105 protein-coding genes, 1 riboswitch and 2 other annotated features (2 of these 108 cut by a window edge) are annotated in these 115,343 nt (G+C 27.7%); of the genes, 87 read left to right on the plus strand and 18 right to left on the minus strand.

Going from position 1 to position 115,343, the window contains the following annotated elements; genetic code table 11:
• The 6 genes from AACH12_RS02970 to AACH12_RS02995 all read left to right on the plus strand — a co-directional run.
• Positions 1–343 carry the 3' portion of a response regulator transcription factor gene (locus tag AACH12_RS02970; protein WP_338536589.1) on the plus strand. It extends 332 nt beyond the left edge of the window, so only the last 343 of its 675 coding nucleotides appear in the window; its start codon lies beyond the left edge, outside the window; it ends in the stop codon at positions 341–343.
• A 174-nt stretch (positions 344–517) separates the two neighbouring features.
• Complete coding sequence (locus tag AACH12_RS02975) at positions 518–1,507, plus strand: hypothetical protein (protein WP_338536590.1); 990 nt, start codon at positions 518–520, stop codon at positions 1,505–1,507.
• Between the two features lie 10 nt (positions 1,508–1,517).
• Positions 1,518–2,249, plus strand: a complete 732-nt coding sequence (locus AACH12_RS02980) for an ABC transporter ATP-binding protein (RefSeq protein WP_338536591.1) — start codon at positions 1,518–1,520, stop codon at positions 2,247–2,249.
• Between the two features lie 9 nt (positions 2,250–2,258).
• Positions 2,259–3,599 (plus strand): ABC transporter permease, encoded by a 1,341-nt coding sequence (locus AACH12_RS02985; protein WP_338536592.1) that lies wholly within the window; start codon positions 2,259–2,261, stop codon positions 3,597–3,599.
• On the plus strand, positions 3,583–4,764 hold the full coding sequence (locus AACH12_RS02990) for an ABC transporter permease (RefSeq protein ID WP_338536593.1): 1,182 nt from the start codon (positions 3,583–3,585) through the stop codon (positions 4,762–4,764). The genes AACH12_RS02985 and AACH12_RS02990 overlap by 17 nt, the downstream gene beginning before the upstream one ends.
• A gap of 141 nt (positions 4,765–4,905) precedes the next feature.
• Positions 4,906–5,412 (plus strand): hypothetical protein, encoded by a 507-nt coding sequence (locus AACH12_RS02995; protein ID WP_338536594.1) that lies wholly within the window; start codon positions 4,906–4,908, stop codon positions 5,410–5,412.
• 124 nt (positions 5,413–5,536) lie between these two features.
• Here the strand turns inward: AACH12_RS02995 and AACH12_RS03000 are convergent, their stop codons facing one another.
• On the minus strand, positions 5,537–6,715 hold the full coding sequence (locus tag AACH12_RS03000) for an IS110 family RNA-guided transposase (RefSeq protein ID WP_338536595.1): 1,179 nt from the start codon (positions 6,713–6,715) through the stop codon (positions 5,537–5,539).
• Between the two features lie 267 nt (positions 6,716–6,982).
• Between AACH12_RS03000 and AACH12_RS03005 the strand changes: the two genes are divergently transcribed.
• The 18 genes from AACH12_RS03005 (at position 6,983) to pelG (ending at position 31,584) form a co-directional block, all read left to right on the plus strand.
• On the plus strand, positions 6,983–9,142 hold the full coding sequence (locus AACH12_RS03005; protein WP_338536596.1) for a DUF5693 family protein: 2,160 nt from the start codon (positions 6,983–6,985) through the stop codon (positions 9,140–9,142).
• Entirely contained in the window at positions 9,135–10,244 is a 1,110-nt protein-coding gene (gene csaB / locus AACH12_RS03010; protein WP_338536597.1) for a polysaccharide pyruvyl transferase CsaB, read from the plus strand. The genes AACH12_RS03005 and csaB overlap by 8 nt, the downstream gene beginning before the upstream one ends.
• On the plus strand, positions 10,234–10,989 hold the full coding sequence (locus tag AACH12_RS03015; RefSeq protein WP_338536598.1) for a WecB/TagA/CpsF family glycosyltransferase: 756 nt from the start codon (positions 10,234–10,236) through the stop codon (positions 10,987–10,989). The genes csaB and AACH12_RS03015 overlap by 11 nt, the downstream gene beginning before the upstream one ends.
• A gap of 147 nt (positions 10,990–11,136) precedes the next feature.
• On the plus strand, positions 11,137–11,994 hold the full coding sequence (locus AACH12_RS03020) for a YitT family protein (protein WP_338536599.1): 858 nt from the start codon (positions 11,137–11,139) through the stop codon (positions 11,992–11,994).
• Positions 11,995–12,013: 19 nt separating this feature from the next.
• Positions 12,014–12,865, plus strand: coding sequence for a transketolase (locus AACH12_RS03025; protein WP_338537336.1), 852 nt, complete (start codon positions 12,014–12,016; stop codon positions 12,863–12,865).
• Positions 12,865–13,896 (plus strand): transketolase family protein, encoded by a 1,032-nt coding sequence (locus AACH12_RS03030; RefSeq protein ID WP_338536600.1) that lies wholly within the window; start codon positions 12,865–12,867, stop codon positions 13,894–13,896. The genes AACH12_RS03025 and AACH12_RS03030 overlap by 1 nt, the downstream gene beginning before the upstream one ends.
• A 190-nt stretch (positions 13,897–14,086) precedes the next feature.
• Positions 14,087–14,343: a binding site (T-box leader), on the plus strand.
• 118 nt (positions 14,344–14,461) lie between these two features.
• Positions 14,462–14,695 (plus strand): ACT domain-containing protein, encoded by a 234-nt coding sequence (locus AACH12_RS03035; protein ID WP_338536601.1) that lies wholly within the window; start codon positions 14,462–14,464, stop codon positions 14,693–14,695.
• Positions 14,696–14,744: 49 nt separating this feature from the next.
• Complete coding sequence (gene ilvC / locus AACH12_RS03040) at positions 14,745–15,734, plus strand: ketol-acid reductoisomerase (RefSeq protein ID WP_338536602.1); 990 nt, start codon at positions 14,745–14,747, stop codon at positions 15,732–15,734.
• Between the two features lie 176 nt (positions 15,735–15,910).
• Positions 15,911–17,560: a dihydroxy-acid dehydratase gene (ilvD, locus tag AACH12_RS03045; RefSeq protein ID WP_338536603.1), complete on the plus strand. Its 1,650-nt coding sequence runs from the start codon at positions 15,911–15,913 to the stop codon at positions 17,558–17,560.
• Positions 17,561–17,568: 8 nt separating this feature from the next.
• A complete protein-coding gene (gene ilvB / locus AACH12_RS03050; protein WP_338536604.1) occupies positions 17,569–19,218 on the plus strand; it encodes a biosynthetic-type acetolactate synthase large subunit in 1,650 nt (549 codons plus the stop codon).
• A 192-nt stretch (positions 19,219–19,410) separates the two neighbouring features.
• Positions 19,411–20,310, plus strand: coding sequence for a formate/nitrite transporter family protein (locus AACH12_RS03055; RefSeq protein ID WP_338536605.1), 900 nt, complete (start codon positions 19,411–19,413; stop codon positions 20,308–20,310).
• A gap of 143 nt (positions 20,311–20,453) precedes the next feature.
• Entirely contained in the window at positions 20,454–21,731 is a 1,278-nt protein-coding gene (rpsA, locus tag AACH12_RS03060) for a 30S ribosomal protein S1 (protein WP_338536606.1), read from the plus strand.
• A gap of 203 nt (positions 21,732–21,934) precedes the next feature.
• Positions 21,935–24,355: a Lon protease family protein gene (locus AACH12_RS03065; protein WP_338536607.1), complete on the plus strand. Its 2,421-nt coding sequence runs from the start codon at positions 21,935–21,937 to the stop codon at positions 24,353–24,355.
• Positions 24,356–24,493: 138 nt separating this feature from the next.
• The gene (locus tag AACH12_RS03070; protein ID WP_338536608.1) at positions 24,494–25,855 is read left to right on the plus strand and encodes a GAF domain-containing protein; all 1,362 of its coding nucleotides are present in this window, start codon (positions 24,494–24,496) and stop codon (positions 25,853–25,855) included.
• Positions 25,842–27,671: a DUF2194 domain-containing protein gene (locus tag AACH12_RS03075; protein ID WP_338536609.1), complete on the plus strand. Its 1,830-nt coding sequence runs from the start codon at positions 25,842–25,844 to the stop codon at positions 27,669–27,671. The genes AACH12_RS03070 and AACH12_RS03075 overlap by 14 nt, the downstream gene beginning before the upstream one ends.
• Positions 27,672–27,682: 11 nt before the next feature.
• The gene (locus AACH12_RS03080; protein WP_338536610.1) at positions 27,683–28,630 is read left to right on the plus strand and encodes a hypothetical protein; all 948 of its coding nucleotides are present in this window, start codon (positions 27,683–27,685) and stop codon (positions 28,628–28,630) included.
• 5 nt (positions 28,631–28,635) lie between these two features.
• On the plus strand, positions 28,636–30,051 hold the full coding sequence (pelF, locus tag AACH12_RS03085; protein WP_338536611.1) for a GT4 family glycosyltransferase PelF: 1,416 nt from the start codon (positions 28,636–28,638) through the stop codon (positions 30,049–30,051).
• On the plus strand, positions 30,052–31,584 hold the full coding sequence (gene pelG, locus AACH12_RS03090; RefSeq protein WP_338536612.1) for an exopolysaccharide Pel transporter PelG: 1,533 nt from the start codon (positions 30,052–30,054) through the stop codon (positions 31,582–31,584). It abuts the gene before it with no gap.
• A 160-nt stretch (positions 31,585–31,744) separates the two neighbouring features.
• Here the strand turns inward: pelG and cobI are convergent, their stop codons facing one another.
• The 7 genes from cobI to AACH12_RS03125 form a co-directional block, all read right to left on the minus strand.
• The gene (gene cobI / locus AACH12_RS03095) at positions 31,745–32,449 is read right to left on the minus strand and encodes a precorrin-2 C(20)-methyltransferase (protein ID WP_338536613.1); all 705 of its coding nucleotides are present in this window, start codon (positions 32,447–32,449) and stop codon (positions 31,745–31,747) included.
• 107 nt (positions 32,450–32,556) lie between these two features.
• Complete coding sequence (locus AACH12_RS03100; RefSeq protein ID WP_338536614.1) at positions 32,557–33,294, minus strand: ABC transporter permease; 738 nt, start codon at positions 33,292–33,294, stop codon at positions 32,557–32,559.
• A complete protein-coding gene (locus tag AACH12_RS03105; RefSeq protein ID WP_338536615.1) occupies positions 33,294–34,127 on the minus strand; it encodes an ABC transporter ATP-binding protein in 834 nt (277 codons plus the stop codon). The genes AACH12_RS03100 and AACH12_RS03105 overlap by 1 nt, the downstream gene beginning before the upstream one ends.
• Before the next feature lie 92 nt (positions 34,128–34,219).
• Complete coding sequence (locus AACH12_RS03110) at positions 34,220–35,680, minus strand: ABC transporter substrate-binding protein (RefSeq protein WP_338536616.1); 1,461 nt, start codon at positions 35,678–35,680, stop codon at positions 34,220–34,222.
• A 29-nt stretch (positions 35,681–35,709) separates the two neighbouring features.
• The gene (locus AACH12_RS03115) at positions 35,710–36,600 is read right to left on the minus strand and encodes a sirohydrochlorin cobaltochelatase (protein ID WP_338536617.1); all 891 of its coding nucleotides are present in this window, start codon (positions 36,598–36,600) and stop codon (positions 35,710–35,712) included.
• Between the two features lie 12 nt (positions 36,601–36,612).
• Complete coding sequence (locus tag AACH12_RS03120; RefSeq protein WP_338536618.1) at positions 36,613–37,377, minus strand: ABC transporter ATP-binding protein; 765 nt, start codon at positions 37,375–37,377, stop codon at positions 36,613–36,615.
• Complete coding sequence (locus AACH12_RS03125) at positions 37,374–38,453, minus strand: FecCD family ABC transporter permease (protein ID WP_338536619.1); 1,080 nt, start codon at positions 38,451–38,453, stop codon at positions 37,374–37,376. Before AACH12_RS03125 ends, AACH12_RS03120 begins: the two co-directional genes overlap by 4 nt.
• Positions 38,454–38,598: 145 nt before the next feature.
• Positions 38,599–38,775: riboswitch (cobalamin riboswitch) on the minus strand.
• A 142-nt stretch (positions 38,776–38,917) separates the two neighbouring features.
• Here AACH12_RS03125 and AACH12_RS03130 point away from each other — a divergent pair.
• From AACH12_RS03130 to AACH12_RS03145, 4 genes are all read left to right on the plus strand, one after another.
• Positions 38,918–39,496 (plus strand): DUF502 domain-containing protein, encoded by a 579-nt coding sequence (locus AACH12_RS03130; protein WP_338536620.1) that lies wholly within the window; start codon positions 38,918–38,920, stop codon positions 39,494–39,496.
• 21 nt (positions 39,497–39,517) lie between these two features.
• Positions 39,518–40,192: a response regulator transcription factor gene (locus AACH12_RS03135; protein ID WP_338536621.1), complete on the plus strand. Its 675-nt coding sequence runs from the start codon at positions 39,518–39,520 to the stop codon at positions 40,190–40,192.
• On the plus strand, positions 40,192–41,706 hold the full coding sequence (locus AACH12_RS03140; protein ID WP_338536622.1) for a sensor histidine kinase: 1,515 nt from the start codon (positions 40,192–40,194) through the stop codon (positions 41,704–41,706). The genes AACH12_RS03135 and AACH12_RS03140 overlap by 1 nt, the downstream gene beginning before the upstream one ends.
• Positions 41,707–41,840: 134 nt before the next feature.
• On the plus strand, positions 41,841–42,338 hold the full coding sequence (locus tag AACH12_RS03145; protein ID WP_338536623.1) for a hypothetical protein: 498 nt from the start codon (positions 41,841–41,843) through the stop codon (positions 42,336–42,338).
• 117 nt (positions 42,339–42,455) lie between these two features.
• Here AACH12_RS03145 and AACH12_RS03150 read toward each other — a convergent pair whose 3' ends face one another.
• A complete protein-coding gene (locus AACH12_RS03150; protein WP_338536624.1) occupies positions 42,456–43,988 on the minus strand; it encodes an HD domain-containing phosphohydrolase in 1,533 nt (510 codons plus the stop codon).
• Between the two features lie 83 nt (positions 43,989–44,071).
• Entirely contained in the window at positions 44,072–45,964 is a 1,893-nt protein-coding gene (locus AACH12_RS03155) for an ABC-F family ATP-binding cassette domain-containing protein (RefSeq protein ID WP_338536625.1), read from the minus strand.
• Between the two features lie 199 nt (positions 45,965–46,163).
• Here AACH12_RS03155 and AACH12_RS03160 point away from each other — a divergent pair, with 199 nt between their 5' ends.
• Positions 46,164–46,595 (plus strand): MOSC domain-containing protein, encoded by a 432-nt coding sequence (locus AACH12_RS03160; RefSeq protein WP_338536626.1) that lies wholly within the window; start codon positions 46,164–46,166, stop codon positions 46,593–46,595.
• Between the two features lie 3 nt (positions 46,596–46,598).
• On the opposite strand, the gene AACH12_RS03165 is transcribed toward AACH12_RS03160, so the two are convergent.
• Positions 46,599–48,848 carry a diguanylate cyclase gene (locus AACH12_RS03165; protein WP_338536627.1) on the minus strand — a complete coding sequence of 750 codons (2,250 nt, stop codon included), beginning with the start codon at positions 48,846–48,848 and terminating at the stop codon, positions 46,599–46,601.
• Positions 48,849–49,403: 555 nt separating this feature from the next.
• On the opposite strand from AACH12_RS03165, the gene AACH12_RS03170 reads away from it, so the two are divergent.
• A complete protein-coding gene (locus AACH12_RS03170; RefSeq protein ID WP_338536628.1) occupies positions 49,404–49,829 on the plus strand; it encodes a universal stress protein in 426 nt (141 codons plus the stop codon).
• A gap of 83 nt (positions 49,830–49,912) precedes the next feature.
• On the opposite strand, the gene AACH12_RS03175 is transcribed toward AACH12_RS03170, so the two are convergent.
• Entirely contained in the window at positions 49,913–50,656 is a 744-nt protein-coding gene (locus AACH12_RS03175; RefSeq protein WP_338536629.1) for an NADPH-dependent oxidoreductase, read from the minus strand.
• A gap of 255 nt (positions 50,657–50,911) precedes the next feature.
• Here AACH12_RS03175 and glgB point away from each other — a divergent pair, with 255 nt between their 5' ends.
• Genes glgB through pulA form a run of 6 tightly spaced genes read left to right on the plus strand, consistent with a single transcriptional unit; the run spans position 50,912 to position 60,809 of the window.
• Positions 50,912–52,798: a 1,4-alpha-glucan branching protein GlgB gene (gene glgB, locus AACH12_RS03180; protein WP_338536630.1), complete on the plus strand. Its 1,887-nt coding sequence runs from the start codon at positions 50,912–50,914 to the stop codon at positions 52,796–52,798.
• Positions 52,791–53,930: a glucose-1-phosphate adenylyltransferase gene (locus tag AACH12_RS03185; protein WP_338536631.1), complete on the plus strand. Its 1,140-nt coding sequence runs from the start codon at positions 52,791–52,793 to the stop codon at positions 53,928–53,930. The genes glgB and AACH12_RS03185 overlap by 8 nt, the downstream gene beginning before the upstream one ends.
• Before the next feature lie 2 nt (positions 53,931–53,932).
• Positions 53,933–55,045: a glucose-1-phosphate adenylyltransferase subunit GlgD gene (gene glgD / locus AACH12_RS03190; RefSeq protein WP_338536632.1), complete on the plus strand. Its 1,113-nt coding sequence runs from the start codon at positions 53,933–53,935 to the stop codon at positions 55,043–55,045.
• Between the two features lie 19 nt (positions 55,046–55,064).
• Positions 55,065–56,492 carry a glycogen synthase GlgA gene (gene glgA, locus AACH12_RS03195; RefSeq protein WP_338536633.1) on the plus strand — a complete coding sequence of 476 codons (1,428 nt, stop codon included), beginning with the start codon at positions 55,065–55,067 and terminating at the stop codon, positions 56,490–56,492.
• Between the two features lie 9 nt (positions 56,493–56,501).
• Complete coding sequence (locus AACH12_RS03200; RefSeq protein WP_338536634.1) at positions 56,502–58,916, plus strand: glycogen/starch/alpha-glucan phosphorylase; 2,415 nt, start codon at positions 56,502–56,504, stop codon at positions 58,914–58,916.
• A 27-nt stretch (positions 58,917–58,943) separates the two neighbouring features.
• A complete protein-coding gene (gene pulA / locus AACH12_RS03205) occupies positions 58,944–60,809 on the plus strand; it encodes a type I pullulanase (protein ID WP_338536635.1) in 1,866 nt (621 codons plus the stop codon).
• Positions 60,810–60,869: 60 nt separating this feature from the next.
• Here the strand turns inward: pulA and AACH12_RS03210 are convergent, their stop codons facing one another.
• Positions 60,870–61,589: a GGDEF domain-containing protein gene (locus tag AACH12_RS03210; protein ID WP_338536636.1), complete on the minus strand. Its 720-nt coding sequence runs from the start codon at positions 61,587–61,589 to the stop codon at positions 60,870–60,872.
• Positions 61,590–61,951: 362 nt separating this feature from the next.
• Here AACH12_RS03210 and AACH12_RS03215 point away from each other — a divergent pair, with 362 nt between their 5' ends.
• Positions 61,952–62,131, plus strand: a complete 180-nt coding sequence (locus AACH12_RS03215) for a hypothetical protein (RefSeq protein ID WP_338536637.1) — start codon at positions 61,952–61,954, stop codon at positions 62,129–62,131.
• 23 nt (positions 62,132–62,154) lie between these two features.
• Positions 62,155–62,412, plus strand: coding sequence for an SHOCT domain-containing protein (locus tag AACH12_RS03220; protein WP_338536638.1), 258 nt, complete (start codon positions 62,155–62,157; stop codon positions 62,410–62,412).
• Positions 62,413–62,606: 194 nt separating this feature from the next.
• Here the strand turns inward: AACH12_RS03220 and AACH12_RS03225 are convergent, their stop codons facing one another.
• Positions 62,607–63,449 (minus strand): FTR1 family protein, encoded by an 843-nt coding sequence (locus AACH12_RS03225; RefSeq protein WP_338536639.1) that lies wholly within the window; start codon positions 63,447–63,449, stop codon positions 62,607–62,609.
• 164 nt (positions 63,450–63,613) lie between these two features.
• On the opposite strand from AACH12_RS03225, the gene AACH12_RS03230 reads away from it, so the two are divergent.
• From AACH12_RS03230 to AACH12_RS03245, 4 genes are all read left to right on the plus strand, one after another.
• Complete coding sequence (locus AACH12_RS03230) at positions 63,614–64,039, plus strand: nucleoside recognition domain-containing protein (protein ID WP_338536640.1); 426 nt, start codon at positions 63,614–63,616, stop codon at positions 64,037–64,039.
• Positions 64,040–64,516: a nucleoside recognition domain-containing protein gene (locus tag AACH12_RS03235; protein ID WP_338536641.1), complete on the plus strand. Its 477-nt coding sequence runs from the start codon at positions 64,040–64,042 to the stop codon at positions 64,514–64,516.
• A 211-nt stretch (positions 64,517–64,727) separates the two neighbouring features.
• On the plus strand, positions 64,728–66,179 hold the full coding sequence (locus tag AACH12_RS03240; RefSeq protein ID WP_338536642.1) for an amidase family protein: 1,452 nt from the start codon (positions 64,728–64,730) through the stop codon (positions 66,177–66,179).
• A gap of 107 nt (positions 66,180–66,286) precedes the next feature.
• Positions 66,287–66,973 carry a response regulator gene (locus AACH12_RS03245; protein WP_338536643.1) on the plus strand — a complete coding sequence of 229 codons (687 nt, stop codon included), beginning with the start codon at positions 66,287–66,289 and terminating at the stop codon, positions 66,971–66,973.
• 38 nt (positions 66,974–67,011) lie between these two features.
• Here AACH12_RS03245 and ilvN read toward each other — a convergent pair whose 3' ends face one another.
• On the minus strand, positions 67,012–67,494 hold the full coding sequence (gene ilvN / locus AACH12_RS03250; RefSeq protein ID WP_338536644.1) for an acetolactate synthase small subunit: 483 nt from the start codon (positions 67,492–67,494) through the stop codon (positions 67,012–67,014).
• A 9-nt stretch (positions 67,495–67,503) separates the two neighbouring features.
• A complete protein-coding gene (gene ilvB / locus AACH12_RS03255; protein WP_338536645.1) occupies positions 67,504–69,123 on the minus strand; it encodes a biosynthetic-type acetolactate synthase large subunit in 1,620 nt (539 codons plus the stop codon).
• A gap of 251 nt (positions 69,124–69,374) precedes the next feature.
• On the opposite strand from ilvB (AACH12_RS03255), the gene AACH12_RS03260 reads away from it, so the two are divergent.
• From AACH12_RS03260 to AACH12_RS03470, 43 genes are all read left to right on the plus strand, one after another.
• Positions 69,375–70,184, plus strand: a complete 810-nt coding sequence (locus AACH12_RS03260) for an aminotransferase class IV (protein WP_338536646.1) — start codon at positions 69,375–69,377, stop codon at positions 70,182–70,184.
• A gap of 2 nt (positions 70,185–70,186) precedes the next feature.
• Positions 70,187–71,407 carry a peptidase T gene (pepT, locus tag AACH12_RS03265; RefSeq protein ID WP_338536647.1) on the plus strand — a complete coding sequence of 407 codons (1,221 nt, stop codon included), beginning with the start codon at positions 70,187–70,189 and terminating at the stop codon, positions 71,405–71,407.
• A 97-nt stretch (positions 71,408–71,504) separates the two neighbouring features.
• On the plus strand, positions 71,505–73,472 hold the full coding sequence (locus AACH12_RS03270) for a molybdopterin-dependent oxidoreductase (protein WP_338536648.1): 1,968 nt from the start codon (positions 71,505–71,507) through the stop codon (positions 73,470–73,472).
• A 167-nt stretch (positions 73,473–73,639) separates the two neighbouring features.
• Complete coding sequence (locus AACH12_RS03275) at positions 73,640–73,822, plus strand: SHOCT domain-containing protein (RefSeq protein ID WP_338536649.1); 183 nt, start codon at positions 73,640–73,642, stop codon at positions 73,820–73,822.
• A 37-nt stretch (positions 73,823–73,859) separates the two neighbouring features.
• The gene (locus tag AACH12_RS03280; RefSeq protein WP_338536650.1) at positions 73,860–74,099 is read left to right on the plus strand and encodes an SHOCT domain-containing protein; all 240 of its coding nucleotides are present in this window, start codon (positions 73,860–73,862) and stop codon (positions 74,097–74,099) included.
• Position 74,100: 1 nt separating this feature from the next.
• Positions 74,101–75,174, plus strand: a complete 1,074-nt coding sequence (locus tag AACH12_RS03285; protein WP_338536651.1) for a hypothetical protein — start codon at positions 74,101–74,103, stop codon at positions 75,172–75,174.
• A 98-nt stretch (positions 75,175–75,272) separates the two neighbouring features.
• Entirely contained in the window at positions 75,273–75,953 is a 681-nt protein-coding gene (locus AACH12_RS03290; protein ID WP_338536652.1) for a response regulator transcription factor, read from the plus strand.
• A 1-nt stretch (position 75,954) separates the two neighbouring features.
• Positions 75,955–77,319, plus strand: a complete 1,365-nt coding sequence (locus tag AACH12_RS03295; protein WP_338536653.1) for a sensor histidine kinase — start codon at positions 75,955–75,957, stop codon at positions 77,317–77,319.
• A 115-nt stretch (positions 77,320–77,434) separates the two neighbouring features.
• A complete protein-coding gene (sdaAB, locus tag AACH12_RS03300) occupies positions 77,435–78,097 on the plus strand; it encodes an L-serine ammonia-lyase, iron-sulfur-dependent subunit beta (protein ID WP_338536654.1) in 663 nt (220 codons plus the stop codon).
• Positions 78,098–78,113: 16 nt separating this feature from the next.
• Positions 78,114–78,992: an L-serine ammonia-lyase, iron-sulfur-dependent, subunit alpha gene (sdaAA, locus tag AACH12_RS03305; RefSeq protein WP_338536655.1), complete on the plus strand. Its 879-nt coding sequence runs from the start codon at positions 78,114–78,116 to the stop codon at positions 78,990–78,992.
• Positions 78,993–79,002: 10 nt separating this feature from the next.
• Positions 79,003–79,545 carry a Gx transporter family protein gene (locus AACH12_RS03310; protein WP_338536656.1) on the plus strand — a complete coding sequence of 181 codons (543 nt, stop codon included), beginning with the start codon at positions 79,003–79,005 and terminating at the stop codon, positions 79,543–79,545.
• Between the two features lie 122 nt (positions 79,546–79,667).
• Positions 79,668–80,054, plus strand: coding sequence for a PspC domain-containing protein (locus tag AACH12_RS03315; protein ID WP_338536657.1), 387 nt, complete (start codon positions 79,668–79,670; stop codon positions 80,052–80,054).
• A 2-nt stretch (positions 80,055–80,056) separates the two neighbouring features.
• Positions 80,057–80,857: a hypothetical protein gene (locus AACH12_RS03320; RefSeq protein WP_338536658.1), complete on the plus strand. Its 801-nt coding sequence runs from the start codon at positions 80,057–80,059 to the stop codon at positions 80,855–80,857.
• Between the two features lie 180 nt (positions 80,858–81,037).
• On the plus strand, positions 81,038–81,442 hold the full coding sequence (locus tag AACH12_RS03325) for a hypothetical protein (protein WP_338536659.1): 405 nt from the start codon (positions 81,038–81,040) through the stop codon (positions 81,440–81,442).
• Between the two features lie 78 nt (positions 81,443–81,520).
• Positions 81,521–81,727: a binding site (T-box leader), on the plus strand.
• 599 nt (positions 81,728–82,326) lie between these two features.
• Positions 82,327–84,984 carry a valine--tRNA ligase gene (locus tag AACH12_RS03330; protein WP_338536660.1) on the plus strand — a complete coding sequence of 886 codons (2,658 nt, stop codon included), beginning with the start codon at positions 82,327–82,329 and terminating at the stop codon, positions 84,982–84,984.
• 118 nt (positions 84,985–85,102) lie between these two features.
• Positions 85,103–86,389, plus strand: a complete 1,287-nt coding sequence (locus AACH12_RS03335) for a bifunctional folylpolyglutamate synthase/dihydrofolate synthase (protein WP_338536661.1) — start codon at positions 85,103–85,105, stop codon at positions 86,387–86,389.
• 22 nt (positions 86,390–86,411) lie between these two features.
• Positions 86,412–87,371: a carbohydrate kinase family protein gene (locus AACH12_RS03340; RefSeq protein ID WP_338536662.1), complete on the plus strand. Its 960-nt coding sequence runs from the start codon at positions 86,412–86,414 to the stop codon at positions 87,369–87,371.
• A gap of 22 nt (positions 87,372–87,393) precedes the next feature.
• Positions 87,394–89,370, plus strand: coding sequence for a sigma-54-dependent Fis family transcriptional regulator (locus tag AACH12_RS03345; protein ID WP_338536663.1), 1,977 nt, complete (start codon positions 87,394–87,396; stop codon positions 89,368–89,370).
• Positions 89,371–89,743: 373 nt separating this feature from the next.
• Positions 89,744–90,223: a Na+/H+ antiporter subunit E gene (locus AACH12_RS03350; RefSeq protein ID WP_338536664.1), complete on the plus strand. Its 480-nt coding sequence runs from the start codon at positions 89,744–89,746 to the stop codon at positions 90,221–90,223.
• Positions 90,216–90,482, plus strand: coding sequence for an MrpF/PhaF family protein (locus AACH12_RS03355; protein ID WP_338536665.1), 267 nt, complete (start codon positions 90,216–90,218; stop codon positions 90,480–90,482). The genes AACH12_RS03350 and AACH12_RS03355 overlap by 8 nt, the downstream gene beginning before the upstream one ends.
• A gap of 1 nt (position 90,483) precedes the next feature.
• On the plus strand, positions 90,484–90,837 hold the full coding sequence (gene mnhG, locus AACH12_RS03360) for a monovalent cation/H(+) antiporter subunit G (protein WP_338536666.1): 354 nt from the start codon (positions 90,484–90,486) through the stop codon (positions 90,835–90,837).
• Positions 90,834–91,073 (plus strand): hydrogenase subunit MbhD domain-containing protein, encoded by a 240-nt coding sequence (locus AACH12_RS03365; RefSeq protein WP_338536667.1) that lies wholly within the window; start codon positions 90,834–90,836, stop codon positions 91,071–91,073. The genes mnhG and AACH12_RS03365 overlap by 4 nt, the downstream gene beginning before the upstream one ends.
• Positions 91,070–91,357, plus strand: coding sequence for a hydrogen gas-evolving membrane-bound hydrogenase subunit E (mbhE, locus tag AACH12_RS03370; protein WP_338536668.1), 288 nt, complete (start codon positions 91,070–91,072; stop codon positions 91,355–91,357). The genes AACH12_RS03365 and mbhE overlap by 4 nt, the downstream gene beginning before the upstream one ends.
• Positions 91,347–91,772 (plus strand): MnhB domain-containing protein, encoded by a 426-nt coding sequence (locus AACH12_RS03375; protein ID WP_338536669.1) that lies wholly within the window; start codon positions 91,347–91,349, stop codon positions 91,770–91,772. The genes mbhE and AACH12_RS03375 overlap by 11 nt, the downstream gene beginning before the upstream one ends.
• A complete protein-coding gene (locus AACH12_RS03380) occupies positions 91,765–92,133 on the plus strand; it encodes a sodium:proton antiporter (RefSeq protein WP_338536670.1) in 369 nt (122 codons plus the stop codon). The genes AACH12_RS03375 and AACH12_RS03380 overlap by 8 nt, the downstream gene beginning before the upstream one ends.
• 75 nt (positions 92,134–92,208) lie before the next feature.
• Positions 92,209–93,738 carry a complex I subunit 5 family protein gene (locus tag AACH12_RS03385; RefSeq protein WP_338536671.1) on the plus strand — a complete coding sequence of 510 codons (1,530 nt, stop codon included), beginning with the start codon at positions 92,209–92,211 and terminating at the stop codon, positions 93,736–93,738.
• A gap of 79 nt (positions 93,739–93,817) precedes the next feature.
• Entirely contained in the window at positions 93,818–95,320 is a 1,503-nt protein-coding gene (locus tag AACH12_RS03390; protein WP_338536672.1) for a complex I subunit 5 family protein, read from the plus strand.
• Positions 95,321–95,331: 11 nt separating this feature from the next.
• Complete coding sequence (locus tag AACH12_RS03395; protein WP_338536673.1) at positions 95,332–97,392, plus strand: complex I subunit 5 family protein; 2,061 nt, start codon at positions 95,332–95,334, stop codon at positions 97,390–97,392.
• A 187-nt stretch (positions 97,393–97,579) separates the two neighbouring features.
• Positions 97,580–98,467: a phosphate ABC transporter substrate-binding protein gene (locus tag AACH12_RS03400; RefSeq protein WP_338536674.1), complete on the plus strand. Its 888-nt coding sequence runs from the start codon at positions 97,580–97,582 to the stop codon at positions 98,465–98,467.
• A gap of 156 nt (positions 98,468–98,623) precedes the next feature.
• On the plus strand, positions 98,624–99,499 hold the full coding sequence (gene pstC / locus AACH12_RS03405) for a phosphate ABC transporter permease subunit PstC (protein WP_463671008.1): 876 nt from the start codon (positions 98,624–98,626) through the stop codon (positions 99,497–99,499).
• A 26-nt stretch (positions 99,500–99,525) separates the two neighbouring features.
• A complete protein-coding gene (gene pstA, locus AACH12_RS03410) occupies positions 99,526–100,377 on the plus strand; it encodes a phosphate ABC transporter permease PstA (RefSeq protein ID WP_338536676.1) in 852 nt (283 codons plus the stop codon).
• 28 nt (positions 100,378–100,405) lie between these two features.
• Positions 100,406–101,161 (plus strand): phosphate ABC transporter ATP-binding protein PstB, encoded by a 756-nt coding sequence (gene pstB, locus AACH12_RS03415; RefSeq protein WP_338536677.1) that lies wholly within the window; start codon positions 100,406–100,408, stop codon positions 101,159–101,161.
• A gap of 8 nt (positions 101,162–101,169) precedes the next feature.
• Positions 101,170–101,817: a phosphate signaling complex protein PhoU gene (gene phoU, locus AACH12_RS03420; protein ID WP_338536678.1), complete on the plus strand. Its 648-nt coding sequence runs from the start codon at positions 101,170–101,172 to the stop codon at positions 101,815–101,817.
• Between the two features lie 339 nt (positions 101,818–102,156).
• On the plus strand, positions 102,157–102,435 hold the full coding sequence (locus tag AACH12_RS03425; RefSeq protein ID WP_338536679.1) for a hypothetical protein: 279 nt from the start codon (positions 102,157–102,159) through the stop codon (positions 102,433–102,435).
• Positions 102,436–102,444: 9 nt separating this feature from the next.
• Positions 102,445–102,729, plus strand: a complete 285-nt coding sequence (locus tag AACH12_RS03430) for a hypothetical protein (RefSeq protein ID WP_338536680.1) — start codon at positions 102,445–102,447, stop codon at positions 102,727–102,729.
• 99 nt (positions 102,730–102,828) lie between these two features.
• Positions 102,829–103,263 (plus strand): hypothetical protein, encoded by a 435-nt coding sequence (locus AACH12_RS03435; protein ID WP_338536681.1) that lies wholly within the window; start codon positions 102,829–102,831, stop codon positions 103,261–103,263.
• Positions 103,264–103,471: 208 nt separating this feature from the next.
• Entirely contained in the window at positions 103,472–104,605 is a 1,134-nt protein-coding gene (locus tag AACH12_RS03440) for a zinc-binding metallopeptidase (RefSeq protein WP_338536682.1), read from the plus strand.
• A 143-nt stretch (positions 104,606–104,748) separates the two neighbouring features.
• Positions 104,749–105,423, plus strand: a complete 675-nt coding sequence (locus AACH12_RS03445) for a response regulator transcription factor (protein ID WP_338536683.1) — start codon at positions 104,749–104,751, stop codon at positions 105,421–105,423.
• Positions 105,424–105,425: 2 nt separating this feature from the next.
• On the plus strand, positions 105,426–107,204 hold the full coding sequence (locus AACH12_RS03450; RefSeq protein ID WP_338536684.1) for a sensor histidine kinase: 1,779 nt from the start codon (positions 105,426–105,428) through the stop codon (positions 107,202–107,204).
• Between the two features lie 109 nt (positions 107,205–107,313).
• Positions 107,314–107,676 carry an HsmA family protein gene (locus AACH12_RS03455; protein ID WP_338536685.1) on the plus strand — a complete coding sequence of 121 codons (363 nt, stop codon included), beginning with the start codon at positions 107,314–107,316 and terminating at the stop codon, positions 107,674–107,676.
• A gap of 182 nt (positions 107,677–107,858) precedes the next feature.
• Positions 107,859–108,737 (plus strand): pyridoxal 5'-phosphate synthase lyase subunit PdxS, encoded by an 879-nt coding sequence (gene pdxS, locus AACH12_RS03460; RefSeq protein ID WP_338536686.1) that lies wholly within the window; start codon positions 107,859–107,861, stop codon positions 108,735–108,737.
• A 1-nt stretch (position 108,738) separates the two neighbouring features.
• Positions 108,739–109,296 carry a pyridoxal 5'-phosphate synthase glutaminase subunit PdxT gene (gene pdxT / locus AACH12_RS03465; RefSeq protein WP_463671009.1) on the plus strand — a complete coding sequence of 186 codons (558 nt, stop codon included), beginning with the start codon at positions 108,739–108,741 and terminating at the stop codon, positions 109,294–109,296.
• Between the two features lie 227 nt (positions 109,297–109,523).
• Positions 109,524–110,300, plus strand: a complete 777-nt coding sequence (locus AACH12_RS03470) for an SDR family NAD(P)-dependent oxidoreductase (protein ID WP_338536688.1) — start codon at positions 109,524–109,526, stop codon at positions 110,298–110,300.
• 180 nt (positions 110,301–110,480) lie between these two features.
• Here AACH12_RS03470 and AACH12_RS03475 read toward each other — a convergent pair whose 3' ends face one another.
• Positions 110,481–110,699 (minus strand): hypothetical protein, encoded by a 219-nt coding sequence (locus AACH12_RS03475; protein ID WP_338536689.1) that lies wholly within the window; start codon positions 110,697–110,699, stop codon positions 110,481–110,483.
• Between the two features lie 134 nt (positions 110,700–110,833).
• On the minus strand, positions 110,834–112,330 hold the full coding sequence (gene hydG, locus AACH12_RS03480) for a [FeFe] hydrogenase H-cluster radical SAM maturase HydG (protein WP_338536690.1): 1,497 nt from the start codon (positions 112,328–112,330) through the stop codon (positions 110,834–110,836).
• Between the two features lie 461 nt (positions 112,331–112,791).
• Here hydG and AACH12_RS03485 point away from each other — a divergent pair, with 461 nt between their 5' ends.
• Positions 112,792–114,516, plus strand: a complete 1,725-nt coding sequence (locus AACH12_RS03485; RefSeq protein WP_338537337.1) for an IS1634 family transposase — start codon at positions 112,792–112,794, stop codon at positions 114,514–114,516.
• An 81-nt stretch (positions 114,517–114,597) separates the two neighbouring features.
• Positions 114,598–115,343 carry the 5' portion of an IS30 family transposase gene (locus AACH12_RS03490; RefSeq protein WP_338536691.1) on the plus strand. It continues 298 nt past the right edge of the window, so only the first 746 of its 1,044 coding nucleotides appear in the window; it begins with the start codon at positions 114,598–114,600; its stop codon lies beyond the right edge, outside the window.

The raw sequence follows: 115,343 nt of genomic DNA on the forward strand, positions 1-115,343 counted from the left end.
ATCAAAGGCTATAAGAATTGTATATAATGGTGGTGCAACTTTTGAACCTAATGTTGCTTTAAAACTAGCAAGTGAGTTTTCTAAGGTATCAAGTGAAATTAAAGACACAACTGTTTTGAGTGATAAAATAAAAAACAAAGATAATTTAGAAGAAGTATTTACTTCAAGAGAACTTGATATTGTTAAATTAATTACTGAAGGAAAAAATAATAGTGAAATAGCAAAAGACCTATTTATTAGCGAAGGTACAGTTAAGAATAATATAACAAGGATATTAAATAAGCTAGAATTAAGAGATAGAACTCAGCTTGCTATTTATGCGCTTAAAAGGAACTTGGTTTAAATAAAATTAACCGGTTCTTTTTTTTAGGAAAAAAGTCACTATAATAAAAATATTTATTACTTTAGTTAGAAGATATATCTTCTATAAAGAAATATAATGCTAGTATAGTTTAAATATATTATGTTAAAAAATTAAATTAAAGTTAACTTTAAAATTTTATAGGAGGAAGAAAATATGAAAAAATCAAAAAAAATATTAATAAGTTTATGTTTAATATTGATACTAGGTAGTTTGCTTACAGGTTGCAGCGATAAAACATATGGTAATTATAAAAAAGCTGTTGAAAAAACAGATGGAATATCTAAAAGTTCAGGTGAATTTATTTTAAATACTAAGATTGATTTTAATAGAGAAGGCTTATCTAAAGAAGTAGCAGATGAAATGAATATGTATAGTGATTTTTATCTTGAGCAGAAAAATAAAAGTGATGTTAATAAAACGACTTCAGATATTTATGTGAAACTTGGTGGATTAGGTTTTAATGTTACTTATTACGATGATGATAAAAGAGCATTTGTAAAACTTCCTATGGTTGATAAATATATTTATTTGGATGACCTAATGAAAATGGGTGCATATAGCGAAAGTGAAATTACTTCATACTCTAATAATTTAATTTCAAAAGAATCTATTAGAGCGATTAAAGCGCTTTGGAATGATTCAATTAAAAAAAATGATGTATTAAAAGGAAATAAAAGTCTTATAAATACTCCTGAAGGAGAAGTCAAAGCTGAAAAATATACAATTAAGTATAGTGATAAATTGTTGAAAGAGTTACTTTTAAAAACGTTTGAAATTCTTTATAAAGATGTTGATTTTAAGAGTAATGCAAAAATGAAAATAGCAAATAAGGATTTATCTAAGGAAAGTGTAATGGAGATAAAAAAATATATTGAGTTAATCAATATAGAAAAATTTGAATTAAATAGCTATATTGACATAGACGGGTATATTGTAAAAGAAGATATGAAAATATATTTTAATTTTAGCGGTGATAATCAATATATTAAAAAATTTAGTATGAATTTTTCTTCAAAATTATTTAATATTGAAAAAAATCAAAATATAGTATTCCCTAAATATGATGAAAATACATTTATTTCGAGAAATGAACTTTCAAAAGGTATACCAAGTATTTACAAAAATATATTTAATAAAAAATAGAGGTGAAATAATGGAAATTTTAAGAACTGAAAATTTATATAAAAAATTTAACGATGTAAAAGCTGTAAATGATATTAGTTTTAATGTTAGTAAGGGTGAAATAGTTGGACTTCTTGGTCCAAATGGTGCAGGTAAATCAACACTTATATCTATTATATCAACTTTATTAAAAGAAGATTCAGGCCAGGTCTATTATAAGAATATCAATAATCATGATAAGGAATGTTTAATAAAAAAAGAACTTGGTCTAGTGCCACAAGATATAGCCCTTTACACCGAACTAAGTGGATACGAAAATCTTAAATTTTGGGGAAGTTTATATGGATTAAAGGGGGCTAGATTAAAAGAGCGAATTAAAATTGTTTCTGAAATAATTGGAATTACAGATAGGCTTAAGGACAAAGTGGAGAATTATTCGGGTGGCATGAAAAGAAGGATAAATATTGGTGCTGCTCTTATTCATGATCCAAGCTTTATTATACTAGATGAACCAACAGTTGGAATAGACCCACAGTCAAGAAATCATATTCTTGATACGGTTGTTAATTTAAGTAAAGAAGGTAAAACTATTATCTATACTTCTCACTATATGGAAGAAGTTGAGTATATTTGCACACAAATATATATACTTGATGAAGGAAAAATTATTGCTAAAGGGACTAAAGAAGAATTAATTGATGAAAAACATCCAAATTTAGAATCAGTATTTTTAAATTTGACAGGAAAAGAGCTTAGAGATTAGGAGGATTTTATGTTAAGAATAAATATAATAAAAGATATAAAAGTAATATTTTCTGACAAAAAAGCACTTTTGATTTTAATATTAATGCCTATTATTCTTTCAACTATTCTTTCCTTTGCTCTAAACGGAGTGTTTAATTCTGATAGTAAAATTCTAAAGTTTAATATTGCTGTTGTTAAAGAATATAATAATGACAATGTGGATGAACAAATTAAGCAAAAAATAGAGAATTCTTTATTTTCTTCAAAGGATGAGGATAGTTTCAAAATAAGCGATACTGGTTTAGATTATAATCCGGAAGATATTTTTTTTAAGCAATTTTTAGAAAACGATGAAATAAAAAAAATTATGACTTATAAAGTAATGGATATGGATAAAGCAAACTTACTATTAAATAATAACAAAATAAGTGCAATAATAGTACTTCCAAAGAATTTTATAGTAGACAATTACATTAATATGTTTACAACTTTTAGAAATAGAGTTGATATTCGATTTATAAAAAATCCATCAAGAAGCATAAGTTCAAGTATTGCATTAGACATTTTAAATGCTTATTCAAGTACAGTTGAGGATATTATTGTTACTAAAAATGTTTATATTGAAAAAGGGATTAAATATAATATATCAAATATATTTGCTAGTAAAATGAATAGAACCTTATTTTCTAAAGATAGTAATAATTTTAAGGTTAATATAAATAGAGTTAAGATAAATGGAAAAGAAGCAATTTCAAGTTTCACTTATTATTCGATAGGAATGATTGCTATGTTTATTTTGTTTTCAGCTTCACATGGAAGTGTGATGCTTTTAAAAGAAAAAAAAGAATTAACTTATAGTAGAGAAATACTCGCTGGAGTAAAAAGAAGTACAATACTTTTTAGTAAATTTTTTGTTATATATTTTTTAACTATTATACAGATGTTTTTTCTCTTTATGTATTCATCTTTTATACTAAAAGTAAATTTTGTGAGTATTCCAATAGTGGTGTTAATAGTTATATTAGCCGCATTTGCTATTAGTGGATTTGGAATTTTACTTAGTTCTATTATGTTTAAATCAGAAAATTATAAACTTGTGAGTGTATTATCAGGTTTTGGTTTTCAAGTAATGGCACTTTTTGGTGGATCTTATTTGCCAATTGAAGTTTTACCTAAATCAATTCGATTTATAAGCTATCTCCCAATAAATGGTCTTGTTATGAAAAGTTTACTCAAAATATCTAATGGTTACGGGGTAAATGATATACAAAACTACTTATATTTACTAGTAGTCAATGGAGTTGTTTTTTTACTTTTGGGAGTTCTAATTTTTAATAAGGAGGCTAAATCAAATGTTTCCTATAATTAAATTAAGAATAATTCAATTAAAATATGATTATAAGAGAATACTTATAATGATTGCATTAACTATGCTTTTAGCGTTTATATTCGGATATAGTTCAACTGGAGATTATACTCTAAAAGTTGGGATAGTTGATAATGATAACACAAAAATTTCAAAAGAATTAATCAAAAAAATTAGTGAAGATAAAGAGTATGAATTTATAAAACTTTCAAGTGAAGATGCAAAAGAAAACATTAAGAGTAATTCTATAAAACTATCATTAATAATAGAAAAAGGTTTTGAAGAATCACTACTAAAATCTTCAAGTGTTAGTGTATCAGTATTATCAAGTGAATCAGATTTAGAAGTTATGAATATAGAATTTTTAATTAAATCAAAAATTTTAAAGATTTACAAGGATTATAATTCGGCGATAAATATTAATAATATAATTTTAGAGAACAATAAAACTCTTATTAGAGAAAAAACTTTAAGTGAAATATATAATAGTATTTCTACTGATAGTAAAGAATATATAAAAATCAACGTGGAAACTAGTGAAAATAGCGCTAAAAAATATGATAATACTCTTCATAGTATTTTTGGTATGACTATTATGTTTGTTGCTTTTACAATTGTTTTTTCAATTGCAAATATTTTAGAGGACAAAGAACTTGGTGTATTTAATAGGATGCTAATTTCTCCTATTAAACGTTTTAGTATTATATGGCAAAGTATGATTGTTTCAATAATTTTAGGTGTTGGTCAAATTTTTATAATATTATATTTAAGTAGCATTATTTTTGATGTAAATTATAGTGGTAATTATTTAGGAGTATTTATAGTGGCACTAGTATTTGTATATGCCATTTCAGCTCTTGGTTTTTTAGTATCAATGTTTGTAAAAACATATGCGCAGCTTTCAGTGATTATGCCAATAGTATTAACATCTTTTGCAATGATTGGAGGCTGTATGTGGCCGCTTGAAATTGTAAGTAGCAAATTATTAATTACATTATCTTATTTTGTTCCTCATAGATGGGCAATTGAAGCATTAACTGATATATTAGTTAGGTATAAGACTTTAGGAGAAGTGGTAAAACCTATATTTATATTGATTATTATGGGTGCGGTTTTTACAGTAATTGGTTCAATACTATTAAATAAATTTAGCGAAAAAATTAGTTAGTATCAATTTTTTGTTTACTTACAATGTAGAATTTAATAAAATACTAAAATAAGAGTAAATTTAATAACTTTGTTATCAAATTTACTCTTATTTTAGGTTATAATGTATGTGGTACTTTAAATTCTTTTATGGAGTGTGGATATGAAACAAAAATTTTTTTTAACAAGCTTGACTTTAACTATAGGCATTTTAATCGGAGTTTTTTTTACTGTTACTTTTTCTGGTGCTGAAATTCCAGAGCCAGGAACTGATGGTGATCCTATAATAACTGAAAGTTATCTTGAGTTAAGACTTTCAGAATTAAATAAAACTTTACTATATAAAATTGAAGAAATAAAGAAATCAATTTCGAGTACATCTACTAATGTTAATTCATATGAAGTAGTAAATGTTAAAAAAGGAGATATTATTTATTTTGGGGGAAATGCTGAAGTTATTCTTAGAGCAGGTGAAGCTACAGCTATTGCAGGTAAAAATGGTGGTATTGCTGATTTAACAACAGGAATTGATTTAGCAAGTGGAGACAAGGTAGTTCTTAATCATCTTTTATTAATTGCAAGAGACGATGGACGAGGAATGAACTTAATTTCTGATGCATGGATTATGGTTAAGGGAAATTATACATTAAAAAGTAGTAAGACTGAATAGGAGCTAGCTATACAAAAGTCAAGAAATAAATGATGCTTTTTTTAAATGATAAAATAGAATTTTGAGCATACTTAATAAGAAGACAAGGTCTTCTAAAAGAAAATATAAATTGTATTAGATGAAACTACAATAAATTATTAAATGCAATACCAGTTTTCATAATCGCGTAAATAGTATTTGACATATTTTTTGCAGCATGGCAAATTGCCGAGTTATGATGTTTACCTTCTTTGATCTTTAGTAAATATTTATCTCTAAATTTGTTATCTTTAATTTTAGAATTTATTATAGCTACTTTAGTAGCGGTAAATATTGCAGTACGTAAATATCTTGATCCACGTTTAGATATATGAGAATTTTTAGCTATAAAGTTACCTGACTGATATATTGTAGGATCAAGTCCTGCAAAAGCAAGTAGGCTTTTAGGATGATCAAATCGATGTATATCACCGATTTCACCGACAATTAGGCCGGCAGTAATATGTCCAACACCAGGTATACTAAGTAAGAAAGAAAAATGAGCATCAATAATCTTGTTTATTTCTATCTCAAATCTATCCATTTGTCGTTTGTAATGAAAAATGTCCTCAAGAGTAGAATTAATCAGTATTTCATTTGTAATATTAACATTACCGATTGTGTTTTTAGATAATGTTTTAATTGTTTTAGCTATTTCGAATCTATTACCACGGCATTTTATAATAGATTCAAGAGTTGAAATATGCATATTAGAAATTTTTATAGTTGTAGGATAATCAGAAAAAAGTTTGTAAACCCAGTTTGAATGTTGATTAAATTGATGTCTAAATTCTGGGAAAGTAATATCTAGTAGTCGTGTCCACTCAGTTTTTGCTTTATTGAGTTTTTTTTGAACTTCAATTCTTGCTCTAGATAGTGACTTTAATTCATTTGAAATGTATAATGTAGGTGTATAGGAATTGTGACGTTTATGATTAAATTCTACGTACTTGCATATAGCATAAGCATCAACTTGATCTGTTTTAGTCAGTCTTGGTGAAAGAGCTTTACGACTATTACTTGTTAATACTGGATTAATCATTAAGACATAAAAGCCTTGTAACGCAAGAAAATTAGAAATATTTTGAGAGTATATTCCGGTTTCTTCAATTCCTATACGAATGTCATCAATAGACTCCGTATGGGATAGAATTAGCATACGGAGTTTTTTAAACCCCTCAAAATCATTTTGAATAGTAAAACATTTGGTGAGCACCTCACCATTACTTGAAGTAATTGTGATGTCATGCTTAGAAGAAGCTACATCAATACCGACAAAGATCATAAAAAAACCTCCTTATATATTTTATAAACAAGTGGTAAAACACACAATCTGAAACTTCAAATAATCTTGTAAATAAAACGTCATGCGTTCACTAGCTAATTAATTGTACAAGTAACAGATGTGGTTATAATCTCCTTAAAATAGTCAAGCTATAGAAAAAATGGAATAATCCACAATGTTTATTACTAAAATTATATAAGAAAAAATTAAATTATAAAACGAAAGGAGAGTTATACTAAAATTTATATTTTTAGTATACAAGATAATATGAGAAAAAAAGCAATATACATAGTGTTAATATTAATTAGTTTATTTGCCGTAGGTTATTCACTTTTTAATAGAGTTGGTATTGAATCATCAGGAAAAAGTGTTGAGATTGACCTTGATTATTATGAAATGAATAAGCTTAGTGAACAGTCAAGTAAACCAATAGAATACTGGTTTAAAGAATTTAAGAAAATGGGTGTTTATGGAGTAGCACTTGAAGAAGAAAGTATAAATAATTTAGTGAAATATGATAAAAATATTAATTATATTTTAGCTAATAATGTTATTAAAGATACAAAACGCTATAAAGATTATCCATTAGAATTGAATAATTTAATTGATAGTGGTAAAGTTGATAAATACGATTTAATTGTGAATACTAGTTCAAGTAAGATGAACTCATTTATTATTGAAGGTTTAAAAAATAGATATCCTAAAGATTTTTATAAAACTTTTTATGATGGAATATACTATATTGTTTTAGATGGAACTTTTAAAGACGCTGAATATGGAGAAAAGAAAGTTTATTTAGATTACGAGGGAAAAAGAATTGGGAATCCTTTAGAACTTGTGTCTTCTAAACTTACTGAGATAGGTATAGGCTTTGATAAAGATAAAATTGATAAAATTCAGTCTTCTGGACTTAAAGTGATATCAAGACCAATTAATTATACAAGATATCCGAGTAAACTAATTGATGCATATAAAAACGAAATTGATAAGTATGATATTAATCCTGGGAATTTAATATTTGCTGGTTCAAGTGTTTTGGGATACAGTAAGTCTTCAAAAAATGATACTGAACTAATTGAATTTATGGATAAATATAAAATTCATCCTGCATTAATTGAAACTTCTGTTCAAAGGGAAAACATTGAACAAGATGGCATAAATAAATTAGTAAAAGATATGAATTATCAAGCGGTTCGAGTGTTTCCTATTTTAAATTATATTCAGAAAAGATACAAATTTTACAATTATCAAGGTGCTGAAGAAATTGAAAATACAATGTATAGAGCAATTACAGAAAGAAATATAAGAGTAGTTTACTTTAGGCCATTTTTAAAAAATGATACTGAATACGTAAGTAATCTTAGCGACTATAAATCTACTTTTAAGAATCTTGAAAGTAGGTTAAAAGAGCATAATATCGTTTATTCTAATGCTTCTGTTTATAAATACAGAGCTACAAATATACTTCTTATATCGTTAATTTCAATAGGTTTAATAGCATTTTCGTTGATTTTATTAAAATTAGTGTTTAAAATTAGTGAAAGATTGGAATTGATACTTCTTACAATAGGGCTATTATTGATATATCCAGCTTTATATATTGCACCAAATTTATCAATGCATATATTTGCACTTCTTTCGAGCGTAGTTTTTCCGTCGCTTGCTATAGTAATACTACTGGAGTTTTCAAAAGACAGGATTATTGATAATAAATTTTATAAAATGAAAGAAATTTATTTTAATTCTCTAGTAATGTTGTTTATCACTGTAAGTCTTGCTATGCTAGGAGGATTTTATGTGGCTTCAATATTAATGAGCTCTAGATTTTTACTCGAGATGGAAATTTTTAGAGGAGTTAAAGCTTCACAGCTATCACCATTTATTGTTCTTATAATAGCATATATAGTTAAATTTGGATTTAAAAGAAGTGAAAAAGACCTTTTAAGTGCTAGTAGTTTTGTTAGTGATATTAGTAAAATGTTAAACGAAAAAATTAAAGTAATTTATATTATAGTAGGAAGTATTGTAGCTATTATTGGATATATTTATATTGCTAGAACAGGACATGAAACTAATATTCAACCAAGTAATTTAGAGATGATTTTTAGAAATTTATTAGAAGTTAAACTCATTGTAAGACCAAGAAGTAAAGAAATGCTTCTTGCATTTCCAAGTATTATTGTTTTAGTATATTTTGCGCTTAGAAAATATAAGAAACTTGTGTTTCCGCTTTCTTTAGCAGTAGTTGTTGGTTATGCTTCTGTCGCAAATACTTTTAGTCATATTAGAACTCCGTTTTATTTATCTTTTTTAAGAACAATTTACGGAATGTTTTTTGGAGCTATTATTGGAATCGTTGTAATTTCTATAATAAATCTAATTTTAATTTTAATAACTAAAATTAAGGAGAAAAAAATATATGACTAAAATATTGATCTCTGGATTTTATGGTTCAGGAAATGTTGGCGATGAAGCAATCCTGGAATCTATGATTAATAGAATAAAAAAAATAGACGTAAATGCTGAACTTACAGTTATATCTAAAAACCAAAAATCTACAAAGAGAGATCATAAAGTTAAAACACTTGGAAGAAATGATTTTAGAGGTTTTTTTAGAGTATTAAGAAAAACAGATATTTTAATTAGTGGTGGAGGAAGTTTGCTTCAAGACGCAACAAGTGTTAAAAGTTTAGTTTATTATATTGCTGTTATTTTTTCTGGTATAATTTTTAGAAAGAAAGTTATGATTTATTCTCAAGGTATTGGACCTATAAATAATATATTCTTTAGATTTTTTCTTGGTAAACTTTTGAATTTTGCGGATATAGTGACAGTAAGAGAAGAAAATTCTAAAAAAGATTTAATTAAAATGGGCGTTAAAAAAGAAATATACGTTACTGCAGATACTGTAATTGATTTTGACTATTCAAAACTTGAAAATAATAAAAATGAGTATTTATTTAATAATGATAAAAAAACTATTGGACTTTCATTGAAAAGTAATGTGATATTTAGTAATTTAAATCTTGATAAAAATATTAAAGATTTTATTGATAAAATCCTTAAAAATTATAATATTTTATTCATACCTTTTTATTTTAATCAGGATATAAAAATAATTGATTTTCTAATAGATAATAAAATAATTGATTTAGCAAATAAAAATATAAAAATAATCGATAAAGAGTTGAATTTTAAAAAAGTATTAAATATTATGAAGGATGTTGATATGCTAGTCGGAGAGAGATTACATTCTTTAATATTTGCATCTATTTTAAATGTCCCCTTTATTGGTATGTCATATGATCCTAAAATAGATTATTTTCTAGAAGACATTGGACTTAAATCAATTTTCAACATAAATGATTTTAATTCTGAAATTTTAATTAATGAAGTCGCAAATATTTTTGACAATGAAATTGCTTTTAAAAAAGATTTATCGTATAATGTTCAAAGATTAAAAGAGAAATTATCATTAAATGATGATTTTTTAAATGATCTTATTATGAGAGGTTATAATGAAAAATAATTCTATAAGAATATTAGGTGTAAAAGTTAATAAAGTGAATATGGACGGAGCGTATAATTCTTTTTTAGCATTCATGGAAAAAGATAGAGTAAGCATGATATTTACTCCAAATACTGAGATTGTTATGAAAGCACAAGAAGATCAAGAACTGAAAGATATACTTGTAGATGCTGATTTGGTTATTCCAGATGGAATTGGCTTAGTTTATGCCTCGAAATTGCATGGACTTGGTCTTTCCGAAAGAGTTACTGGTATCGGATTAATGGATAAAATTCTTAAATATTGTAATAGTACTAAAAAATCTATATATTTATTTGGTGGGAAACCAGATGTCGCTAAAGAAGCTTGTGAAAATATTGAAATAGAATATCCTAATATAAAAATAGCTGGTTTTAGCGATGGATATTATAAGGATAAAGATGAAGAACTAAAAATAATAGATAAAATTAATGAAGTAAAACCTGACATTTTATTTGTTGCACTTGGAGCTCCTAAACAGGAAAAATGGATTTATGAATATAGAAAAATTTTAAATACTAAAGTTGCTATGGGTGTAGGTGGATCAGTTGATGTATGGGCAGGTAAAGTAAAAAGAGCTCCTGAAGTTTTTAGTAAGTTAGGCTTAGAATGGCTTTATAGACTTATAAAAGAACCATCAAGAATAGGAAGAATGATGTCTCTTCCAAAATTTTTGTTTAAAATACTTTTAAGTAAGGATTTTGAGAAAGAAGAAATAGAAATATAGATTATGTTTATCATAATCTATATTTCTTTATTAAGTTTTTTGAATTGTTAATTTTATGATATAATATAAATATATTTTTAGGACATTAGTCCTATAAAAATATTTTAAAGAAAAAAATAAGTTTAACATATAAGGCAAGGTGTATTTATGAAAAACACAAAGATTATTTTAAATTATTTGGTGCTAATGATAGGTACCTTTATTTTGGCAGTAGGGTTATATTTATTTTTGATCCCAAATGTTATTGCTCCAGGAGGTGTTACAGGTTTAGCTATTGTTATAAAAAAAATTATTGGAATAGATGTTTGGATTTCTAACCTAGTTATTAATATTCCCTTATTTATTTTGGGTGTAATTATACTAGGAAAAAAAGCTGGAATAAAAACGGCATTTGGAACATTATCTTTATCCGTTTTTTTAATATTAATTGAAAAGTTTTTTGGAAATACAAGTGCTACTCATGATTTATTATTAGCATCTATTTTTGGTGGTATTTCAACAGGTTTTGGAATTGGCTTAGTTTTTAGAAGTGGTGGAACGACAGGTGGAACAGACTTAGCTGGTTCAATACTCCATAAATTCTTTCCAAATTTAAGTATTGCAAAACTAATGATGGTTATTGACTTATGTATTGTTGTAACTGCAGGAATAGTAAATAAAAGTGTTGAAACTTCGCTCTATTCTATGATATCTTTATACGTGATTGTTAAAGTTGCAGATTTTATTGTAGAGGGACTTGATTATTCAAAATCTTTTTATATTGTTACTGACTATCCCGAAGATATAAGTAAAGCGATTATTGATAAACTAGGAAGAGGTGTAACCTCTTTTTATGCCCAAGGAATGTATACGGGCAAAGATAAGAGAGTTTTAATGTGTGTGGTAAACAGAACGCAGGTTTCAAAACTTAAAGATATTGTTCATGAAATTGATATAAAAGCATTTATGATGGTATCAACAACTCATGAAGTTTTAGGTGAAGGTTTTAGAGAAATAGTAAAATAGTATATAGATTTTGTATTAAATCTATTTAAAAAGAAGGGAGAATTTTATGAAACAGTCAGTAAAAGAGTTAAAAGTAACTGCGGGCGAAATCAGAAAAGATATCGTTAAGATGGTTCATGCCTCGGCTTCAGGTCATCCGGGAGGTTCACTGTCAGCTGCAGATATTTTAAGCGCATTATACTTTAATGTAATGAATATTGATCCAGAAAACGTAAAGATGGAGGAAAGAGACAAATTTGTTCTTTCTAAGGGTCACGCTGCACCAGTATTATATTCGTCTCTTGCAAGACGTGGATATTTTTCTACAGATGAGTTATTAACTTTAAGAAAAATTGGGTCATTTTTACAAGGACATCCTGATATGAAAGGAACACCGGGTGTTGAAATGTCAACAGGTTCACTTGGTCAAGGATTTTCTTCATCGATAGGAATGGCTTTAAGTGCTAAGCTTGATAATTCTCCAAGCAGAACTTTCGTGTTACTTGGAGATGGCGAACTTAATGAAGGTATTGTTTGGGAAGCGGCAATGAGCGCAGCTCACTATAAATTAGATAATTTAACTGCTGTTCTTGACTACAATGGTCTTCAAATAGATGGACCGAATGATAAAGTAATGGGTGTTAGCCCAGTTGATCGTAAATTTGAAAGTTTCGGATGGAATGTTATTAAAATAGATGGCCATAATTTTGAAGAAATTTTAAAAGCATTTGATAGCGCTAAATCAACAAAAGGAATTCCTACAATAATTATTGCAAAAACAATAAAAGGCAAGGGTGTTTCGTTTATGGAGAATAATGCTGGATGGCATGGAAAAGCTCCTAGTGATGAAGAACTTGAGATTGCGTTAAAAGAACTTGGAGGTGACAAATAATGTCTAAAATGATTGCAACTAGAGAAGCTTATGGTAAAGCTTTAGTTAAATATGGTAAAGAAAATGAAAATATTGTTGTCTTAGATGCTGACTTATCAAAGTCAACTAAGACAGCTGAATTTTCTACTACTTTCCCTGAACGTTTTTTTAATATGGGAATTGCTGAACAAAATATGTTAGGAACTGCAGCTGGTTTAGCTACTTCAGGTAAAATTCCTGTAGCAAGTTCATTTGCTATGTTTGCAGCTGGTAGAGCATTTGAAATTGTTAGAAATTCAATTTGTTATCCTAAATTAAATGTTAAAATTTGTGCTACGCATGCCGGCTTAACTGTTGGAGAAGATGGTGCATCACATCAATCTATTGAAGACCTTGCTATTATGAGATCAATTCCAAACTTAACTGTAATTAATCCAGCTGACGCTGTTTCTGCTGATAAATTATTAGGTGAAATGATTAGTACTTATGGACCAATGTATGCTAGATTTGGAAGGGCAGCAGTTCCGGTAATTTACTCAGAAGATCAAAAGTTTGAAATTGGAAAATCTATTACAGTAAAAGAGGGAGAAGATATAACTATAATTGCAACTGGAATAATGGTTAATGAGGCTCTTGAAGCAGCAAAAGAACTTGAAAAAATTGGTTTATCTATTAGAGTAATTGATATGCATACTATAAAACCAATTGACGAAGAAGCGATTGTGAAAGCTGCAATTGAAACAAAACTTATTGTTACTGCTGAAGAACATAGTATAATTGGCGGACTTGGTAGTGCTGTTGCTGAAGTTACTGCAAAAGAAGCTCCAACTTTTATTCAAATGATTGGTGTTAATGATACATTTGGTGAATCTGGAAAGCCAAATGAACTTTTAGAAAAATATGGATTAACTTCAGAAAATATCTATAATACCATTATGGATTCTATTGAATTTGATGATGAAATAGAAGACGAAGAAAATGGATGTGGCTGCTCTGGAGAACATAGTCATGACGGTGGATGTGGTAATGGCGGCGGATGTGGCTGTAAATAATTATTTTAATTAATGATATGATAAAAGTGGGATTATTCTTATATTTTAAGAGTAATTTCACTTTTTTTTATCCGTATAAATATTTGTGTATGTATATGTATAAAAAAAATTAAAAATATAATTAAGAAAATTTCAAAAAAAGTATTGACAGAGTATGCTTAAGAGCTTATAATCATTTTTAATAAGAAAATTAAATGCGACGACGGAGACAAAGATTTCTATAATTTTTATCACAGAGAGTTAGTAATGGTGAGATACTAGCATAGAAAGAAATCATGATCACTCTAGAGCAGCATGTTTGAAATGAAAAAAGTAAAACATGACGTCCGCCAACGTTACATGGCTAGAGTTCGCTGTATAAGTATTAAGGCCGACTTGAAGAAAGGCGATATTTTTTTTATCGTGAAGTAGAGTGGTATCATGAGAGAAAACTCCCTCATCTCTATAAGTTTACAAACTTGTAGATATGAGGGGGTTTTTTTATATTTATTTAAAATGCTAGATTTACAAACTCCGAATTTTCAGAATTGTTCGAGAAATTACAAAAAATAGTAAGGAGGTTTTTATGAGTAAAAGATTATATGCAAAGCTCTCGAGTGGAATGGATTTAACAATTAGAGTTTTAACGACTCTTAGAAGAAAAGAATTTGCTATTTCGGGAATTGATATGAAAAATCTTGAAGAAACTGGAGTTGAACTCTTAATTACTCTCACAGGAAATTCAAGCAAAAATGCTGAAAATGCAATGTACCAAATGGAAAAAATTTATGGAGTTAGCGAGGTAAAACTTGTAAATTGAGGAGATTAGAATAGTAAGTAATCAAACAAAATTAAAAGGAGAATAAAAAATGGCTAAAATGTATTATGAAGAGGATTGCAAAGTAAATTTATTAGATGGTAAAAAAGTTGCAGTTATTGGTTATGGAAGTCAAGGAAGGGCGCATTCGCTTAATTTAAAAGAAAGTGGAAATGATGTTGTTGTTGGTCTTTATGCAACAAGTAAGTCTAGAAAAAAAGTTGAAGAGGACGGTCTTGAGGTAAAAGATGTAAAGGATGCAGTAAAAGAAGCAGACGTTGTAATGATGTTAATTCCTGATGAACTTCAAAAGAAAGTGTATGATGCAGAAGTTAAAGACAATCTTAAAGATGGAGCAGCACTTGCTTTTGCTCACGGATTTAATATTCATTTTGGTCAAATTGCACCTCCTAAGAATGTTGATATATTTATGGTTGCACCAAAAGGACCAGGACATTTAGTAAGAAGAGTTTATGAAGATGGAAAAGGTGTACCTGCTTTGGTTGCAGTTGAAAATGATAATAGCGGAAAGTGTTTTGATCTTGCTCTTAGCTATGCAAAAGGTATTGGAGCTCTCAGAGCTGGAGTTATTGAAACTACATTTAAAGAAGAAACTGAAACAGATTTATTTGGTGAACAAGCGGTTTTATGTGGTGGTGTAACTGAACTTATGAAAGCGGGATATGAAACTTTAGTTGAAGCTGGATACCAAAAGGAAATAGCATATTTTGAATGTCTTCATGAAATGAAATTAATTGTTGATTTAATTTATGAAAAAGGTTTTGAAAATATGAGAAATAGTATTAGTGATACTGCTGAATATGGTGATTACGTAACTGGAAGAAGAATTATTACTGAAGATACTAGAAAAGAAATGAAAGAAGTGCTTCATGAAATTCAAAATGGTGAATTTGCAAGAAATTGGCTTCTTGATAATCAATTAAATAGAGTTACTTTTAATAGAATGAAAGCAAAAGAAAAAGAACATGAACTAGTTGAAGTTGGCTCAAAACTTAGAGGAATGATGAAATGGATTGACTAATAACATTATTAAAATATGTAGGTGAATAAAGAGCACTAAATAAATTAGTAAAAAACAAATATAGAGAGAAAAATCTTAACGAAAAAAAATAGAAGTTAAGATTAAAAATGTAGAGAAATAGAACGGATCTTTAGTTTAGAGAGACTAAAAAAGTTTATTAGTATTTAGGAGGAAAAATGAGAAGTGATTTAATGAAAAAAGGTCTAGAAAAAGCACCTCATAGATCTTTACTAAAGGCACTAGGACTCACTGATGATGAAATAAATAAACCTCTTATTGGAGTAGTTAATTCGTTTAATGAGATTGTACCTGGTCATATGGAACTTGGAAAAATATCAGATGCTGTAAAAAAAGGTGTCCTTATGTCAGGTGGAACTCCACTCGAATACCCCGCAATTGCAGTATGTGATGGAATTGCAATGAATCATGAAGGCATGAAATATTCACTTTGTTCAAGAGAAGTGATTGCAGATTCAATTGAAATAATGACAAAAGCACATGCACTTGATGGTTTAGTTATGATTCCAAATTGTGATAAAAATGTTCCAGCTATGCTTATGGCTGCAGCTAGATTAAATATACCTACAGTTATTGTAAGTGGTGGACCTATGTTAGCAGGAAATAATTTAGGTCAAAGCATTGATTTAACAACAGTATTTGAAGGTGTTGGTAAAGTTAAAAATGGAATAATGACAATGGAAGAACTAAATGTAATTGAAAATACAGCCTGTCCAACTTGTGGTTCATGTGCTGGAATGTTTACTGCAAATTCTATGAATTGTCTTACTGAGGCTATTGGAATGGGATTAAGCGGCAATGGGACTATTCCAGCTGTTTCCTCAGAAAGAATTAGGCTTGCAAAAAATGCTGGAAAAAGAGTAATGACTTTAGTTAGAGAAGATATTAAGCCAAGAGATATAATGACCAAAGAAGCCCTTATGAATGCTTTAGCAGTAGATATGGCACTAGGATGTTCTACTAATTCTGTTCTTCATTTAATGGCTGTTGCGAGTGAACTTGAATTAGATCTTGATTTAGAGTTAATAAACTCTGTAAGCTCAAAAACTCCTAATCTTTGTAGACTTTCGCCAGCTGGACCTTATCATGTAAGTGATTTAAATATGGCGGGTGGAGTACAATCAGTAATGTATGAGTTAAGTAAGAAAAATCTAGTTAACACTTCATGTATTACTGTTGAAGGAAAAGTAAAAGATAGATTAAAGCATCAAAGTTTAAATAATAAAATTATAGCAGATATAGATTCACCGTATGATAAATTTGGTGGAATTAAGATTTTATTTGGAAATCTTGCTTTAGATGGCGCTGTTGTAAAAAAATCAGCGGTAAAAAAAGAAATGTATGTTCATAGTGGACCAGCAAGAGTTTTTGAATCAGAAGAAGATGCAACTGAAGCCATTTTAGGTGGAAAAATTAATTCTGGAGATGTTATAATCATAAGGTATGAAGGACCTAAAGGCGGACCAGGTATGAGGGAGATGTTGACACCAACGTCTTCAATTGCAGGGATGGGACTCGATGGATCAGTTGCTTTAATTACTGATGGAAGATTTTCTGGTGGTACAAAAGGTGCAGCTATTGGTCATGTTTCTCCAGAAGCTTATGACGGAGGAGTTATTGCTTTTGTAAAAGAAGGCGACACTATAGAAATTGATATACCAAATGGAATACTAAATTTAAAAGTAAACGATGATGAATTAAATATAAGAAAAGAAAACTGGGTAAAACCTGAAAAAAATTTAAAAGGCTACCTAAAAAAATATAGAAAACTTGTATCTTCTGCCTCAGAGGGTGCGGTTCTTGTCTAGGAGGTATTATGAGATATAACGGTGCTAAAATTGTACTTGATAAATTAAAAGATAATGGCGTTGACACCATATTTGGTTATCCAGGTGGTGCCGTTATTCCTTTATATGATGAACTATATAAATTTGATAAATTTTTTACTCATATAAGGACTTCTCATGAGCAAGGAGCTGTTCACGCAGCAGATGGATATGCTAGAAGTACGGGTAAAGTTGGTGTATGCTTTGTAACTTCAGGACCTGGTGCAACTAATACTATAACAGGACTTGCAACAGCTTATATGGATTCGGTTCCTCTAGTAGTGTTTTCAGGTCAAGTGCCAAGTTCTTTGCTAGGAAAAGATTCTTTTCAAGAAGTAGATATTACAGGAATTACGATGTCAGTAACTAAATACAATTACATTGTTAGAGATACTAATAATCTTGCATCCGTTATCGATGAAGCTTTTTCAATAGCAAGTAGTGGTAGACCAGGTCCTGTATTAATTGATGTTCCTAAAGATATTTTTATAAATGAAATTGAGTATATAAATAAAAAATTCATAAAAGAAGATAATAAATTTAAAAAAGTTTCAAAAGCGAAAATTGACCAAGCAATTAAATTATTGTCTAATTCTACTAGACCTGTAATTTACGCTGGTGGTGGAATTACACTTTCAGAGTCATCAAAGGAATTAAATGAACTTATTAATAAATGCAATATACCTGTATTAAATACATTAATGGGACTTGGAAGTGTACCAAGAATTTCAAAATTATCTTTAGGTCTTGTAGGAATGCATGGGTCTGTATATGCAAATAAAGTTATGAATAATGCAGATTTAATAATTTCAATTGGTGCTAGATTTAGTGATCGTGTCATTGGTAATCCCAAAGAATTTGGAAATGACAAAAAAATCATACAAATTGATGTAGATAAAACAGAAATGAATAAAAATGTTGAAGTTGATTTAACTCTTCTTGGAGATGTTAAACATACAATTTCCGAGATTTTAAGAAAGCATTCTAAAGTTTATTCAAATTGGTGGATTAAGTATTTTGAAGAAGTGAAAGATGTATTTGAACACACTGATTTTTCACCTAAGACAATTTTAGAAGAAGTTAATGCTAAATACCCTAATGCACTTGTAGCAACAGATGTAGGTCAACACCAACTTTGGACAGCACAGTACTGGAAATTTAATAAAACAAGATCTTTTATGACATCAGGTGGACTTGGAACAATGGGATACGGACTTGGTTCAGCAATTGGAGTAAAAATTGGAAATAGAGATAAAGATGTAGTTCTTATTACTGGTGACGGAAGTTTTAGGATGAATTTTAATGAGCTTGCTTCGTTAAACGATTATGGTATTAAAATAACAATTGTTTTAATGAAAAACAATTCCCTTGGAATGGTAAGACAGTGGCAAAATATATTTAAGGATAAGAGGTATTCAGAGACTTGTATTGAAGATAATTTGAATTATGAATACTTAGCTAAAGCATTCAATTTAAATAGTTATAAATGTTCTGATTCTAGTGAACTGAATAATGCATTAGAAGATTCAAATAAAAAAGAGAAATCCTCGCTTATTGTTTGTAATATTTTTAAAGATGAATGTGTGCTTCCAATAGTACCTCCAGGAAAAGGCGTAGATGATATAATAGTTAATATTTAGATGATTATTAGACCCTAATATATTATTTTAATACTAAACATATAATAAAGCTTTGTTCATTTGGCTAATAGCTGATGGAATGAAGTTTTTATTTTTGTGAACAAGTAACAATATTAATTTTTAAACAATGATGTTATTATATTAACGACATTATTTGTTATATTATTAACAGTAATATATAGGGAGGATTCAATGGAATCAAAAAATTATTTATCTCCAAAAGAAATTGCAGAATTTACTGTAGAGAGTGGAATTAAAAAGACACTTCTTACACCGCTAAAGATGATTATCCTAGGATTTTTAGCAGGAGCTTTTATAGCGTTTGCAGCAGAGGGTTCTAATATGGCGGCATTTGGTCTTTGGGCTAATCCGAGTACATATGGACTTGGAAAAGCACTTGCAGGAGCAATATTTGGAACAGGACTTATGCTTGTTATTATAGCTGGTGGAGAACTTTTTACTGGTAATACTTTAATTGTTATGGCGGTGCTTCAAAAGAAAGCTAAATTATCAGGAATGCTTAAAAACTGGTTTTACGTTTATTTAGGGAATTTTATTGGTTCAATATTTATTTCTTATATGATAGTTAATTCTGGTCAATTAAATGCATCTCACGCTCTTCTTGCTGTAACTACTATAAAAATAGCATCATATAAAGTAAGCTTAAGCTTTTCTCATGCATTTTTTCTTGGTTTAATGTGTAACTGGCTTGTGTGCCTTGCAGTTTGGATGGCATATGGTGCAAAAGATATGGTCGGTAAAATTATGGCTATATTTTTTCCAATTTGGTTATTTATAACTTCAGGATTTGAGCATAGTGTTGCAAACATGTATTATATTTCGGCTGGTATACTTGCAAAAGGGAATCCAGTGTATTTAGAAGCTGCAAAGAATGCAGGTGTTTCTATTGAAAAATTAAATTCTCTTAATTGGACAACATTTGTAACTAAAAATTTAGTTCCAGTAACAATTGGAAACATTGTTGGTGGTGGCTTATTAGTAGCTGGAGTTTATTGGTTTGTATATTTAAAGAAAGATGAAAAAAACGATATTAAAAGTGAAAATATTTCAAGAATAAAAAAATCAGTATAATAAAATAAAAAATTAATTGAAGGAGAGAATCATTTTAAGTAAATTGAAATGATTCTTTCGTTTATTTTTTCTATTATTGTTTAAAAGCTAAATTATTTGATATAATAATAAACAGAGTCAAAAATATTTTTATGAGGTGTAATATGTCAGATAATATTAAAGAAAAAAATGAAGCAGTAAATATTAACGAAGAAATTAATATGGATCAAAGTGAAGTTGAAGAAAACAAAACTGAAGAAGTAATTGAAGAAGTAATTGAAGAATCGATGGATGATTTTATGGAGCAAATTGATAAATCAATGAATAGAATTTATCCAGAAGATATTTTAAAAGGAAGAGTTATTTCTGTAAATGATGAAGAAGTAATTGTGAATATTGGTTATATTATGGATGGAATAATAACTAGAGAAGAATTTTCAGAAGATGGAATATTAAATCCTAGAGACATAGTAAATGTTGGCGATGAAATCAATGCTTTTGTTGTAAAAGTTGATGATGGAGAAGGCAATATTGTACTCTCAAGAAAAAGAGCTGAAAGAATAGTCGTTTGGGATGATCTTCAGAAATTCTATGATAAGGAAGAAGATATAACTGTTGGTATTGATGAACTTGTAAAAGGTGGTGCTCTTGCGCATTTTAAAGGAGTAAGGATATTTATACCTGCTTCACATGTTTCAGCTTCATATACTGAAGATTTAACTGAATATATAGGCGTTGAGATGAAAATAAGACTAATAGAATTTGATAAAGATAGTAAAAAAGTAGTTGGTTCAAGAAAAGTTGTAGAAAAAGAAGAGCTTGACGTTTTAAAAAATAACCTTTGGTCAGTTATTAAAATTGGAGAAAAGAGAAATGGAGTTGTAAGGCGCCTTGAAAAATATGGTGCATTTGTTGATATTGGTGGAACTGATGGATTACTTCATATTTCTGAGATGTCTTTTAAAAGGATTTTACACCCTTCAGAAGTTATGAGTGAAGGCGACAAAATTGAAGTTATAGTTCAAGATTTTGATAAAGAAAAAGGACGGATTTCTCTTAAACTTGCAGTCCAATATGAAAATCCATGGGATGATATTTATTCAAGATTTAATGTTGGTGATATTGTTGAAGGAAATGTTGTAAGACTAAAACCTTTTGGTGCATTTATTGATATAGGAGAAGGAATTGAAGGTCTACTTCATATTTCAGAAATATCTGAAGAAAGGGTTAACAAAGTTTCTGATGTATTAAAAATTAATCAAAAAGTTGAAGTGGCAATTTTAGATATAAAGCAAGACGAAAAAAGAATTAGTTTAAGTATAAAAGAAGCACTAAATAATGATTCATCATATGACTTCGATGACTATGAAGAAGATGACAAAGGAATAGAACCAACGCTTGGTGATTTATTCAAAGATAAATTTGATAAGTTGAAATTTTAGAGATAAATAATTCAAGAAAATATTATTGACAAATGCGTAAATAAATTTCTTATATCTTATCTTTTAAAGTAAAAATAGTTCATAAAAAAGATTGCAATATGGCTTGTCCATTAAAGCAGATTTTTATGAACTATTTTTAATTTATTGTGTTTATATAAAAATATTGGGTAAAATAAAATAAGACAAAATAAAGAGGTGAGTTTATGAGACATTATATGGATAAATACAGAGTAAAAGTTGATGAATTAAGTAGTAAATGTGATAAAAAATGTTTGAATTTTAAGTCTACGGCTGAAATAGAACCATTAAAAGGTATTATGGGACAAGATAGGGCGGTTGAAGCTATTGAATTTGCACTCGGTATGAAAAAGAAAGGATACAATATTTACGTTTCAGGAAGTTGGGGAACAGGTAGAAATAGCTATGTAAATCAACTAACATATAAAGAAGCAAAAAATCAAAAGGCACCAAAAGATTGGATTTATGTTAATAATTTTAAGAATTTTAGAAACCCAATTGCTATTGGTCTTGAAACTGGGGAAGGCAAAAATTTTATTAGAAGTATGGAATTCATGATTGTGTTTTTTAAAAAAGAAATTCAAAATGTTTTTTCTAGTAAAGAATATGAAAATACAAGAGCTATAATACTCGAAGAGTATTCTAATGAAACGGATAAAATTATATTAGAACTTAATAAAATTGGTAGAAATTATGGATTTAAATTTATTCAAAATGAGAAAGGTCTCATAAGTATTCCTCTTAAGAATGGTGAAGCCATGAATGAAGAAGAATATAAAAATATTTCTGATGAAGAATATGAAAAACTTAAAGAAAAATCAAATGAACTTAGTTTAGAAACAGTTGAGTATTTTAATGAACTTAGAAAATCTGAAGAAAACTATAGATTGAGAATTAAAAATTTAGATGAACAAATGGGTAGAAAAGTTGTTAGTTTTCACTTAATGAATATTAGAGAAAAATATAAAGATAATAAAAATATTTCTCTTTATTTTGATTATTTGACTGATGATATTGTGGATCATTTAGATAAATTTAAAGGGGAAGAAGAAGAACCAGAAAACCCTGCACTTGCAATGATTGCACCTAAATCTAAAAAAATCTTCTTTAATAGATATAAGATAAATTTATTTGTTGATAATTCTGAGAAAAAACATGCTCCTGTTGTCTTTGCATCAAACCCTAGTTACTACAATATTCTTGGTAGCATTGAGTATAGAAATGAATATGGTGTTATGAAAACTGATTTTATGCAAATTAAACCTGGTGCGCTTCATGAAGCAAATGGTGGATATTTAATTGTTCTTGCAAAAGATATACTAACTATGCCCTACGCTTGGAAAGGTATCAAAAGGGCAATGCTTGATGGTAAAGTATCTATTGAATCAATTGGAAGTCAATATGGTACGGTTGTAAGTCAAACTCTTAAGCCGCAACCAATTCCTCTTAATGTTAAAGTGATAGTTATTGGTGATGCTTACACTTATCAAATGCTCTATAATTACGATGAGGAATTTAGAAAATTATTTAAAATAATGGCTGATTTTGATATTGAAATGAATAGAAATGAAGAAAATATTATGAAAATAACAAGTTTCATAAAAAAACATATTGAAGAAGAAAATTTAAAAGAATTTTCAAGTAGTGCAATTGCAAAAATTATTGAATATAGTTCAAGACTTGCTGATGATCAGCTTAAACTAAGCTCACACTTAAGTAAATTAGTTGATGTTGTCTATGAATCAGATAGATGGGCAGAAATATCAGGTGATAAGTTTGTTAAAGAAGAACATATTGAAAAAACACTTGAACAAATTAAAAAAAGAAATCAAAAATATGAAGAAAAAATTATGGAAATGTTTGAAAGTGCGGACTATTTAATTGATGTGGATGGTGAAAAAGTTGGCGAAATTAACGGCCTTGCAGTGACTGGTTCAGGGCAATATAGTTTTGGTAAACCATCAAAAATAACTGTTGCGACATATAAAGGTAGAGCTGGGATTGTGAATATCGAAAGGGAAGCTAGGACGAGCGGAGCTATTCATGATAAAGGTGTTTTAATTTTAACTGGTTATTTAGGCTATAAATTTGCTCAAAACAGACCTCTAGCATTGACGGCAACAATAGTATTTGAACAATTATATTCTGGAGTAGATGGTGACAGTGCGTCTAGTACAGAACTTTATGCAATTCTTTCGAGTCTTTCTGGAATTCCGATTAAACAAGGTATTGCAGTAACTGGATCGGTTAATCAAAGAGGTATAATTCAACCAATTGGTGGAATTAATGAAAAAATTGAGGGGTTCTACAAAGTATGTAAGTTAAAGGGTATAACAGGAAAACAAGGCGTAATGATGCCTCACCAAAATGTAAAAAATTTGATGTTATCAAGTGAAGTCATTGAAGCCGTTAAAAAAGGAGAGTTCCATATATATGCTGTTACTACAATCGATGAAGGTATAGAAATATTAACTGGTCATAAAGCAGGAACATTAAATAAAAATGGTAAATTTACTAAAAACTCAATTCATTTCTTAGTAGATAAAAAACTTGATATTCTTGCTCAGCCAATATTAAAAAGAAACTCAGATGGAAAAACAAAGTAATAAAATATGGATAGTTTAAAGAATTAGGACTTATATAAGTGTGTAAACTACACTAATATAAGTTCTATTTTGTAATCATTATATTTTCCGTTATAATGATTGATACTCCTTTATTGTGGGTATAATATATTAAAATAAATGAAATATAAAATAATAGAAGGTGATTTTATGAATACGAAAAAAATTTTTTTCTCTATACTTGAAAATATTATATTTATAGCAATTGTTATTTTAGTATTTTATATTTTACCATACAATAAGGAAAGTTTTTTAACGTTAAATATTCATCCTCTATTTTTTGTTGTATTAATTATGGCACTAAGATATGGTTCTGCTATTGGCCTTATCAGTGCATTTTTTGTAAGCCTAACTTATAGCTATATCTATTTTACACTTGGAAAAGATATGTTTTTGCTTTTCAGCGAATTATCTAATAGTAAATACTTTGTTTATTTTTTTATTATTGCAATTGTTATTGGTAGATTTAAAGATAATTTTTTATATCATGAAAAAATATCAGATAATAAAATAAATCTTCTTAAAGAAGCAAATCAAAATTTAACTGAGGCAAATAAAGAAGCTTTTGCATTAAAGGAAGAATTAAGAAAACAAATAATAGGAGCTGAACATAGTATTCTATCTTTATATGAAATAGCCTCTTCACTAGATACTCTTGATCCTGAAGAAGTATACACTGAAACAATGGGAATGCTTTCAAAATTTCTTAGAGCAAAGACTATTTCGATATATTCAGTAAATGAAACCAAAGGAGTACTTAGACTAAAAATAAGGCTTGGTGAGGGTAGTAATTTACCTAATTCTATTTTTTATGAAGATAATGAATCATTTTATGAATTAATTAATAAAAAAAATATTGTAAAACATATTTATAAAAGTGATGATAATTGTCCTTTGATGTGCGCCCCACTAATAGATGATGGAAAAGTAGTAGCAATTCTTAATATTGAAATGATCGAGTTTAAGTTTGTAACTGATTATACGTATAATGTTTTCAAGATTATAGTTGAATGGGTTAATAAAGCACTGATAAGGGCATTAAGTGCTGAAGAAGATTTAAGAGAAAATGAGGTTTTTCAAGGAACAAATATTTTATTTTTTTCTAATTTTATAGATAGATTAGATAAGGAAGAACACAGAAAAGAAAAATTTAATATTGAATATATTTTATTATCTTACTATATTAAAAATCCTAATTTAGAATATATTTCTAAAAAATCATTAAAAATACTTAGAGATGTAGATATTGTAGGAATGAAATGTAATTTTAATTTTATTGATTGTGTAGATAAAAAAAGAAACTCTATTAAAGAAATAAATATTAAAATGAATAATGTTTCTAATAAAATTAAAAAATATAATTTAAAAGGAAATGTTTTTTTCCTATTACCTGCTACTCCTATGAATCAAAAAGACCATATAGAAGAAAGAATATTAAGTACCTTTGATTATAAATTGGAGAAAACATATGAAATTAAATAAAAAACTTCTAATTATTATTTTGATTATTATTATATCAGCAATTATAGTACAAGTTTCAAGACAAAATGTCTTTTCAAGAAATTTATCAGTAAATCAAAAAAAGATTAAGCTAAACTTAAATTATAGTAATAGTATTTTACCTAATGACTATAGGAAATTTGTTTTTTTATATTCTACAGATTCTCCCGGTAATAAGCTAATATATTATCAAGTAAATGAAGTTTTTAAATTAACAAAATTAAATATAGAATTTGTTAATATTGAAAAGGAAAATTCTACGGAAATTATTACATCACTTACAAATAACGACCTAATAATAATAGGAACTGAGAATATAGAAAATTATAGAAATAATGAATTAATAGTGAAATATGTAAAAAATGGTGGAACGGTAGTATCTCTTTTAAGAAATCATGCTGTTGATTTAGATGAAATATTTGGAATTAAAGAACAATTTGGATTTAGAGATAAAGATTTAATTGGTCTTAAATTTACAAAAAAATTTTTCCCTGGTTTGGATGAAATTGAAATTACTAATGAACTTATATCGCATTCAATAATAAATATGAAACTTTCACCTAATGTTGATGTAATTGCGACTTCAGAAAACACTCCTATTATATGGGAAAATGATTATTATTTAGGACGAACTATGTATGTGAATTCAACAATGTTAATGGATAAAAATAATCGTGGTGTCCTTCTACAAACAATTTTATATCCACTTAAGTATTCTATTTACAATATTATGAATGCATTTATTTTAGATATTGATGATTTTCCGGCACCAATTAAAAGAGGCAAATCAGATATTATATTTAAGGAATATTCACTTAAAAACACACAATTTTATAGGCAAATATGGCTTTCAGATATCATAAATTTAGCTTATAAAATGCATATAAAAATTACGGGTTTAATTATTGGAACTTACAATAATAATACTTCACTTCCAATTAAAAAACTTGGAAATACGAATATAGAAGATATTCAGTACTATGGTAGAAGGCTCAAAGAAAATGGTGGTGAAATAGGAATACATGGTTATAATCATCAGTCGCTTGCTTTAAAAGGTGAAATGAATCATGAAAGTTATGGATATAAACCGTGGGAGTCAAAAAAAGCAATGGTGTCTGCTTTAACGGAATTAAGAGATGAAATTTATAATATATATGGTAAAATTAATATTTTTACTTATGTAGCACCTTCAAATATAATTTCAATTGAAGGAAAGGAAGCGGTTAAAGAAGTATTTAAGGATATTGTTGTTTTTGCAGGAATTTATACTGGTAGTCCTGAGAAAGGTGTATTGTACCAAGAATATGGACCTGATCCTGATATTAAAGGCGTTTATACTATGCCTAGAATTAGCTCTGGATATGAAAATACAAAGGAAAATATGTGGTCGATTTATAATTCAATTGCAACCTATGGCGTTTTTAATCACTTTATTCATCCTGATGATGTACTAGATAAAGAAAGATCAGATGGAAAGACGTGGAGAGAATTATACAAGGAATTTACTGCACTTATAACGGACACCAAAAATAGATTTCCTTTTTTAAGAAATATGACAGATTATGAGGCCTATAATTATTTTAGATCTAGCGAAAACTTAAAAGTATATACAAATTATAAGGATCATAAAATATATATATATAATGAGAATTTTATTTCGCCAGTGTATTATATACTTCGCATTAATGGTAAGGTTACGGATATTAAAGGCGGCACATATTCGCTATTTGATAAAGATTTGAATCTTTATATTATTGAGTGCACAGATAAAAATATTATTATTTCTACAAAAGAATAAAGAGGTGTTTTATGCTTTTAATTGTAGTAAGTTCATTTGTGATTTTGATATTAGAAGTATTAGGTTTTGTAGTTTTAAAAAGTAATTTCGATATTACGCATATATTATTTTTTCACGCTTTTTTAACATTAATTTTGTTTTTTATTCAGTATAAAAAAAGTAAATTTATTGGTTTTTCATTTTTGATAATTCTATTTGTGCCTATTATTGGCATTGCAATTTATACTATAATTACGTCTATAATATTAATCTCTGAAAGAAATAGTGCTCTTGATGATTATGAAAAATATATTAGTGATTTTGAACTAATATTAAAGAAAAAACCGTCTACTTTTATTAAAGAGGCAAATACTCTTGGATTGATAGATACATTAATAAGAGAAGATGCTAAAAATAAAAAGAAAACAATTACGGATTTAATAGCAAATGATGTCGATATTAAAATTGATGCATTGAAATTAGGCCTTTTAGATACTGATCAAGAGGTTGTCCATTATTCTTCAACACTTCTTAGTACAATTGAAAGAGAGTTTGAAGAATCACTTTCAAATTCAATTAATAAATACAAGGAATCTAGTGATAAGTCACTTTTATTAGAAGTAATTAATAATTATAGCAAATACCTTAATTCTGGATTACTTGAAGGAGAATTAAAAGTAATTCATCAAAAAGAATATATTGATTTTTTAGAAAAACATTTTGAAATTTTTCAAACAAAAGATACTTTATTAAAAATAATTAGGACATATATTAATCTAAAAAAATTTAAAAGATCTTTAGAGTATTACAAAATACTTTTAAGTGAATTTGAAGAAGATAAGCTTACTTATTTTGTGGGAATGGAACTGTATTATAAAACAAAAGACTATGATTCTGTTTATAATATGGCAAATATTATTAGAAAAAAGAAATATTTCTTAACTGATGAAGAAAATAAACGTTTGAAGTATTGGAGTTGATATTAATGAAAATAGCAATTATCGCAGAAGGGTCATATCCATATATTTCAGGTGGTGTATCTTCTTGGGCCAATCAATTAATTAATGCTGTAAGTGAACATGAGTTTATTATTGTAAGTATTATGGCGTCAAGAAAAGAAAATCTCGAATATAAATACAAATTACCTAAAAATGTATCAAAAGTTATAACTTTTTATTTAGATGATTATTTAGATCAAAATCCGAATCAACTTAACCATAAAGTTAAGGCAAATGATAAGGAAAAAGAAGAACTAATTAAGTTTTTAACATTTGATAGTGAGTGTGATGTAAATTCAATAATTAAATTAATGATAAACAAAAAAAAATTTGGTACAACAATTCAATTTTTACAAAGTGAATTTTTTTGGGAAATGATTCTTGAAATTTATAATAAATCTTACTCTGATAATGGATTAAATGAATTTTTTTGGTCATTAAGATCAATGTATTTAAATATGATAAATGTAATTCAAAGCCAAGTGCCACAGGCTGATCTTTATCATTCAGTTTCTACTGGATATTCAGGTCTTATTAGTCTAATTGGTAAAATAAAGTATAATTCTCCATTTATTCTTACTGAACATGGTATTTATCCAAGAGAAAGAGAAGAAGAATTATTAAAAGCTAAATGGGTAAAAGGAATTTATAAAAAAATGTGGATAGATTTTTTTTATTTTATTTCTAAAAGTGCATATAAAAATGCTGATGTTATAATTTCACTTTTTAATAGAAGTAGAGATATTCAATTAGAACTTGGTTCAAAGGAAGAGAAAACTTTGGTTATTCCAAATGGTGTAAAAAATGGCTTTTATGATATTGAGCCAAAAGAACATAAAGGACATATAATAGGAGCAATTGTAAGAATTGTTCCTATTAAAGATATAAAAACATTGATACGTTCATTTAAAATTGTTAAGAATTCTTTAGAAGATGTAAAACTTATGATAATTGGACCTTCAAGTGAAGATGAAGATTATTATGAAGAGTGTCTGGATTTAGTGAAAAGATTAGATCTTGGTGATTCAATTGAATTTACTGGTAGAGTTAATATTAAAGATTATTTGCCTATTATTGATGTTTTAGTATTAACATCACTTTCAGAAGGCCAGCCACTTGTAATGCTAGAAGGAATGGCAGCTTCAATTCCTTTTGTTTCTACAGACGTAGGTTCATGCAAAGAACTTACTAGTGGAACTAGTGAGGATAATTTAGGTCGTTCGGGAATAGTTACAAAACCTGTATCACCTCTTGAAACAGCAAATGCTATTATAAAGATATTAAGTAGTAAAGATGAAGCTAGAAGAATGGGTTTGGTAGGAAGAAAAAGAGTAAAAAAATATTATACTCATGATATGTTTATAGAAAAATATAAGCAAATATATAAGAAATTTGGTGATTAAATGGCAGGAATAGGATTTACCTTAAAAAAACTTTTTGAAAAAGAAACTATTTTAGAAAAAATGAAAGCTTATTTTTTCTCTGGAATAGTAGCTGCAGGGCCTTGGATAATATCAGTTCTTACAATTAATATATTAATATTTTTTTCAAGAATATATTTTTCTAGTTTGTCCGAAATGGATTTGTTTATGGGTTCAATAGTATATGCATTTGTTTTTTCGCAAATAATTACTGCACCATTTCAGCTCTTAATTACAAGGTATATTTCTGACCAACTTTATAAAAAAGACTATGCTTCTATGAAAGCATCCTATAATGGGCTTAGTAATATTATAATAATCATTACAATTAGCCTAGGCTACTTATATTATTTTACTAAAAATGTTCCTTATTATTATAAATATATGGCGGTTTTACTTTTTATGTTTATATCTCTTGTATGGATTACCATGGTGTATCTTAGCGCTATTAAAAATTATGCTATTATTTCATATGGATACTTAGCTGGAGGTGTAGCTACAGTTATTTTGTCTTTTTTAACGACCTATGGATTTAATGAATCACAAATTAATTATATTTATAATACTGTCGGAATTAAGCTAAAGGTTGGAACTATTATTAGTTTACCCTTTAATGATTTGTATCAGGCGAGTTCATTATTGTTTTCATATTTAATTGGTATTATTTTAGTTTTTTCAATATTATTTTTTAGTTTTGTAAATACATTTAAGATTAGTAATAATAAAAAATATGATTTTATTAGATATATGAATCTATTTCCAAGTTTATTTTTTTCAGGATTATTTTATACAATGGGACTTTGGATAGATGATATTCTTATGTGGTATAGCAAATTCGGAAAGAATGTTTTAGATGTTTATAAGTTTGCACCAATATATGATAATGCAGTATTTTTAGCATATTTAACAGTGATACCTACAATGATTATGTTTATGGTTTCTGTTGAAACGGAGTTTTATGAGAATTATAGAAAATATTATGGTTTAGCTTCATCTAAAGGAACTTATAAAGAAATAGCTATTGCAAGGGATGAAATGAGAACTTCAATATTTAGATTGTTATTATATACATTTGAAACTCAAACTTTTATAACATTATTTATTATTATCATTTCTAAATATATTTTTATTTATTTAAATTTTCCTTTATTAATAGTAGGAATTTTTAGGATATGTGCACTTGGAGCTTTATGTAATATTTTTATTTTACTAATATTCTTAGTATTATTATATTTTGAATCAAGAAAAGAAGTTTTATTAATTACATTTATATTTATGGTTTCCACAGCATTTTTTACAGTAGTAATGATTCCATTTGGTGAGAGTTTTTATGGATTTGGTTATTTTTTAGGATCTTTATCAACTTTACTGATAGCAATGGTATTTTTGTTTAAATTTTTTAAGAAAATTGATTACAATACATTTGGAAGACAGGCTATATTTTTTAAAGAGTCAAGTGGATTTTTTATCACATTATCCAATAAATTAAACAAAATAACGCAAAAGATGAACTAATTGTGTATAAGTGTTTGAAAATTCAAATATAAACATGTAATTAACAAAACAATCCACAAAGTAAAATTATATTGTGGATTGTTTTATTTTTTTTGATGGTTTACTTTAACAATTGTGGATAAATAATTCTAAAAATTCGCAATGAATCTAATAAAATTATTTATATATTCATACCATTTTTCTTTATTATCATTGTTGAAAGATAAGGAATTTTATCTTTAATTTTATCAATATCAGATATAATCACTTCTTCATCTGTACCTGCTTTAGTTATTAATCTAAAATTATTTTCTAAGTTATTTTTTATAAGTGAATCAACTATTTTTTTAGGATTATGAGAAGGTTTCATAACAATTACGTTATCAAAAGCTTCAAGAACTTTATTTAAGTCAAATTTACTGTCTTTAGATGCGGGAATCACTGCAAGACCTTCTTCCCACATAGCAAGAGGAGTACCTAGTGAAGATGAAATAGCTGAGAAAGAAGTAATTCCAGGAATAAAGTCAATATCAATTTTTTCTTCAATTAAATGCTCTTTTAAATATAAAAAAGTACTATAAAGCATAACGTCTCCAATAACAATAAATGCTATTTTTTTGTTTTTAACAGTATTATCAGCTATAAATTTTGCATTCTCTTTCCATTTTTTATTAAGTTCATCTTTGTCATAATTCATTGGAAAAACTAAGTTTACTATTTTTGCATTTGGATTTACATATTCTTTAATTATTTCATATGCAAAACTCACACTACCTTCGGATTTAATAGGACAATAAAGAATATCACATTCAGAAAGAATCCTAGCTGCTTTTACAGTTAAGTACTCTTTGTCTCCAGGTCCAACACCGATTCCATAAATTTTCATAATTACTCCTTTTTCAACAATTGTAATATCATTAGTCTTTATCTTTTCCTTTAATTAACGCTTAAAATAATTTGCTATTAATTCTATAAAAATATAGTTATAGTTTTTTAAATTCTGCTTTCTTCATAACATATTCTAATTGAAAATATGGTAATGATTATTATGTATGTTATAAGAACAATGAATGAGAACCAATCAATATTTCTTCCGAATGTTGCACTTCGCATAAGTCTAGTAGCATGTGTAAGTGGAAGAAGTTCGATAAACCATCTAAAAAAAATGGGTAATTTACTGACTGAAAAAAACGTGCCACATAAAAATGACATGGGTGTAATAACAAATGAAGTAAATCTATTCATATCATAGTGAGTATCAATTATCATTGCAGCAAAAAAACCAATTGCAGAAAACAAAGTTGCATTTAAAATGGTTGCTAAAATAAAAACAATAGGTTTTTCAATATGTGCTCCTGCTATAAACATAATAATAACCATTAAAAAGCATGCATAAATTCCTCTAAGTGCGCCCGAGATTATATATTCTATAGCTAATCTTCTAACGCTTATAGGCGCTAAAAAATAATTTTCAAAACTCTTTTCATGAAGTCTTGCAACGCTTATACGCATTGATACTCCGCTATAGCTAGAACGCATAGTTGTTAGTGCTGCAATTCCTGGCAAAATATAGTACATATAGCTGTTACCATCAATATTTGTGCTAGTATTTAAACCCCAGCCAAAAGTGATTAGGTAAAGAATAGGGGTTACAATTTGAGCGGATGTAATTTTAAAAAATCTTCTTTTAAAAAAAATCCATTCTCTCCAAATAACAGTAAAATCACTCATTAATTCACCTTCTTTTTAGTAAACTGGTAAAAAACGTCTTCGAGTGTTGTTTTTCTAATAGAGTAAACAACATTTAACTTATTAGAATATATATTAGCTTTTTCAAGTGTAGTAAAAAATTTATGATTTACTTCACCTTCAAACCACTCTATAGTGTATTTTCCTAGGTCGTTTATAAGATTAGTAGGTGTATCTTTAGAATAAATTATTCCATCATTAAGTAATATTACTTTGTCGCTTAAATACTCAGCTTCTTCAATATGATGAGTAGTTAGTATAATTGTTTTTCCTTCATTTTTTAGTCTAATAAATTCATTCCAGATTTGTTTTCTAGAAACTAAATCAATTCCAACAGTAGGTTCATCAAGAAAAATAGTTTCCGGAAAGTGAATTAACGCTCTTGCTATCATAAGTTTTCTTTTCATTCCACCAGATAATTTTTTTACTAGTTTATCTTTATGAATTTCTAAATTAAACTGAGCAAGTTGATGAGTTACTCTTTCTTTTAAAACATTTCCTTTTAGACCATAAAGTTTTCCTGCGAAAATTAGATTTTCATAAACTGAAAGTTCTTTATCAAGATTAATATGTTGATTAACAACACCAATTTTCTTTTTAAGATGATTACTATCTCTATTAAAAATCTCATTATCATATAAAATTTCACCTTCATTGTATGAAGAAAGTCCAGTTATCATTCTAATTATAGTAGTTTTTCCAGCACCATTTGGTCCGAGTAAACTAGTTAATTTTCCTTTTTCTATATGAAGGTTAAGCTTACTTATATTAAAAGATTTTCCATATGATTTTGATATGTTTTTTAGTCTTATCATAATTACTCCCTTTAAAAATAGGAATTTTAGTAAGTTGATTTTTAATAATAAAATCAAGTATTTGAAATTAAAATGTCTAATAAAGTAGGTCTTTATTGTTTAGCAGTATTTTTAAGTTTATTAAGAGTTTGTATAGCATCCTTCATACTTATATTATCTTTTGGATTAAATTTTCCGTTTTCAAGTTTCATTATGTTATTATCAACAATAATTTGTATAATTTTAAGGTTCTTACAATCATTTGAATCTTTTATTTCTTTATGAATAGTTTGTTTTCTTAAATCAGAAATAAGATAAAGTGATTTAGCAAATTCTTCTTTAGTGATTTCTTTTTCAGGATAAAAGTATTCTATACCATCTATTTTGTTTGTATCCATATAACCTGAAGAAACTGCGGTTTCAATAAAATCAAAATCAGGGTCAGAAAACTCTAAATCGTCAAATTTACCATAAGTATGACCATTATACTCTTTTCTAAAGTATGAAGAAGTAGGCACAAAATACACTTTGTGTTTATATTTAACTACTAATTTAGCTAAATCTCTATTAGTGGTATTGTTTTGTGAAATCATATTACTTAGATTATCAAAGTAGTCTGGATGAATAATTCTTGAAACTTCATGTATTCCTTTTAGGAATCTAAAGGTTGGACTAGAAATAATTTTTTGGCTTATTTCAAATACTTTATTATCTTTTACAGCTTTTATTCCTTTAAAACCCGGTCTAATTGTTATGGAATGAATGTTACCACCAGCACCCATAACGCCTCTTTGTGAAATAAAAATATCAATATCATTGGCCTTCTGAAGTATTTTTTCTATACCATAAGAAGCAATAGAACTTCCTTCAATTGGCTCAGCATCGTTTGCTATGAAATTTCCTCCAGCTATCTTTATTGCACTTGCAGGCATAGAATCAGATGTAACGGTGGTATAACCAGTTTCTGAAGACTCAAAATATACGCCAGGATGATCTTTAAATCTAGAATTAAATTTTTTAAATTCTTCTATTTTTTCATGGAATTCATTAAGCTTTTTCTGAGCGTATTTTTCTTTTCCACTTATCATTCCGAGTTTTAATATGTAATCATCAAAATCACTAAATTTAGTTGGATAAAGAGAGACTACGTTTATGCCTGACCTTCTCAAAGAATTTACAAAATCAGGTGTTTTTCTTTCAATAAATGGTCTTATTAATACTAAATCAGGATTTGCCGCAAGAATTTTTTCTGGATCAGCTCTATAGTCATATCTGGTAAGATTAAATACTTCCATAGGATAAGCATCCGCTCGTCCTATTCCTAGTATATTTTTTCCTGCATCTATAGCAAATAAATTTTCTGTATGTGCAGAATAAAGAGAGATAATTTTTGTGGCTGGTTTATCCATTTTTATTCTATGCCCTGAGTCATCAATAAAATCAATTGCATATTTATGGGTATCAAGCTTTTCAGTATTTTTTATTAAATTTTCAATTGGACTTCTAAGAACAAATAGGGTTAATATTGCAATTAACCCTATTGTAAAAAGAGTCTTTAGACTCATATTTTTCATATATTTCTCCTTGGCTTATTCGAATAAAATTACTTGTTTTCCTCAGGTTCGTAAAGGCCGTCTATAAGGTTCCTCAAATGTTCCACATATAAATCTTGAATACCTTTAACTTCACCAAGTCCATGAATATAGGTTGTAACTTCGAATCCATCTTTTTTTAAGATTGTTTTCCAAGAATCACTTTCATCTCCTGCCATATCATTATTTGCGTGATCTCCTGCAACTAGCATAAAAGGCATAAGTGTAACTTTTTCAATATTTTTTTCATTTAATCTACTTATAACATTATCAATAGTAGGGTATCCTTCAACTGTACCAACGAATACATTTGAATAACCTTCATCATGAAGCATATATGATAGTTCAGAATACTGGGCATTAGCAATATGAGGAGTACCATGTCCCATAAATACTACTGCTTCATTTTTTTCTAAATTGGAAAATTTATCTTTTAAAGCATCAATAGCTTTTTGATAGTCTTCCGTTGAAGAAAGTAATGGTTTTCCAATTCTAAGAGTGTTGAATGAATCTTTATAATTATTTGCTTGGTTAAGAAGATCGTTATATTCTTCTCCGTTTATTACATGAAGTGGCTGAATGTAAACTTCAGAATATTTGTCTTTTTTAAGTTGTTCCATGGCCTGAAGAACATTATTAATATCTAAATTATCTCTATTTTTAAGCTTGTCAATTATGATTTGAGAAGTGAACGCCCTAAAAATATCATAATCAGGAAATTCATCTTTAATTCTATTTTCAGTAGCTTCAATTGTTAAAGCTCTTGAGTCGTTATAACTAGTACCAAAACTTACAACGAGTATCGCTCTTTTACCATTATCTGTTGCTAAAGACGACGAACAACCTGAAAATAATGATACTACTAAAACAATTATTAATGTTACTATTAACCCCTTTTTCATAAAAAATTCCTCCTAATTTTCAATTAAAAAACCTTTGTTTTTAATTAATGTAGTATTAATTTCAAATACATTTTTTAATAAAATTTCATTTAGTATTTGTTTAGTTTCCCCAAATTCAATTAGATCCCCATTTTTAAGTACAATGACACTATCAGAATATTTATATACTAAATTAACATCATGCATAACAGAAATAACAATAATGTTATTTTCTAGAGCATATTTTTTTATTACATTGATCATCTTAATTTTATAAGCAATATCCATGGCCGAAAATGATTCATCTAAAATTAATATTTTAGGATTTTGGCAAATGGCTCTAGCCAGTCTTACTCTTTGAAGTTCACCACCGCTAAGTTCTTTAATAGATTTATTAAAAAATTCTTTTGTATCAGTTAATTCAAGAGCTTTAGTAACTTCCATTAATGAATTTTCATTCATATAATTATAGTTTGTATTGCGGTTTGAATATCCCATTCTTACATAATCAATGACTTTGAATGGAAAAGTAGTTTCGTAGCCTTGTGAGATTGTACATATAATTTTAGATAAATCAAGGTAATTCAATTTTTTATTATTTTTCCTTTCTAATAAAATCATGCCTGATTTAATAGAAAGAGATTTATTAATTAATTTTAAAAGTGTACTTTTGCCACATCCATTGGGCCCGATAATAGATATGAGTTTTCCTTTAAAATAATTATCAATGTGAATATTAATGTTGTTTAGTACTTTATTTTCATTATATTTAAAATTTAAGTTATTTATTTTAATCATTTTGTTATGCCTCTCTTTCTTTTAATATATATATACATAAAGAAAGGGCCTCCAAGTAGAGTTGTAAATACTCCTACCGGAATTTCAATACTTGAGCTGAGTCTGGCAATATTATCTGCAATTACCAATATATTGCCACCTAATAGTGCACTCATTAATACAACATTTCTATTTCTTGAAGATATACTCATTCTAACAAGGTGTGGAACTACAAGTCCTACAAATCCAATTACTCCACTAATAGAAACGCATGTTGCAGTAAGAAGAGAAGAAATAATCATGTATTTTTTTAATTTTTTTTCGTAGTCAAGTCCTAGATTATTTGCTTCAGTTTTACCGAGTGCCATTATATCTAATTCGTCTACATTTAGCATAATAATAGTAATTAATACAATTACCATAGGTAAAGAAATGATTATATGTGTCCAAGATCTTGCTGATAAACTTCCCATTATCCAAAATACAATTGCACCAACCTGTTCACCAGCTAATGTTTTAAGAAAACTTATACCTGCTGAAAGAATTGAACTTATAATTATACCAGATAGAATTACATCAGAAGATGAAATACTTCCTCCTGATTTAGATATATTTGTAACTATATATAAGGTTAAAAGTGCAAAAACAAAAGCAAAAGGCATAATTGGTAGTAAATGTGAAACGAAAAATAAATTTAAAAATATTGCAATAGTTGCTCCAAAAGCAGCGCCAGTTGAAACTCCAATAGTATAAGGATCAGCTAATTGATTGCCAAGTATGGACTGAAAAACAGCGCCTGAAACAGCTAGGCCACTACCTACAATAGCTCCTGCAAGTATTCTAGGCAGCCTTACATCCCATACTACTAAAACTTTTGTTTCATTAATTCCACTTACTAAGGATTTGATTCCAAGAAGTTTTCCAATAATTATTTTGTATGCTTCAGAAATTGAAATATCCATAAGACCAAGCGTTGAACTTATTCCAATAATAAGTAAAAGCGAAACAGAAAATATAAGAATAAGTAAATAGTTAAATTTTTTTTCTCTTTCAATATGCGAATAAATATTGTCATCAAAGTTTTCGTATTTTTCCATGTTTCCTCCGGAAATATATGGTTTTAGTGAATATATATAAAAACTACTTCATTTGGGACAAAGTAGTTTTTTGTTATTAAAAAAGATACCTTAAAAGAGGTATCCGATTAGTTAATAATCAATAGCTTACTTTCTCTCCGAAGTTGCTGTTGCGGTTTTCAAGGCAGGTTTCCTGACTCATGACTTAACTTACTTTCTCGCCTTCCCATTAAAAACAGTGGCATTGAGATTTCATAATCATTTACAGTAGCGGAGGCTGCAGAGGATTTTAACCCCTTTCCCTATTATCTACATAAATAGCACCTTAAAAAGTATTTAATTATTTTCATCTCATTATACATAATTAAAAAATCAAAGTCAATTTAGTTTTTATTAAAATTTAAAATAAATTTATCTAATGTTAATTAAACTGTAACAAGGGTGGTATAATATAGATATGCAAATACTTTAAAGGATGTGGTTAGATGTTTGAAAAAATATATAAAACGTTTTTATCAGGTTTATTTTTACTATTACCTCTTATGATTACGCTAGGCTTAATAATGTATATTGTTAATTTTGTTGGAAGATTTACGTCACCGCTTGTTATGCTTATCTTTGGCAAGAATTATACGGGTGTAGGTTTTATTTTTGGAGTATTAATTATACTTGGAATTGGAACATTCTCAAATCAATACGTCGTAAAGAAATTTTTTCATTGGCTTGAAGTTGTAATTAATAAAATTCCAGTGGTAAAAACGATATATTCATCAATTAGAGATATAGGAAAAATGTTTGATAAAGATAAAAGTTCTTCTTTTAAAAAGGCAGTATTAGTTGATTATCCGCTTAAAGGGTCAAAATGTATAGGTTTTATAACTAATGATGAATGCATTTTTGATGGTAAACTTTCAAAAACTGCTGTCTTTGTTCCGACAACGCCAAATCCTACAAGTGGATTTCTTTTATATGTAGACAAAAAAGATATAACATTTATTGATTTACCAGTAGAAGATGCTATAAAGATGGTTGTTTCACTTGGTGTTTATAGTAGTAAAAAATAAGTAGATATTGGAGGTATAGTAGTGAATGAAACTATTTTAATTGCTGAAGATGAAAAAAGAATGAGAATTTTGATTTCTGATTTTTTAAATTTAGAAAACTTTAATGTTCTTGAAGCTGAAAATGGGAAAAAAGCACTTGAATTATTTAATGAAAAAAAAGATGAAATTGATTTAATTATTTTAGATGTTATGATGCCTATTTTTGACGGGTGGACAGTATGTAAAGAAATTAGGAAAAAATCAACAATTCCCGTTTTAATGTTAACTGCCAAAAGTGAAGATACTGATGAACTTTATGGCTTTGAACTTGGAGTGGATGAATATATTTCAAAACCTTTTAAACCAAATATATTAGTTGCAAGAGTAAAAGCATTACTTAGAAGAAAAGAAAAAATAGAAAATGAAATAATGAATTTTAATGGGCTTCTTATTGATGAAAAAGCACATAAAGTGAGTTTAAATAAAGAAATAATAGACTTTAGTCCAAAAGAGTATGATTTATTAATGTATATAATTAAAAATAAGGGAATAGCACTTACAAGGGAACAAATTCTAGATGGTGTTTGGGGTTATGATTATTTTGGAGGACTTAGAACTGTGGATACACATATAAAAAGAGTAAGAATAAAATTAAAACAAAAAGAAAATTATATTCAAACTGTAAGAGGCCTTGGATATAGGTTTGAGGTGGTTTAGTGAAGAACTCTATTAAGGCTAAATTATTTATAGGTATTTTAGTTTTTGCAGTGTTTTTAACACTTATTTCTTCTTTTATGAACATAAATTTTTTTGATGATTACTATATGAGTCAAAAGAAGAAAAATATGCTTTCTAGTGTTAAAAAATTTGGTGAAGAATATAAAAATGGAACAATAAATAATGAGAATTTATATGTTGAAATTGATAAAATTGCTTCTAGAATTGGTGGAAATGTGGTTATAAGTGATATTGATGGAAAACCAATAATAAGCACTTTAAGAGCTAATAATTCTTTATTACAGGGAAACCAAAAAGGTCAATTTAGGCAAAGTGGATTAAATTTTGAAAAAGATGCTATAAATAAAATTATTAAAAACGAATATTATTTTGAGGTAAAAAACCATCCTCGTTTTAATTCTAAATTTTTATATCTTGGATATAAACTCTCTGGCGAAGAATTACTATTAGTCGAAACTCCAATGGAAGCAATTGAACTTGCTGCAAATATTTCGAATAAATTTAATCTAATTATTGGACTAATTTCTCTTATTATGGGAGGAATAATAGCTTACGCTTTTGCTAAAAACTTTACTAAAGATATTATAAATCTTACAAAAATTGCCCAGGATATTTCGAATTTAGATTTTAGTAAAAAATTTAACGTTAAAACAAAAGATGAAATTTCAATGCTTGGAAAAAGTATTAATCAGATGTCTAATACACTTGAAAGTACAATATCAGAACTTGAAAATGCAAATATTTCTTTAAAAAAAGATATTGATATCAAAAATAGAATCGATATAATGCGCAAACAATTTATTTCAAATGTTTCGCATGAACTTAAAACTCCTATAGCATTAATTCAGGGATATGCTATTGGACTGAAAGAAAATGTTATTAATAACACTACAAAAAAAGATTTCTACTGTGATGTTATAATTGATGAATCTGATAAAATGGATAAACTTGTTAAGGATTTACTTAATTTATCGTTTCTTGATTCAGGTATGTATAAAGTTTGTAAAAAAGAATTTGATATTTCAGCATTAGTTGATGAAGTTCTTGATAAATTTGAGCCAATGATTAGATCAAAAAAAATAAATATTAGAACTATAAAAGAAGATATTATAATGGTAAATGCAGATGAACTAAGAATTGAACAAGTTGTTATTAATTATTTGAATAATGCAATTAATCATGTTAAAAATCCAAAAGAGGTAAGTGTATCAGTGCAAAACTTAGATGAAAATACTAAAAATATGTATTCATTAGGGAATGAAGAAGTAAAAGGAAGTAAAATTTTATCTGTTTTTAATACAGGAGAAAGTATACCACAAAGTGATATAGAAAAAATTTGGTCAAGTTTTTACAAAGTTGACAAAGCAAGAACTAGAGAATATTCTGGTAGCGGACTTGGGCTTTCGATAGTAAAAAGTATACTTGATATTCATGGCTTAAGTTATGGTGTTAGAAACAGAGAAGATGGAGTTGAGTTTTGGTTTACTATATGAATTAATTTCTTAACATCTTAGAATATTTTTAACTTTCATATATTCGTAACATACTTGTGACAAATGAATCCTATAATAAAGTTAAGCTAAAGCTAACAAATAAAGCTTAATAAAAATTTTAGGAGGAAAGAATTATGAAGATTAAAAAATTTACTGCAACATTATTAATAGGTGTTATGGCTTTAGGATTTGGTGCATTATCATTTGCAGATACTCCAGCTGAGACTTATGCAAACTTAGCGGGGACTACTGTAGAAAATGCATTTAATGAAAGATCAGCTGATAAGACATTTGGGCAAATGGCTGATGAAAAGGGATTCTTAGAAGAATTTACAAAAGCTATGTTAGATGATAAAAAAGAATGGTTAGATTCACTAGTTGAAAATGGAACTTTAACGAAAGAAAAAGAAGATGAAATACTTGCAAAGATAGGTGAAGATTGTACCTTGAACCCTGGTTCACAAAGAGGCATTATGAGAGAATATGGACTTTCTTATGGAAGAGATAATAATATGGGTTTAAGAGATGGATCAGGCTTTGGAAGAAAAAATAATAGTGGATTAAGAGATGGATCAGGAAGAAGTAATGGAAGAGGAAATGGATTTAGAAATGGAACTGGAAGAGATAAGTAATGAATAAATAAAATAATTTTATTTTAAAAAAGTAATAAAAAAATGATATGATAAATCTTTTAGTAAGATTATCATATCATTTTTTTATTATCTAATTACTAAAAGTGAGTATCAAAATTATTCGTTCTTAATAATATTTATAAATATATCTACTAGTTCGGGATTTAATTGTTTACCTTTCTCTTCCTTCATAATAGAAATTGCGTTGTTTTTTGTCATTGATTTTCTATAAGCTCTATTACTAGTTAGTGCATCATAAACATCAGCAACAGCAATTATTTGAGCAATAAAAGGGATTTGATCTCCCTTTAATCCTTTAGGATAACCCATACCATTATATTTTTCGTGATGATATAAAACGCCATCTTTTATAAATTGATTAAAATCCGAATTCTTGATTATTTTATAACCTTCTTCAGGATGTTTTTTTATAATTTCATATTCTTCTTTCGTTAATTTTCCTGGTTTGTTTAATATGGCTGATGGTACAGAAATTTTTCCTATATCATGGAATTTGCCTGCAATTTCAACACTTTCTAAATCGTCATAATTTATTACTTTTGCAATCCTAAGTGCGTGTTTAGAAACATTGTGACTGTGTTCATGTGTATAAGAATCGTTTACTTCCATTGCGTTTACTACAAGATCAATCATTTGAAGGTATCTATAATCAATTTGTTCAATTTTATTTTCAATATTTGATGACATATTATTTATAGCAGTTGATAAATCGGTTAATTCAGGTATAAAAGTATTGTTTCTACTATAAAGTTTTTCATTAAAATTACCTTTCGAAATTCTTTTAATTATTTTAATTGTTCCTGTTAAATATATAGATATTTTTTTAAAAAAATATAACTCAGTTGTGATAACAAATGTTGAAAACAAAAATATAAGCATTAGCAAATTATAGTGATGCTTTTTAAATAGATAGTTATATATTGGTAAATTAAAATTAATATTAACAAATGCACTATTTTCACCATATTTTACAGGTATAGAAACTTTAATAATACGAAAGTCGTGCGTAAAAATATTTGGGTATTTAGCCAAAGGAGTAATTGAAATATATGTTATTTGATTTTTTCCAAGAATATCTTTTAAAGTGTCAAGTTCTTTTGTATCGATTTTTCTTCCGACTGCATAAATTCCTAAAGGTCTTTTAAGATCATTACTTAGAAATGGTGAAGAATTCACAAAGTAAGCCAAAGAATCTTTCCATAAAATTATATTATTATTATTATTGTCAACTAATGTTGAATTATAAATACTAGAGTTAATAAATAAATTTTTTAAATTTGATCCGTATACCTCTTGATAGCTTTTATCTTCATTACTAATAAACATAAAATCAATATTTAGTGCATTACTTTTAACTACGTATTCAGTTGCGTTTTCTTTTAGCCATGCCTCATTTTTCATAAGTAAGTTTTCTTCAGCTTCACTCCAGTAAGCATTATTTTCTAGAATTGAATTTAGATCTGAATTAATTTTACTAAAAAAATAATTAGTTTGGTCTGTTTTTTCATTTACAAAATTATTTAATATCTCATCCCAAGCTTTATTATTTATATATGAAGTTGTTATTATAATGAATGTTAGTGCAATTACCATAATGTAAATTATAATTTGTCTTATGTTTTTATACATATAGACCTCCAAAAGTAATGAAAGATAAGAATTAAAATTAAAAATAAGGATATTTAGTAAATACCCTTAAATAAAGCAAGTAATCAATTTTGATTTTCGATTTTTTCATTTAGTTCATATAAATATTCATATCTTTCCATTTTATCTAAAAGTTCATTTTCAATGATGCTTTTTTCGTTTTGAAGTTTGCTTAGTTGTTCAAAATCACTTGAATTATTAAGCATTTCTTTGTCAACTATCTTGATTTTATTTTCTAAGTCTTCTATTTTTGCTTCAATTGATTCAAATTCTAGTTTTTCTTTATAAGTAAATTTTAATTTCACATTTTTAGCTTTAGCGGGTTTTGTTTTAACTATTTTTTCTTCACAAGATTCTAATAAAACTGTATTTTCAAATCTCTTATAGTCGCTGTAATTACCATTGTGTTGAGTGATTTGTCCATTTTTATAGGCAAAAATATTTTGACAAGTTCTATCTAAAAAATACCTATCATGTGAAACAGCTATAACTACTCCACTAAAGTCATCAATAAAAGCCTCCAATACATTTAATGAATCAATATCCAGGTCGTTTGTAGGTTCATCTAGTAAAAGAACATTTGGTGAATTCATAAGAATTTTTAGTAAAAATAAACGTCTTTTTTCTCCACCTGAAAGCTTAGAAATAAATGTCCATTGCATATCGCTAGTGAAAAGAAATTTCTCCATCATCTGAGAAGCTGTAATTTTAGTTCCATCAATTGTTTCAATAAATTCAGCAGTTTCTTTTATATATTCAATTGCACGCTTTGAATTATCAATTTTTTCGGAAACTTGAGAAAAATATCCTATTTTAACAGTTTCACCGATCTCTATTTCTCCAAATGTTGGAGAAAGTAAACCTGCAATTATATTTAATAATGTTGATTTTCCGCTTCCATTATCTCCAATTATTCCAATTCTATCATTTCTTAATATATTATAAGAAAAATCTTTAATAACAATTTTCTCTTCAAAATTTTTAGAAATATTATTTATATTTATTATTTTTCTACCAAGTCTTGATTGAAGAAGTGCAATATCAATATTATCTTCTTTTAGATTTACTTTGCCATTTTCAATTTTTTCAAACCTTTGTTTTCTTGCATTTTGTTTAGTGCTTCTAGCCTTGCAACCAGCTCTCATCCACTGAAGTTCTCTTTTATACAAGTTTAGCCTTTTTCGTTCACTTGATTTAGCCATTTCTCGTCTTTCTAAGCGTTTTTCGATAAAAAACGAATAATTTCCAGGATATGAGTATAGAGATCCTTTTTCAAGTTCAATTGTTTTATTAACAACTCTATCAAGAAAATATCTATCATGCGTAACCATTAAAAGTGCACCTTTTCGTGTTTTTAAATAATTCTCTAGCCAATCTATTGTATCGTTATCCATGTGGTTGGTTGGTTCATCTAAAATAAGAAGATCGCATGGCGTAATAAGAGTACTTGCTAGAGCAACTCTTTTCTTTTGACCTCCAGAAAGTGTGTTCATTTTATCACTAAAATTCGTGATTCCAAGTTTTGAAAGAATTGTTTTAGCGTTACTTTCTGCGCTCCATGCATTTATTGCAGTCATTTTGTCGCTTAAAAGTGAAAGTGATTTTTGATAATTTTCATTTAATGGTTCTTTATTTAATTTATCTATTGCAATTTCATAGGATTTAACTAATTTAATTATTGGAGCTTCACTTTTAAATATTTGTTCAAGTACAGTAATATTAGGTTCGAATTCAGTGTCTTGATTAAGCATCTCTATAGTTATATTTGGGATCATATTGACTGCTCCAGAATCAGGATAGTTAATATTAGCAATTATTTTAAGAAGTGTTGATTTTCCAGTACCATTGATTCCAATTACACCTATTTTATCTCCTTCGTTTACAGTAAAAGAAATATTTTTAAAAAGATTTTTTTCTCCATAGCTTTTACTTAAGTTTTCTACTTTAATTATATTCATTTTTCCACCTATACTTTGTATTTTTCAATGTTTTAATATTTTATAAATTTTAGTAAGCTTTAAGCCTTACAAATATTAATTATATCATATATAATTATAGTTACATCATCTTGAAATGATGAAATTTTTATTATTGAAATCTAAAATAATTAGTATCTAAAATATTATAATAAATTAATACACTAAAAGGAGTTTTTTTATGAAAGCAAAGGTACTTTCAGTAAATTTGAGTGAAAAAAGAGGTACAAATAAATATTCTGTTAAAAAAGGAAATTTTATTAAAAATTATGGCTTAGAAGGCGATGGGCACAGTGGAGATTGGCATAGACAAGTAAGTATTTTTGATATATCTAGTCTAAGCACTATGAATAAAAATGAAATTAGACTATGTAATGAAACTTATTCAGAAAATATTACAATAGAAGGAACAAATTTATGTAAGGAAGAAGTAGGTACAAAGGTAAAAATAGGAGAAGCTATATTTGAAATCACTCAAATTGGCAAAGAGTATATAAAAGACCCACTTCTACATACAGAAAGAGAAAAAATAATGCATGAAGAAGGAGTCTTTGCAATTGTAAAAGAAAGTGGAATTGTTAAAAAAGGTGATTCTGTAATAATAATTAAATAAAATTTATAATTGAGATGAGATAGTTATTTTATCTCTTCCTTTTTTATACTCTTTAGATCCACATATTTTACATCCATTAATAAAATCGAAATTTATTTTAGAACTAAATCCACAATTGTTACAAAAGGAAGTTTTTGATTCATAAAGAGCATCATCGGATATTTTAATTAAATAATTTGCTATTTTTTCTCTAAGTATATTGTTTTTATTCCAATCTATTTTCGAATCTTTTGACGGAATAAAAAATTCTCTTAAATCGTTAATTTCAAATTTTCTTTCAATTTCATCTTTATTATGAAATAAAGATGAAATACCGAAGCTAAAAGTAAGTGTAATATCATTAAATATAGAAAGAGATTTTATATTATTAACTTCATTTTTAAATTTGTCAATAAATAGAATAGAATCGTTTACGTTGCAGTCTTGAAGAATTACTAAGAATTCATCTCCACCATACCTACATGCAATATCATATTTTCTTGTTACAATATTTAAAGAATGTCCAACTATTTTTAATATTTCATCACCAATTAAATGTCCATAAGTATCATTTATTGTTTTAAAATTATCTACATCGAAAAATATAACACTGATATTTTCGAAGGTTCTTTTGGATAATATTCTATTAAATTCGTTGATTGCAGTATTTTTATTAAGGTTACCCGTTAGAAAATCTATATTTGATTTATTTATAGCTTTTTTTAGAGTCATGTAATGTTTTAGAGTAAATGATATGGTATCAATAAATTTTTTTTCTTCTATTGGTTTATTTAGAAAAATTATATTTTCATTATTAAATTTTTCTTCGCTATTATTATTCAATATAGAAGAAAGTAATACAATCGTAACAGAAGAAAGGTTAGGAGAATTTAGAATAACTTTTTGAAGTTCTGTTATTTTATTTTTATACTCTTTAAAGTCACAAATTATAATATCAGGATGATAATCGTAAATTGAACTAATTAAGTAGCTTTTATCGGATATTAGTATGAAATTTTCGAATCCATATTTTAATAGAAAATTCTTTAGAATCTCGATAATATAAGGATCATCATCTGCCAATAAAATTATAGATTTTTTATATTCAAAATGGTTATTTTTCTTAGAAGGAATTAATACTCTAATTTTTTCCTTAGAATTTTTAGTAAATTCTTTATTAAGCAACAATTCGATATATTCTTTTTCATATATTTTTGCAATATCATCTTCATCTTTATTTATTTCACTTTCATTTATATTAAGGTGCTTATACCCTTTTGGAAGATAAATAGTAAAGGTTGAACCAAGGTTCTTACCGTCTGAGTGGACAAAAATGTATCCGTTTAAAAGTGTGATTAATTCTTTTGAATGCGACAATCCTATACCATATCCAGCGTATTTATCATAAGTATTTAATTTTTTATATCTAATAAATAAATTGGATATATCTTCTTTTGAAAGGCCTATTCCGTTATCTTTTATAGAAATTTCAATATTATCAATTCTGTCTTCAACTTCTATTGAAAGTTTTAATTTTTGATTAGCTCTGAATTTAATTGAATTTGAAAGTAGGTTATTTATTATTTGTTCTAATTTTTCTTGATCGCTGTAAAAATTTTCAATATCCTCATTTGGAAGTGATAAGGTGAATTCAATGTCCTCATATTGTAAATTTGATTTGTAAATATTATATAAATTTGTAATAAAGCTCTGTAAATTTATTTTTTTAATATTTAGAGGTAATTGAGATGTGTTTATTTTACTAATTTCAATATATTTTTTTAATTTTGAGGTAAGAATTAAGGCTGTTCTATTAATATTATCGAATGTTTGAGTAACTTCAAAATTTAAATTTTTATTACAATTATAATCAATACAATATTTGCATGATGCACTTATGTTAGCTAATGGATCTATAAACTCATTAGTTACATTTTCATAAAATCTATTTTTAAAAGAGTTAATTTTAAGTAGTTCTTGTTTTGAATATTCAAGTTCCTTTTGGTTGAAAAATTCTTTTTTTGCAGTTAAATATCTAAAATTAACTGCTAAACCATTGAGGAATATTAATGAAATACCGTAAAAAATAAGTATATGAAAAGTAGTAAGATTTATAACAGGACTTATTATTATAATTTCACAAGCAATTAAAAGAAGTGAAAGAGTGGTTAATATATAAAAATATAAAGGTCGCCATAAAATGAAAGTTGAACTGACAATTACAGTTAAACTAAAACCTAAAACATAGTATAAAAATACATTTTTTGTGTACATAAACATAAAAATAATACTAGACTGAACTAAGAGAATAGAAAAAAAGGCAAATTCATTGATGTATTTTTTATATTTATTTTGTCTGATAAATATTAACATTATAAATAAGATAGAAGAAATTAAAAATCTAATTGTAAAGAAAATATTACAATTATCTAATAAAAGTGTGCAGTCAAAATATATCCAACTTAAATAAGAAATTGTAAAAATTAAAAATAAAATGTAAGTTAATTTAAATGTTCGTTTTTTTAAATATTTATGAAAATCTTGACTATTTATAATTGTAAAGTTGTCCATTATATCACTTCCAATATTAAGTTTATTGTAATAATTTTCATAATGTAGAAAGTTTTACTCTTGTGAGAAAAAAATTACACAAAGTACAACTGTATATTGATATTGTATCATATCTTCTTATGTGTGTAAATACAAGCGATAGATAGTATATGAAATAAAAATATACACTATAATTTATCAAAATAATGTGTAAAAATTTTAAAATTGGGTATAAGTAAATTATAAATATTATTCATATTTTATTGGGAGATGAGATAATTGAAAAAAATATTAGTGCCAATTGATGGAACACTGATTGAGGAAAAATCACTTAAAATGGCAAAAGATGTTGCTGAAAAATTTAATTCAGAGGTGATTATTTTATATGTAAAACTTCCACTAAAATCAATATTAGATCCTGAAAAATTGATTCAAAATGAACTAGTTGATTTTGGCGAAGAAGATAATTCTATTGAAATTGTTGAAACTGCTAGAAAAGAATTTGAAGGTAGTTCAAATAATGTCAAAGTATTGATTGTTGAAGGAGATCCTGCATCTACTATTATTGATATTTCTGAAAGCGAATTATGTGATGTAATTATTATGAGTACACATGGTATGGGGAAATTGAAAAGATTTTTCCTTGGAAGTGTAACTAATAAAGTAGTACATCATGCTACTATACCGGTATTAATTGTAAGATGATATATTTTAAATTTTAACAAAATAAAAGCGGAAAAATAGAGATATGTTCTATTTTTCCATTTTTTAGTTGTTAGTAATTAAATTTACTCACATTTTAGTCCTTGCTCTTTTAAAGTCCTGCTTACTTTTGGAAAATAAACCTTATTATAAGTACTTGATATGGAACTGCTCCAATCATGTATGTTTTGTGTATTAGGCCTATTTTTCATATATTCGCTTATTGTTTTATCATAGTCGTCAATATAACTATTAATGTTTGAATTATATTTTTCTTGGTGCACAACAGCTTCTTTAGGAAGTCTAGGTTTTTTATCGGGTATATTTTCTTCGACTGGATATCCAATACATAAACCAGCCATTGGATATACGTATTTTGGTAATTCAAGTAATTCAATAATTTCATCTGGACTCATTCTTATACCACCAATACAAACTGTTCCAAGACCTAAAGATTCAGCAGCAACTATTGAATTTCCCATAGCTAGCCCAACATCAATGCTGGATACTAACGTTCCTTCCATGTTGTTGCTAATAACTAATTCTTCATCATTCTTATCAGCCGCAAGTTTTGCTCTATAGTAATCTGCAAGGAAAAGCAAAAAAATTGGAGTACTACTAATCCAAGGTTGTCCACCAGCTAATTTAGCAATTTTATCTTTAGTAGTTTGATCTTTAATTACAATTATACTCATTTGTTGACCGTTAATAGAAGAAGGTGCAGCTTGAGCTGATTCTAAGATTGCACTAAGTTTATCTTCTTCAATCATTTGATTTGTAAAGCTTCTAATTGATCTGTGGTTTGTAATACTTTTAATAGTGTTATTCATTATTTAACCTCCATTTATTAAGTTTTAATTAATTTAGTATAGATATATAATTATTAACAATGTAATAATAACATTTATTTAATCATATGTAAATGAAAATGATTATCAAATTCAAAAGTTTACAAACTATTCACAAACACTTATAAATGGCGTATAAATATAAAAGAAAATTACTAAATACACAAAAATTTAGACATATATTCCTTTAAGTGTAGTATAATTAATTCAAGTTTATTAAAAAGATGGAGGTGTAATATGCTAAGTACTTTTATAAAAGAAAAAGAACTAGATATATATTTATATAATAGCGGGAAAAATTTTAAAAGCTATGAACTTTTTGGATCACATTTTGTGGAACGTAGTGGAGTTAGGGGAAGTGAATTTGTTCTGTGGGCTCCAAATGCAAAAAAAGTTGAAATTGTAGGAGATTTTAACAAGTGGATAGGTGAAAATCACCAAATGATTTTTCATGAATCTACAGGTATTTGGTACTTGTTCATTCCAAATTTTAATGAATATGAATTATATAAATATTCGATTTATACTTCAACAAATCAAGTAATTTTAAAATCAGATCCATTTGCATTTTTTTCAGAAATAAAACCTAACACAGCTTCTATTACATATGAAATTGACGGTTATAAGTGGAATGATAAAAAATGGTTAAGTAGAAATAGAAAAAAAAATCATTATAAAGAACCGATGAATATTTATGAGGTGAATTTGAATTCTTGGAAATTTAGTGACGATAATAATTATTTGTCATATATTGAACTAGCAAAAGATTTGGTTTCTTATGTAAAGAATAACGGCTACACACATGTAGAGATTATGCCGGTAATGGAACATCCTTTTGATGGATCGTGGGGATATCAAGTAACTGGTTATTACTCAATAACATCAAGATATGGAAGGCCAAAAGAATTTATGTATTTGATAGATGAATTTCATAAGAACAATATAGGGGTTATTTTAGACTGGGTACCTTGTCATTTTTGTAATGACGAACATGGTATTAGAATGTTTGATGGAACTAAGCTTTATGAACATGTAGATAAAAATATTTCAGACAATGAGATATGGGGAACTACAAATTTTGATTATGCTAAAAATCAAGTAAAATCATTTTTAATTTCAAATGCTATGTTTTTCTTTGATAAATTTCATATTGACGGACTCAGGGTAGATGCAGTTGCGTTTATGTTATATCAAGGTTATACAACAGAAAAAAGTGAAGTGAATATAAATGCAGTTGAGTTTTTAAAGCTTATGAATAGTGAGATTTTTAGTAAATATCCAAGCGCTCTAATGATTGCTGAGGAATCAAGTGCATGGCCAAACGTTACAAAACCTATTCATGATGGCGGTCTTGGATTTAATTTTAAATGGAATATGGGCTGGATGAACGATATGCTTAAATATATCGAAATGGATTTTGATATGAGAAAAAATAATCATAAGGCAATTACATTCTCTATAATGTATGCTTTTACTGAAAATTTTATACTTCCCTTGTCACATGATGAAGTTGTTCATGGAAAAAAATCTTTGCTTGATAAAATGCCTGGAGATTATTGGCAAAAATTTGCTGGACTTAGAATGTTCTATGGATATATGTATGCATATCCAGGTAAAAAATTATTATTTATGGGTGGTGAAATTGGTCAATTCATTGAATGGAATTATGAAAGAGAGATTGACTGGTTTTTAAAAGAGCATGAAATGCATAGTAAAATAAATTTATTTGTGAGTGAACTTAATTCACTGTATAAAAAAGAAAAATCATTTTCTATAAACGATGATACTTATAAAGGTTTTGAGTGGATAGATTATTCAAATAATGAACAAAGCATAGTTTCTTTTATTAGAAAAGGAAATAAAGATAATCATATAATTGTCATCTCAAATTTTACTCCTAAAGTTTACAAAAAATTTGAGTTAGGAGTACCTACTTTGGGTATGTATGAAGAGATTATGAATAGCGATTATTCTAAATATGGTGGGTCTAATTTTTCTGAGAATCAAAATATAAGAACTATTATTAAATCTAATCATGGAAGAAATCAATCAATTATTATTGATGTAGCACCTTTATCAACGATGTATTTAAAATATAAAGGGAGGAAAAAAACAAATGACTAGTTTAAAAAAGGAAATGATTGCTATGATACTTGCAGGTGGTCAAGGTTCAAGGCTAAAAGATTTAACATTAGATATTGCTAAACCAGCTGTTCCTTTTGGCGGGCGTTACAGAATTATTGATTTTGCTCTGAGTAATTGTGCAAATTCAGATATAGATACAGTTGGAATTTTAACTCAGTATGAGCCTTATATACTCAATACACATATTGGAATTGGTATACCTTGGGACTTAGATAGACTAAATGGAGGAGTAAGAATTTTACCTCCATATATAAATAGAAAAGGCGGAAGATGGTACAAAGGTACAGCAAATGCAATTTATGAAAATATAAATTTTATAGATAAATATAATCCCGAATATTTACTTATTTTATCTGGAGATCATATTTATAATATGAATTATTGGGATATGCTTAAATTTCATAAAGCGAGTAAATCTAAACTAACAATTGCAGTAAAACCAGTTAATATTAAAGAAGCATCTAGATTTGGTCTTGTTGTAACAGATGAAAAAAGTAAAATAGTAGGTTTTGAAGAGAAACCGGAAAATCCAACAACTACGCTAGCTTCAATGGGAATATATATTTTTAATTGGAAAATTCTTAGAAGAGCTTTAATTGAAGATGAAGAAAATACAAATTCAGATAATGATTTTGGAAAAAATATAATTCCAAAACTTTTAAATGAAGGATTAAATCTTTTTGCATATGAATTTGATGATTACTGGAAAGATGTAGGTACAGTTGAAAGTCTTTGGGAAGCAAATATGAATTTGTTAAGCGGTGATGATAAAATTGAACTCTATGACCCTAAGTGGAAAATATATTCTAAAAATATGATAAGTTCTCCTCAGTATATTTCTAAAGATGCAAATGTAGAGTCTTCATTAGTAACTGATGGGTGCGTAATTGAAGGAAATATTAAAAAATCTATTATTTCTACTAAAGCTCGAATTGGAAAAGGTTCAAATATTATAGAGTCTGTTATCATGCCAAATGTTGTTGTGGAAGACAATGTATATTTGTATAAAACGATCGTTATGAATGATGTGATTGTAAAAAAAGGCACAAAAGTTGAAGGTACTACAGAAAATATAGTTATTGTAAAAAATAGTGAAGAAAGTGAGGGTTAGTTATGAGTGAAATGATGGGAATTATTAACTTAAGTGCCTCAACTGAAAAGATAAAGCAACTTACAGAAAAACGTTCTATTGGAACAATAAATGTTGCTGGAAGGTATAAAGTTATTGACTTTGTTTTATCTAATATGGTGAATAGTGGAATTACAAATGTTACAATTAGTACAATTGAAAGAGCAAGATCCTTATATAATCATATGGGATCAGGTAAGTACTGGGATTTAGATAGAAAAAAAGATGGATTATCTATTTTTTATAATGAAGAATCAAATTTAGATGTTGTTAAAAAAAGAGGGGATATAGAAATATTTAAAAGCATGTTAAATCATATAAAACGATCGAATAATAAATATGTATTAATGTCTAGAAGTTATATGATTTGTAATGTAGATTATAAAGAAATGTTAAAATTTCATAAAGAAAAAGATGCTGATATTACTATTTTATATAAATCTATGAATAATCATGTTAAGAGATTTGTAGATTGTGATACAGTTAGTCTTGATGCAAATAGTAAAATAGTGAGTATGGGTAAAAACCTTGGGAAAAAAATTAATTACAATATTTCTCTTGAAATGTATCTATTAAAAAGAGAATTACTTATAAAATTAATAGAAGATGCAATTCATATTGGTGAGGTTAATTACTTTAAACAAAGTTTGCTCGATCAAGTGGGTAAATTAAATGTATATGGTTACCAGTACAGAGGATATTTAGCATGTATTAATTCAACTAAAAATTATTATAGAACTAGTATGGATTTTTTAGATATTGATGTTCAAAGTGAACTATTTAATATTGAAAAACCAATTTATACAAAAGTAGAAGATTCTCCGCCAACTTTTTATGGAAATGACTCATATACTACAAATTCTTTGATAAGTTCTGGATGTATAGTTGAGGGAGTTGTTGAAAATTCAATTTTAGCCAGAGGTGTTCATATTAAGAAAGGAGCTATTGTAAGAAATAGCATCATTATGAAGGATGTTACCGTTAATGACACAGCGAGTATAAATTATGCAGTACTCGAAAACGGTGTTGAAGTTGAGAGAAAGCAAACGCTATGTGGTGATAAAGATCATCCATTTGTAATAAGCAATAATTATTAGTTATTATATGGAGGAATTTATGAAAGTTTTATTTGTTTCTGCAGAAGTTGTACCTTTTAGTAAGACAGGTGGACTTGCAGATGTTGCTTATGCACTTCCAAAAGCATTACGTGATAAAGGAATAGATGTAAGAATAATGAGTGCAAAAAATTTTCACTCAAAAAATATAGATTATTATGAAGATCATATTGTGAGTAAAGATGTTGAAGTAGGATGGAGAAAGCAATATTTGGGTATTACTTATGTAGAGTATGATAAAATGCCATTTTATTTTATTGACAATGAGTATTATTTTAAGCGTGATAATTTATATGGATATGAAGATGATGGAGAAAGATACTCTTATTTTTGTAGAGCAATTCTTGAAGCAATTTCAGTAATTGATTTTAAACCAGATATTATTCATATTAATGATTGGCACACTGCAATGGTTCCTTTATTAATGAAAAAACACTATTCACATATAGATAAATTTAAAAATATAAAGATTGTCTATACTATTCATAACTTAAAATATCAGGGTGTTTTTAATAGCGAAGTATTGCATGAACTATTAAATCTAGATGATGAGGAATTTAACTCTGGAAGCATAGAATTTTTTGGAAATGTTAACTTTATGAAAAGTGCTATAAACTTTGCTGATGCAGTTACTACGGTTAGTAAATCTTATGCAGAAGAAATTAAAAATTCATATTATGGCGAAAATCTTCAAGATGTAATTCGTGAAAATGATTATAAACTATTTGGTATAACAAATGGTATAGATTATAAAATTTATGATCCAAATATAGATAAAAATATTAGAAAAAATTATTCTTATAAGAACTCATCGTATAAATCGGAAAACAAACAATATTTACAAGAACTTGTTGCTTTGCCAAAACACAAAACTATTCCGTTAATTGCTATGATTACGCGTTTAACAGATCAAAAGGGTTTAGATTTACTTGAATGTATAATGGAAGAATTATTAACACTAGATATTCAAATGATTATACTTGGAACAGGGGACAGTAAATATGAAAATATTTTAAAAGAATTTGCTTATCGTTTTCCTGATAAATTAGCAGTGAAAATTGAATTTAATGAATCATTCTCACATCAAATTTATGCAGGTGCAGACATGTTTTTAATGCCTTCTAAATTCGAGCCGTGTGGACTTAGTCAAATGATTTCACAACGCTATGGAACTGTTCCTATTGTTAGAGAAACAGGAGGGTTAAAAGATACTGTTGCTCCTTATAATAAATTTACAAAAGAAGGAACTGGTTTTAGTTTTGAAAGTTATAATGCACATGAAATGCTTTTTTCAATTAAAAGAGCTATAGAAATTTACTCAAATAAAAAAGAATGGAGAGATTTAGTTAAAATTATTATGCAAATTGATTCATCATGGAAAAAATCAGCGAGCATTTATGCTTCTGTTTATGAGGATTTAGTGAAATAGGGGTGCAATATGGGTATTCTTAAAGATACATTTAAGATTGATTATGTAAAAAAATTAACAAATAAAAGTGGAGAAGATATTGAAAAAACTTCAAATTGGGATCAATATAATGCGCTTGCAAGTCTAGTTAGAGAATATTTGACATCTGACTGGGTAAATACAAATGATCGATATAATGAAAAAAAATCAAAACAAGTGTATTATTTTTCCATTGAATTTTTAACAGGAAGGTTTTTACTAAATAATTTAGTTGGAATCGGCATTAAGAATATAGTTGAAAAAGGACTTAAAGAATTAGGATTTGATTTAGAAGAGATAATAAGTGTAGAAAAAGATCAAGGACTTGGAAATGGCGGACTTGGAAGACTTGCCGCAGGATTTCTTGATTCTATGGCAGCCCTTTCGATTCCAGGTCACGGGTGCGGAATAAGATACAATTATGGTCTTTTTGAACAAAAAATAATTGATGGTTATCAGGTAGAATTTCCAGATGCTTGGCTGAAAGATCGTAATGTTTGGGAAATAAAAAAGCTAGATAAAGCTGTTGAAGTACATTTTTATGGTGACGTAAGGATAGATTCTAATGGAAAATATTATTTAGAAAATACATCTCCAGTTCTTGCTGTACCATATGATACTCCAATAGTAGGATATAAAAATGATGTTGTAAATACTCTTAGACTTTGGAGTGCTCAGGTTATTAATAAAGAATTTGATTTTTCAAAGTTTTCGCGCGGAGAATATATGAATGCATTTAAGAAAAAATATGATGTGGAATCAATTTCTCAAGTTTTATATCCAAATGATTCATATGACGAAGGAAAAATATTAAGACTTAAACAAGAATACTTTTTTGTATCAGCAGGAGTTCAAGGTATAATAAGATCCTTCAAAAAAATGGGCATTCCTATTAATAAAATATATGATTATGTTAGTATTCATATTAATGATACGCATCCAGCAATGGCAATAGCTGAGCTTATGAGAATTTTTATTGATATTGAAGATTTATCATGGGAAGAAGCATGGGATATAACTTTGAAGGTCTGTTCATACACAAATCATACAATTCTTTCAGAAGCTTTAGAATGCTGGCATGTTGGTATTTTTAAAGAATTATTACCTAGAATATTTATGATTATTGAAGAAATTAATAGAAGATTTTGTAAAGATTTATTTGATATTTATAATAAAGACCAAAATAAAGTTAATGATATGGCAATTATAAGTGATGGTATAATAAGAATGGCGTATTTAGCTATTGTTGGTAGCCATAGTGTGAATGGTGTTGCAAAGCTTCATACAGAAATACTTAAAAATAAGGAATTGCATGATTTTTATACAATATTTCCTGCAAAATTTAATAATAAGACTAATGGAATAACACATAGAAGATGGCTTCTAAATGCAAATCCTGATTTATCAAATGTGATTACAAAATATATTGGCGATTATTGGGTTAAAGATGCACTAAATCTTAGAGAATTAATAAAGTATATTGATGATGAAAAGTTTCAAGATGAAATTGAAATAGTGAAACAAAAAAATAAAGATGCATTAGCTGACTATATATTAGAACATAATGGAATTAAAGTTAATACAAAATCAATTTTTGATGTACATGCAAAAAGATTACATGAATATAAAAGACAAACTTTAAATATTTTACATGTTATGTTTTTATATAATAAATTATTAAAAAATCCGGATTTGGATTTTGTGCCAAGAACTTTTATATTTGCCGCAAAGGCTGCACCAAGCTATTACATTGCAAAGCAAACAATTAAACTTATTAATACTGTTGGAGATAAAATAAATAATGATAAAAGAATTAAAGATAAAATTAAAGTAGTGTTTTTAGAAAACTATAGCGTATCTTTAGCAGAAATTCTTATACCAGCGACAGATGTGAGTGAACAAATTTCTACGACAACAAAAGAAGCTTCAGGAACTGGAAATATGAAATTTATGATGAATGGAGCAGTTACAATTGCAACACTAGATGGAGCAAATGTTGAAATTCATGAGGAAGTTGGAACGGACAATATTGTTCTTTTTGGATTAACTGAAGAAGAAGTTTACGAACTTTATGAAAAACATGAATATAATACTCAAGCAATAATAGATGAAGATCCAAGACTTAAAGAAGTACTTGATCAATTGAAAAATGGATTTCTAAGTGAAGATAAAGAATTATTTCAGATTATTTATGACTCACTTGTTTATAATGATGAATATTTTGTTTTAAAAGATTTTGATTCATATGTAAAAGCACATGAAAGAATAGAAAATTATTATCTTGATAGAGAACGCTGGCTTAAAATGTGTATTATTAATATTGCACATTCAGGAGTTTTCTCAAGTGATAAAACTATTTTAGAGTATGCAAGTGGTATTTGGGAAGCTCAAAGAGTTCCAAAATAATAGTAGAATTTAAAGAAAGTGAGAATTATGAATAAAATAGAAATAAATAAAGAAATGCTAAAAGAAACTTATGGAGTGAGTTTTGTAAAAGGGACTACTATTTTTAGAGTGTTTTCTCCTAGCTCTAAAAGTATTGAAATTTGCATTTATAATAATCATAATGATGTTAGAAGAAAAGTAAAAAAATTTACTAGAAATGAAAATGGAATTTGGACTATTAAATTTAATGAAAATCTTGAAGGCAAATATTATACTTATTTAGTTGATGACACATATGAAGTTATTGACCCATATGTACATTCTACAAATGCTAATAGTACAAAAGGAATGATAATTGACGCTTCAAACGTTAATCCATCTGGTTTTATGGATCATGAAGTTCCAAAGACTCTTAAGCCAACAGAATCTATAATATATGAACTTCATATAAAAGATTTTTCTATGGATTGTACAAAAGAATTTAAAAATAATGGGAAGTATTTAGCTTTTACTGAAGAAGGTCTTAAGTGTGAAGGCGAAAAAATTGGAATTGATCATTTGATTGAACTAGGAATCACTCATGTACATTTACTTCCAGTGTATGATTTTTTAACTGTCAATGATTATAAAGAATGTGACTATAATTGGGGATATGATCCTTATTTATTTAATTCTTTAGAAGGATCTTACTCTACTAATCCTGAAGATGGAAAAAATCGAATAATTGAATTTAAGAAAATGATTATGGCTCTACATAAGGCAAATATTAGAGTTATTTTAGATGTTGTTTATAATCACACTTATTTTTCAAAAACTTCAAATTTTCATAGACTTATGCCTTATTTGTTTCATAGATTCGATAAAGAAGGTAATTTTACAAATGGTTCAGGTTGTGGATGTGAATTAAATACTGAAAATGAATTTGTAAGAAAATTTATAATAGATTCTTTAAAATTTTGGTTAAACACTTATAAAATAGATGGATTTAGATTTGATTTGTTTGCTCTTTATGACGTTGAAACAGTTAAACTAATAGAAAATGAATTGAATAATATTAGAGATGGCATATTACTTTATGGTGAACCTTGGACAGGAGGTTTATCTTCCTTGTCTCATGAAAAACAGTTTATAAAAGGAATGCAAAAGGGGAGTAAAGTTGCCTTATTCAATGACGACTTTAGAAATGAAATAAAAGGGAAAAATGGAGGAATAAGTTCAGGATTTGTAGGATCGTTAAATTTTGACAAGAATAAAATATTTGCAGGTTGTTTTGGAAGTATACATTTTGATGAAAATATTTTTGGATATACTCAAAATGCATCAGAAACTATAAATTATGTGTCTTGCCACGATAATTTAATATTAATGGATAAGATTTCAAAATGCTATCCAAAAACTAACTTTGAAGAGAAACAAAATATGAATGCACTTTCGCTTACCTTTGTGATTTTATCTTTTGGAGTTCCTTTTATTCAAGCTGGAACAGAATTTTTAAGAAGTAAATATGGCTATCATAATACCTATAACCATAGTAATTTAATAAATAAAATTGACTGGAATTATAAAAAAAACAATAGACATGTTTTTGATTATATAAAGGAGTTAATTAGCTTTAGAAAATCTCAGAAAGTTTTTTCAATTAATGAGGAAGAAGATTTAAAGAAAGTTATTAAAATAGTAAAAAGTGAAAAGCATACTATAATATATGAAATAAGTAGTTTTTACCAAGAAGACTATGAAAAAATATTAATAGTTTATAATGGATCATTTGAAGATAAGGTTATTAAATTAGAGAATGATGGTTATGTAATGAAAATAGATGGGGCTCTTTACTATGAAAAAAGTTCTAAAATTAAAAATGGAGTGCTAAATTTACCCAAATTATCAGCTGTTATTTGTGTAAAAGAAAGCTAGCAATAAGCAAAACGAAAATTTACGTATTTATAAAATTTTCGTTTTGTTTTATTAATGTTATCAATATGAAATTTTATTTTTGCCAGTTGTTTTTGATTCATATAGATGCTTATCTACTCTTTTTAGAATTGAACCATAAGTATCTTCTTTATTTGGTTTAACAAAACCAAAACTAGCAGTAATATGAATTTCAGTATTTTCGAGTATTATTGGAGTGTCACTTATACTTTCTTTAAGTTTATTTGCCACAATTATTGTTGACTTTAAGTTAATTTTATCAAGTAGAATAATAAATTCATCCCCACCATATCTTGCTACCCAATCAATATCTTTTCTTATTATTTTATCTAAACGTTTTGAAAATTCCTGTAAAACAAAATCACCAGCAAGGTGACCATAAGTATCATTAATATATTTAAAATTATCAATATCGCAAAGAAGTAAAGAAAAATCTTCTTTGAAATTTTGAAAAAAAGCTAATTTATAGGGAATTCTTTCATCAATAAATTTTCTATTATAAACTCCAGTTAAAGAATCAGTAACAAGTTCAATATTTCTTTTTTTTAGTGTTTTTGTTATATCTTTATAATCTAATATATTTACAGTAGAAATAACGTCTTCGTTTTTTACATGTCTAAGTAGCTCTAAAATAAAAGTTTTATTATTATATTTGATAGGTGAAGTTGTAACCATAAAAGCATATTTACCGTTATGTTCTATTTTTATATATGACTTACCAGTTTGAATTGATCTAGTAGATATGCAATTTTCACAAACCATATTTCTATTCCAAAAATTATAACAAAATTTATTACCATCAATTAAAGTGATTTTCTTATCAAAACCTTTAAAAAAAATAGTGTCATAAACTTCTTTTGTAATAGGGTCAACTATTCTAGCAATATCGTATATATTTTCAAGTAAACTTAAGTCTTTTATTATTTCGTTAATTTTAATATGAAGCCCTCCTTAATTATTTTGATTTTTAGAAATCTTAAAAACGTTATAACCAATTATATAAGTATATTCTATACAATATTATACTATAATTCAAGAAATAAAATAGTAGTAGTCATATTTGTGCCATATTTATTAAGTACTATTTAATTATTAAATAAATAAAGCTGAATGGAGGAGAAAGCATGCTTGTACCTATTTTACTTATTGGAGGAGTATCAATTTATTTTTATACAAAAAATAAAAATGTTAAAAGTAATGAGGAAGTAAAATTTACATTAGAAGAAAGGTTAACTGAATATTTTATAGATGGCGAAATAAATAAGACAACATTTAGACAGCTGAGAGAAGTTCTAAAAAATTGATAATTAGATAAGGAGGAAGTAATATGATGGGATATGGCGGAAGATATTTTGGAGCTTATAATTGTTTTGACAATGGATGGATGATGATCATTATGGGAATGTTTTTTGTAATAGCATTAGTAGCATTTATATATTGGTTAAATAGAAACAAAAGAGCATTAGTAAATACTGATGCACTAGAAATATTGAAAATGAAATATATTAATGGTGAAATTAGTGATGAAGAATATATTCAAAAGAAAAATATTTTAAATAATACTAATAGTAAACATAGAATTTAATTTATCCGATGCCTTAGAGTTCTAATACCCCCACTTCTTAAAAAGGTTGGGGATAAAGAAGTACCTTATATGTATAGCTTAATAAAAAAAGCAGCGAAGATTAAATACCTTTGCTGCTTTTTACAGCTTATATATTAATATATAAGCTGTAAAATTATAATTGTAATTTTGTAATTTTGTAATTTATTAAATAATTAACTAGCTTTTTTTAGTAATACTTTGTTTTGAGAATTAGTTTTTTTCCATAATGATAACATATAAGCTGTAAACGAATACTGCAAAATAAACTGTATTACTTCAGGCTTAGAATACCATCCGAAAAGGACATATAAAGGCAAGCCAATAATTCCTGTTTTATGATTCAGAGCAGTATTAGATAAATTAAATAACTTTGTAAATAGAATATTGTCATTATTTAATAAGCCAAATGATTTTAAAGCAGACAATCCTTCGTGAACACTATATCCTAGTAAAAATCCTGCTTGGAGAATTAAATATAGTAAAGTAATAGAAAATAAAGTTTTAATATTAATCTTAATAAGAGAATAAAATATTAAGACAGTAAAAATAAGTGAAATGGAAACTCCTAAAATAATTGAAAACAAATCATATTTGCCAGCAAATGTAAATAATGAAATTTCGAGTCCTTCTCTCATCACCATCATAAACACAACTGCAAAAACTCCAAAAGAGGATAAATTAGATAAAATTTTATTTTCTGCGTGCTTTGCAAACTGTGATCCATTTTTAATCATCCAATAAATAAATACTACTATAAATCCTAGTGCAATAAAACTTGAAAGACTCTCCCAAAGTTTAGAAAATTCTGAAGTTTTGTCTATTGAATTAGTTACAAAATAAAGAGTGCCACCAAAAACAATAGATCCAATAATTCCAATAATAGCACCATAAATTGCGTTAATTTTTAATTCTTTCTTTTCAATTTTTCCGAGTAGCTGTAATATTACTGCAACTACAAGGAATGCTTCTAGTCCTTCTCTAAATCCCATAATTAATCCTGGTAAAAAAATATTCATATGCATCCTCCTTTTAATATTGATAATCATTATCATAATTCTTCTTTGTCATTATAATGAAAATGATTATCGTTGTCAAGTTGGAAGTTAAAAAAATATCAATTGACTTTATTTTAGATTATGTTAAATTTATTAGTGTTAAAGTAATTTAAAGAGGTGCATATATGTTTTATTTGTCTGTAAAAAATGGAATAAAAAAAGGTATAGAAACTACTATTATGTTGGCTAAGGTACTTGTACCTGTATATTTTGTTGTAACATTTCTAAAATATACTCCCTTACTTGATTTTGTAGCAAAATTTTTTGAACCTCTGATGAAAATTTTTGGTCTACCTGGTGAAGCTGCAATAGTACTTGTTTTAGGAAATTTTATTAATATTTACGCTGCAATTGGAGCAATAACAGCACTTACTTTAAATATATATCAAATAACAACACTTGGACTTATGATTTCAATTAGTCATTCTTTACTTGTAGAAACAGCTATTATTAAAAAAGTTGGTGCAAAAGGATGGAAAGTAGTGCTAACTAGAATATCTATTTCACTTTTATGTGGTTTAATTATGGGTCTAATAGGAGGCGGTATCTAAATGGATATTTTAATGATAATTAAAGAAGCCTCTTTAGGAAGTTTTTTTTCAGTGATCAATATAGCGAAAATAGTAATTCCTCTTATGATCATTATGGAATTTGGCAGGAATTATAGAGTTATTGATAAAATTAGTGGATATTTTGAACCTTTTACCAATAAAATTGGTATGACTTCTAAGGCATCATTTCCTTTACTTGTAGGACTTATTTTTGGTATATCTTATGGATCGGGAGTTTTAATTCAAAGTGCGAGCGAAGGAGATTTAACTGAAAAAGATCAAATTCTTTTAGTTACATTTTTAATAATGTGTCATGCTGTATTTGAAGATACACTTCTTTTTGTAGCAATTGGAGCAAAAGGTATGATGATTCTTATTCCAAGAATTATAATTGCTTTTATTTTGGTTTTAATAGTATCTAAAAGAATTTTAAATGAAGATGAAAACAGCAGAATAAGATTAAATAAATTTAGATAAATGAATTTCTTGGATTCAGATAAAACTATTAACTGATATTTATTGTTTTGAAATTGTAGAAAACAAATAAATATCAGTTTTTTATATATAGTTTTAATATATAAAGCATAAAAAGTTGTAATATATACATAAAGGAAATTAAAAGTAATTATCTAATTATATATATGAAAAGCATTAAGAATGATTGTTAAAAAAATACTCAGGGGGTATAATGGATAAATTTATTTTAGAGGAAACTACAATTAAGGAAATTCATAGAGCATTTATTGAAGGAACTTTAACTAGCACCGAATTAGTTGAAATGTATCTTAAAAGAATAGAAAAATTGGATGGAAAAGTTAATTCAGTTATTTTAATAAATCCTAAGTGTAAAGATGAAGCTAGGAAAATTGATAGCGATATTAAAAACGATGGAATTACAAAAAAACTTCAAGGAATCCCTATAATTCTTAAAGATAATGTTGATGTTAAAGGTCTTGTAACAACAGCAGGATCACTTAGTTTAAAAGAAAATATTGCAAGCGAAGATTCTTTTATTGTAAAGAAATTTAAAGAAGAAGGAGCAATTATTTTAGCAAAAGTTAATCTTCATGAATTTGCTATTTGGGGAGAGACAATAAGTTCTATTAAAGGTCAGACAATAAATCCATATGATTCATCCAGAACTCCTGGAGGTTCTAGCGGCGGAACTGGAGCTTCGATTGCACTTAATTTTGGGACGGTTGGCATTGGTACAGATACTATTAATTCTGTTCGTTCGCCTTCTTCTGCTAATTCACTTGTTGGTATAAGGCCAACGATTGGTCTTGTAAGCCGCGGTGGAATTGTTCCTTATTCATATACTCAAGATACTGCAGGGCCGCTTGCTAGAACAGTTGAAGATGCTGTTAAAGTTCTAGATGTTATAAGTGGATATGATAAAGATGATATAGTTACGTCGTGGTCATATAATGAAAAAAATAAAAATTATTTAAACCATTTAATAGTTCACGGTCTTAAAGAAAAAAGAATAGGAGTATTAAATAATTTTTTTGGAAAAGAAGAAATACATTATGAAACAAATGTAGCTGTTAGAGAAAGTATAGAAATAATGAAATTAAATGGTGCTGATATTATTCAAATTAATGATATTATTGATTCTGAATATTTAGTAAAAAATGTGAGTGTTCATCTTCATGATTTGAAAGACCATTTGAATTCATATTTAGAAAAACTTCCTAAAAATTTACCACATAGTGTTTCAGATATTCTAAAATCAAAAAAATATCATAGTGGTATTGAAGAAAATTTACAAAATGCTATGAAATTAAGTACTGATTCAGATGAGTATAATAAACGATTAGTTTTAAGAGAAAAAGTAAAAACTGATACAATGAATCTTTTTTCTAAATATGATTTAGACGCAATTGTATATCCTCATCAAAAACAATTGGTTTGTAAAATTGGAGAAAGTCAAAATGAAAGAAATGGTGTTTTAGCGTCTGTTACTGGATTTCCTTCAATCTGTATGCCATCTGGTTTTTCTAAACCTACAAAAACTTCACCTTTAGGAGTTCCAATTGGCTTAGAATTATTAGGAACACCATTTAGTGAAGAAAAACTTATTGAAATTTCCTATTCATTTGAAATTTTTTCAAAAAAAAGACAAAAACCAAAATTGTAATCGAGTTCTCAGTTTAAAGGGGTGTATTTACCTTTTAGACTGAGTATTTTTTGTATAATATATTTCTATGATATAATAAAATTACTATTGAATGAAAAGAGGTAAATATGAGTAAAATATTAATTGTTGATGATGAAAAACATATTGTTGAACTTTTAAGTTATAATTTACAAAATGAAGGTCATGAAGTATTAGTAGCATATGATGGTGAAGAAGCAATTGAAGTCATAAATAAAAATATTCCGGACTTAGTATTACTTGATCTTATGCTTCCTAAAATCAGTGGTATAGATGTATGTAAAAAAGTAAGATCAAATGAAAAAACAATGGATATATCTATAATAATGATTACAGCAAAAAGCGAAGAAATTGATAAAGTTATTGGACTTGAAATTGGTGCAGATGACTATATAACGAAACCATTTAGTGTAAGAGAACTTCTTGCAAGAATTAAAGCACTTCTTAGAAGAGTTAATAGAAAAGTAGTTGAGAATAAAGAAAATGTATATAGTGGATATGGAATAGAACTTGATATTGATAAGCACACTGTTTTTATGAACGGTGAAAAAATCGACTTAACTTTTAAAGAATTTGAGCTTCTTAAAATACTATTTGAAAATAAAGGAAAAGTTTTAACTAGGGATCATCTACTTGATAAATTATGGGGATATGATTACTATGGTGACACAAGAACAGTTGATGTTCATATTAGGCATTTAAGAAAAAAATTAGGAGAAAATAAAGGCAGTGAAATTATAGAAACTGTTAGAGGGCTTGGTTATAAAATAAGTTAAAAAAACACTGGAAATTACATATAATTTCCAGTGTTTTTTTAGATACTTTTTTTCTCGATTCCGGTAATACCAGAACGTACAAATTCAATAATTCCAAATGGTTTTAAAAGTTCAATAAAACTTCTAATTTTATTTTCGTTTTCAGTAAGTTCGAGTGTTATTTCGTCGCTAATAACATCAATTATTTTAGCACCAAAAATACCTGCAACATCAATTATTTGATATCTATTTTTTGCACTTGATTTAACTTTTACTAGAATTAATTCTCTTTGTATTGAGTTAGAATAATCAAATTCGGTAATTTTAATTGTATTTATTAGTTTATTAAGTTGTTTCTTGATTTGTTCAAGAGTAGGTTCATCTGCGAAAACAACAATTGTCATTCTTGATATATTTTTATTTTCTGTTTCTCCAACAGAAAGAGATGTAATATTGTAACCTCTTCTAGAAAATAAGCCAGAAACTCTGCTTAAAACTCCGGAATTGTTTTCTACCAAAAGTGAAAGTACATAATTTTTCATAAAAACCTCCTATAATGTTCCAAAATCTTTATCAACTATACATTCAATTAAGAATGATTTTTCACTAGATAAAGCTTTTTGATAGACTTTATTTAAATTGGCATTAGAGTAAACTCTTTCACCACTAAGACTAAATGCCTTAGCTATTTTAACAAAATCAGGAGATAAATCATAATCTATTCCAAAAGGAGCATTTTTTCCGTATTTTTTTTCTTGAAGTTCTTTAACCATACCAAGTGCGCTATTGTTAAATAGTAATATTATTACTTTTGCTTTAGATTCTGCAAGAGTACCAAGTTCAGCTAAAAGCATTTGAATGCCGCCATCTCCTGTAACACAAATAACTTCTCTATTTGGCGAAGCAAGTTTTGCACCAATGGATGCAGACAAGCTATATCCCATTGTACCAAGACCACCAGAAGTTAAATATCTTCTATCACCATAATATTTAAAGTTTTTTGCAGCCCAAATTTGATTTTGGCCAACATCTGCTGTAATTATTGTATCATTTGGGCTAATGCTCGAAAGTAACCTAAGAGCAATTTTGGGATTTATAGTTTTAGTGTTTGTGGTTACAAAATTTTCTGTAAATGTTTTAATATCATTTACTTTATTAAGCCAATCTTCAATTTTTAGTGTACTTATTTTTTTATTTAAAGAATTAAGTATATTTTTTGCATCTCCTACAATTGGAATTTGGTTAACTACATTTTTTCCGATTTCAGCAGGATCAATATCAATATGAATAAGATCAGTATCAGTTTTGAATGAGCTAAAATTCATTGTAGCCCTATCACTCATTCTAGCTCCAATAATAAGAACTAAATCAGCTTCTTTTAGAATTAATTCTGAATGTTCATTACCATGAAAACCAACCATACCTCCGTAATATGGAGAATCCATTGGAAAAGCACCAAGTCCCATCATAGTATTAACAAGAGGAATTTTAGTGATTTTTACAAATTCACGTAATTCTTTTGTAGCTTTGGCTGAAAAAACGCCACCACCAACATAAATTAGAGGCCTATTAGCTTTTTTTATTCGTTGAATTATTTTTTTTATTTGTCCAGAGTGGCCATCAGTTGTAGGCTTATATCCTAAAATATTAATTTCTTTTGAAAGATCAAAATCGATATGAGCATCTTGAACATTTCTTGGAATATCAATAAGTACAGGACCAGGTCTTCCACTTGATGCAATAAAAAAAGCTTCCTTTAACACTCTTAAAATGTCGTTTGGGTCTTTTACTAAATAATTATGTTTAGTAAAAGGTTCGGTTGCTCCTGTAATATCAGCTTCTTGAAAAGAATCTTTACCAATTGCTTCAGTGTTAACTTGTCCTGTAATAGCGACAATTGGAATAGAATCCATGTAAGCAGTCGCAATACCAGTTATAAGATTTGTAGCTCCAGGACCTGAAGTAGCAATACATACACCTACTTTTCCAGAAATTCTTGCATATCCACTTGCACTGTGAACTGCACCTTGTTCATTTCGTACTAAAATATGTTTAAAGTTTGAATGTCTAAAAGATTCATACATTGGTAAAAGTGCACCACCTGGGTAGCCAAAAACATATTCTACATTTTTAGTTTCAAAAAATTTGCAAATTGCATCAGAAACTTTCATATTATTTCCTCCCTCTCTACTGTTTTTAAGGAAATATCTAATTGTTCTCTATTTTTTTCAATTAGACTTAAAATTTATCTAATAATAACAGAATAATTATTTGAAGTAAAGATATTGTTTGAAAATTTGTACAATTTCAGTTGTAAAGTTTTTTCTGTGCGTAAAAAAAATAATATATGCTCTTCTATTACATGTATTCGCTAAATATGTTATATTAAAAGTGAATAAATATTTAATTAAAGGTGATAAAAATGTTAAAAGACTATGCACTAAATTATTTTATATTAAATGGCAAAATACTGGAAGTAAGTACATTAGTTAGTGATAAATTTGATTTGAAATCAAAAAAAATATATGAAGTTATTAGAATTGCGAATTCAAATCCTATTTTTTTAGTAGAGCATTTGCAGAGACTAAAAAAATCTTTAGAGCTTGAAAATGAGAAAGTAAATATTTCAATTGAATTACTTCAAGAATACATTGAAAAATTAATTAAAGTTAACAATATTATTAATAATAATATTAAAATCATTCTATTTATTTCAAATGGTAAAGTAGAAACTTTAATGTATCCGCTGAAGAGTAAATATCCTGAAAGTGACCTTTATCAAAATGGTGTAAAAGTATCATTTATTGATGAGAAAAGGCATAATCCTAATGCAAAAGTGTTAAAGAGCGAATATAAAAAAAATGTTAATAGTAAGCTTAAACTAAGTGGAAGTTATGAACTTCTTTTAGTTGATGAGTTCGGTATGCTTAGTGAAGGATCACGTTCAAATTTATTTTTTATTAAAGATGATAAAGTAATTACAGCAAAAAGTGAAAAAGTATTAATGGGTATTACTAGAATGAAAATAATAGAAACTTTAAATAAACTAAATATTGAAGTTATAGAAAAAGATATTCATAAAAATGAAGTAGTTTCTTTTGATGGAGCATTTCTGAGTGGAACTTCAATTAATGCACTTCCCATATGTAAAATTGAAAAAAATGAAATTAAAACTTGTGACAGCAATGTTTACAAACAACTAAATGAAAAGTTCAATAAAAAATGGAGGTAATTATGAAAAGAGCGTATGAAAGATTTTTGAATTATGTAAAAGTGGATACAAAATCAGATCCTAATGCTGATACTAGTCCAAGTACGAAAAAACAGTTTGATTTGGCAAATTTATTAGTAGAAGAATTAAAAGAAATAGGTATTGAGGATGTTTCTTTGGATGAAAACTGCTATATTATGGGAACCTTAAAGGGTAATGTTGAAAATGCACCTACTATTGGATTAATTGCACATATGGATACAAGTCCTGATTTTTCAGGTAAAAATGTAAAAGCTAAAATTATTGAAAATTACGATGGAAAAGATATAGTATTAAATAAAGATTTAAATATTGTAATGAAAGTTTCAGATTTTCCTAATTTAGAAAACTATAAAGGTCATACAATGATAACAACCGATGGAACTACACTTCTTGGAGCGGATAACAAGGCCGGTATTGCTGAGATATTAACAATAGTTGAGTATTTTAAGAATAATCCAAATGAAAAACATGGAGATATTAAAATTGGATTTACTCCTGATGAAGAAGTAGGAAGAGGTGCTGATAAATTTGATGTTAAAAAGTTTGACGCTGACTTTGCCTACACTATGGATGGTGCGGTATTAGGAGAAATAGAGTATGAGAATTTTAATGCAGCTAGTGCAGAAATAGTTATTAATGGTGTAAATATTCATCCAGGTGAAGCAAAAAATAAGATGAAAAATTCAGTTTTAATTGGTATGGAATTAAATTCAATGTTACCAGTAGACCAGATTCCAGCCTTTACTGAAAAATATGAAGGTTTTTTTCACTTAAATGACTTTGTAGGTACAGTTGAAGAAACAAAAATGCTTTATATTATTCGTGATCACGATATGAATAAATTTACTAAGAAAAAAGAATTAATCGAAGAAGTATGCAGATTTATTAATTACAAATACGGCGAAAACACTGCTGTTTTAAAACTTAAGGATTCATATTTTAATATGAAAGAAAAAATCGTTCCTATTATTCATATTGTTGAAAGCGTAATTGAAGCTATGAAAAAAGTTGGAGTTAAGCCAAAAGTAAAAGCTATTAGAGGCGGAACCGATGGAGCTAGACTTTCATTTATGGGGCTTCCTACCCCTAATGTTTTTACTGGTGGTTTTAACTATCATGGTAAATTTGAAGCGATTTCAGTACATGATATGGATAAGGCAATTGACGTTATGATTGAAGTTATAAAAAGTTATGCAAAGTAAATAAATGAATTTTGAATTTTCTATTGTAAATTATAACTCCTTTTGAGCTATATATGATATTATTTAGGGAATTTAGAAATTCTTAAAGGATGGTTCTATGGAAAAGAAAAGTGTTTGTTCTTTAGATTGTTTTGATCTTTGCAGTATTTCTGCTCAGGTAAAGAATAATAAAATTATTTCTTTGACAGGTGACAAAAATAATCCTATTACTAAAGGGTTTATTTGTTATAAAGGAAAAGAGCATCTAAATAGATTATATTCAGAGAATAGAATAAAAACTCCATTATTAAAAGAAAATGGAGTTTTTAATTCAATATCTTATGATAAAGCTATTAAAATAGTTTCAGAAAAACTTAAAGAAGCAATTACCTTTAGTAATGATAGTGTTCTTTATAATTACGATAGTGGATACGGTGGGATTTCAAAGGAAGTTGGAAGTATATTTTTTAATAGTGTTGGAGGTGCAGTTACTCATAGTGGAAGTTTATGCTGGGGTGCTGGAATTAGCGCTCAAAAATATGATTTTGGAATAAGTAGAAGTAATCACCCTAGTGATTTGCTTAATTCAAAATTAATAATATTATGGGGAAGAAATCCAGTAGATACAAATATCCACTTAGTTTCTTATATCAATGAAGCTAGAAAAAATGGAGCTAAAGTAATTTTAATAGATCCAATAAAAACAAATTCTATAAAAATTTCTGATGAACATTTATTTATTGAACCATCAACAGATGGACTTTTAGCACTTGGAATTGCAAATTATTTAGCTAGCAATAATTTAATAGATAATGATTTTATATCAAAATATACTAAAGGATTTAAGGAATATAAAGAGCATTTAAAAAAATATGATTTAACTTATGTTAGTGATGAAACAGGAATTTCTAAAGAAAAAATAATTGAACTAGCAAACGAACTTGCAAAATTAAAAACAACAATAATATTAGGCTATGGAATGCAGCGTTATCAAAACGGTGGAAATAGTGTAAGAGCTATTGATTCTCTACTTGCTCTTACTGGAAACATAGGAAGAGAAGGTTCATCTGCAACATATGCTAATAAATCGATTACGAAATTAACGAGTAATTTTATTAAATCATTTCAAAAATACGATTTAACTAGTAAAAAATACTCAAAAGCTAAATTAGGTAGATTTCTTAAGAATAGTGATAATAAAATTAAATTTATGTGGGTTGAAAAATCTAATCCTGTCACTCAAAGTCCAAATAGCCTTGAAGTTATTGAGGGTATGAAAAAGGTTGATTTTAAGGTTGTTGTGGATATGTTTATGACTGACACAGCTATGGAGGCAGATCTTGTTTTTCCAACAACGAGCATTTTAGAAGAAGAAGATTTTATTTATTCCTCAATGTTTTCTCCTTATTTAGTATATGGAGAAGAAGTTATTAAGCCTTTATATGGTATTATTTCAGAATTTGAATTATATAAAAAAATCGCAAAACAAATGGATAATGTGATTTTTCCAATGTTAACAAAAGACGAATATTTTAATAAAGTGTTAAATCCAATACTTCTAAAAGAAAATATTGCACTTGAAGAGTTAAAAAAAATAAATTATATTGAAAAAAATACTAAGATAGCTTGGAAAAACAAACAATTTATGACGCCAAGTAAGAAATATGAATTTTATTCTGATAAAGCTTTAAAAGAAACGGGTATTGCTATGCCAACGTATTTTAAAAGTCAGATTAGACTTAAAGATGAATTTAGATTTATTAGTCCACACCACGTTAAATCATTACATTCACAAGGTTATAGGAATAATCGCGAAAGACCAATTATATATATTAATGACATAGATTTTGAGAAATTAAATCTTATTGATGAAGAATTAGTTAGTCTTTCTAATAAAAACGGTAAAGTGATTTTTAGTGCAAAAAAATCCTGTGAAATAAAAAAAGGAACAATATATTCCTATGAAGGAAGATGGCTTAAGGACGGTGGACCTAACTTGTTAACTAATGATTTAATAAGTGATATGGGAGAACAAGCTGCATATTATGATACCTTTTGTAGGATAGAAAAAATAAAAAATAAATAGACAGTTAATTGTAAGAGGTAAACAATCAAAATTGGTTGTTTACTTTTTTTATTTTAATAATCAATTAATACTTTGTGTCATAATTGTGCCATAATCTTAGTTCATAATGAACTTATCAAATGGAAAACAAATAAGAAATAAACACAAAACATATGGGAGGAAAAAAGATGATGATTTTAATTATTTTGTTAGTAGGAGCATTTATTTATTATTCAATGAATGGAAATACATTTAAAGGAGCCGTAGGATTTTCTAAAAGAAATCCAGATGAATTATTAAAAGAAAGATTTATTAACGGTGAGATAGATGAAAAAACTTACGTACAAATGAAAGAAACGTTAAGACAATAATAAAGAACATTTGCTATGTTTTCGGAGGTGAAAACGAATGTTTGGAAGAGAATATTATGGTTGTAATAGCTATAATGCTTTTGGCTATTGGAATATTTTAATGATAATTGGATGGATTTTAATACTTGTAAGCTTAATATGGATTATAAAGTTAAAAAAGAAAAAAGACTATAAAAAAAATTTAATTATAGAATTAAAAAATAGTTTTGCTAATGGTGAAATAGGTGAAGAAGAATATTTAAATAAAAAAAATATAATAAATAGAAGGAAGGTATAATATGAAAAAAATATTTTTAATAATAGCTTTAGGAGTATTGCTAGTGACAGCAGGAATTATTAGTACACCAAATTTTGCATATGGACCAGGTAATATGAATTATTCAAATGGAATGATGGGAAATAATTTTAATAATAGAAATACGAGAAATTTTGGTAATATGATGGGTAGAGATTATTACGATGATTGGAGAGATGAAGATTACTATAATGGAATGATGGGCCAAGGCGGATATAATGGAATGATGGGCCAAGGTGGATATAATGGAATGATGGGCCAAGGTGGATATAATGGAATGATGGGCCAAGGTGGATATAATGGAATGATGGGCCAAGGTGGATATAATGGAATGATGGGCCAAGGTGGATATAATGGAATGATGGGCCAAGGTGGATATAATGGAATGATGGGCCAAGGTGGATATAATGGAATGATGGGCCAAGGCGGATATAATGGAATGATGGGCCAAAATGGATATAGTGGAATTACAGGAGCTAATGGTTATGGTGCTACAAGTACTCTTAAAAAAATTAATATAGATGTGCTTAAAACAAATGTTGAAAAATATATTTCTAATTATCCTGATAAACTAGAGATAAGTGATATATTTATATTTGAAGATACAGATTATTATTTTTCTATTATTGAATCAGATACTAAAAGAGGAGCTATGGAATTACTTGTAAATCCATATACTGGTGCTGTTTATCCTGAATACGGACCAAATATGATGTGGAATTTAAAATATGGTACTATGATAAATACAACAATGCAAACGCAAAATTCAAATAATATATTTAAAAACTTTTTTAGTAAAAGTAAAAATGAATTTGGTAAAAACCAAATATCACAAAAAGAAGCTTATAATAGCGCTGTTAACTATTTGAAAGATAACGGTTTAGATAATAAGTATGCAATTAGTAAAAGTGCTCATGAGTTTTATGGATATTTTACTTTCCATATAGAAAAAGATGGTGAAACAGTGGGTATGCTTAGTGTTAATGGAATTTCAGGATTAGTATGGCAACATAATTGGCATGGTAAATTAATTAATTTAATTGAAAATCATAAATAATATAAATAATGGAATTCTAAGCTTCAGAATTAATTTCTGAAGCTTATTATACATATGTGCATTTATATATTATAATAGAAAAAAGGTTGTGATAATTTATGAATTTTAATATATTGATTGTTGAAGATCAAAAAGAAATTAGTTCAATAGTAGTAAAATATTTAATTAAAGAATCATATAATACTTTTGTAGCTGAAAATGGATTTGAGGCGCTTGAATTATTTTCAAGGCAAAGTTTTCATCTTGTTTTATTAGATGTTATGATGCCAGGAATAGATGGATTTGAAGTTCTTAAAGAAATAAGAAATATATCTGAAGTTCCAGTAATTATGTTAACAGCAAGAGAAGCAGAGACAGACAGAATTAAAGGTTTTGATTTTGGAGCAGATGATTATGTTGTAAAACCTTTTAGTCCTAGAGAATTAGTTAGACGAATTAAAGTTGTATTTAGAAGATTGTATAATGAAACAGATGAAATAGTGCTTCAAGTAGAAAATCTTAAATTGTATACTAAAAGCATGAAACTTCAAAAAGATGGTGAATATATAAATATCACATCAACTGAATTTCAGTTGTTACATACTTTTATAAAAAATAAAGGTTTAGTATTATCAAGGGAACAATTAATCGAAAAGTCCTTTGGCTATGATTATGATGGTTTTGATAGAAACATTGACACTTACATCAAAAGGCTGCGTCAAAAGATTGAAGATAATCCTAAAAAGCCTAAATATCTTGTTACGAAATATGGGGTAGGATATATTTTTGGAGGAATGTAATATGAGTATAAAAAAACTATTTTTGTTAGCGTTAATTTTTGTTGCAATAATCTCAGTAAGTATTAATGCGATTATTCTCACTTCACTAACAGATAAGTATTTTGCTGATTATTTAGCAGAGAATTATAAAAAACATGTTGAAGAAGTAGAGAATTATACAAAAATGGCTTTACTTGAAGAAGATGTTTCCTATAGACAAATGGCAATAGAACTTGAAACACATTTAGATGATCCCATAATTAGAATCAAATTGTATGATGCTAATGGTGAAGTTCTTGTGGATGTAGATGAGAATTCAAATATGACTGGCAATATGATGGTTGAACAAATGATGGGTAAAATGATGAATATTGATCAGGAGGAAACTAGAAAATACGTCTTAAAAGATAATGATAAAATAATAGGCATATTAAATATAACTAGGCACAGTTCTGCTGAAAATTCAATAGTTGCAGGCTTATTTAAATCAGCATTATTTAGAAATAGTGCATATTCAGTAATTATAGCAATTGTTATATCTATTATTTTTGGATTTTTAATAAGTAGTATAATGAGTAGGGAATTAAAGGAAACTGCGCAAATGGCGAGTAATATCCAGATGGGTATAACGAAAATTTCTAAAAAATCATTTGTAAATGAAATTAATAGAATAAGAGAAAGCTTAAATGATTTAAATATGCGTCTTAAACTCAAACAGAAAAGTAGAAAAACCTTAATAGATCAGCTTGTTCATCAAACGAGGACTCCACTTACTATAATTAAGTCTCATCTTGAAGCTATGGAAGATGGTATTATTGTTGTTGATAAAGAAGAATTAGGTATATGCCAAAATCAAGTTGAAAATATTACAACCATTATTTCAAATATGAGTGCAATGATTGATGCCGCAAAAGAATCAAGTGAAGTAAGTAAAGAAATATTTGAAATAAATTATTTGCTTAAACAAATAACTTTAGGTTTAAAAGCGCAATTTGATAAGAAAAATATTAAGCTAGAATTGTCAATAAATGATAAAATTAAAATAGAAAGTGATAAATATAAATTGAGTCAAATTATATACAATTTATTAACTAATGCTTACAAATACACAGAAAATGGTGGATTAGTTAGAGTAAGTTATTTTGAATATGAGGATAATATAATTATTAAAGTTCAAGACACAGGTCTTGGTATTAAAGAAAGCGAAATTAAGAATATATTTAAAGCATATTACAGATCACCTTCAGCGGTTAGGACTAACGGTGAAGGCATAGGGCTATATGTTGTAAAAGAAAATTTAGATTTAATTAATGGTAGTATAAAAGTTGAATCAAAAAAATATATAGGAAGTAGTTTTATAGTTGAACTTCCAAAAAAAATGGCGTAGGTTCTTAGTTTATCAATTATTGAAAATATATAAGTATAGTGTTATGATAACTTAAAGTGTAAGAAAAACCATGCAAAAGCATGGTTTTTCTTTTTAAAATATATGGAGGGGTTTTATGTCAAATTATAGTGCCTTTGATGTAGTTGGTCCAATAATGATAGGGCCTTCAAGTTCACATACTGCTGGTGCATCAAGGATTGGGTATACAGCATATAAATTAGTTAAGTCTAGTATAAAAAACGTTGAATTTGTTCTTCATGGTTCATTTGCAAGAACTTATAGAGGACATGGTACTGATAAAGCTATTCTTGCCGGAGTGCTTGGTATTAGAGAGTATGATGAAAAACTCCGTGATTCATTTCAAATAGCAAAAGACCAAGGTGTAAAGTTCCTTTTTTCTGAAGACGATTTGGGTGATGTTCATCCTAATACAGTTAAAATTAAAGTAGAAGAAATTTCGGGAGCAAAATTTGAGTTAGTGGGTTCGTCTATTGGTGGAGGATCAATAAAAATTATTGAAATAAACGGAATCGGGGTTTCTATTAAAGGAGAATATCCGGCAATTATTGTAAGTCATAAGTCGAGAAAAGGCATGATTGCAGGCTTTACAAAGATATTAACAGATCATGGTCTAGATATATTATTTATGAGTTTTTATAAAGAAGAAGATGAAAAGGCAGGTCTTATGGTAATTGAAGTAGATAAAAAAATTCAAAATGAAGTTGTTGATGAAATAAAAAGGTCAATTGAAGGAATTATTGAGCTTTATTTGATATAGATAAGAGGTGTATAAAATGAAATATAATTTTTCGTCGGGACGTGAACTGCTTGAAAAATGTAATAAATATAATATGAAAATTTCAGAAATTATGATAAATAGAGAGATTGAACTTAGCTTTAAAACAGAAAAAGAATTGAAAAAAATTATGCTTGAAAGTGTCGAAGTTATGATAGAGTCTTCAAAAAAAGGAATAATTGGCGGAGAAAAATCTTTAAGTGGACTTATTGGTGGAGAGGCTAAACTTCTTGAAAAATATAGAAAAGAAGGAAACTCGCTTTCAGGTGACTCTGTAATGAAATCAATTATAAGTGCAATGTCAGTGCTTGAAGTTAATGCTACTATGGGTAAAATTGTAGCTTCGCCTACTGCAGGATCATGTGGCATTATTCCTGGAGCTCTAGTAACTACAGCATTAGAAAGAGAAGTATCAAAAGAAAAGATTGTTGAAGCTGTATTTACATCTTCAGCTGTAGGATACTTATTCTTAAAAAATGCTACTGTTGCAGGAGCAGAGGGTGGTTGTCAAGCTGAAACAGGAACTGCTTCAGCGATGGCTGCAGCAGGACTTGTAGAACTTTTTGGTGGTTCTCCAAAAGCGGCTTTAAGTGCTGCATCATTTACTATTAAAAATATATTAGGATTAGTTTGTGATCCTATAGCAGGTTTAGTGGAATGTCCATGTCAAAAAAGAAATGCACTTTTATCAACAAATGCACTTATATCAGCAGATATGGCGCTTGCAGGAATAGAAACAATTATTCCTTTTGATGAAGTAGTTGAAGCTATGTATAAAGTTGGTAAAATGATGTCACCTTCTCTTAAAGAAACTGCAGAAGGTGGAATGGCAAGTACGCCAAGTGCAAAAGCAATTTCAAAGAAAATATTCGGTTAAGGTGATATAAATGACAATAAAAACATCTAAAATTACATTAATCGGTATATATATAGCAATAGCACTAGTATTAAATATTTTTGAAAATTTTTTACCTACAAGAGTGTTGATTCCAGGTGCAAAATTAGGGCTTGCCAATATCATTACAATGATTTCTTTAATGACGCTATCAAAAAAAGAAACTTTAGTAGTAATTGTTATTAGAGTTACCTTAGGTTCTATTTTTGGCGGAGGCTTATCTGGATTTTTATATAGTTTTTCTGGAGCGGTAATTAGCTTTTCTTTTATGATTTTAGTAATAATGATATTCAAAAATAGAATATCTTTAATTGGAATTAGTGTTACTGGAGCCTTTTTTCACGGTGTTGGTCAAGTTTTAATGGCGGCTATTATTATTCAAAACACTAGAATATTTGTGTATCTTCCTACTCTACTATTAGCATCAATTGCAACTGGTATTTTTATAGGATACGTTTCAATATTTTTTCTAAATAGACTCAAGTATATTGAAAATATTAGCATTTATTCAAAATACTACGATGTATATTTTTAGTTAGATTAACTTAAATTAAAGTTTGATTAGAACGTAATTAACTTACTCTTAAATGGGTTTTTTAATGGATAGAGTTAAGATATACTTTAATTATAGTAATATAATTAGTGAGAGGAGATATTATGGATAAAAAATTATATAAATCACAAAATGATAAAGTTATTTCAGGTGTTTGTGGTGGAATTGCAGAATATTTTTCAGTTGATGCTGTTATTGTAAGATTAATTTGGCTTTTTACAATAATTTTCGGGGGTGTTGGTGTTACAGCGTACATTATATGTTCTATTTTTATTCCTAAGAGAAAAAATGGAATTGATCTCGTTAAACATAAAAAACCTCATTTTGAGAATAATAATGGTGGATCGTATTTTGGATTTGGACTTGTTCTATTAGGAGGTTATTTTTTACTAAGTAGAGTGTTCCATTTTACTTGGTTTAGAATGGGAAACCTTTGGCCTATATTTTTAGTAATAGGCGGATTTTACTTAATTTTTAGAGATAAGGATTAATAATGAAGATAAAAAGAAATAAGGAGACTAGAAGAAGGAGAAAAAAATCTAAATTTGGTATATTAATACTTATAATTGGTGTAGTTATTTCAATCGGCAAATATACTTCAATAGATTTAGAGAGTTTATTAAATAATAATAATGGTAAATTTTGGTCATACACAGGTGATGAAAAGCTTGAATTTAAAAATGAAAATGAAATAAAAGATATTAAAGCTAAAATTGAGATAATTAACGGAGATATTACAATTGGTAAAATAAATAGTGAATTATTGAATTCGATTCAGCCAAAACACTTAATGAATAATGAAATCAGTGGAAAAGGTACTAGTAGAAATTTTAATTCTGCAATATATAAAAATTATAGAGATTATTTAAAAAAAATAAGTTTTGATGGATATAACTACAACTATAATTTTAATCCTAAAGTCAATTTGAATATTGAAACTTATGCAGTAGTAGCTGATGGAAAATATGATTTTAGAGATATGATTGTTGATAATGCAACTGTTGTAAGTGCTTTAGGAAATGTTAAAGTTACTTTAAATGAGAATTCTGAAGCAAAAGATATTATAGTTATAAGTTCTTCTTCAAATATTAAACTTATAACTGATAATGAAAGAGGAATAAAGGTAACTTTGATTGGAATCATAAAAGAAAATAACCTTAATGATATTGGCTTTGTTTTGAAAGATGGAAATTATTATTCTAATAATTATGAAAAATCTACTAAAAAAACTGATATTAATATTTTTGTAGGTGTAGGAAGTTTTATAATTAAATATAAATCTGATGCCAAATAAGATTTATCTGACGCCTTAGTGTTCTAATATCCCTACTTCAAAAAAATGGATGATAAAAAACTCTGTCTGAAACTTAGAAATTCATCTATATTTGTTTTATCATAGTAGGCATATTAAAAAATGTTTTTAAATAGAACTTTTGGGTAAATATCTAACATAGTAAACATTGGAGGGATATTTATGCTAAAAGTATTAAATCAAATTGAAATTCCCCCTATGGATAATGACGAGATGTCAAATTATGTTTATGATATTAAAATTTCTTCAGATAGTAGACATCAAGGTTTTATCGAGGGAACAATAAATGAATTCTTGTGGTTTGCAATTGTGCACAATGACAATATGGAGTTTGGGATTAATAGTGAAACTTTAAATAAAGGGAATGGTAAAGTTAGTAGACTTTGTATTTATAAAGATAGTTATGATGTTGAAGGAAACCCATATTTACCATCGCTAAGTATTAAAAGATTGATTTATGCAAATTATCAAAGAGAATGGACAATTTTAAGCTCAAGTTATAGAAAAATGGTTCAAGAATTAGTACGCTACCTAGAAAGAAGATATTCACTTAAAATTGTTAAGTGAAATTACGCACTAAAAAAATGGTTAATTGGTATTCTTGACAACTTTTGAACTAAAATATATAATAAAAGAAATTTTAATAATTATTCGTTGAAAAAGAGGAAGTATTATAATTAAACTTATTTAGAGAAAAAAATCCTAGGCTGAGAGATTTTTAAAGAAATGATTATAAGAAAGTAGCTTTAGAGAAATGATTTAATAAATCGTCGTTTAGCCTGCGTTAAAGGTATTGAGTGCATATGATTTTATATGAACTAGGGTGGTAACGCGTTTAACCTCGTCCCTTTTCTTGGGAGGAGGTTTCTTTGCGCGAAGAAATAAAGCAGTGCGAAAAAAAACAATTAATGGTGAATGTGAGTTCACTCACAAATTCACCATTAATTGTTTTTTTTCATAGGGCAGGATGCCCGCGATTCGAGAAACTACGTTTCGCGAAATGCGCACTGCAAACCATTTAGAGGAAAGCGATTCGAGAAACTACGTTTCGCGAAATGCGCACTGCAAACCATTTAGAGGAAAGCGATTCGAGAAACTACGTTTCGCGAAATGCGCACTGCAAACCATTTAGAGGAAAGCGATTCGAGAAACTACGTTTCGCGAAATGCGCAGTGCAAATCATTTAGAGGAAAGCGATTCGAGAAACTACGTTTCGCGAAATGCGCACTGCAAACCATTTAGAGGAAAGCGATTCGAGAAACGAAGTTTCGCGAGATGCAATGCTGTTAAATAAAAAAGCAATCGAGAAACGTAGTTTCAAGGATTGCAAATTTTTTTAAAAGAAAGCAAGAGAGATGCAGTTTCAAGGATTGCACTTCAAGTATAATGTAAAGCACCGATAAACGAAAACTTTAAATTAATACTTATACAAAAAAATAAAGGAGTAAACTATGAAAGAAATTAAAATGGGGAAAACGTATAATCCTAAAGAATTTGAAGATAGGATATATGAGAAATGGATTAATGAAAAATCTTTTGAAGCAAACGTAAATAAAGAAAAGGAACCATATACAATAGTCCTACCTCCACCAAATATTACAGGTCAGCTTCATATGGGTCATGCTCTTGATCAAACTCTTCAAGATATATTAATAAGATGGAAAAGAATGCAAGGGTATGAAGCTTTATGGCTTCCAGGAACGGATCATGCTTCTATTGCAACTGAAGTAAAAGTTGTTGATAAGATAAGAAAAGAAGAAGGAAAAACAAAAGAGGAAATTGGTAGAGATGAATTTCTTAAAAAAGCATGGATTTGGCGAGATGAATATGGTAGAAAAATAGTAAATCAAATGAAAAAATTGGGTTCTTCTTGTGATTGGTCTAAAGAGCGTTTTACAATGGACGCGGGATGTAACGATGCAGTTACAGAAGTCTTTTTAAAACTATATGAAAAAGGATTAATTTATAAGGGTCATAGACTAATTAATTGGTGCCCGGACTGTGCAACTACACTTTCAGAGGCGGAAGTTGATCATGAAGAGAAACCTGGAAATTTTTATCATATTAAGTATTTTATAAAAGGCAGTGATGATTATTTAGAAATAGCTACAACTAGACCTGAAACTTTACTTGGAGATACTGCAGTTGCGGTTCATCCTGATGATGAAAGATATAAAAAATATATTGGTAAAATGGTAATTCTTCCACTTGTTAATAAAGAGATTCCAGTTATAGGTGATAGTTATGTTGATATTGAACTTGGTACGGGTGCTTTAAAAGTTACTCCAGCTCATGATCCTAATGATTTTGAAATTGGAAAAAGACACAATCTTGAAGAAATTACTATTCTTAATGAAGATGCTTCTATTAATAGTAATGGTGGAATTTATGAAGGCTTAGATAGATATGAATGTAGAAAGAAAATTGTTGAAGACTTAGATGAAGCGGGATATCTTGTTAAAATAGTTAAACATGATCATAACGTTGGGACTTGTTATAGATGTTCTACTGTAATTGAGCCTAGGCTCTCAGAACAATGGTTTGTTGCAATGGAAAAACTTGCAAAACCTGCAATTGAAGCTCTTAAGAAATCCGATTTAGAATTTATTCCGGAAAGATTTTCAAAAACTTATTTACATTGGCTAGAAAATATTAGAGATTGGTGTATATCAAGGCAATTGTGGTGGGGACATAGGATTCCTGCATATTACTGTGAAGATTGCGGAGAGTTAATTGTTTCAAGGGAAAAACCATTAGAATGTACTAAATGTTCTTCAAAAAATATTAAACAAGATGAAGATGTTTTAGATACATGGTTTAGTTCAGCACTTTGGCCTTTTTCAACTTTAGGTTGGCCAAATAAGACTCCAGAATTAGAGTATTTTTATCCAACTAATGTACTTGTAACAGGATATGATATTATTTTCTTTTGGGTTGTAAGAATGGTATTTTCAGGAATCGAACAACTCGGAGAAATTCCTTTTGATAAAGTATTTATACATGGTCTTGTAAGAGCTGCTGATGGAAGAAAAATGAGTAAATCACTAGGCAACGGTGTAGATCCACTTGAAATTATAGATGAATACGGAGCAGATGCTTTAAGATTTATGCTTGCAACGGGCAATAGTCCTGGGAATGATATGAAATTCCAAATTGAAAGAGTTGAGGCGAGTAGAAATTTCGCTAATAAATTATGGAATGCATCAAGATTTGTTATTATGGGTATAGACAATGAAGAACTATCTTTTGACGGAACTGAAGAATTTAACCTTTCTGACAAGTGGATTCTTTCTAGACTCAATACTGTAATTCAAGAATCAACGATTAATCTTGATAAATTTGAACTTGGTGTTGCAGCAAATAAAATATATGAGTTTGTTTGGAATGAATACTGTGATTGGTATATAGAATTGTCTAAAAAAAGAATTTATGGCGAAGATAAAATTGCTAAAGCGACTGTTCAAAAGGTACTTGTTAAGGTATTAAAAGATATTCTTAAATTACTTCATCCTTTTATGCCATATATAACAGAAGAAATTTGGGCAAGTGTTCCATCAAGCAAAGGAAGCATAGTAACGTCGGATTGGCCTTTAGTTAATGAAGATGGTATCGATGAAGTTTCAGAAAAAAGAATGAGTTTAATAATGGATTCAATAAAAAATATAAGAAATGTTCGAGCTGATATGGATGTAATTCCTTCAAGAAAAGCAAAAATATTAATCGTTGCAAAAGATGAAATTGCTAATTTATTAAAAGAAAATGAAGAATACCTAAAAGCATTGGCTTCAGCTTCAGATGTAATTATATCTGAAAAGAACGATGTATCAGATGATGCTGTTGCAGTAGTAATTGAAGGTGGAGAATTATTTCTTCCTCTTGAAGAATTAATTGATTTTAGAAAGGAAATTGAAAGGCTTGAAAAAGAAAAAGAAAAGTTTACTTTAGAAGTTGAAAGAGTAAATAAAAAATTATCAAACCAAGGTTTTGTAGCTAAAGCACCTGAAAAACTTATAGAAACTGAAAAATCTAAAAAAGTAAAATATGAAGAAATGCTTGAAAAAGTTAATGAAAGAATAGAAAGTATGATTTCTAAACAAAATTTGTTGTAAAAATGATATAATACTAGTAAATTAATAATAGTGCATTATTTTTTAATAATGCACTATTAAAATTGTCTAGAAAAATTTGTTGAGAAATATTGGTTTATAATTAAGAAATGAGGTAAATATGGATTACAATGAAGCAATTGAATACATTCATGGAACATATAAATTTGGAAGTAAATTGGGACTTGAAAATATATCAGTTTTACTAAACTTAATGGGCAACCCTGAAAAAGAACTTAAATTTATTCATGTTGCAGGAACAAATGGAAAAGGGTCCACTTCATCTTTCATATCTAATATTCTTCTTGAAGAAGGTTATGATGTTGGATTATTTACATCGCCGTATCTTGAAGTATTTAATGAAAGAATAAGAATAAATGGTGCTAATATTCCTAATGGTGATTTAAGTGAAGTAGTAAGTCTTGTAAAGAAAAAAGTTGATATAATGATAAAAAAAGGATATTCACATCCTACAGAATTTGAAGTTGTTACAGCAGCAGCATTTGAGTATTATAAAAATAAAAAAGTTGATTTTGTAGTTTTGGAAGTTGGAATGGGTGGAAGACTTGACTCTACCAATGTAATAGAAGATACATTGGTTTCTGTTATTACTCCAATTGCACTTGATCATACGGATTATTTAGGTGATACAATTGAAAAAGTTGCTTTTGAAAAAGCTGGAATAATTAAAACAAATTCAGTTGTTGTTATTCACCCTCAGAAGGATAGTGTTATTGATGTAATTGCAAAAAAATGTGAAGAACTAAATGCAAAACTTGTAGTTGCACCGGTAAAAAACATTGAAATATTGGATTATGATATTAGTGGTACTAGCTTCAAGGTATTGTCAAATGAATATAAAATATCTCTACTTGGAGAGCATCAAGCAAACAATGCTACAGTTGCTTTGACAGTAATCAATGCATTAATAGAGAATTATGACATAAAAGTATCTGAAGAATCTCTAAAGAGTGGACTTACAAAAACAATCTGGCCAGGGCGATTAGAAATAATGGGTAAAAATCCTATAGTTGTCATTGATGGTGCACACAATCTTCACGGAGCAAAAGGACTTGCTAATGCCAGTGAGAAACTTTTCTCTGAAAAAAAAGTTATAGGTGTAATAGGAATTTTAGGTGATAAAGATGTTGATGGTATTTTATCTGAGATGCTTCCAATATGCGATGAAGTAATAGTTACTGAACCGGATAACCCGAGAAAGATGAAAGCAGAAGAATTAGGTGAAAAAATTGAAGGTTTTTCAAAAAAAACTTATGTTGAACCAATTATAAAAGAAGCGATTGATAAAGCACTCCATTTATCAAATTCAGATGACGTAATATTATTTTTTGGTTCACTCTATATGATTGGTGAAGTAAGAAAAGTATTAAGAATGATTGTTAAGTAATATATTTTGGGAGGATTTCTTAATGTTTGATAAGGATAAACCTTATATTTTAGTTCTTGGGGCTTCAGTAGTAGATATATTTGGCTTCAGTAGTTCAAGATATAGACCGTACAATTCAACTCCTGGTAGAGTTAAAATGTCTTTTGGAGGAGTATGTAGAAATATTGCTGAAAATCTTGCAAGGGTAGGAGTTAATACTAAATTTATATCTATTTTAGGTGATGATGAGAAGGGTAAAAGTATTTTAGAGCATTCAAAAATAATTGGCTATGATATGAGCGATTCGCTTATTTTAGAAAACGGTGGAACTCCAACTTATTTAGCTATACTAAATGAATGTGGAGAAATGGTATCGTCCATTGCAGATATGAAAAGTATTGGAGAATTAAATACTGAGTTTATTGATTCTAAGGCAGATATTATAATTAATTCTGAATATACCTTTTTAGATTCTGATGATCCTGAAATATTAGAATACATTTTAACGACCTTCAAAGATAAAACGAAATTTGTTCTTGATCCAGTTTCGGCAGAGAAAGCAAATAATATAAAGCATTTGATACATCATTTTCATACAATAAAACCAAATAGGCATGAAGCTGAAATTATTCTTGGATTCAAACTTGATAGTGAAGAAGAACTGAATAACGCTGGAAAATATTTTAGAAAAATGGGTGTAAAAAATATTTTTATAAGTCTTGATGAAGACGGAATATACTATATGAATTCTGAAAAATCTGGAATAATAAAAGCAGAAAATGTAACTGTAAAAAATGTTACAGGAGCTGGTGATTCATTTGTTGCAGGAATTGGCTACGGATATATGAAAGAATTTCCTATAGAGAAAACTGTAAAATTCGCCATAACTATGGCAAATATAACCATTGATCACGAAGAAACAATAAATCCTGAAATTGATAATGAATATGTGGCGAGTAGAATTTCAAAAAATATTTGGATTGAAAAGAAATTTAATTTTTAATTAACAATAAGGAGAAAATGGTATGCCGTCTCAAAAATTATTAGATAACAATAAAAAAGTTATAGAAGCTTGGGAAAATTTTATAGATAATAATATTTTGGAAAGAGAAAAATTAAGACAGCAAATTATAGATTCTTGGCTAAGAAGTAAAAAATATAAAGTTGATTCTTTTAGTACACTTGTAAAAAAAGAGTTAAATCATAATAATTTAAGTAAAAGAATAGAAAAGTACAAACCGATATTAGATATAGCAGTTCCTTTTATGGAGACAATTTACAAAACAGTCGGAAATAGTGGTATGATAGTTAGATTTACGGACTCTGATGGTTATGTTTTGGAATGTTTTGGTGATCTTAGTGTACTTGAAAGAAATAAAGAAATACATCTATATAAAGGAACAAATGTAAGCGAAGAAATGATTGGAACGAACGCAATTGGTGTAGCTTTAAAAACAGGAATTGCGCTTCAAGTATTAGGTGCTGAGCATTATAGAAAGAGTTACCATGCTTGGACTACTTCGGCAGCTCCTATTAGAGATAAAGAAGGGAAAATTTTATCAGTACTTAGTATGTCAGGTGATCATAGTCAAGTACATCCTCACACATTAGGTATGATTATGGCGTCGGCACTAGCAATTGAACATGAAATTCGATTGAATAGAGCTAACTTTGAATTAATACGCGCAAATGAACATCTGGATGCTGTAATGCAGTCAATTAATGAAGGCATACTTACAATTGATATAAATGGAATAATAACAGATGTTAATTACTTTGCGAAAAAATTCTTAAAAAAATCTACAAAAAATATTATTGGTAATAGTATTGATGAATTAACCAAAAAACCGGTATTTGAATTGATTAAAAATAATGAAATAAAATTTGATGAAAAAGAAATACATTTTTTAGATGATAATAAAAAAAAGAAATCAGTAATAATAACATTTAAACCCGTTTATAGTGGGAAAAAAGATATATCAGAATACCTTATTAGGTTTAGAGAATCAAAAAAAGTATATGATCAAGTTAATAAGTTGGTTGGTTCAAAAGCAATTTTTACATTCGAAGATATTTTAGGTGATAGTCCTAAAATTAAAGAATCAATAAGATTAGCTTCTTTGATTGCAAATACGGATGCAACAGTTCTATTAAATGGAGAATCTGGAACAGGAAAAGAATTGTTTGCACAAGGAATACATAATGCTTCTAACAGACATGAAAGCCAATTTGTATTTATTAATTGCGGAGCTATCCCTAGAGATTTGGTCGCAAGTGAGCTCTTTGGCTATGAAGATGGGGCCTTTACAGGAGCTAGAAAGGGTGGACATCCTGGAAAATTTGAATTCGCTGATGGAGGAACATTATTCTTAGATGAAATTGGAGATATGCCGCTTGATACTCAGGCTAATTTATTAAGGGTTCTTGAAACAAAAGAAGTAGTAAGAGTTGGAGGACATGACGTAATACCAGTAGATGTAAGGGTAATTGCTGCTACACATAAAGACTTAAAAAAAGAAGTAGAAAACGGTAATTTCAGACAAGATTTATTTTTTAGATTAAATGTAATGCCAATAACGACTCCTCCTTTAAGAGAAAGAAAAGAAGATATTAGAATATTAATAAAATATTTTTATTCACAATTTTCGATGAAAAAAAATGAAAAAATAATGATAGATGAAAGTTTTTACAAGGTTATGAAAGACTATTATTGGCCTGGTAATGTAAGGGAGCTTCAAAATGTAATGCAAATGATAACGAATATTAATGGTTCGAAAGACAAGCTTTATAGTGAAGATTTGCCGAATTATCTTAAAGAAGCCATCAAATTTACTGATGATGAAGAAATAACTTTAGTTAAACCATTATATATAGTAGAAAAAGAAGAAATATTAAAAGCAATAAAATATTCTTCGGGAAATCTTATGCAAGCATCTAAGATACTTGAAATTGGAAGAAGTACTCTTTATAGAAAGTTAGAAAAATATAATATCGAAATATAATCAAAAATAAAATTAAAAAATAGTAGATAACAAGTGAACGAGCGCCCCAAAATGATACATGTGTATCATTTTGGGGCGCTCGTTCTTTGATTAACATCAAAAAGTGTATCAAATTAATACATAGCATTTTAATTAGGGAATATTATTTTATATGAAATCAATGTAAGCATTGAAAAATGTCAATATTGTGTAACTTAATATATTACAAATACATTGGCATGCATTTTGCGTATATAAAGAAGTGTAGAAATAAAAGCAAAGCATTATAAGTATTTATAGAAACTAATATTTTGTATTAAAAATGATTTTAGTATATAATTACTGCTTTTTATAATTTAAATTGGGTAGTAAGTATTAGAAAGAAGGTATGTATATGACAAGCAAAATTATTAAAATTTTATCTTTAACAGTATTTTTTGTAATATTAAGTGAGAAAATTTCACTTCTTAATATAATTTCGGCTGTAACTATTGCCTATATTGTTTTCAAGATAAATACTACTAATACAAATATAAAAAAATACTTTAGTTTTCATTTGATTTTAAAGTGGATTTTTTTTACAGGTGTTCTTTTTAAAGAAGTGGTTGTCGCAAATTTTCAAGTTGCAAAAATTGCGCTTAGTCCCTCAATGGATATTAAACCAATTATTTTGGACTACCATAGTAAAATAAAAGATGAATTTTTACTTACTATACTTTCAAATGCGATAACTCTTACTCCAGGGACTATGACGGTTGATATTCATGATAATTTGCTTAAAATTCATTGTTTAAATGAGACTTACGCGAATTCTTTAAAAGATATTTATATGGAAAAAATTTTATTTGATATAGAAGGTGAACTTAATGTATAATTTTTTAGTTTTTTCAATAATTTTCTTAGGGTTAACAACTCTTCTTTGTATGTTTAGAGTAATTAAAGGCCCTACTAAAGGTGATCGTATTATAGGTATTAATATAATAGGAACCAAAACTATGGTTATTATTGCGATTGTTTCTTCAATTTTATCAGAAGATTATTTTATTGATGTTGTATTAGTATATGCACTAATTAGTTTTATTGGATCTTATGTTGTTTCAAGAGAACTTATACAAAGTGAAAAGGAGGAATAAGATGAATATTATAGCAGTTGTTTTAATATCGTTTGGACTTTTCTTTTTCTTCGTTGGAACTATTGGTGTTATTAGGTTTCCAGATGCGCTTACAAGAGCTCATGGAGCTGCAAAATGCGATACTCTTGGAGCTGTTCTTTCTCTTCTTGGTTTGATTGTATTAAAAGGGTTTTCTCCTTCAAGTATTAAACTACTTATGGTTATTATATTTTTGTGGATAGCTAACCCAACTGCAACTCATATGATTGCAAGAGCGATTCTTGCGAGTAGTGGAAGAGAAAATAAAACTTTAGGTGAGTCAAAAGATGCTAACAAAACTGAATTAACAATAGAAGAAGCGGGTGAAGTAAAATGATGATTTTTAATATAATTATTTTAGTAGTTATGATATTAGGAGCAATTATGGCTTCGTATACAAAAAATATTTTAGCTTCAGTTATCATTTTTATGGTATATAGTTTTATGATGGCAATCCTTTGGCAACAGATGAATGCGCCTGATTTAGCAATAACTGAAGCTGCAGTTGGTGCTGGAATTACTTCTATACTATTTATTATTACTCTAAGAAAGATTAAGGTGATGAAAAAATGAAAAAAATTCTTGCGAGTATTATTACAATAGCTTTTATTATCTTTCTTTTAATTGCTGTAAACGATATGCCATTACTTGGACTAGGAACGAATCCTTCTCATAATATTGTAATGGAAAAATACATAAATGATGCAATGAAAGACACAGGTGCTGTAAATATAGTGTCAGCTATGATTCTTGATTATAGGGCTTTTGATACATTTATAGAAACTTCAGTTATATATACCGCTTTAATCTGTGTTTTTATGGTTTTAAAAAAAGGTGGTACAAAATATGAAGACTAGTATAGTGAAAAATGTTGCAAATATAATGATTCCTTTTATTCAAATGTTTGCTCTGTATATTATGATTTTTGGTCATATTTCTCCAGGGGGTGGATTTGCTGGAGGAAGTATTTTAGGAGCAAGCCTTATTATGTACAGGTTTATTCATGGTAATGAAGAGACTTGCAGAAAATTTGGATTTAGAAAACTTTTAAAATTAGTGTCATTTTCTTTAATTGGATATGGATTATTAAAAGGATTTGTATTTGTAGCGTCATTTTATGGATTGAATGAGATAGTTCCAGTAGGCAATGTTGGTACAATTTTAAGTGGAGGGTTTATTATGCCGTTAAATATATTAGTTGGAATAGTAGTAGCAATTACATTTTACTTTATAGCTTCTTTATTTGAAGAGGGTGAAATCGAAAATGTCTAATTTACTAATAAATTATATACAAGTAGGAGCAGTGGTTCTCTTTGGAATAGGTTTTATGATTCTTCTATTGAATAATAATCTTATAAAAAAAATAATAGGAATGAATATCATGGATACATCGATTTTTTTGTTGTTTATTTCTATTGGATTTATTCATGGAAAAGAAGCTCCTATTATTGTCGGCGGAAAATTTCATATAAATGGCTATGTAAACCCAATTCCAACGGGTCTTATGCTTACTGGAATTGTTGTAGCAGTAAGTGTTACATCGTTTATGCTAGCATTAACTATTAAGTACTACGAAAAATTTGGAACAATCGAATTAGATGAGATAAACGCTATTAAGAAGAATAACAATTAAAACAAAAATGATAAATAATTTAAAACCTTTAGCTTTAAAAATTTGGTTTTTAGATGAAAATAAAGGAGGAAACTAATGAAATTAATCAGTTTAACCTTACTAAATGTCACGAGTAGTAGTATTTCAAAAATAAATACACTTGAACTAATACCTCTTTTAACAATTATGATACTTATGATGGGCGCATTTATTGTTCCTATTTTGAAAAACAAAAAAAATGTTTATAAAATTTCCTTAGCAATATTTTCTTTAGTATTTATTATGAATTTAGTAAATTTAGTTAACGTAATTAATAATGGAATTTTTATGTTTACTATAGGTCATTTTTCAGCACCTTTTGGTATTGTTTTTAGAATTGATTATATAGAAAGTATTATTGGATTATTATTTTCTTTTGTTATGTTAATGATAGTTTGGTATTCAATGTATAGTTTAGAAAAAGAAATCAAAGTAAAAAGAGTGAGTTTTTTTTATACACTTAATTTACTTTTATTAGCATCATTACTTGGAATTATATATACTTACGATATTTTTAATGGTTTTGTATTTTTAGAAGTTAGTACACTTGCAGCTTGTGGAATTATTATTGCAAAGGATAAAAAAACTAATATAAAAGCAGCTCTTAAATATTTAATTCTTAGTACTTTAGGTTCAGGATTAGTTCTTATGGGAATTGCATTTCTTTATTCTATAACTGGTCATTTAAGCATGGAATTTATTCATGATGAATTGGTTAAATCGGCAGCATCTAATCAAAATATTATTTTGATTAGTTTAATACTTTTCACTGTGGGACTTGGGATAAAAGGAGCGATGTTTCCTCTACACATCTGGTTACCAGATGCACATTCATCTGCTCCTAGTCCTTCCAGTGCAATACTTTCAGCGTTAGTTATTAAAGCGCCTATCATTTTTATGATAAAAATATTTTATATGGTTTATGGAAAAAATATTATTCAGGGTACAGTTATATTAAATATATTACTTATATTTGGATCACTTGGAATGATTATGGGTTCAGTCTTTGCAAGAAGGCAAAAAGAATTAAAAAGAATGATTGCTTATTCAAGTGTAGCTCAAATGGGATATATATTTTTTGGAATTGGACTAGGTAATGAACTTGGTTTACTAATGGCGGTTTATCATATAATAGCTCATGCAGTAACTAAATCTAGTTTATTTCTAGCAGTAGGTTCAATAATTGAACAAACCGGTTTTAAAAAGATCGATGATATTAAAGGAATCGGAAAAGAAATGCCAGTAACTCTTGCAATATTTTCGATTAGCGCATTTTCTATGATTGGTATTCCAGTACTTCCAGGATTTATTAGTAAATGGAACCTTTCTCTTGCTTCTATTGAAACTGGAAAATTATATTTACTTGCTATTATTTTACTAAGTAGTTTATTAAATGCAGCTTATTATTTTCCAATTATTATTAACGGTTATTTTGGAGAAGATAATTTAGATGGAAAAGTGTTTAGATCAAAAAGCAAGCCAATTAAAGAATTGATGCCACTGATTATATTATCAGTAATAATGATATTAACTGGATTTTTCTCAGGAAAAATTATAGAGCTTATTAAATTTGGAAGTTATTTTTAATTAAACTACTAAACGTTTAGGAAGTTTTTCATAATAATACATGTAAAAATTCAACATATGATGAGTAGGAGATGGAGTAATGGAAAAATTAATTTTACTATTGCCACTATTGGTACCAATAATTGGCACATTGTGTTTATCCACAAATAAAATAATTAAAGATAAATATATGAAAAAATTTGTTGGAATAATTGTATTTGTTAATTTGGGATTAGTGTTAAATTCAGCATACAACGTAAATACAACAACATCACATTTAATAAAAGTGAATGAATTTTTAGATATTTATTTTAAAGTTGATAAATTGGGAGTTCTTTTTAGTTTGATGGCATCTATTCTTTGGATATTAACTAGTTTTTATTCATTTGAATATATGAGTCACGAAAGTAAAAAAAGAATGTTTTATGCATTTTTCGTTTTAACTTTAGGAGTAACAGTAGGTATATCTTTTGCAGGTAATTTATTTACATTATATATTTACTACGAAATATTAACCCTTTCAACCTTTCCTTTGGTTATACACGCTGGAACAAAAGAAGCATTATACAGTGGTAAAAAATATATTATATATTCGTTTTCAGGTGCGACACTTATTATATTTGGTATGATGATTCTCTATAGTGTAACTGGAAATATGAATTTTACACACGGCGGAATTTTCTCGAATGCTGCACTAAGTGATAAAAATTTAATACTTATAAGTTATATATCTATGTTTTTAGGATTTGGAGTAAAATCAGCTCTTGTACCATTTCATTCTTGGTTACCAGCTGCGATGGTTGCCCCTACACCAGTAAGTGCGCTTCTTCATGCAGTTGCCGTCGTTAAATCAGGAATTTTTTCTCTTATTAGAATAACGTATTTCGTATTTGGTGCGACCGTAATAAAGGAAATAGGAGCAGTTAAATATTTGATACCATTTGCGATTATAACAATACTAATGGGATCACTCTTAGCACTTCACCAAGATCATCTAAAGAAAAGATTAGCTTATTCAACAATTTCACAGCTTGGATATATAATTTTAGGTATATTAATGCTCAATAAAAATGGATTAAGCGGAGCTCTTCTTCATTTAATTAACCATGCCTTTATAAAAATAACTTTATTTTTCATTGTTGGAGCTATAACACATCAAACAGGCAAAAAGTATATTCATCAAATAAATGGACTTGGTAAAAATATGAAAATAACTTTTGTATGTTTCACTATTGCATCAATATCATTAATTGGTATACCGCCAACAAATGGTTTTGTAAGTAAGTGGTTTTTAAGTATGGGAGCACTTAATAATGGTTCTATTTTTCAAGTGATTATATTATTATTTAGTGCGTTTTTAACTGCAAGTTATTTGCTTCCAATACCTGTAGCAGCATTTTTTAGAAAATCTGAAGATCAGCTTATTTTAGAAGAACATTTAAATGAAGATTTTGCACATTTAGAACTTGAACGCGATTCAAAAGATCCAAATAAATTTATGTTAGTACCAATAGTTATTTTAACAGCTATAATAATATTTTTAGGTTTATTTCCAAATGTGATAATTTCATTCATTAACGATATTTTGCTAGAAGTTTTTTAAGGGAGGTAATGATGATAATTTTAATATTGATAATACCGTTTATTGCTTCTTTTATAGGTTATTTTATTGGTAGCAAAAATGAAAAATATAGAGATATATTTAATGTGTTGTTTACTGCAATTGAATTAATTTTAGTAATGTTAATATTTCCAAATGTTAAGAACGGCGATTTAACGTATTTTGTACCAAATATAATGGGTACAGGACTATTTTTAAAAATAGATATGCTTAGATATGCTATGCTTGTAATTTCAGCTCTCGCATGGTTTTTAACTACAATGTATTCTACTCAATATTTACTTAAACATAAAAACAGAAATAGGTATTACCTTTTTTCAATGCTTACCTATGCTGCTACTATAGGAATATTTATGTCAGAAAATATAATAAATATGTTTACATTTTTTGAAATAATGTCTTTAACGTCATATATTCTTGTAATTCACGATGAAGATAAGTACTCGCATGAGGCTGGAGTATCTTATATTTCCATGGCAATTGCGGGTGGGCTTGTAATGTTAATGGGTATTTTTCTTCTTTTTGATTACACTGGTACGCTTAATATTGGTGAAATATCAAAAACTCTACCAAATTTAGGAAATGTTAAATACGTGATATCGACTTTAATAATCGTAGGATTTGGAGTAAAAGCGAGTATGTTTCCACTTCATACATGGCTTGTAAAAGCGTATACGGCGGCTCCAGCACCTGCAAGTGCTATTATTAGCGGAGTACTTCTAAAAGCAGGATTATTTGGAATAATAATAGTAGTAGATGAAATGATGGCCGGTGATGAGAAAATGTCGTTTGTTATATTTGTAATAGGTATAATAAATATATATCTTGGTGGAATACTTGCTATGATGCAAAGAAATATAAAGAGAGTAATCGCCTATAGTAGTTTAAGTCAAACTGGGTTTATGTTAATGGGAATTGGTCTTATAGGAATTCTTGGAAAAGAAGGTGGCGTTGCTATTGTTGGAACGATTCTTTTCATGGTAAATCATGCTATATTTAAAATTCTACTTTTCCTTGGAGCGGGAATTATTTATATGATTTATAACGATTTAAGTATTAATAAAATATATGGTTTTGGTAAAAATAAAATAAAGCTTAAAATAATATTTTTAATTGGAATACTTGGTATAACAGGAATTCCTGGATTTAATGGTTATACATCTAAAACATTAATACACGAAGCAATTCTAGAAGCTTATCATCTTACTGATAATATTTTTTATAAATTTTCAGAAATTGCATTTTTGCTTGGTGGTGCGCTTACAATTGCCTATATGATGAAAATATTTATTGGAATTTTTATTGATGAAAATAGTGAATTTAAAGGACAGTACAATGAATTTGTTCATAAAAGAGCACTTATGCCAATGGGTATACTTGCAGGATTGATTATTATAATTGGGTTATTTCCAAATGGAATAATTAGTTCATTAAATTTATATGCAAGTTCTCTTCACGCTCATGGTTTAGAATACGTAAATTTCTTTACTATAGATAAATTGGTATATTCTCTTATTACAATCATTTTGGGCGTTTCAATTTATTATCAGTTTGTAGATAATTATTTTATAATTCATCACGATAAAAAGAAAATGTACGTTAACCCTTCTCTTATGTGGTTTGATTTAGAAAAAGATCTCTATATTCCGGTAATTGTGAATACATTTAAATTTTTCTCGTTTTTCTTTAAACATATTGATAATTGGATGATTTATTCAGTAAAAAAACTTTCAAATTCTGTTAATGTAGTAGAAAACCTTGATAGTACTCTTTTACTTAAATTAGAAGAGAAAAGAATGATGGTTGATACATCTACTGATACATTTAAACATGAATTCGAAGAAAAAGTAATGCATTCTAAAGAGGATATTTTAGAAAAAACAGAAAATATATTAAATTTATCAAGTGAAGCTAAACCACTTTTAAAAAATGTTAAAAGTATAAATGAGTTAATTATTTTCTTCCATAAAAGAATAACTAGTATTACTTATTCTATATTTTTATTTGGAATCGTACTTGTATTAAGTCTTTTATATGTATTCTTAATGCGGTAATAGTCATAGTGAAAATTAAATATACATTTTAAAATCTACTAAATTAACAAATCATTCATATTGATTATTAATTTAGTAGATTTTTTTATTTAACACGGAATTAACATAAACTAAATATAATCATAATCAAACAAATATATATTAGTATTGTAAAAGAAAATAAAAACTCATAAAAGGAGATTAAAAAATGAAAAGGATATTAAATTCAAAAGTTCTAATTTTAGCATTGGTATCGGTAATAGTACTGGTTTTATTAACAGGGTGTTCATCTAATGAGGCAAGTTCATCTAATGAAAGTGATGTTTCAGCGTCAAATGAATTAAAGGGACATGTAACATTAGTAGGATCTACATCAGTAACGCCGGTTGCTCAGGAAATTGCAGAAGCATTTATGAAAATAAACCCTAAAGTAAAGGTTGATGTTCAAGGCGTTGGATCTTCAGCAGGAATAAAATCGTCGCATGATAAAGTATCTGATTTTGGAATGTCTTCAAGAAATTTAAAAACAGGTGAAAAAGAATGGGGTCTTAACGAACATGTTATTGCATTTGATGGAATTGCAGTTGTTGTAAATCCTAAAAACGGAGTAAAAGATTTAACAAAAGAGGAAGCTACAAAAATATTTAAAGGACAAATAACTAATTGGAAAGAAGTCGGTGGAGTAGATAAAGAGATTCTTGTAATATCAAGAGAAGCAGGTTCTGGTACTAGAGGTGCTTTTGAAGAATTAATGGATTTAGAAAAGAAAAATAGTGATGGTAAAAAAATAAGTGCAGTCATTAAAAATGCCTTAATTGCTGAGGGAAATGGTGCTGTAAAAGCAAATGTTGCTAAAAAAGAATATGCTATTGGATACCTGTCGTTATCATATTTAGATAATAGCATACAAACTGTTAAGATTGATGGAGTTGATCCAACTACTGATAATATAGTTAATGGAACTTATAATATTTCTAGACCATTTTTATTACTTTCAAATGGTGAGTTGTCAAAGGAAGCTAAAGCATATCTTGATTTTGTAATGAGCGATGAAGGACAAAAAATCATTTCTAAAAAATTGATTTCTATAAAATAAATGCTAGTACAAGGTGATTAAGATGCCATATATAAGTATGTTAATTCACCTTTATACTTTACATAGAATTAATATAAAAGTAATTTTATTAAACATAGTTTTTCTATAATAAATATAGCTTGTAAATAATGAAAAGTTGGAGGGAAAATGATAACTATTGATAGAAAAAAATATAGAAAAAAGAAAAAAATCGAAAATATAATTGAAAAAACTTTTTTAGTTTCAGCATTAGTTTCAATTTTAAGTTTACTACTTATTATGATCTTTATATTTGGAAAAGGGGCACCAGCAATTAATAAAATTGGTTTATCTAATTTTATATTTGGGCTTAACTGGGAACCTTCTGCTGATATTTATGGAATCTTTCCTATGATTTTAGCATCACTTTATGTTACTTTTGGAGCAATTGTAATAGGCGTTCCAATTGGCGTATTTACGGCAATTTTTCTCAGCGAAATTGCACCGAAATGGCTAGGAAAAATTGTAGAAAGTGCTGTACAGCTATTAGCAGGTATTCCATCGGTAATTTATGGTTTTTTCGGACTTCTTGTTATAGTTCCATTAATAGATAAGTATTATGGTGGAGGCGGAAATAGCATTTTAGCAGCAATAATAATACTTTCTGCAATGATTCTTCCAACAATAATAACAATATCAGAAAATGCAATTAAAGCAGTTCCAAAAGAATATAAAGAAGGATCTCTTGCTCTTGGTTCTAGTGAAATTCAAACAATTTTTAAAGTTATATTGCCTGCAGCAAAATCAGGAATTTTAACTTCAGTAGTTCTTGGAATTGGGAGAGCGATAGGAGAAACTATGGCAGTAATTTTAGTCATTGGCAATACAGTTCAACTTCCAAGCTCAATTCTTGATAGAGCAAGAACACTTACGGCAAATATTGCAATTGAAATGGGTTATGCATATGGATTGCACCAAGAAGCGTTATTTGCAACAGGAGTAATCTTATTTATATTTATTATGATTATTAACTTTATTTTAAATTTCTTAATAATCGATAGAAATAGTAATTAGAAAAAAATTCTATGTGAGGATAAAAAATGAATAAAAAAAATGTAAAAAATTATAGAAAGTTTAAAGACAATTTCATACTTGGATTAATATATATATCATCATTTATAACATTTAGTATACTTGTTTGGATTCTAGTATATGTACTTTCGAGAGGATTACCTCAGATTAATATGGAATTTTTAAGTAGTGCACCTAAGGGTGATGATGGTGGCGGAATTTTTCCAATGATAATTTCAACATTATACTTAATCATAATTTCAATTGCTTTTTCTGCACCTATAGGAGTATTAAGCGCAATTTATTTAACTGAGTATGCAAAAAATAAAAGACTAATCAAGATAATAAGGTTTGCAACAGAAAGCTTAGCGGGTATTCCTTCGATTATTTATGGATTGTTTGGAATGGTATTCTTTGTAGTATTTCTAAAAATGGGCTGGTCAATTATTTCTGGTGCAATTACACTTAGTATTATGGTTCTTCCTACAATTATTAGAAGTAGTGAAGAGGCGCTTAAATCAGTTCCTAAAAGTTATAAGGAAGCAAGTTTAAGTCTTGGAGCGACAAAACTTAGAACAATATATAAATGTATTTTGCCTTCGGCGTTTCCTGGTATTTTAACAGCTATTATTTTAAGTGTTGGAAGAATAATAGGAGAAACTGCTGCAATTTATTTAACCGTTGGTATGGCACCATATATTCCAAAATCAATTTTTGAGTCAGGAAGAACTCTTTCTGTACATTTATATATGCTTGCTAAAGAAGGGATTTCTTTTGATAAAGCATTTGCAACAGCATCAGTTTTAATAATAATGATTTTTATGATTAATGTATTATCAAATTATGTTGCTAACAAAATGAATACAACAAATAAGGCATAAGTAAGAGTAAAATTAGTGGAGGGAAAAAGTGGATAATAGTAAAATTAGTGTTAAAAATCTAGATTTATTTTATGGGGATTTTAAAGCTCTTAAAAATATAAATATTGATATTAAAGAAAAAGGTATTACAGCTTTAATTGGACCTTCTGGATGTGGTAAATCAACTTTTTTAAAAACTTTAAATAGGATGAATGATTTAGTAGACAATGTTAAAATTAATGGAATGGTGAAAATAGATAAAACCGATATATATGATACTATTGATGTAAATGAACTTAGAAAGAAAGTTGGTATGGTATTTCAAAAACCAAATCCATTTCCAATGAGTATATATGATAATATTGCTTATGGTCCAAGATCTCATGGAATTAAAGATAAAAAAACTCTTGATGAATTAGTTGAGAAAAGTTTAAGAAATGCTGCTCTTTGGGATGAAGTAAAAGATAGGCTTAAAAAAAGTGCACTTGGACTTTCAGGAGGACAACAACAAAGGCTTTGCATAGCTAGAGCACTTGCTGTAGAACCTGACATTCTTTTGATGGATGAGCCTACTTCAGCGTTAGATCCTATAGCAACATTAAAAATAGAGGAACTTGCAATTAAACTTAAGAAAGACTACACTATTGTTATAGTAACACATTCAATGCAACAAGCGGGAAGAATTTCTGACAATACAGCATTTTTTCTAATGGGCGAACTTATTGAATATGGAATAACAACAAAATTATTTTCAAATCCAATAAAAAAACAAACTGAAGATTATATTACTGGTAGATTTGGCTAGGAGGAATTATGAGGGTAAGAGCAAGGTTTGATAAAGAACTTGAAAAACTTGAAGACTTAATTATCAAGATGGGAGTTGGAGCTGAAGGTATTGTTGATCTGGCTTTTAAATCTTTAGTGGATAAAGATAGAAAATTAGCAAATGATGTTATAGAAATGGATAAAAATATTGATCAACTTGAACTTGAAATAGAAAATAAATGTTTGAATTTAATTGCACTTCAACAGCCTCTAGCAGGTGATCTTAGAGAAATTTCTGGTGCGCTTAAGATTATTACTGATTTAGAGAGAATAGGTGATTATGGGGTAAATATAGCAAAAGTTGCACTTGAGTTTGGAGATGAAAAATTTATTAAAGAACTTATTGATTTGCCAGAAATGAATAGAATCGTAAAAACAATGATAAAAGGGTGTATTGATGCTTACGTTAATAAGGATTCAGATAAAGCTAGAGATATAGCATTACTTGATGATAAAGTAGATGACTTATATGAAAAAATATACAGTGAATTATTAGATATTACAAATAAAGATAATAAATCTCAAATTATTAGATTTTTGTTTATTGGTCGGCATTTAGAAAGAATAGCTGATCACGTAATAAATATATGCCAAAGAGTAATATATATGGTTGATGGAATTAGAGAGACCTATTAGTAATTATAATCACAAAAATTATATGATATTGTAAAAATGAAGCGTGCAGAATTTTGCAGCTTCATTTTTTTTGTTACAAATAACAAAAAAATGTAAATACTATATTGTTTTTCCTAAAAAAAGTATTGTAAAAATAATTTTATATACTTATAATTGAAAGTGGGTGTTAAATTTGTAACGAAAGGATGTAGGTGAATGTAATGAAAAAAATATATAGTAAAGGATTATTTGAATACTAGTAAATAGTTTGAAAGATTTTTCCATATGTACACACGTTGTACAAATCAATGTGATAAATTATTACAAAAGAAAGAAGATTCAAAAAACAGGAGGAAGGTTATGATAAGCATAATTAAAAAATGTAATTCGATTTCATTAATATCAGGTTTAGTAGGTGTTTTAACATCAATTTTTTTTACTAGTATTGTTTTTGGAAAACTAGCAGTTTCAACTTTTATAGGTTCAGTTTTTTTTGGTATAGTTATTGTATTATTAGCAGAAGCTATTATTAATTATTTTTATAGAAGGGTAATGCTTGAGGGACATGAACTAAAATATACAATTGCAAGGATAGTTATATTTATGGTTTTATGGCTTCTTACAATCAAATTATTTTAGGGTAATCATATGGAAAAAATAAAAGTTAAAAGACTAAGTTTTGAGAGTTATGTAGAAACTGCAGGAGTTATGGGATTATTACTAGGTAGTATATATTTTATTGTAGGATTGTTATTTTTTTCGTTAAATTTGTTTGGTGTTCATATTGCTATATTAGATGGTGAATTACTTAAAATTGTAACAGCACCTTTTGTGTATACATTAGGTGGAATAATGGTAAGTTTGATTACTTACCCATTGTATATTGTTTTTATGAAATTTCGTAAAGTCATATCAATAACTTATATAAAGTAGTTGAGAAAACTCATAATTTAATGATATAATAATTGTATATACTAGTAAAAAATAAATATTATTTTGTATTATAGAATTTTATTATATCAGGAGGAAATTATGCTAATAAAATGTGAGCAATGTGGTGTTTTTTTTGGCGGAGAAGAAGGAGATCATCTTTGTGAAAATTGTAAAGTGATTCACACGAAAAAATCAGGAGCAAATATTGATAAAAAAGAAAAATTCGTAATAGCAAAAGATTTAGTTTATGATAACCCAGGAATTAATCCGGAAGGATTAAGGAAGCTAATGGAAGAAATTGGTGTTAAAATTACTGTAAAAGAAATTATGAGCTACGTGGATGATGGAAGATTATCTTTATCAAATATGAATTTAGATGGTTTATGTGAAATGTGTGGAAGAAAAATTTTATCTGGAAGATTTTGTCCATCTTGTAAAAAGCAAAAAGAAGATCAAATGACAAGAAGAAATAAAAGCATTCAAAAAGAAGCTGTTTCAGTTAAGCATATTGCAATGCATACTAGAAAAGAATAATATAATTTATTAAAGTCTTGCTCCTATATTGTAGGAGCAATTTTTTTTATAATAATTTTAGGATAATAATAGAGCAATAAAAGAAAAAAATTTTCGAAGGTTTAAAATAAGAATATGGTAAACACTTAATAGGCACAAGGAAGACATAACAAATTATTAAAATGTAATTGTAAGCAAACACTATAAGAAAACAAAGGAGCTGAAAATTATGTTTAATAATTTATGGAAAAAAAATTTAGCAATTGCTGTAATTCTTACTTTAACTTTATCAATGGGAATGATAACGGTGTTCGCAACTAATGAAACAAATGTAAATGATAAAAATACCAAAAATGCAGAAAATACTATTAGTGAAAATGGTGATGAAAATACTTTTAACGAAGAAGATGATTTAGCTTTATGGGATGAAATTTCTGAAGAAGATAATCTAAAATTAGATGAACTTGATAAGCAGTTAGATGATATTTACAAAAAATATGATGAAATACTATCTAAATATGGCTTAAGCGGATATGATGATGTTATTCCTGAAGAAGAAAGTTCTTCAGCTGATCAGTGTTTAGATGATGATAACTATTATGATGATGAGGAGAACATTGAAGAATTCTCACTGCAAGCAATATATGATGTTAATAATGAAAAAATTGTATTATCGAATAATGCTAAAGATTATGAAAATGAAGTTTTACCAAGTGGATTAACTGATGAAGAAAAAAAATTGCATTATAAAATTTGGAATTATATTTATAAGTCAGTTCCAAAAGAAATTATGAAATATGTAGCAGTATTTGACATAGGAACAGATGGACTAGATGGAATGCTAGCAGCCGTTTCTCCACTGGATGATAAATTAAGTAAATGGGCTTTAGATATTGATATAGAAGATGCTGTAAATAAGCAAAACAAAATAGACTATAAGCTTTTAAATGAAAATATAACACATGAATTTGCACATATTCTAACGCTTAATAATACACAAATGGATATTAGTAGTAATATTAATAATAAAAAGACATATGAAACTGAAGAGGGTACGTTAAAAGAAGGCAGTTATTTAAATAAATTTTATAATAAATTTTGGTCTAAAATAGATAAGAAATATATATTAGGAAAAGATTACTATGATAGTGAAAAACTTTATGAGGACTATCCAAATTCATTTGTTAGTGATTATGCAGCAACTAATCCTGAAGAAGATATAGCAGAAAGTTTTAGAGTATTTATTCTTGAAAATAAAGCAACTAATAGTGATATAAATAGTCAAAAAATTAATTTCTTTTATGATTATAAAGAATTGATTGAGTTAAGAAGTAAAATAAGAAATAATATAGGTTTAAAATAGTAAATTAATTTTAAAATGAAATAAAGAGATGACAGTCTCTTTATTTCATTTACTTGTTTAAGCTGAAAATGAAACAAAAATTTCTAAAAGTAAATTATTTAAGGTAGAATAGAATAAATAGAAAATTTTTTGGGAGAAAGAAAATGAAAAAAAATATTCTTGTTGTAGAAGATGAAGAAAGAATACTTGAAATAATAACAGATTATTTAATTGAAGCAAATTTCAATGTATTTGGAGCGGTGAATGGAGAAATAGGTCTTGAGATATTTGAGAATGAAGATATCGATTTAGTTCTTTTAGATGTTATGTTACCAAAAATTGATGGATGGTCTGTGTGCAGACGAATTAGAAAAAAATCACATATTCCAATTATTATGCTAACTGCAAGAGAAGATGAAGATGATAAATTAATGGGATTTGAACTTGGTGCTGATGAATACGTTACAAAACCATTTAGTCCAAAAGTATTAGTTAAACGAGTTGAAACATTAATTAAGAGAATAGATGTTAAAAAAACAAGTGAAGATGATATTCTTTCTTGTAGTGGAATATATATCGATACAAAGGCTTATTTAGTAAAAATTGACGAAAAAATTGTTAATTTATCACCAAAAGAATTCGATTTACTAGTTTATTTAATTAAGAACTCTGGAATAGTTCTTTCAAGAGAATTGATACTTGATAAAGTATGGGGCTATGATTTTTATGGCGATTTAAGAGTTGTAGATTCACATATAAAAAAATTAAGAAAAAAACTTGATAACTATTCTAAAATAATAAAAACTGTTATAAAAGTTGGATATAAATTTGAGGAGTAATAATGAAGAAAAACAGTATAATTTTTAAAATATTTATTACAATTGCATTGATATTTTCGTTATTTGTAATTATTGAAATAGGATTTCAAACTCTATATTTGGGTAAATATTATGAAAATATTAAGATAAAAAATATTGAAAATAAATTAGATTCCTTTATTAGTGATTACATTAAAGAAAAAGATGGTAAAAAACGCACAAAATTATTTTCAGATTTTATAAATGATAATAAAGTTCCGGTGGTTGTCAGTAGTCAAAATGATTATTATGATTCAATTGATGAGTACAATTTTTATGCCCCATATTTTATGAGATTTCAAACAGAAGATGGTGAAATTCATAAAATTTCGCTATGGGAAGATATATTTTCGGAGATAAACAATGAATATACAATTGAGGATCTAAATGGTAAAAAAGCTACACTTAATCTCATAAAAGATAATTTCTCTGATGAATATAATCTGCTTAGCGTAGCTTTAGATGGTAGTAGTTTTAAAAGCTACGATTATGACACAACGAGAAATATTGATATGGAAAATGATTCATATGACAGTTCGATTAAAAAATTAAAAGGAAAAATATTATTTGTTGAAGAAAATTATTTTACCGTTGATATCACTGATAAATTAAATGTTTTATATGATGTAATTTATAGTGAAAGCAATTATTCTATAGATCGAAAAGGCAATTTGATTTTTGATTATAAAGATAAAGAGTCGCAAAAAAATTATAAAATAATTGTAAAAGAATATGAAAAAAATACTGGTGATATTATCGAATTTTATACATTAGCTTCTCTTCAACCAATAAACGAGGTTGTGAATATACTTATAAAAACGTCGCTATATTTCGTACTTATTGCTATATTGCTTGTTGTTGGATTATCGCTAATTATCTCAAGAATGATAACAAATCCTTTAATAAAATTAAATTTAACTGCAAAAAAAATGGCAAAATTAGATTTTAGGGAAAGATATAAGGATATAAGAAATGATGAAATAGGAGAACTTGGAGATACTCTAAATTTTATGTCAGATGAACTTAGTTTTAATATTAATGAACTGAAAGTAACCAATAAAAAACTTTTATCAGATATAGAATTTAAAAATGAACAAGAAGAAATAAGAAAAGAATTTGTTTCTAATGTATCCCATGAACTAAAAACACCACTAGGTGTAATTAAAAGTTTTGCAGAAGGTATAAAAGACGGGATATCGAAAGAAAAAGAAGATTATTATTTGGAAGTAATAATAGATGAAATAAGCAAAATGAATACACTTATAATAAATATGCTGGAACTTACTAACCTTGAAACAAAAAATAATGAACTAAATTTAGAAAAATTAAATTTAGAAGAATTAATTAATAGAATTCTTTTGAAATTTACAGAAATTAAAAATAGTAAAAATATTGAATTGATAGTTAAAATAAATGAAGCATATATTGTGGCAGATTATAGGAAGATAGAAAATGTTCTACTGAATTTTATAAGTAATTGCTTTAGATATACATCTAAGGATGGAAAAATAATTATTGTGATTGACCAAAATAGGAAAAATGGAAAAGTAATTTTTAGTATTGAAAATACTACTAGCAATTTTAGTGATGAAGAGTTAGAAAAAATATGGGATAGGTTTTATAGAATAGAGAAATCAAGATCTAAAAGTTTAGGTGGTAGTGGACTTGGACTTTCAATAGCGAAAACAATTTTAGAAAAGCATAATTTTAAATATGGAGTAAAAAATACTGAAATAGGTGTAATTTTTTATATAGAATTTTAAATATTAAATAAGTATAAAGTTACTATTAAATAACAAGTAAAAGTACAATATAAAAAAAATTATATGGTATAATAATAGAAAATAAACTATTAAAAGTGAGGTAAACTTTATGCTATTGATTATTGCTATTATTTCTATGTTATTTGCAGTTACTGCTTATACAATTGGAGTTTTTTCTGAGAGACGAGCTAAAACCTTAAATAATAAACATGTGATTATGTTTTGGATTGGACTTTTCTTTGATACACTTGGGACTACAACAATGAGTATTATTAGTGGAAAAATTACCTTTAATCTTCATGGTGTAACTGGACTACTAGCAATTGTACTTATGATGTTACATGTTATATGGGCGACTTTTATAAATCGTAAGGGAAGTGAAAAACAGAAAGTTAAATTCCATAAATATAGTTTGTTTGTATGGTTAATATGGCTTGTTCCTTTTGTTACGGGTATGATACTAAATATGTAATATATTAAAATAAAAAAATAAAATACTACTTAAAAGTTATGCATTGTATCTATAGTGCATAACTTTTTTATTTTTACAATACAATTATTTGGAAAATGATGAAAATTGTATTGATAAAAAAGTGTTAAAATGTTAGAATTGTACTGTAATAAAGAAAATAAAAAATACGGAGGGGTACAATTATGAGTGAAAGAAAATTTTTGAATACTAATTTAGCTCAAATGCTTAAAGGTGGAGTTATTATGGATGTAATGAATGCAGAACAAGCAAAAATTGCAGAAAAAGCTGGTGCATGCGCAGTAATGGCACTTGAAAAAATACCTGCAGATATAAGACTAGAGGGTGGAGTTTCAAGAGCGTCAGATCCAAAGATGATAAAAGAAATTCAAGATTCTGTATCTATACCAGTAATGGCGAAAGTTAGAATTGGACATTTTGTTGAAGCACAGATACTTGAAGCTCTTGAAGTTGATTATATAGATGAAAGTGAAGTACTTACACCAGCAGATAGAGTTTATCATATAGAAAAAGATAAATTTGATATACCATTTGTTTGCGGAGCAAAAAATTTAGGAGAAGCTTTAAGAAGAATTGGCGAAGGAGCTTCTATGATAAGAACAAAAGGAGAACCTGGAACGGGTGACGTAGTAGAAGCAGTTACGCATATGAGAAAAATGAATGATGATATAAGATACATCTATGGACTAAAAAAATCAGAGTTAATGAATGCTGCAAAAGAAATGGGGGCACCATATGATTTGATAAAATATGTTAATGAAAATGGAAAGCTTCCTGTTGTTAATTTTGCAGCTGGAGGAGTTGCTACCCCTGCTGATGCTGCTATGATGATGCAACTTGGATGCGATGGAGTATTTGTCGGTTCAGGTATTTTTAAATCAGGTGATCCTGTAAAAAGAGCAGAAGCAATAGTAAAAGCAGTTACAAATTACTCTAATCCTAAAATTTTAGCTGAAGTTTCAGAAAATCTTGGTGAAGCTATGGTTGGAATTTCAGTTAATGATGTAAGTGAAAATAATAGGATGGCAAATAGGGGATGGTAAAATGCTTATTGGAGTATTAGCTCTTCAAGGAGCTTTTCGTGAACATATTTTAGCACTTGAAAAAATGGAAATTGATACCATTGAAGTTAAAAGTAATGACTGCATTAAGGAAATTGATGGATTAATTATTCCTGGAGGTGAAAGTACTACAATGGGTAAACTTTTGGATTCTTTTGATTTAAGAGATGAAATTAAAAAAAGAATCCTTTCTGGTATGCCTGTATGGGGAACTTGTGCAGGCATGATTCTTTTAGCAAAAGATATTGGTAAAGAAAAAGCTCATTTAAAAGTAATGAATATAAGAGTTAAAAGAAATGGGTATGGAAGACAATTAGGTAGTTTTATTAGCAAAGGTAAATTTGCAAATTACACTAATGTTAGTATGCCCTTTATTAGAGCACCATATATTGAAAAAGTAGGTAAAAACGTTGAAGTTCTTTCAATTATTGATGGTAAAATTGTAGCTGCAAGAGAGAATAATATTTTAGTAACTTCGTTTCATCCAGAAATAACTGACGATTTAACTGTTCTTGAGTATTTTGTGAAAATGATAGAATAGTTAAAAAAATAACGCTGATTTTATAAATTTCGATATATTATAAAGCGTGATGACTTAATCGATATAATTAATAAAAAAATATCAGTTTTTCTCAAATGGCTAAATATGTGACAATTTTGCACATTTTCTTGAATTTGATAGTTTACGATTTTCTTCGAAAAATATACTCTTTTAAGTAAGGATTGTTTTAATATTTAAACAAAATTATATTTAGTGGAGGAAATGTGATGAATGAATTATTTAGTTTAAGAGAGAAAGTTGCAGTAATAACAGGAGCTTCAAGCGGATTAGGTGCTGATGCCGCAAAAGCGTATGCTTTAAGTGGTGCAAAGGTAGCTCTTTTAGCAAGAAGAAAAGAAAAATTAGATGATTTAGCAAATGAATTAATAAATTCTGGTGTAGATGCTATAGCTGTTCAATGTGATGTTTCTAATGAAAAAAGTGTCAAAGAGGCAATTGAAACAGTTGTTAAGCATTATGGAAAGATTGATATTTTGCTAAATAATGCAGGAGTAGCAACAAAAGGATCGGTAGAAGAATTAAGTGTAGAAGACTGGGATAAAACAATGAATGCTAATGTTAAAGGTATTTATTTGATGAGTAAATATACTGTTCCCCATATGAAAAAGAATAATTATGGGAAAATAATAAATATATCATCAGTAAATGCAGTGATTGCAGATAAAACTCCAGTTTTAGCAAGACATTCATATAATGCTTCTAAGGCAGCAGTAAAAGGACTTACTATTGGTATGGCAGCTTCATATATGCAAAATAATATTACTGTTAATGCAATTGGACCTGCTTTATTTGAGTCAGAAATGACTTCAAGCACATTATTTACAAATGAAAAATTTATGAACATGTATACTGCGTTAAATCCAGCATCAAGAGCGGCGAAAAAAGGTGAATTAAATGGCACTATAATATATCTTTCAAGCGATGCATCAAGCTATGTAACTGGGCAATATATTCTTGTAGATGGTGGAATGGCAATAATCTAAAATATTAAAAAGATCTATTACTAAAAAAGTAATAGATCTTTAAATTTTATCCGATGCCTTAGAGTTCTAATTATCCCACTTCTTAAAAAAGTGGGGGATAAAGAACTCTAAAAAGGCCCTGGATTATGTTTTCTAAGATTCAGTGGGAATAAAAACTCCCTCTGAATCTTAGAAATTCATTTATTTTGAAATATATTCTTTTATTTTATCAGATATATCACTGCTACATTCTACAATTAAGCCGTAGTTTTCATCTATAATGATGTGATTATTTCCATAAGTAAAATTTCCAGCTTCATAGACAAATGACCATCTTCTACCTATGATTTTACAAAGACTGATATTTACATTGAAATTATCATGAATTTCATTGGTAAGAATTTTATAAGTATTAAACATAAAGGCTCCTTTACTAATGTTTGTAACTTTAGTTTTTAATTTAATTTAGATTTACACTGGTAGAAAAAATTAATACGTATAAGTGGGATTAACATTGCAGATGTGAAGCAGGAATACGCATTAAATTTTTATTTTTAGATAAATAAATCTCTTTCACCGTTAGAAACTCTTTCATAATAATCTGTCATAAGATCAGTTAATTTATGTGCTTTATAAAATTTCATATTTTCAATTTCTTTTAGCTCTTTTTCGATTAATTTTTCTCCAACTTTTCTTGTTTCTTCAGAAGCGTAATCATCTAAATATTCCCTAAAAGTAAGAACTGCATTAAGTTTACAGAACTTTCCTTCCTCAGTTTTTTCAAGCAGAGTCATTATTTTTTCACCAGTTCTTCCGCATCTATAACCGGCAGTACAGAATGAAGTAATTTTACCCATTTCGGCAAGTTCACGAACTACATCATCTAGAGGTCTTGGATCTCCAATTGTAAATTGCTGTTTGTTTTCAAGTTCGGCTTTATCAACACCACTATATTCACCAATACCAATTTTTGTTGATGCATCAGTTTGTGTACAACCTACTTTAATAATTTCCTTTCTAAGTTCAGCTTTTTCTCTTGCAGTGATTATAAGGCCAGTATATGGTACAGAAAGTCTTAGAACAGTAACTAATTTTTTAAAATCTTCATCATTAACAAGATATTTAGAATTTGTACTTAAATCTGATCCAGATGCTGGTGTCATTCTTGGGAATGAAATAGTATGTGGTCCTATTCCATAACGTTTTTCTAAATCTGCTGTATGGTAAAGAAGTCCCATAACTTCGTATTTCCAATCATATAGTCCAAATAATGCACCAATTGCTACATCGTCAATACCTGCATCCATTGCTCTATGAAGAGCATATAATCTCCATCTGTAATCTGATTTAGGTCCACTTTCATGTACATCATTATAAGTTGCTTTGTGATATGTTTCTTGGAATACTTGATATGTTCCAATTCCAACTTCGTGGAGTTTTTTTAGGTCACTTACGCACATTGGAGCAGCATTAATATTTATTCTTCTAATTCTATTCATTTTTCCACTTTTTGCTTTTTTCTCAACTGAATAAATCTGTTTTATAGATTCTGCAATATAATTAGCATCTGTTTTTGGATGCTCACCGTATACTACTATCATTCTTTTATGTCCTTCATCAATTACCGCTTCAGCTTCTTTTTTCACTTCGTCAAAGTTAAGAACTTTTCTAACTTCATCTTTGTTTTCGTTTCTAAATCCACAATATTTGCAGTTATTTACACAAAGATTGCCGCAATATAAAGGAGCGAAAAATACTATACGATTATCATAAACTCTTCTTTTTACTTCTGCAGCTGCAGCGTACATTTCTTCCCAAATTGCTTCATCTTTAACATTTAATAATGCAGCAGTTTCGTCAAATGAAAGCCTATTAATATTGAGAGATCTATTAATAATCTTTCTAATATCCTCTTTAGAGTGGTTAACGTTAGTTTTTAATTTCTCGTTAATTTCATTTTCATCAATAAAATCTTTTCCGTTGATTAAATATTTATCAATTTCATCTTGTTTAATAACACTTTCAGACCAGTTTTTTGCAGTTTGTTTCATAGTTAGTCCTCCTAAAAATAAAAAACTCTTTCTTAAAATAATAAGAAAGATTTGTGAGTGTATTTCTCAAAACGAGAGATACGTACGATTTACACAAATTCCTCTCAAATAAGATTATAAGATATCTACAATGTAAGGTTTTTGATTATAAGTTTTAGATAAATCAAGATTAAACTCAAAACATCTAAAATGATATTTATTTAACAAGTTCATTATATCAAACGACTACTAACTAATCAATAGAATTGGATAAAAAAATAACAAAATAATTAAAATATTAAATATAATATTTTAATTATTTTATTTTGACTTATATATCATCACGGAAGTTTGACAGTTGCATAAACAAAATTCTACCTCAAAGCCAATTATAGGCTTATTTTTTTGTCAAATTTTCCGTTTTACTATTGCGTAGTTTGTCGTATTGTGGTATAATGTAAGGAACAGGAGGTATTATGCTTATGAGACTTTCAACTTCTAAATCAAAAAATGCTACTTCACTTTACGTTATTAAAGATATTACTATTAAAAATAAACGAACAACTAAAATTGTAGAAAAACTTGGTACTGAAGCACAATTACGTGAAAAATTAAATGGACAAGATCCTTATGAATGGGCAAAAAAATATATAAGTGAACTTAATAAAAAAGAAAAAGAAAATAAAGTTGAGATTATTGCTAAATTTTCTGAAACTAAACAAATACCAATGGATTCTAAGGTTCATTTCAATGGTGGATATCTTTTTTTACAAGATATTTATTATGATTTAGGCCTTCATAAAATTTCAAAGCAAATTTCTGATAAATATAAATTTTCTTTTGATTTAAACAGTATTCTTTCTAGACTCATTTATACTAGAATGCTTAATCCGTCTTCTAAGCTTTCTTCTTTTAAAGCCTCTAATGACTTTATTGAACAGCCTAATTTTGAATTACAGCATATTTATAGAGCTTTAGAAATAATTTCTAAAGAATCTGATTTTATTGAATCAACTGTTTATAAAAATAGTTTAAAATTATCTAAAAGAAATACAAAAGTGCTTTATTACGATTGTACAAATTATTTCTTTGAAACTGAAAAAGCCGATGGGTTAAAACAATATGGACTTTCCAAAGAACATCGCCCTAATCCAATTGTACAAATGGGATTATTTATGGATGGGGATGGCATACCACTTGCATTTTCTATATTTGATGGAAATAAAAATGAACAGCCAAGTTTAAAACCACTAGAAAAGCGCATATTATCTGATTTTGATTTATCTAAATTTGTTGTATGTACAGATGCAGGATTAGCATCTAATACCAATAGAATATTTAATAATAAAAACGATAGAGCTTTTATTGTTACACAATCATTAAAAAAGCTTAAAAAACATCTTAAAGATTGGGCTCTTGCCCCAAATGGATGGCATTTATCAAATGAGACAAAAAATATTAATTTAGAAAATATAGATCATTCTTCAAACAATAAAGCTATTTATTACAAAGAACGTTGGATAAATGAAAATGAATTACCACAAAAATTAATAGTAACATATTCACCAAAATATAGAGCTTATCAAGAGTACATTCGAAGCACTCAAATACAACGTGCAGAAAAACTTGTTAAAAAACCTTCTAGTATCAATAAAAAGAAACAGAATGATCCAAAGAGATTTATAGATTCTATTCACTGCACTAATGAAGGTGAAATCGCTGAAAAACAGGTACTTACAATAAATAGAGACACTATTTCTGATGAAGAAAAATATGATGGATTCTACGGAGTATGTACAAATCTTGATGATAATGCTGAAACAATTATTAAAGTAAATAAAAGAAGATGGGAAATAGAAGAATCATTTAGAATTCTAAAAACTGAGTTTAAAGCAAGACCAGTATATTTAAGTAGAGATGATAGAATAAAAGCTCATTTTACAACATGTTTTCTTTCTTTACTGATATATAGGCTTTTAGAAAAGAAGCTTGATGAAAAATACACTACAAAAGAATTAATAGAAACGTTAAAAAATCATAACTTTATGGAGTTAAAAGGCGAAGGATATATTCCGACATACACACGAACTGATATAACAGATGAATTACATGATAAATTTGGATTTAGAACGGATACCCAAATAATTAGTAATGCTAAAATGAAAAAAATATTAAAACAGCTTAATTGTATAATGAAGTTGAACTAGTAAAAAAAAATCCATAATGGGTCAATCTGTATTATAATTGTATCGCTGAACACAATAATATATACAGGAGATGAACTCACTATGGATAATATTAATGATACATCAATTCAACGTAAAAATAAACACCTAAATGTTTTTGAACGTGGTCAAATTCAGTTGTTACACAATGAAGGTCTTACACCTTATGCCATAGGAAAAAAATTAGGAAGAGCTTCTAATACTATACGCAATGAACTAAGCCGTGGGACTGTTACACAGATAAAAGCCAATAAGGTTGTAAAGGTCTACTATCCGGATACCGGACAAGCTATTTATGAAAGAAACCGTGCTAATTGTGGAGCCAAATTTAAGTTCTTATCATGCTCCCATTTTATACGTTTTGTAGAGACAAGGTTCTATGAAAACACTCATTCTATTGATGCTATATGTGGCGTAGCGAAGCTGCACAACTTGTTTGACGTTGATAAGATGGTTTGTACAAAAACGTTGTATAACTATATTAATTTAGGCTTATTAGGTATTGCTAATATAGATTTGCCACTTAAAGTTAAGAGAAGTACAAAACGTAAGCGTATACGCAAACATAAGAAAATTCTAGGACGAAACATTTCTGAACGACCTGTGGAAATTAATGATCGTAGTGAATTTGGTCATTGGGAAATTGATTCTGTTATAGGGAAGAAAACTAAAGGCGAACCTACTCTAATGACTATTACCGAGCGCAAAACACGAAAAGAGTTAATTAGAAAAATTCCTGATCAAACTTCAGAATCAATTATGAACGCACTCAAAATACTAGCTGCAGATGCAGGAAATCTATTCTCAAC

Source organism: Helicovermis profundi (assembly GCF_033097505.1).
Lineage (GTDB): Bacteria > Bacillota > Clostridia > Peptostreptococcales > Acidaminobacteraceae > Helicovermis > Helicovermis profundi.

Bases quoted from the DNA above. Each gene is read 5' to 3' on its own strand.
- AACH12_RS02975 (WP_338536590.1), top strand. From the start codon at position 518: ATGAAAAAATCAAAAAAAATATTAATAAGTTTATGTTTAATATTGATA.
- AACH12_RS02980 (WP_338536591.1), top strand. From the start codon at position 1,518: ATGGAAATTTTAAGAACTGAAAATTTATATAAAAAATTTAACGATGTA.
- AACH12_RS02985 (WP_338536592.1), top strand. From the start codon at position 2,259: ATGTTAAGAATAAATATAATAAAAGATATAAAAGTAATATTTTCTGAC.
- AACH12_RS02990 (WP_338536593.1), top strand. From the start codon at position 3,583: ATGTTTCCTATAATTAAATTAAGAATAATTCAATTAAAATATGATTAT.
- AACH12_RS02995 (WP_338536594.1), top strand. From the start codon at position 4,906: ATGAAACAAAAATTTTTTTTAACAAGCTTGACTTTAACTATAGGCATT.
- AACH12_RS03000 (WP_338536595.1), bottom strand. From the start codon at position 6,715: ATGATCTTTGTCGGTATTGATGTAGCTTCTTCTAAGCATGACATCACA.
- AACH12_RS03005 (WP_338536596.1), top strand. From the start codon at position 6,983: ATGAGAAAAAAAGCAATATACATAGTGTTAATATTAATTAGTTTATTT.
- csaB (WP_338536597.1), top strand. From the start codon at position 9,135: ATGACTAAAATATTGATCTCTGGATTTTATGGTTCAGGAAATGTTGGC.
- AACH12_RS03015 (WP_338536598.1), top strand. From the start codon at position 10,234: ATGAAAAATAATTCTATAAGAATATTAGGTGTAAAAGTTAATAAAGTG.
- AACH12_RS03020 (WP_338536599.1), top strand. From the start codon at position 11,137: ATGAAAAACACAAAGATTATTTTAAATTATTTGGTGCTAATGATAGGT.
- AACH12_RS03030 (WP_338536600.1), top strand. From the start codon at position 12,865: ATGTCTAAAATGATTGCAACTAGAGAAGCTTATGGTAAAGCTTTAGTT.
- AACH12_RS03035 (WP_338536601.1), top strand. From the start codon at position 14,462: ATGAGTAAAAGATTATATGCAAAGCTCTCGAGTGGAATGGATTTAACA.
- ilvC (WP_338536602.1), top strand. From the start codon at position 14,745: ATGGCTAAAATGTATTATGAAGAGGATTGCAAAGTAAATTTATTAGAT.
- ilvD (WP_338536603.1), top strand. From the start codon at position 15,911: ATGAGAAGTGATTTAATGAAAAAAGGTCTAGAAAAAGCACCTCATAGA.
- ilvB (WP_338536604.1), top strand. From the start codon at position 17,569: ATGAGATATAACGGTGCTAAAATTGTACTTGATAAATTAAAAGATAAT.
- AACH12_RS03055 (WP_338536605.1), top strand. From the start codon at position 19,411: ATGGAATCAAAAAATTATTTATCTCCAAAAGAAATTGCAGAATTTACT.
- rpsA (WP_338536606.1), top strand. From the start codon at position 20,454: ATGTCAGATAATATTAAAGAAAAAAATGAAGCAGTAAATATTAACGAA.
- AACH12_RS03065 (WP_338536607.1), top strand. From the start codon at position 21,935: ATGAGACATTATATGGATAAATACAGAGTAAAAGTTGATGAATTAAGT.
- AACH12_RS03070 (WP_338536608.1), top strand. From the start codon at position 24,494: ATGAAATATAAAATAATAGAAGGTGATTTTATGAATACGAAAAAAATT.
- AACH12_RS03075 (WP_338536609.1), top strand. From the start codon at position 25,842: ATGAAATTAAATAAAAAACTTCTAATTATTATTTTGATTATTATTATA.
- AACH12_RS03080 (WP_338536610.1), top strand. From the start codon at position 27,683: ATGCTTTTAATTGTAGTAAGTTCATTTGTGATTTTGATATTAGAAGTA.
- pelF (WP_338536611.1), top strand. From the start codon at position 28,636: ATGAAAATAGCAATTATCGCAGAAGGGTCATATCCATATATTTCAGGT.
- pelG (WP_338536612.1), top strand. From the start codon at position 30,052: ATGGCAGGAATAGGATTTACCTTAAAAAAACTTTTTGAAAAAGAAACT.
- cobI (WP_338536613.1), bottom strand. From the start codon at position 32,449: ATGAAAATTTATGGAATCGGTGTTGGACCTGGAGACAAAGAGTACTTA.
- AACH12_RS03100 (WP_338536614.1), bottom strand. From the start codon at position 33,294: ATGAGTGATTTTACTGTTATTTGGAGAGAATGGATTTTTTTTAAAAGA.
- AACH12_RS03105 (WP_338536615.1), bottom strand. From the start codon at position 34,127: ATGATAAGACTAAAAAACATATCAAAATCATATGGAAAATCTTTTAAT.
- AACH12_RS03110 (WP_338536616.1), bottom strand. From the start codon at position 35,680: ATGAAAAATATGAGTCTAAAGACTCTTTTTACAATAGGGTTAATTGCA.
- AACH12_RS03115 (WP_338536617.1), bottom strand. From the start codon at position 36,600: ATGAAAAAGGGGTTAATAGTAACATTAATAATTGTTTTAGTAGTATCA.
- AACH12_RS03120 (WP_338536618.1), bottom strand. From the start codon at position 37,377: ATGATTAAAATAAATAACTTAAATTTTAAATATAATGAAAATAAAGTA.
- AACH12_RS03125 (WP_338536619.1), bottom strand. From the start codon at position 38,453: ATGGAAAAATACGAAAACTTTGATGACAATATTTATTCGCATATTGAA.
- AACH12_RS03130 (WP_338536620.1), top strand. From the start codon at position 38,918: ATGTTTGAAAAAATATATAAAACGTTTTTATCAGGTTTATTTTTACTA.
- AACH12_RS03145 (WP_338536623.1), top strand. From the start codon at position 41,841: ATGAAGATTAAAAAATTTACTGCAACATTATTAATAGGTGTTATGGCT.
- AACH12_RS03150 (WP_338536624.1), bottom strand. From the start codon at position 43,988: ATGTATAAAAACATAAGACAAATTATAATTTACATTATGGTAATTGCA.
- AACH12_RS03155 (WP_338536625.1), bottom strand. From the start codon at position 45,964: ATGAATATAATTAAAGTAGAAAACTTAAGTAAAAGCTATGGAGAAAAA.
- AACH12_RS03160 (WP_338536626.1), top strand. From the start codon at position 46,164: ATGAAAGCAAAGGTACTTTCAGTAAATTTGAGTGAAAAAAGAGGTACA.
- AACH12_RS03165 (WP_338536627.1), bottom strand. From the start codon at position 48,848: ATGTACACAAAAAATGTATTTTTATACTATGTTTTAGGTTTTAGTTTA.
- AACH12_RS03175 (WP_338536629.1), bottom strand. From the start codon at position 50,656: ATGAATAACACTATTAAAAGTATTACAAACCACAGATCAATTAGAAGC.
- glgB (WP_338536630.1), top strand. From the start codon at position 50,912: ATGCTAAGTACTTTTATAAAAGAAAAAGAACTAGATATATATTTATAT.
- AACH12_RS03185 (WP_338536631.1), top strand. From the start codon at position 52,791: ATGACTAGTTTAAAAAAGGAAATGATTGCTATGATACTTGCAGGTGGT.
- glgD (WP_338536632.1), top strand. From the start codon at position 53,933: ATGAGTGAAATGATGGGAATTATTAACTTAAGTGCCTCAACTGAAAAG.
- glgA (WP_338536633.1), top strand. From the start codon at position 55,065: ATGAAAGTTTTATTTGTTTCTGCAGAAGTTGTACCTTTTAGTAAGACA.
- AACH12_RS03200 (WP_338536634.1), top strand. From the start codon at position 56,502: ATGGGTATTCTTAAAGATACATTTAAGATTGATTATGTAAAAAAATTA.
- pulA (WP_338536635.1), top strand. From the start codon at position 58,944: ATGAATAAAATAGAAATAAATAAAGAAATGCTAAAAGAAACTTATGGA.
- AACH12_RS03210 (WP_338536636.1), bottom strand. From the start codon at position 61,589: ATGGTTTGTGAAAATTGCATATCTACTAGATCAATTCAAACTGGTAAG.
- AACH12_RS03215 (WP_338536637.1), top strand. From the start codon at position 61,952: ATGCTTGTACCTATTTTACTTATTGGAGGAGTATCAATTTATTTTTAT.
- AACH12_RS03220 (WP_338536638.1), top strand. From the start codon at position 62,155: ATGATGGGATATGGCGGAAGATATTTTGGAGCTTATAATTGTTTTGAC.
- AACH12_RS03225 (WP_338536639.1), bottom strand. From the start codon at position 63,449: ATGAATATTTTTTTACCAGGATTAATTATGGGATTTAGAGAAGGACTA.
- AACH12_RS03230 (WP_338536640.1), top strand. From the start codon at position 63,614: ATGTTTTATTTGTCTGTAAAAAATGGAATAAAAAAAGGTATAGAAACT.
- AACH12_RS03235 (WP_338536641.1), top strand. From the start codon at position 64,040: ATGGATATTTTAATGATAATTAAAGAAGCCTCTTTAGGAAGTTTTTTT.
- AACH12_RS03240 (WP_338536642.1), top strand. From the start codon at position 64,728: ATGGATAAATTTATTTTAGAGGAAACTACAATTAAGGAAATTCATAGA.
- AACH12_RS03245 (WP_338536643.1), top strand. From the start codon at position 66,287: ATGAGTAAAATATTAATTGTTGATGATGAAAAACATATTGTTGAACTT.
- ilvN (WP_338536644.1), bottom strand. From the start codon at position 67,494: ATGAAAAATTATGTACTTTCACTTTTGGTAGAAAACAATTCCGGAGTT.
- ilvB (WP_338536645.1), bottom strand. From the start codon at position 69,123: ATGAAAGTTTCTGATGCAATTTGCAAATTTTTTGAAACTAAAAATGTA.
- AACH12_RS03260 (WP_338536646.1), top strand. From the start codon at position 69,375: ATGTTAAAAGACTATGCACTAAATTATTTTATATTAAATGGCAAAATA.
- pepT (WP_338536647.1), top strand. From the start codon at position 70,187: ATGAAAAGAGCGTATGAAAGATTTTTGAATTATGTAAAAGTGGATACA.
- AACH12_RS03270 (WP_338536648.1), top strand. From the start codon at position 71,505: ATGGAAAAGAAAAGTGTTTGTTCTTTAGATTGTTTTGATCTTTGCAGT.
- AACH12_RS03275 (WP_338536649.1), top strand. From the start codon at position 73,640: ATGATGATTTTAATTATTTTGTTAGTAGGAGCATTTATTTATTATTCA.
- AACH12_RS03280 (WP_338536650.1), top strand. From the start codon at position 73,860: ATGTTTGGAAGAGAATATTATGGTTGTAATAGCTATAATGCTTTTGGC.
- AACH12_RS03285 (WP_338536651.1), top strand. From the start codon at position 74,101: ATGAAAAAAATATTTTTAATAATAGCTTTAGGAGTATTGCTAGTGACA.
- AACH12_RS03290 (WP_338536652.1), top strand. From the start codon at position 75,273: ATGAATTTTAATATATTGATTGTTGAAGATCAAAAAGAAATTAGTTCA.
- AACH12_RS03295 (WP_338536653.1), top strand. From the start codon at position 75,955: ATGAGTATAAAAAAACTATTTTTGTTAGCGTTAATTTTTGTTGCAATA.
- sdaAB (WP_338536654.1), top strand. From the start codon at position 77,435: ATGTCAAATTATAGTGCCTTTGATGTAGTTGGTCCAATAATGATAGGG.
- sdaAA (WP_338536655.1), top strand. From the start codon at position 78,114: ATGAAATATAATTTTTCGTCGGGACGTGAACTGCTTGAAAAATGTAAT.
- AACH12_RS03310 (WP_338536656.1), top strand. From the start codon at position 79,003: ATGACAATAAAAACATCTAAAATTACATTAATCGGTATATATATAGCA.
- AACH12_RS03315 (WP_338536657.1), top strand. From the start codon at position 79,668: ATGGATAAAAAATTATATAAATCACAAAATGATAAAGTTATTTCAGGT.
- AACH12_RS03320 (WP_338536658.1), top strand. From the start codon at position 80,057: ATGAAGATAAAAAGAAATAAGGAGACTAGAAGAAGGAGAAAAAAATCT.
- AACH12_RS03325 (WP_338536659.1), top strand. From the start codon at position 81,038: ATGCTAAAAGTATTAAATCAAATTGAAATTCCCCCTATGGATAATGAC.
- AACH12_RS03330 (WP_338536660.1), top strand. From the start codon at position 82,327: ATGAAAGAAATTAAAATGGGGAAAACGTATAATCCTAAAGAATTTGAA.
- AACH12_RS03335 (WP_338536661.1), top strand. From the start codon at position 85,103: ATGGATTACAATGAAGCAATTGAATACATTCATGGAACATATAAATTT.
- AACH12_RS03340 (WP_338536662.1), top strand. From the start codon at position 86,412: ATGTTTGATAAGGATAAACCTTATATTTTAGTTCTTGGGGCTTCAGTA.
- AACH12_RS03345 (WP_338536663.1), top strand. From the start codon at position 87,394: ATGCCGTCTCAAAAATTATTAGATAACAATAAAAAAGTTATAGAAGCT.
- AACH12_RS03350 (WP_338536664.1), top strand. From the start codon at position 89,744: ATGACAAGCAAAATTATTAAAATTTTATCTTTAACAGTATTTTTTGTA.
- AACH12_RS03355 (WP_338536665.1), top strand. From the start codon at position 90,216: ATGTATAATTTTTTAGTTTTTTCAATAATTTTCTTAGGGTTAACAACT.
- mnhG (WP_338536666.1), top strand. From the start codon at position 90,484: ATGAATATTATAGCAGTTGTTTTAATATCGTTTGGACTTTTCTTTTTC.
- AACH12_RS03365 (WP_338536667.1), top strand. From the start codon at position 90,834: ATGATGATTTTTAATATAATTATTTTAGTAGTTATGATATTAGGAGCA.
- mbhE (WP_338536668.1), top strand. From the start codon at position 91,070: ATGAAAAAAATTCTTGCGAGTATTATTACAATAGCTTTTATTATCTTT.
- AACH12_RS03375 (WP_338536669.1), top strand. From the start codon at position 91,347: ATGAAGACTAGTATAGTGAAAAATGTTGCAAATATAATGATTCCTTTT.
- AACH12_RS03380 (WP_338536670.1), top strand. From the start codon at position 91,765: ATGTCTAATTTACTAATAAATTATATACAAGTAGGAGCAGTGGTTCTC.
- AACH12_RS03385 (WP_338536671.1), top strand. From the start codon at position 92,209: ATGAAATTAATCAGTTTAACCTTACTAAATGTCACGAGTAGTAGTATT.
- AACH12_RS03390 (WP_338536672.1), top strand. From the start codon at position 93,818: ATGGAAAAATTAATTTTACTATTGCCACTATTGGTACCAATAATTGGC.
- AACH12_RS03395 (WP_338536673.1), top strand. From the start codon at position 95,332: ATGATAATTTTAATATTGATAATACCGTTTATTGCTTCTTTTATAGGT.
- AACH12_RS03400 (WP_338536674.1), top strand. From the start codon at position 97,580: ATGAAAAGGATATTAAATTCAAAAGTTCTAATTTTAGCATTGGTATCG.
- pstA (WP_338536676.1), top strand. From the start codon at position 99,526: ATGAATAAAAAAAATGTAAAAAATTATAGAAAGTTTAAAGACAATTTC.
- phoU (WP_338536678.1), top strand. From the start codon at position 101,170: ATGAGGGTAAGAGCAAGGTTTGATAAAGAACTTGAAAAACTTGAAGAC.
- AACH12_RS03425 (WP_338536679.1), top strand. From the start codon at position 102,157: ATGATAAGCATAATTAAAAAATGTAATTCGATTTCATTAATATCAGGT.
- AACH12_RS03430 (WP_338536680.1), top strand. From the start codon at position 102,445: ATGGAAAAAATAAAAGTTAAAAGACTAAGTTTTGAGAGTTATGTAGAA.
- AACH12_RS03435 (WP_338536681.1), top strand. From the start codon at position 102,829: ATGCTAATAAAATGTGAGCAATGTGGTGTTTTTTTTGGCGGAGAAGAA.
- AACH12_RS03440 (WP_338536682.1), top strand. From the start codon at position 103,472: ATGTTTAATAATTTATGGAAAAAAAATTTAGCAATTGCTGTAATTCTT.
- AACH12_RS03445 (WP_338536683.1), top strand. From the start codon at position 104,749: ATGAAAAAAAATATTCTTGTTGTAGAAGATGAAGAAAGAATACTTGAA.
- AACH12_RS03450 (WP_338536684.1), top strand. From the start codon at position 105,426: ATGAAGAAAAACAGTATAATTTTTAAAATATTTATTACAATTGCATTG.
- AACH12_RS03455 (WP_338536685.1), top strand. From the start codon at position 107,314: ATGCTATTGATTATTGCTATTATTTCTATGTTATTTGCAGTTACTGCT.
- pdxS (WP_338536686.1), top strand. From the start codon at position 107,859: ATGAGTGAAAGAAAATTTTTGAATACTAATTTAGCTCAAATGCTTAAA.
- pdxT (WP_463671009.1), top strand. From the start codon at position 108,739: ATGCTTATTGGAGTATTAGCTCTTCAAGGAGCTTTTCGTGAACATATT.
- AACH12_RS03470 (WP_338536688.1), top strand. From the start codon at position 109,524: ATGAATGAATTATTTAGTTTAAGAGAGAAAGTTGCAGTAATAACAGGA.
- AACH12_RS03475 (WP_338536689.1), bottom strand. From the start codon at position 110,699: ATGTTTAATACTTATAAAATTCTTACCAATGAAATTCATGATAATTTC.
- hydG (WP_338536690.1), bottom strand. From the start codon at position 112,330: ATGAAACAAACTGCAAAAAACTGGTCTGAAAGTGTTATTAAACAAGAT.
- AACH12_RS03485 (WP_338537337.1), top strand. From the start codon at position 112,792: ATGAGACTTTCAACTTCTAAATCAAAAAATGCTACTTCACTTTACGTT.